Origin of the sequence: Mycolicibacterium peregrinum, from assembly GCF_001665625.1 — a bacterium.
Classification (GTDB): domain Bacteria; phylum Actinomycetota; class Actinomycetes; order Mycobacteriales; family Mycobacteriaceae; genus Mycobacterium; species Mycobacterium peregrinum_B.
On record NZ_LZSY01000140.1, the window covers coordinates 1 to 86,532 of the forward strand.

At 66.4% G+C, this 86,532-nt stretch carries 88 protein-coding genes, 5 tRNA genes, 1 other RNA gene and 1 pseudogene; 46 read left to right on the top strand and 49 right to left on the bottom strand.

Translation table 11 applies throughout. The annotated features are described in order from the left end of the window. The 3 genes from A5779_RS22395 to ffs form a co-directional block, all read right to left on the bottom strand. Positions 1-1,044, bottom strand: a 1,044-nt coding sequence (locus tag A5779_RS22395; protein WP_131811679.1) for a DNA polymerase III subunits gamma/tau, incomplete at its 3' end; no start/stop codon positions are given. A gap of 26 nt (positions 1,045-1,070) precedes the next feature. After that, positions 1,071-2,354 carry an aspartate aminotransferase type Ic gene (locus A5779_RS22400; RefSeq protein ID WP_064885743.1) on the bottom strand — a complete coding sequence of 428 codons (1,284 nt, stop codon included), beginning with the start codon at positions 2,352-2,354 and terminating at the stop codon, positions 1,071-1,073. A gap of 34 nt (positions 2,355-2,388) precedes the next feature. Further along, positions 2,389-2,483: signal recognition particle sRNA small type (gene ffs, locus A5779_RS22405), an RNA gene on the bottom strand. A gap of 69 nt (positions 2,484-2,552) precedes the next feature. Here ffs and A5779_RS22410 point away from each other — a divergent pair. The 7 genes from A5779_RS22410 (at position 2,553) to A5779_RS22440 (ending at position 8,622) form a co-directional block, all read left to right on the top strand. Beyond that, positions 2,553-2,638: transfer RNA gene (locus A5779_RS22410), tRNA-Ser, on the top strand. A gap of 84 nt (positions 2,639-2,722) precedes the next feature. After that, positions 2,723-3,496 (top strand): lipid uptake coordinator LucA, encoded by a 774-nt coding sequence (locus A5779_RS22415; protein WP_064885745.1) that lies wholly within the window; start codon positions 2,723-2,725, stop codon positions 3,494-3,496. A gap of 50 nt (positions 3,497-3,546) precedes the next feature. Next, entirely contained in the window at positions 3,547-4,569 is a 1,023-nt protein-coding gene (locus A5779_RS22420; protein WP_064885747.1) for a S1C family serine protease, read from the top strand. A 3-nt stretch (positions 4,570-4,572) separates the two neighbouring features. After that, positions 4,573-6,147: a PucR family transcriptional regulator gene (locus A5779_RS22425; RefSeq protein ID WP_064885749.1), complete on the top strand. Its 1,575-nt coding sequence runs from the start codon at positions 4,573-4,575 to the stop codon at positions 6,145-6,147. Positions 6,148-6,221: 74 nt separating this feature from the next. Next, entirely contained in the window at positions 6,222-7,472 is a 1,251-nt protein-coding gene (locus tag A5779_RS22430) for an NAD(P)/FAD-dependent oxidoreductase (protein ID WP_055118379.1), read from the top strand. Positions 7,473-7,568: 96 nt separating this feature from the next. Next, positions 7,569-8,033 carry a GreA/GreB family elongation factor gene (locus A5779_RS22435; RefSeq protein WP_064885751.1) on the top strand — a complete coding sequence of 155 codons (465 nt, stop codon included), beginning with the start codon at positions 7,569-7,571 and terminating at the stop codon, positions 8,031-8,033. Positions 8,034-8,058: 25 nt separating this feature from the next. Next, positions 8,059-8,622, top strand: coding sequence for a TetR/AcrR family transcriptional regulator (locus A5779_RS22440; protein WP_064885753.1), 564 nt, complete (start codon positions 8,059-8,061; stop codon positions 8,620-8,622). Here the strand turns inward: A5779_RS22440 and A5779_RS22445 are convergent. After that, complete coding sequence (locus tag A5779_RS22445) at positions 8,606-9,172, bottom strand: TetR/AcrR family transcriptional regulator (protein WP_064885755.1); 567 nt, start codon at positions 9,170-9,172, stop codon at positions 8,606-8,608. The two genes, A5779_RS22440 and A5779_RS22445, sit on opposite strands and share 17 nt — an antisense overlap. Positions 9,173-9,255: 83 nt before the next feature. Between A5779_RS22445 and A5779_RS22450 the strand changes: the two genes are divergently transcribed. The 3 genes from A5779_RS22450 (at position 9,256) to A5779_RS22460 (ending at position 13,016) form a co-directional block, all read left to right on the top strand. Then, a complete protein-coding gene (locus A5779_RS22450) occupies positions 9,256-10,143 on the top strand; it encodes an SDR family NAD(P)-dependent oxidoreductase (RefSeq protein ID WP_064885757.1) in 888 nt (295 codons plus the stop codon). Then, on the top strand, positions 10,140-11,192 hold the full coding sequence (locus tag A5779_RS22455) for an aldo/keto reductase (protein ID WP_064885759.1): 1,053 nt from the start codon (positions 10,140-10,142) through the stop codon (positions 11,190-11,192). The genes A5779_RS22450 and A5779_RS22455 overlap by 4 nt, the downstream gene beginning before the upstream one ends. A 558-nt stretch (positions 11,193-11,750) precedes the next feature. Continuing rightward, positions 11,751-13,016, top strand: a complete 1,266-nt coding sequence (locus A5779_RS22460; RefSeq protein ID WP_236734852.1) for a hypothetical protein — start codon at positions 11,751-11,753, stop codon at positions 13,014-13,016. Positions 13,017-13,022: 6 nt separating this feature from the next. Here A5779_RS22460 and ligD read toward each other — a convergent pair whose 3' ends face one another. From ligD to A5779_RS22480, 4 genes are all read right to left on the bottom strand, one after another. Next, positions 13,023-14,081, bottom strand: coding sequence for a non-homologous end-joining DNA ligase (ligD, locus tag A5779_RS22465; RefSeq protein WP_064885763.1), 1,059 nt, complete (start codon positions 14,079-14,081; stop codon positions 13,023-13,025). Between the two features lies 1 nt (position 14,082). After that, positions 14,083-15,141: an ATP-dependent DNA ligase gene (locus tag A5779_RS22470; RefSeq protein ID WP_064885765.1), complete on the bottom strand. Its 1,059-nt coding sequence runs from the start codon at positions 15,139-15,141 to the stop codon at positions 14,083-14,085. A gap of 554 nt (positions 15,142-15,695) precedes the next feature. Continuing rightward, positions 15,696-16,409: a pentapeptide repeat-containing protein gene (locus A5779_RS22475; protein ID WP_064885767.1), complete on the bottom strand. Its 714-nt coding sequence runs from the start codon at positions 16,407-16,409 to the stop codon at positions 15,696-15,698. Positions 16,410-16,546: 137 nt separating this feature from the next. After that, positions 16,547-18,157, bottom strand: a complete 1,611-nt coding sequence (locus A5779_RS22480; protein ID WP_131811680.1) for a type II toxin-antitoxin system RelB family anti-toxin — start codon at positions 18,155-18,157, stop codon at positions 16,547-16,549. 572 nt (positions 18,158-18,729) lie between these two features. Between A5779_RS22480 and A5779_RS22485 the strand changes: the two genes are divergently transcribed. Then, positions 18,730-19,803 (top strand): ATP-dependent DNA ligase, encoded by a 1,074-nt coding sequence (locus A5779_RS22485; protein WP_064885771.1) that lies wholly within the window; start codon positions 18,730-18,732, stop codon positions 19,801-19,803. Here the strand turns inward: A5779_RS22485 and A5779_RS22490 are convergent. The 3 genes from A5779_RS22490 to A5779_RS22500 form a co-directional block, all read right to left on the bottom strand. Then, entirely contained in the window at positions 19,800-20,654 is an 855-nt protein-coding gene (locus A5779_RS22490; RefSeq protein WP_064885773.1) for a hypothetical protein, read from the bottom strand. The two genes, A5779_RS22485 and A5779_RS22490, sit on opposite strands and share 4 nt — an antisense overlap. Positions 20,655-20,723: 69 nt before the next feature. Then, positions 20,724-23,522: a helix-turn-helix transcriptional regulator gene (locus A5779_RS22495; RefSeq protein ID WP_064885775.1), complete on the bottom strand. Its 2,799-nt coding sequence runs from the start codon at positions 23,520-23,522 to the stop codon at positions 20,724-20,726. 92 nt (positions 23,523-23,614) lie between these two features. Next, a complete protein-coding gene (locus A5779_RS22500) occupies positions 23,615-24,916 on the bottom strand; it encodes a carboxylesterase family protein (protein WP_064885778.1) in 1,302 nt (433 codons plus the stop codon). A 103-nt stretch (positions 24,917-25,019) separates the two neighbouring features. On the opposite strand from A5779_RS22500, the gene A5779_RS22505 reads away from it, so the two are divergent. From A5779_RS22505 to A5779_RS22530, 6 genes are all read left to right on the top strand, one after another. After that, positions 25,020-26,159, top strand: a complete 1,140-nt coding sequence (locus A5779_RS22505) for a peptidase MATCAP family protein (RefSeq protein WP_207549105.1) — start codon at positions 25,020-25,022, stop codon at positions 26,157-26,159. After that, on the top strand, positions 26,156-27,148 hold the full coding sequence (locus A5779_RS22510) for an ATP-grasp domain-containing protein (RefSeq protein WP_064885782.1): 993 nt from the start codon (positions 26,156-26,158) through the stop codon (positions 27,146-27,148). Before A5779_RS22505 ends, A5779_RS22510 begins: the two co-directional genes overlap by 4 nt. Before the next feature lie 42 nt (positions 27,149-27,190). After that, entirely contained in the window at positions 27,191-27,559 is a 369-nt protein-coding gene (locus tag A5779_RS22515; RefSeq protein ID WP_064885890.1) for a hypothetical protein, read from the top strand. A gap of 13 nt (positions 27,560-27,572) precedes the next feature. Further along, entirely contained in the window at positions 27,573-28,454 is an 882-nt protein-coding gene (gene gluQRS / locus A5779_RS22520; RefSeq protein WP_064885785.1) for a tRNA glutamyl-Q(34) synthetase GluQRS, read from the top strand. A 95-nt stretch (positions 28,455-28,549) separates the two neighbouring features. Next, the gene (locus A5779_RS33135) at positions 28,550-29,968 is read left to right on the top strand and encodes an ABC transporter permease subunit (RefSeq protein ID WP_110777627.1); all 1,419 of its coding nucleotides are present in this window, start codon (positions 28,550-28,552) and stop codon (positions 29,966-29,968) included. Then, entirely contained in the window at positions 29,965-30,729 is a 765-nt protein-coding gene (locus A5779_RS22530) for an amino acid ABC transporter ATP-binding protein (protein ID WP_064885787.1), read from the top strand. Before A5779_RS33135 ends, A5779_RS22530 begins: the two co-directional genes overlap by 4 nt. A 60-nt stretch (positions 30,730-30,789) precedes the next feature. Here the strand turns inward: A5779_RS22530 and A5779_RS22535 are convergent, their stop codons facing one another. The 3 genes from A5779_RS22535 to A5779_RS22545 all read right to left on the bottom strand — a co-directional run bounded on the left by A5779_RS22535 (position 30,790) and on the right by A5779_RS22545 (position 34,107). Next, a complete protein-coding gene (locus tag A5779_RS22535) occupies positions 30,790-31,386 on the bottom strand; it encodes a TetR/AcrR family transcriptional regulator (protein WP_064885789.1) in 597 nt (198 codons plus the stop codon). Next, a complete protein-coding gene (gene hpnE / locus A5779_RS22540; RefSeq protein WP_064885792.1) occupies positions 31,383-32,732 on the bottom strand; it encodes a hydroxysqualene dehydroxylase HpnE in 1,350 nt (449 codons plus the stop codon). The genes A5779_RS22535 and hpnE overlap by 4 nt, the downstream gene beginning before the upstream one ends. Positions 32,733-32,793: 61 nt before the next feature. After that, positions 32,794-34,107, bottom strand: coding sequence for an acetyl-CoA hydrolase/transferase family protein (locus A5779_RS22545; protein WP_064885794.1), 1,314 nt, complete (start codon positions 34,105-34,107; stop codon positions 32,794-32,796). A 73-nt stretch (positions 34,108-34,180) separates the two neighbouring features. Between A5779_RS22545 and A5779_RS22550 the strand changes: the two genes are divergently transcribed. Then, positions 34,181-35,404: an MFS transporter gene (locus A5779_RS22550; protein WP_110777630.1), complete on the top strand. Its 1,224-nt coding sequence runs from the start codon at positions 34,181-34,183 to the stop codon at positions 35,402-35,404. Here the strand turns inward: A5779_RS22550 and tgt are convergent. Next, complete coding sequence (gene tgt / locus A5779_RS22555; protein WP_064885796.1) at positions 35,397-36,641, bottom strand: tRNA guanosine(34) transglycosylase Tgt; 1,245 nt, start codon at positions 36,639-36,641, stop codon at positions 35,397-35,399. The genes A5779_RS22550 and tgt overlap by 8 nt on opposite strands. A gap of 66 nt (positions 36,642-36,707) precedes the next feature. Here tgt and A5779_RS22560 point away from each other — a divergent pair, with 66 nt between their 5' ends. Beyond that, positions 36,708-37,157, top strand: coding sequence for a lipoprotein LpqH (locus A5779_RS22560; RefSeq protein WP_064885798.1), 450 nt, complete (start codon positions 36,708-36,710; stop codon positions 37,155-37,157). Here the strand turns inward: A5779_RS22560 and A5779_RS22565 are convergent. Then, the gene (locus A5779_RS22565; RefSeq protein ID WP_064885800.1) at positions 37,144-38,052 is read right to left on the bottom strand and encodes a haloalkane dehalogenase; all 909 of its coding nucleotides are present in this window, start codon (positions 38,050-38,052) and stop codon (positions 37,144-37,146) included. The two genes, A5779_RS22560 and A5779_RS22565, sit on opposite strands and share 14 nt — an antisense overlap. Before the next feature lie 138 nt (positions 38,053-38,190). Between A5779_RS22565 and A5779_RS22570 the strand changes: the two genes are divergently transcribed. From A5779_RS22570 to A5779_RS22580, 3 genes are all read left to right on the top strand, one after another. Then, entirely contained in the window at positions 38,191-38,691 is a 501-nt protein-coding gene (locus tag A5779_RS22570; protein WP_064885896.1) for a lipoprotein LpqH, read from the top strand. Between the two features lie 107 nt (positions 38,692-38,798). After that, positions 38,799-40,115, top strand: a complete 1,317-nt coding sequence (locus A5779_RS22575) for a PE-PPE domain-containing protein (protein ID WP_110777613.1) — start codon at positions 38,799-38,801, stop codon at positions 40,113-40,115. Between the two features lie 24 nt (positions 40,116-40,139). Then, entirely contained in the window at positions 40,140-41,912 is a 1,773-nt protein-coding gene (locus A5779_RS22580) for a penicillin-binding transpeptidase domain-containing protein (protein WP_064885805.1), read from the top strand. 26 nt (positions 41,913-41,938) lie between these two features. On the opposite strand, the gene A5779_RS22585 is transcribed toward A5779_RS22580, so the two are convergent. Next, the gene (locus tag A5779_RS22585; RefSeq protein WP_064885807.1) at positions 41,939-43,294 is read right to left on the bottom strand and encodes a WS/DGAT/MGAT family O-acyltransferase; all 1,356 of its coding nucleotides are present in this window, start codon (positions 43,292-43,294) and stop codon (positions 41,939-41,941) included. Between the two features lie 110 nt (positions 43,295-43,404). Here A5779_RS22585 and A5779_RS22590 point away from each other — a divergent pair, with 110 nt between their 5' ends. Together A5779_RS22590 and A5779_RS22595 are read left to right on the top strand one after the other, a co-directional pair. Beyond that, the gene (locus A5779_RS22590) at positions 43,405-43,815 is read left to right on the top strand and encodes a hypothetical protein (RefSeq protein ID WP_064885809.1); all 411 of its coding nucleotides are present in this window, start codon (positions 43,405-43,407) and stop codon (positions 43,813-43,815) included. Beyond that, complete coding sequence (locus A5779_RS22595; protein WP_064885811.1) at positions 43,775-45,550, top strand: peroxidase family protein; 1,776 nt, start codon at positions 43,775-43,777, stop codon at positions 45,548-45,550. Before A5779_RS22590 ends, A5779_RS22595 begins: the two co-directional genes overlap by 41 nt. 16 nt (positions 45,551-45,566) lie before the next feature. Here A5779_RS22595 and A5779_RS22600 read toward each other — a convergent pair whose 3' ends face one another. Next, positions 45,567-46,124, bottom strand: a complete 558-nt coding sequence (locus A5779_RS22600; protein ID WP_064885814.1) for a TetR/AcrR family transcriptional regulator — start codon at positions 46,122-46,124, stop codon at positions 45,567-45,569. 107 nt (positions 46,125-46,231) lie between these two features. Here A5779_RS22600 and A5779_RS22605 point away from each other — a divergent pair, with 107 nt between their 5' ends. Next, positions 46,232-47,098, top strand: coding sequence for an SAM-dependent methyltransferase (locus tag A5779_RS22605; RefSeq protein ID WP_064885816.1), 867 nt, complete (start codon positions 46,232-46,234; stop codon positions 47,096-47,098). Between the two features lie 139 nt (positions 47,099-47,237). On the opposite strand, the gene A5779_RS22610 is transcribed toward A5779_RS22605, so the two are convergent. From A5779_RS22610 to A5779_RS22620, 3 genes are all read right to left on the bottom strand, one after another. Then, positions 47,238-47,328 (bottom strand) — tRNA-Ser (locus A5779_RS22610). A gap of 41 nt (positions 47,329-47,369) precedes the next feature. Then, complete coding sequence (locus A5779_RS22615) at positions 47,370-47,825, bottom strand: nucleoside deaminase (protein WP_064885819.1); 456 nt, start codon at positions 47,823-47,825, stop codon at positions 47,370-47,372. After that, positions 47,822-48,328 carry a tRNA adenosine deaminase-associated protein gene (locus A5779_RS22620; protein ID WP_064885821.1) on the bottom strand — a complete coding sequence of 169 codons (507 nt, stop codon included), beginning with the start codon at positions 48,326-48,328 and terminating at the stop codon, positions 47,822-47,824. Before A5779_RS22620 ends, A5779_RS22615 begins: the two co-directional genes overlap by 4 nt. Before the next feature lie 98 nt (positions 48,329-48,426). On the opposite strand from A5779_RS22620, the gene A5779_RS22625 reads away from it, so the two are divergent. Further along, positions 48,427-49,371 (top strand): prephenate dehydrogenase, encoded by a 945-nt coding sequence (locus A5779_RS22625; RefSeq protein WP_064885824.1) that lies wholly within the window; start codon positions 48,427-48,429, stop codon positions 49,369-49,371. Here the strand turns inward: A5779_RS22625 and A5779_RS22630 are convergent. The 5 genes from A5779_RS22630 to A5779_RS22650 are packed head-to-tail and all read right to left on the bottom strand — an operon-like array spanning position 49,334 to position 53,441. After that, positions 49,334-49,921, bottom strand: a complete 588-nt coding sequence (locus A5779_RS22630) for a putative glycolipid-binding domain-containing protein (protein ID WP_064885826.1) — start codon at positions 49,919-49,921, stop codon at positions 49,334-49,336. The two genes, A5779_RS22625 and A5779_RS22630, sit on opposite strands and share 38 nt — an antisense overlap. Further along, positions 49,918-50,700, bottom strand: coding sequence for an ABC transporter permease (locus tag A5779_RS22635; RefSeq protein WP_064885897.1), 783 nt, complete (start codon positions 50,698-50,700; stop codon positions 49,918-49,920). Before A5779_RS22635 ends, A5779_RS22630 begins: the two co-directional genes overlap by 4 nt. After that, complete coding sequence (locus A5779_RS22640) at positions 50,697-51,368, bottom strand: ABC transporter permease (RefSeq protein WP_064885828.1); 672 nt, start codon at positions 51,366-51,368, stop codon at positions 50,697-50,699. The genes A5779_RS22635 and A5779_RS22640 overlap by 4 nt, the downstream gene beginning before the upstream one ends. Positions 51,369-51,370: 2 nt before the next feature. Further along, a complete protein-coding gene (locus tag A5779_RS22645) occupies positions 51,371-52,477 on the bottom strand; it encodes an ABC transporter ATP-binding protein (RefSeq protein WP_064885830.1) in 1,107 nt (368 codons plus the stop codon). Positions 52,478-52,508: 31 nt separating this feature from the next. Beyond that, on the bottom strand, positions 52,509-53,441 hold the full coding sequence (locus A5779_RS22650) for an ABC transporter substrate-binding protein (RefSeq protein ID WP_064885832.1): 933 nt from the start codon (positions 53,439-53,441) through the stop codon (positions 52,509-52,511). A 114-nt stretch (positions 53,442-53,555) separates the two neighbouring features. On the opposite strand from A5779_RS22650, the gene A5779_RS22655 reads away from it, so the two are divergent. Further along, the gene (locus A5779_RS22655) at positions 53,556-53,951 is read left to right on the top strand and encodes a LapA family protein (RefSeq protein WP_064885834.1); all 396 of its coding nucleotides are present in this window, start codon (positions 53,556-53,558) and stop codon (positions 53,949-53,951) included. Positions 53,952-53,955: 4 nt separating this feature from the next. On the opposite strand, the gene A5779_RS22660 is transcribed toward A5779_RS22655, so the two are convergent. Together A5779_RS22660 and A5779_RS22665 are read right to left on the bottom strand one after the other, a co-directional pair. Next, a complete protein-coding gene (locus tag A5779_RS22660) occupies positions 53,956-54,978 on the bottom strand; it encodes a phosphotransferase family protein (protein ID WP_082941806.1) in 1,023 nt (340 codons plus the stop codon). Positions 54,979-54,987: 9 nt separating this feature from the next. Further along, positions 54,988-55,596, bottom strand: a complete 609-nt coding sequence (locus A5779_RS22665) for a histidine phosphatase family protein (protein ID WP_064885899.1) — start codon at positions 55,594-55,596, stop codon at positions 54,988-54,990. A 48-nt stretch (positions 55,597-55,644) separates the two neighbouring features. Here A5779_RS22665 and A5779_RS22670 point away from each other — a divergent pair, with 48 nt between their 5' ends. Both A5779_RS22670 and A5779_RS22675 read left to right on the top strand, forming a co-directional pair. Continuing rightward, complete coding sequence (locus tag A5779_RS22670) at positions 55,645-56,400, top strand: SDR family NAD(P)-dependent oxidoreductase (protein ID WP_064885840.1); 756 nt, start codon at positions 55,645-55,647, stop codon at positions 56,398-56,400. Between the two features lie 59 nt (positions 56,401-56,459). Then, positions 56,460-57,206 (top strand): GntR family transcriptional regulator, encoded by a 747-nt coding sequence (locus tag A5779_RS22675; RefSeq protein WP_413784931.1) that lies wholly within the window; start codon positions 56,460-56,462, stop codon positions 57,204-57,206. A 51-nt stretch (positions 57,207-57,257) separates the two neighbouring features. On the opposite strand, the gene A5779_RS22680 is transcribed toward A5779_RS22675, so the two are convergent. The 6 genes from A5779_RS22680 to A5779_RS22705 all read right to left on the bottom strand — a co-directional run bounded on the left by A5779_RS22680 (position 57,258) and on the right by A5779_RS22705 (position 64,368). Then, positions 57,258-58,592 (bottom strand): MFS transporter, encoded by a 1,335-nt coding sequence (locus A5779_RS22680; RefSeq protein ID WP_064885843.1) that lies wholly within the window; start codon positions 58,590-58,592, stop codon positions 57,258-57,260. A gap of 185 nt (positions 58,593-58,777) precedes the next feature. After that, entirely contained in the window at positions 58,778-59,476 is a 699-nt protein-coding gene (locus A5779_RS22685) for a phosphonatase-like hydrolase (RefSeq protein WP_064885845.1), read from the bottom strand. Between the two features lie 26 nt (positions 59,477-59,502). Then, entirely contained in the window at positions 59,503-60,639 is a 1,137-nt protein-coding gene (locus tag A5779_RS22690; protein ID WP_064885847.1) for a TIGR03364 family FAD-dependent oxidoreductase, read from the bottom strand. A gap of 88 nt (positions 60,640-60,727) precedes the next feature. Further along, entirely contained in the window at positions 60,728-62,605 is a 1,878-nt protein-coding gene (locus A5779_RS22695; protein WP_064885849.1) for an alkyl/aryl-sulfatase, read from the bottom strand. 18 nt (positions 62,606-62,623) lie between these two features. Further along, on the bottom strand, positions 62,624-63,496 hold the full coding sequence (locus A5779_RS22700; protein ID WP_064885851.1) for an NAD(P)-dependent oxidoreductase: 873 nt from the start codon (positions 63,494-63,496) through the stop codon (positions 62,624-62,626). Beyond that, positions 63,493-64,368, bottom strand: coding sequence for an NAD(P)-dependent oxidoreductase (locus A5779_RS22705; RefSeq protein WP_082941803.1), 876 nt, complete (start codon positions 64,366-64,368; stop codon positions 63,493-63,495). The genes A5779_RS22700 and A5779_RS22705 overlap by 4 nt, the downstream gene beginning before the upstream one ends. 102 nt (positions 64,369-64,470) lie before the next feature. Between A5779_RS22705 and A5779_RS22710 the strand changes: the two genes are divergently transcribed. Next, complete coding sequence (locus tag A5779_RS22710; protein WP_064885853.1) at positions 64,471-64,809, top strand: winged helix-turn-helix transcriptional regulator; 339 nt, start codon at positions 64,471-64,473, stop codon at positions 64,807-64,809. Between the two features lie 13 nt (positions 64,810-64,822). Here the strand turns inward: A5779_RS22710 and A5779_RS22715 are convergent, their stop codons facing one another. After that, entirely contained in the window at positions 64,823-65,323 is a 501-nt protein-coding gene (locus tag A5779_RS22715) for a metallophosphoesterase family protein (RefSeq protein WP_064885855.1), read from the bottom strand. Positions 65,324-65,387: 64 nt separating this feature from the next. Here A5779_RS22715 and A5779_RS22720 point away from each other — a divergent pair, with 64 nt between their 5' ends. Then, positions 65,388-65,744 carry a hypothetical protein gene (locus A5779_RS22720; protein WP_064885857.1) on the top strand — a complete coding sequence of 119 codons (357 nt, stop codon included), beginning with the start codon at positions 65,388-65,390 and terminating at the stop codon, positions 65,742-65,744. A gap of 103 nt (positions 65,745-65,847) precedes the next feature. Then, entirely contained in the window at positions 65,848-66,261 is a 414-nt protein-coding gene (locus tag A5779_RS22725) for a hypothetical protein (RefSeq protein ID WP_110777621.1), read from the top strand. A gap of 127 nt (positions 66,262-66,388) precedes the next feature. On the opposite strand, the gene A5779_RS22730 is transcribed toward A5779_RS22725, so the two are convergent. Further along, a tRNA-Arg gene (locus tag A5779_RS22730) sits at positions 66,389-66,461 on the bottom strand. 37 nt (positions 66,462-66,498) lie between these two features. Beyond that, a tRNA-Ser gene (locus A5779_RS22735) sits at positions 66,499-66,590 on the bottom strand. Positions 66,591-66,678: 88 nt separating this feature from the next. Here A5779_RS22735 and hisC point away from each other — a divergent pair. Next, on the top strand, positions 66,679-67,761 hold the full coding sequence (gene hisC, locus A5779_RS22740; RefSeq protein ID WP_064885861.1) for a histidinol-phosphate transaminase: 1,083 nt from the start codon (positions 66,679-66,681) through the stop codon (positions 67,759-67,761). Further along, entirely contained in the window at positions 67,758-68,231 is a 474-nt protein-coding gene (locus tag A5779_RS22745; RefSeq protein WP_064885863.1) for a DUF4334 domain-containing protein, read from the top strand. The genes hisC and A5779_RS22745 overlap by 4 nt, the downstream gene beginning before the upstream one ends. Here the strand turns inward: A5779_RS22745 and A5779_RS22750 are convergent. After that, positions 68,228-68,773 (bottom strand): TIGR03086 family metal-binding protein, encoded by a 546-nt coding sequence (locus tag A5779_RS22750; protein ID WP_082941804.1) that lies wholly within the window; start codon positions 68,771-68,773, stop codon positions 68,228-68,230. The genes A5779_RS22745 and A5779_RS22750 overlap by 4 nt on opposite strands. 19 nt (positions 68,774-68,792) lie before the next feature. Between A5779_RS22750 and A5779_RS22755 the strand changes: the two genes are divergently transcribed. Next, a complete protein-coding gene (locus tag A5779_RS22755; RefSeq protein ID WP_064885867.1) occupies positions 68,793-69,608 on the top strand; it encodes a crotonase/enoyl-CoA hydratase family protein in 816 nt (271 codons plus the stop codon). On the opposite strand, the gene A5779_RS22760 is transcribed toward A5779_RS22755, so the two are convergent. Together A5779_RS22760 and A5779_RS22765 are read right to left on the bottom strand one after the other, a co-directional pair. Further along, the gene (locus A5779_RS22760) at positions 69,595-70,503 is read right to left on the bottom strand and encodes an NAD-dependent epimerase/dehydratase family protein (protein WP_064885869.1); all 909 of its coding nucleotides are present in this window, start codon (positions 70,501-70,503) and stop codon (positions 69,595-69,597) included. The genes A5779_RS22755 and A5779_RS22760 overlap by 14 nt on opposite strands. Next, positions 70,504-70,938 carry a hypothetical protein gene (locus A5779_RS22765; RefSeq protein WP_064847794.1) on the bottom strand — a complete coding sequence of 145 codons (435 nt, stop codon included), beginning with the start codon at positions 70,936-70,938 and terminating at the stop codon, positions 70,504-70,506. It abuts the gene before it with no gap. Positions 70,939-70,984: 46 nt separating this feature from the next. Here A5779_RS22765 and pdxR point away from each other — a divergent pair, with 46 nt between their 5' ends. Further along, complete coding sequence (gene pdxR, locus A5779_RS22770) at positions 70,985-72,382, top strand: MocR-like pyridoxine biosynthesis transcription factor PdxR (RefSeq protein ID WP_064885871.1); 1,398 nt, start codon at positions 70,985-70,987, stop codon at positions 72,380-72,382. A gap of 13 nt (positions 72,383-72,395) precedes the next feature. Here pdxR and A5779_RS34100 read toward each other — a convergent pair whose 3' ends face one another. The 4 genes and pseudogenes from A5779_RS34100 to A5779_RS22785 form a co-directional block, all read right to left on the bottom strand. Then, positions 72,396-72,545 carry a hypothetical protein gene (locus A5779_RS34100; protein WP_165609117.1) on the bottom strand — a complete coding sequence of 50 codons (150 nt, stop codon included), beginning with the start codon at positions 72,543-72,545 and terminating at the stop codon, positions 72,396-72,398. Positions 72,546-72,603: 58 nt separating this feature from the next. Beyond that, on the bottom strand, positions 72,604-73,329 hold the full coding sequence (locus A5779_RS22775; protein WP_055118496.1) for a cutinase family protein: 726 nt from the start codon (positions 73,327-73,329) through the stop codon (positions 72,604-72,606). 140 nt (positions 73,330-73,469) lie between these two features. Continuing rightward, positions 73,470-74,386, bottom strand: a pseudogene (locus A5779_RS22780) (acyl-ACP desaturase). A 115-nt stretch (positions 74,387-74,501) separates the two neighbouring features. Then, positions 74,502-75,527, bottom strand: a complete 1,026-nt coding sequence (locus A5779_RS22785) for a bile salt hydrolase (RefSeq protein ID WP_064885873.1) — start codon at positions 75,525-75,527, stop codon at positions 74,502-74,504. 89 nt (positions 75,528-75,616) lie between these two features. Between A5779_RS22785 and A5779_RS22790 the strand changes: the two genes are divergently transcribed. From A5779_RS22790 to A5779_RS22805, 4 genes are all read left to right on the top strand, one after another. Then, positions 75,617-75,892 carry a hypothetical protein gene (locus A5779_RS22790; RefSeq protein WP_064885875.1) on the top strand — a complete coding sequence of 92 codons (276 nt, stop codon included), beginning with the start codon at positions 75,617-75,619 and terminating at the stop codon, positions 75,890-75,892. Between the two features lie 66 nt (positions 75,893-75,958). After that, on the top strand, positions 75,959-76,267 hold the full coding sequence (locus tag A5779_RS22795) for a hypothetical protein (RefSeq protein ID WP_064885877.1): 309 nt from the start codon (positions 75,959-75,961) through the stop codon (positions 76,265-76,267). Between the two features lie 398 nt (positions 76,268-76,665). Next, a complete protein-coding gene (locus tag A5779_RS22800; RefSeq protein WP_236734853.1) occupies positions 76,666-77,205 on the top strand; it encodes a hypothetical protein in 540 nt (179 codons plus the stop codon). Between the two features lie 96 nt (positions 77,206-77,301). Then, positions 77,302-77,823 (top strand): DUF1990 domain-containing protein, encoded by a 522-nt coding sequence (locus A5779_RS22805; protein ID WP_064885879.1) that lies wholly within the window; start codon positions 77,302-77,304, stop codon positions 77,821-77,823. Between the two features lie 44 nt (positions 77,824-77,867). Here A5779_RS22805 and A5779_RS22810 read toward each other — a convergent pair. Then, positions 77,868-77,957: transfer RNA gene (locus tag A5779_RS22810), tRNA-Ser, on the bottom strand. A 19-nt stretch (positions 77,958-77,976) separates the two neighbouring features. Further along, positions 77,977-78,489, bottom strand: coding sequence for a MarR family winged helix-turn-helix transcriptional regulator (locus tag A5779_RS22815; protein ID WP_055118620.1), 513 nt, complete (start codon positions 78,487-78,489; stop codon positions 77,977-77,979). 67 nt (positions 78,490-78,556) lie between these two features. Here A5779_RS22815 and A5779_RS22820 point away from each other — a divergent pair, with 67 nt between their 5' ends. After that, positions 78,557-79,534, top strand: a complete 978-nt coding sequence (locus A5779_RS22820) for an NAD(P)H-quinone oxidoreductase (protein WP_064885907.1) — start codon at positions 78,557-78,559, stop codon at positions 79,532-79,534. A 5-nt stretch (positions 79,535-79,539) separates the two neighbouring features. On the opposite strand, the gene A5779_RS22825 is transcribed toward A5779_RS22820, so the two are convergent. Then, positions 79,540-80,736 carry a cysteine desulfurase-like protein gene (locus tag A5779_RS22825; protein ID WP_064885881.1) on the bottom strand — a complete coding sequence of 399 codons (1,197 nt, stop codon included), beginning with the start codon at positions 80,734-80,736 and terminating at the stop codon, positions 79,540-79,542. Between the two features lie 125 nt (positions 80,737-80,861). On the opposite strand from A5779_RS22825, the gene A5779_RS22830 reads away from it, so the two are divergent. Genes A5779_RS22830 through wzm form a run of 5 tightly spaced genes read left to right on the top strand, consistent with a single transcriptional unit; the run spans position 80,862 to position 85,906 of the window. Further along, positions 80,862-82,820: a DUF6541 family protein gene (locus tag A5779_RS22830; protein WP_064885882.1), complete on the top strand. Its 1,959-nt coding sequence runs from the start codon at positions 80,862-80,864 to the stop codon at positions 82,818-82,820. Between the two features lie 23 nt (positions 82,821-82,843). Beyond that, positions 82,844-83,359, top strand: coding sequence for a bacterial proteasome activator family protein (locus tag A5779_RS22835; RefSeq protein ID WP_064885884.1), 516 nt, complete (start codon positions 82,844-82,846; stop codon positions 83,357-83,359). 6 nt (positions 83,360-83,365) lie between these two features. Then, positions 83,366-84,163, top strand: coding sequence for a galactan export ABC transporter ATP-binding subunit Wzt/RfbE (gene wzt, locus A5779_RS22840; RefSeq protein WP_055118629.1), 798 nt, complete (start codon positions 83,366-83,368; stop codon positions 84,161-84,163). Then, on the top strand, positions 84,123-85,079 hold the full coding sequence (gene glfT1, locus A5779_RS22845) for a galactofuranosyltransferase GlfT1 (protein WP_064885909.1): 957 nt from the start codon (positions 84,123-84,125) through the stop codon (positions 85,077-85,079). The genes wzt and glfT1 overlap by 41 nt, the downstream gene beginning before the upstream one ends. After that, the gene (wzm, locus tag A5779_RS22850; RefSeq protein WP_064885886.1) at positions 85,076-85,906 is read left to right on the top strand and encodes a galactan export ABC transporter permease subunit Wzm/RfbD; all 831 of its coding nucleotides are present in this window, start codon (positions 85,076-85,078) and stop codon (positions 85,904-85,906) included. The genes glfT1 and wzm overlap by 4 nt, the downstream gene beginning before the upstream one ends. Positions 85,907-85,910: 4 nt before the next feature. Here the strand turns inward: wzm and A5779_RS22855 are convergent, their stop codons facing one another. Together A5779_RS22855 and A5779_RS33140 are read right to left on the bottom strand one after the other, a co-directional pair. After that, positions 85,911-86,330 carry a pyridoxamine 5'-phosphate oxidase family protein gene (locus A5779_RS22855; RefSeq protein ID WP_064885888.1) on the bottom strand — a complete coding sequence of 140 codons (420 nt, stop codon included), beginning with the start codon at positions 86,328-86,330 and terminating at the stop codon, positions 85,911-85,913. A gap of 100 nt (positions 86,331-86,430) precedes the next feature. Continuing rightward, the coding region (locus tag A5779_RS33140; protein WP_174551555.1) for an MspA family porin at positions 86,431-86,532 on the bottom strand (102 nt) is incomplete at its 5' end.

Below are 86,532 nucleotides of genomic sequence, written 5' to 3' on the forward strand. Positions count from 1 at the left end.
GCGCATCTCACCGAGGCCAGCGTGGACCACCTCGGCATACCGGGCCAACGTCGCCGCGCCAACCCGGTCGGCCTGCTCCCGCATGCGTTCCAGCACGTCGGCCGGGGCATCCACGACACCCCGGGTGACGGCGTCGGGCACGGCCTGCAGCACGATCAGATCGCGGAAGCGCTCCAGCAGATCGGTGGCGAACCGCCGCGGATCGTGACCGGCGTCGATCACGGCCTCGACGGCTCCGAACAGCGCCGCCGCGTCGCCGGCGGCCAGCGCCTCGACCGCTTCGTCGATGAGTGCCATGTCGGTGGCGCCCAGCAGGGCCAGCGCCCGTTGATAGGTGATGTGGTTGCCGTTGGCACCCTGCTCGGAGCCGGCGAGAAGCTGATCGAGCACCGAGAGCGTGTCGCGAGGTGAACCGCCGCCGGCCCGGATCACCAATGGGTAGACCGCGTCGTCGACGTGGACGTTCTCCTCGGCGCAGATGCGCTCCAGCAGCGGACGCATGGTGCGCGGGGCCAGCAGCCGGAACGGGTAGTGGTGCGTACGCGACCGGATGGTCGGCAGCACCTTCTCCGGTTCGGTGGTGGCGAACACGAAGATCAGGTGCTCGGGCGGCTCCTCGACGATCTTGAGCAGGGCGTTGAAGCCGGCCGTCGTGACCATGTGGGCCTCGTCGACGATGAAGATGCGGTACCGCGACTGGGCCGGTGCGTAGAACGCGCGGTCCCGCAGCTCGCGGGTGTCGTCCACACCGCCGTGGCTGGCCGCGTCGAGCTCGACGACGTCGACATTGCCCGGTCCGTTCGGTGCCAGTGCGACGCACGAATCGCACACCCCGCACGGTGTCGGTGTCGGCCCCTGCTCACAGTTGAGCGAGCGGGCGAGGATGCGCGCCGAGGATGTCTTGCCGCAGCCGCGCGGTCCGGAGAACAGATATGCGTGGTTGATCCGGTTCGCGGTCAGCGCGGTCGATAGCGGCTCGGTGACATGTTCCTGGCCAACGACTTCCGCGAAGCTTGCCGGCCGGTATTTGCGGTAGAGAGCCACGGGAGAAGGCTACCGACTGCGTCCGACTACTCGGCGAGCAGTGACTCGGTGGCCGCCAGCAGCGCGCAGGTGGCCAGGCCGTCGATCGCCTCACGCACATCGGCCAGCGACGGGAACGTCGGGGCGATGCGGATGTTCTTGTCCTCGGGGTCCCTGCGATACGGGAAGGCCGAACCGGCCTCGGTCACCGCGATGCCGGCGTCCTTGGCCAAGGCGACGGTGCGCTTGGCGGTGCCGGGCCACACGTCGAGGCTGACGAAGTAGCCACCCTTGGGATCGGTCCACGATGCGATCTTCGACTCACCCAGCCGGTCCTCGAGGATCTCGGCGACGAGGGCGAACTTGGGCGCGATCAGCTCACGGTGACGCTGCATCTGCAACTTCACGCCGTCGGCGTCGCCGAAGAAGATCCGGTGACGCAACTGGTTGATCTTGTCCGGCCCGATCGACTTCTTGCCGGCGTGCTGCAGGTACCAGGCGATGTTGCCCAGCGAGCCACCCAGGAAGCTCACCCCTGCCCCGGCGAAGGTGATCTTTGAGGTCGAGGCGAACACCAGCGGGCGGTTCGGGTTGCCGGCCGCCTCGGCCAGGCCCAGCACGTCGACCTGACGGATGAACTCGTCGGTGAGGGTGTGGACCGCGTAGGCGTTGTCCCACATCAACCGGAAATCGTTTGCCGCCGTGCGCATCTGGACGAGGCGCCGGACAACTTCCCAGGAGTACGTGACCCCGGTCGGGTTGCCGTACACCGGAACGCACCACATGCCCTTGATCGCCGGGTCGGCCGCGACGAGCTCCTCGATCAGGTCGACGTCGGGGCCGTCCTCGCGCATCGGCACCGGGATCATCTCGATCCCGAACGACTCGGTGATCGCGAAGTGGCGGTCATAACCGGGCGAGGGGCACAGGAACTTCACGACGGGCTCTTGGATCCAGGGCCGGACCGAATCCACCCCGCCGTGCAGCAGCGAGAACACGATGACGTCGTGCATCATCTCCAGGCTCGCGTTGTTGCCCGCGATCAGGTTCTGCACCGGGATTCCAAGCAGCTCACCGAAGATCTCGCGCAGTTCGGGCAGCCCGTGCAGTCCGCCGTAGTTGCGGGTGTCGGTGCCCGTGCGGTCGCGGAAGGAATCTTTCTCCGGGCCGGGCAGCGACAGCAGCGCGTTGGACAGGTCCAACTGCTCGGGGGCCGGCTTACCGCGCGTCAGGTCCAGACTCAGCTTCTTCGCCTGTAGCTCTGCGTAGTTTCGCTGTTGGACTTCATGCTGCGCGAGCAGATCGTCGCGGCCAAGAGACTGGAACGACACCGCGCGCCTTTCACAGAAGCGGAATGAGCTGGACATAAGGGGACCCCGCGCACCCGCCAGAGCCCGTTGACCCTTGCTGCCTTCCGGCCCTGGGGGAGTTCACAGGATGGACGCCGCGCGGGGTCCAAGGCGAGTGTAATACCCGTCCCTTTCCCCGGCGTTTCGGGACTGGTTCTCCCGTCCGCTACGATTGCCGACGGAGGATTCGCCTAGTGGCCTATGGCGCTCGCCTGGAACGCGGGTTGGGTTAACAGCCCTCAGGGGTTCAAATCCCCTATCCTCCGCGCTCGGGTCCGGGGTGCGACCTGCTGAATCAACCCTGATCAGCAGCTCGCACCCCGGCCCAATTTCAGTACCCGAGGAGGAGTATGGGCCGCACCGTCGCGGTGATCTGGCACGTGTCGTTTTCGATCGTGGCCGCCGGCCTCTACTTCTTTTTCGTTCTCCCCAGATGGCATGAGCTCGTCGGCGATACCTCGCCCACGCTCGGACTGATCCTGCGCATCGTCACCGGAGTGCTGATCGGTCTGGCCGCCCTGCCGGTGGTGTTCACGCTGCAGCGGACCAAGCGTCCCGAGCTGTCCACCCCCGAGTTGGCGCTGCGGCTGAGGGCCGCCTCGATTGCGCTGCACGTGCTGGCCGCGGTGCTGATCATCGGCGCCGCAGTCTCCGAGATCTGGCTGTCTCTGGACAGCGCCGGGCCGTGGCTGTTCGGGATCTACGGTGCCGCCGCCGCGATCGCACTGCTCGGCATCTTCGCCTTCTACCTGGCCTTCGTCGCCGAACTGCCGCCACCGCCGCCGAAGCCCGTCAAGACCCGGGAGAAGTCCGAGCGCCGCGGTCGCAAGAAGGCCGCAGCCGAGACCGAGGACGCCGCCGAGTCGGACGACGCCGAAGAGGCGGACGAGACCGAGGACCAGGTCGAAGAGGTCGAAGAGTCCACTGAAGCCCAGGACGATGCCGAAGAGGCGGAAGAGACCGAGGACCAGGTCGAAGAGCCCGGCGCCGAGGAGCCTCAGTCGACGGCAGAGGAAGCCGAGCCGATCGAGGGCAACTCCCTGCGTAACCGGCGGCCGTCCAGCAAGAGCGGTAGCAAGCGGCGGGGCTGGCGCTCGCGCGGCGAAGTCGCCACCGAGGACTGACGCACACCAATCGCGTCGACATCGGCTACTTATCCAGCCAAGATGGGTATATGAGCAAAGTGAGCTCACATCCGTTCAGAACGATCGTCGCGGTGGCAGTGACCGCCGCGACGGCCGTTATCGCCCCGATTGCACCTGCCGCCGCCGCACCCGGTGACCCCGAGACGGTGGCCTCCCAGATCGAACCGTCGGTGGCCCGCATCGACACCGTCGTGGATTACCAACAGGCCTACGGCATCGGCACCGGCATCGTGTTGTCGCCGAACGGTGAGGTCCTGACCAACTACCACGTGGTCCAGGGAGCCAACTCGATCAGCGCCACGGTCGGCGGCCAGCGGTACCCGGCCGACCTGGTCGGCTACGACCGGCAGAACGACATCGCAGTGCTGCAACTGCACGGTGCGGCAGGCCTGCCGCCGGCGCCGATCGGCGATTCGGCCGCTCTGGCACCCGGGCGTCCCGTCGTCGCACTCGGCAATGCCGGGGGCAGCGGCGCGCCCCTGACCCGCGAGGTCGGCACCATCAGCGCGTTCAATCGGACCGTCAACGCCGAAGACGAGCTGACGGGCACGAGCGATGAGATCAACGGTCTGTTCGAGTTCGCCGCGCCCGTGCGTGCCGGTGACTCCGGCGGTCCCGTGGTCAACGATGCCGGACAGGTCGTGGGTATGACGACCGCCGCGTCGGTGAACTTCCGCATGGGTCCGGGCGGCAAGGGGTTCGCGATCCCGATCAACGACGCGATGGCGATTGCCGGGCAGATCCGCTCCCGTACCCCGTCGGGCTCGGTGCACATCGGGCCACCGACCCTGCTCGGCGTCGGTGTCCGCACCGCGCAGCGCCAGAGCGGCGGCGTGATCGTCCAGGACGTCATCGCCGGCGGCCCGGCCGACGCGGCCGGCCTGATCCCGGGCGACGTGCTCACCACCATCGACAACACCCCGCTGGATTCGGCCCGCGCCCTGACGCTGGTCCTCGATCGGCACTACCCCGGCGACGTGGTCGGCCTGACCTGGCTGGACCAGGGCGGCCAGCAGCACACCGGCAAGGCCACGCTGGCCGCCGGGCCGTAATCCGTGGTCACGCTGGACCGCCTGATCAACGTCCTGGGCGGCTACGGGGTGCGGCTGCGCGCCCCGACACACGGATCCTCTCCGGCGCCCCGCTCGACCGAGCTGCGCAGCGTGGTGATGCACGAGCCCGGACCGGTCATCGGCGATGTCCTGCTGGCCGTCGGAGCCGGTTCTATGACCGAGGCGGTGCAGTGGGCGAGGGCCGCGCGCGCCGTGGTGGTCCTGGTCCGCGATCCGCACGACCCGGCCGACGACGTAACGGTCGACGAGCGCATCGCCGTGATGACGGTCGATCCGGAGGTCTCCTGGAGTGAGCTCGCGGCCGTGGTCTACGGCGTCGTACTTGAAGGCCGGGAGACCGAGTCCGGGCGCGGCCCAACCGATTTGTTCGCCCTGGCCGACAGCCTCGCCGATGCCGTGGGTGGCGCGGTCACCATCGAGGACCGGCGCAGTGCGGTGCTGGCGTACTCGCGGCTGCAGCAGCACGCCGACCCGGCGCGCGCCGAGACGATCCTGAGCCGTGGGGCACCGGAACGGCTGCGCACCCTGTTCGAGGCCCGCGGGGTGTTCCGGCATCTGGCCGAATCCGATGACCCGATGTTCGTCGACGGCGATGACGAGCTCGGTCTGACCGGGCGGATGGTGGTGGCGGCCCGGGCCGGTCGCGAACTGCTCGGTTCGATCTGGGTGACATGTGCCGCTCCCCTGCCCGACGCGCGCCGCGCCGCGCTGGCCGACGGCGCCCGCATGGTCGCCCTGCATCTGTTGCGCTCCCGCGCCAGCGCCGATCTGGAACGCCAGGTGGAGTCGGAGCTGGTGATCCGTCTGCTCGAAGGTGCCGCCGATGCCACGACGGCGGCGAGCCGGCTCGGGCTGCCGCAGACGCCGCTGCGGGTGATCGCATTGCGTGCCCGCACCGGAAACGAGCGGCATGCCGCGCTGCTGCTGGCGTTCGAGCGGGCGACCGCGGGCTTCGGCTGGTCGCGTCCCGGGCGCAGCGCCCTGGCCGGCAACACCGTCTACACCGTGTTGCCCGGCGCCGAGGCCGAACCTGCGAGCCGGTGGGTGGCGGGGCTGCGCGCCGCATTGCCCGAGCCGGTGACCGTGCTCGCCGGGATCAGCGGTCCGGCCACCGCCGCCGAGCTGGCCCTGGCCCGCAGTGAGGCCGACGAGTGCCTGGCCCTGCACGAAGTCCGTCACGAAGTCCTGCACGAGGTTCGGCAGGAGGATGCCCGCGGCCTCGACGACAGGGTGCCGGTCTACGACGAGGCCTGGGACGAGATCCTGCTGCAGCGACTACGGATCGCCGCGCGCGCCGGCCGTGCCCCGCAGCGCGGACCTGTCGCCGAGCTACGGGCCCACGACCAGGCCAGTGGCACGCAGTACGCGGCCACGCTGCGAGCCTGGCTGGAAGCCCAGGGCGATCTGGCCGGGGCCGGGCGGACGCTCGGTGTGCACGAGAACACCGTGCGCTACCGACTGCGCAAGATGATCGAACTGACCCAGCTGGACCTCGACGATGCCCGCAAGCGACTAGCGATGATGATCGAGCTGGCGGCAACCGAAGAGTTGTCGTAACTCGACAATCACTCCGCTTCTGTTTGTCGAGATGGTGCAAACACCGAGCGCGTGAGCGGCCTCACCATGGGAGCATGTATGGGGTCGAGCGCATTGACGGTGCACCGCGGTCAGCGGTTGTCGTGGGTGCAGGCATTGTCGGCCTGTCCACCGCATGGTTTCTCCAGGAGCACGGAGTCAAGGTCACCGTGGTTGACCGCACCGGGGTCGCCGCGGGTGCGTCGTGGGGCAACGCCGGCTGGGTTTCGCCGACGCTGACCATCCCGCTCAATGATCCGGCGGTGCTGCGTTATGGCGTGCGGTCGCTTTTCGACCCGGCCGCTCCCCTGCACATTCCGCTGACCTCGGGCCCCCGCCTGCTGGCGTTCCTGGCCCGGTTCGCCATGAGCTGCCGCCTCTCCAACTGGACCAGAGTGGCCAAGGCCAACGTGCCGCTCAACGAGGAGTGCCTCGAGGCCTACGACGTGCTGACCGCCAACGGCGTGGCGGTACCCACCACCGACGGGCCGATCACCGCGCTGTTCGAAACCGCCCGTCAGGCCGAACATCTGATGACCGAACTGCGCCGGATGGCTGCCGTCGGGCAGACCGTCACGGTCACCGGCCTGTCCGGTGACACACTGCGCGACCATGTCCCGCTGGCGTCGCCGGCGATCACCGCGGGCATCAGCGTGGAAGGCCAACGCTTCGTGGACCCGGGCCGGTTCGTCCAGGCGCTCGGCGATGCCGTCATCGCCAGGGGCGCGGAACTGGTCATCGGCGAAGTCACCGATGTGCGCGCCATGGGCGCCGGAGTGAACGTGGACCTGGCCGACCGATCACTGAGCGCGGAGACCGCCGTGATCGCCACCGGGGCGTGGCTTTCGAAGCTGGCGAAACCCTGGGTCCGTACGCCCGTGCAGGCCGGTCGCGGTTACTCGTTCACCGTGCCGGTCGACCGCCCGATTCTCGGGCCCATCTACCTGCCCGACGCCCGCGTCGCCTGCACGCCGTACCAGGGCAAGCTGCGGGTGGCCGGAACCATGGAGTTCCGCTCCCCCGACGACCCGGTGCAACCGCCGCGGGTCGACGCCATCATCGCGTCGGCGGCCCCGCTGCTCGACGGTGTGGACTGGGAGGCCCGCACCGATGTGTGGGTGGGCCCACGCCCGGTCAGCTCAGACGGTCGCCCCCTGATAGGCGAAGTGGCACAAGGCATCTACGTGGCCGGCGGTCACGGCATGTGGGGACTGGCTCACGGTCCGGTCACCGGCCGACTGCTCGCCGAGTACATGACCACCGGAAAGCAACCCGAGGCACTGCGGGAATTCGATCCCCTGCGCTGACGAACCACGACTTTGCCCTGACGGGCCGACAAGCCGTCAGGGGCGGCGAACATCCCGCCCCTGGCGGCAACTCCGCATCATCGGAAGGAAATCACAATGACTGTCAGCCAACGTGTTTGGTTATCTCCACAGGCGTATGAGCGCCTCCAGGTCGAGCTGTCGACACTGCGCGATCTGATCGCAAGCGAAGCCGCGTCCGATTCCGACGAGAACGAGGTGGCGATCCAGCGGGCACGTCAGACCCGCATCCAGCAGATCCACGACCTGCTGCTCAACGCCGTCGTCGGTGAGGATCCGCCGGACGACGGGGTGGCCGAGCCGGGCATGGTGTTGACCGTGCGCTACGACCAGACGGGCGAGATCGAGACCTTCCTGCTGGGCGTCCGCGGCGCGGAATACGGCGACCTGGAGGTCTATTCGGTGAACTCACCGTTGGGCGAGGCGATCGTCGGCGCGCGTCCAGGCGAGCAGCGCCACTACCCGGTCCCCAGCGGCGAGGCCCTGCCGGTCACCCTGATCAGTGCAGTGCCGTTCGGGATGCACCTGCCGGCCGTGGGATAAGGCGTGTGCGTCCTAGTCTGTTCGGATGGCCGAACGCAAGGGCACGCCGGGCAGCCTGACCGCCGATGACTGGGTGCAGGCCGGGTACGCCCTGCTGGCCTCCGACGGGATGCGGGCGCTGAAGATCGAGCGACTCTGCGAGCAGATCGGCGCGACCCGGGGCAGCTTCTACTGGCACTTCACCGACATGAAGGGCTACCGGGCCGCCCTGGTCGCGTCGTGGAATGCGTTCCTGGAGCAGGACCGCCGCTCATTGGCCGAACTCGAACACCTGCCGCCTCGCGAGCGGCTGTCGGGAATGATGAAACAGCTGCTCAGCCCGCAGCACTGGACGCTGGAACGCGCGATGCGGGAGTGGGCGCGCTCCGACGACGTCGCCGCGGCCAACGTACGGGCGGCCGACCACCGCGTGCTGGTCGCCGTCACCAAGGCCTACCTCGACTACGGGTTCAGCCCCGAGGACGCGGCGCTGCGCGGACAGGCCACCTTCGCCACAGGGATCGGCGTGCTGCACCTGATGGACTCAGCCGACGCCCTGACCACCGCCGACCGCTACGAGAGATTCCTGGATCTCATGCTGGCTCGATGATCGCGGAGAACACGCGCTCGAACAGGTCGGTCAGCCGGCCGGCGTCGGCATCGGTCAGGCCCGGGCTCCTGATCACCCGCCGCATCAGCAGGACCCCGCTCATCACCGACAGCATGGCGTCGGCGCGGAGCTCACGGTCAGACCCGGGGAGCTGGCGGGCCAACCGTTGGCCGACGTGGCGTGCGATCGCGTCGCGCACGATGTTCACCGCAACCGGGTTCGAGACCGAACGGAGCATGATCAGGAACGGCTCCAGCGGGTCGGCATCCGGGTCGGAGCGTTCGGTCAGCGCGGTCGCAGCATCGCGCGCCAGCGCGTCCGGCTCCTCCGCGACGATCGTCGGTGGCGCGAAAGAGGTTTCGACCGCCTCGGCGAACAGCTGCTCCTTGGACCCGAAGTAGCGGTTCACCAGCATCGCGGTGACCCCGGCGTCTCGCGCGATCTCACGAACGCCGACCCCGTCGTACCCGGACAGCGCAAAGTGCCGGATCGCCGATTGCAGGATCGCCTCGCGGGTGGCGGCCGCATTGCGTGGTCGGGATGAAGCCATGCCCAGAACGCTAGGGAATAACCGGCGCCAAGTCTACGTATGTATACCTGTCAGATGTATACAGTCGTAGACATAGGAGAGTCATGGACATCGAGTTATCGGCAAAGCCATCTGTGTTCCTGGTATCCGGCGCATCCCGCGGGCTGGGCCGCTCGATCGTCGAGGCCGCGTTGGGCGCGGGGCACCGCGTCGTCGCCGGCGTCCGCTCCACCACGGCCCTGTCCGATCTGGCCGCTCAGGAGCCGGACCATCTCGCCGTCGTCCAACTCGATGTGACCGACGACGAACAAGTGCGCGCCGCCGTAGCCACCGCCGTCGAGCGGTTCGGCCGACTCGACGTGTTGGTCAACAACGCCGGCTACGCGAACATGGCCGCGATCGAAGACTTCGACTTCGACGACTTCCGTGCCCAGATCGACGCCAACTTCTTCGGCGTCGTACGGCTCACGCAAGCCGCACTACCCGTCATGCGTGCCCAGCGCGCCGGCCACATCGTGCAGATCTCTTCGGTCGGCGGGCGACTCGTGCGGGCCGGCTTGGGCGCCTACCAGTCGGCCAAGTGGGCAGTCACCGGCTTCTCCGGTGTGCTCGCACGGGAAGTCGCACCCCTCGGAATCACGGTCACCGTCCTGGAACCCGGTGGCATGCGCACCGATTGGGCCGGGTCGTCGATGCGGGTCGCCGAGGTCCGCGCCGAATACGCCGACACCGTCGGTACGTCGATCGCCCAGAGCACTCCGGAGAACCTCGGCGCCAGCGACCCGGCCAAGGTGGCCGAACTGGTGCTCACCATCGCCGAGATGCCTGATCCTCCAGAGCGATTGCTCGTCGGACCCGATGCCTACCGCTACGCCACCGCTGCCGGACGCGACCTGCTCGCCGACGACGAGAAGTGGGAGGCCCTCAGCCTGTCCACCGCAGCCGATGACGTCACCACCGCTCAGGTCGACCCGCTGGGAGCCGTCAAATGACGACAACGAATCACAGCCCGGCATTCGGGGCGGCGACCGTCACCCTCGGACACTCCGATTTGACGGTGCACCCAGTCGGCTTGGGCTGCATGGGAATGTCACAGTTCTACGGGCCCGCCGACGACAACGAGTCAATGGCCACCATTCGCGCTGCACTCGAACTCGGGGTCGACTTTCTCGATACCTCGGATGTCTATGGCGCTTCCGACATCACCTTCGGTGTGCCGATCCGCGGCTTCGGCCACAACGAACAACTGATCGGCGAAGCGATCGCCGAGCACCGCGACGAGATCGTGCTGGCGACCAAGTTCGCGGCGAAGATCAACGACGCCGAGGACGGGATCGCGATCGACGGCCGGCCGGAGTATGTGCGAACCGCATGTGAGGCCAGCCTGCGACGCTTGCGCACCGACGTCATCGACCTGTACTACTGCCATCGACTCGATCCGAACGTGCCGATCGAGGAAACCGTCGGAGCGATGGCCGAACTCGTGACGGCGGGCAAGGTCCGCGCCATCGGACTCAGTGAGGTCGGTCCGGATCAGATCCGCCGTGCCCACGCCACTCACCCGGTCTCCGCACTGCAGTCCGAGTACTCGCTGTGGGAGCGACGTGTCGAGGGCGGCATCACTTCGACGTGCCGGGAGTTGGGCATCACCCTGGTTCCCTACAGCCCGCTGGGCCGCTCGGCGCTCACCGGTTCCCTGAAATCCGGCAGCACCTTCGCCGCGGACGACTTCCGCGCCACCAATCCGAGGTTCTCTGCCGAGAATCTCGCGGTAAACCTCGAGCCGGTGCAACGCCTTCAGTCGCTCGCAGCAGAGAAGGGTTGCAGCCCAGGACAGCTCGCGTTGGCATGGTTGCTGGCGCAGCCGCTCGATGTGGTGCCGATCCCCGGCACCAAACGGATCCCTTTCGTCCGGCAGAACATCGCCGCCACCGACGTTGCGATCAGTGCAGACGAGGTGGCACTGCTGGCCGAAATCTTCGCACCGGGGCGCATCACCGGCGAGCGCTACGCCCCGGTTCACGCCCGGACAGTCCGGTGAGGCCGCTGGGACGTTGAACGGTTCCGAGCCGCTCGTGCGCAGATTGCGAAAACTGTCTACTGCGGCCTGCGCGTGTCATAAATTGACGCTCGAGAATCGAGGCTTCTCGGGTCAGGAGACATTGTGGCGCGACTGTCAGTGTGGCTCGGCGCAGGCGCTGTCACGGCCGGGGTTTCTGCTGCATTGGTAGCAGGAGCCGATGTGGCGAATGCCGACACCACATCTGGTTCGGACGGTCCGAAGACATCCGAGTCCACTTCAAGCGCAAGTCCGTCGAGCAAGGGTGACCGGGCCGGTCCACGTCGCAGCTTCAACCGAACACGCCATTCAGCCCAGTCAACTGACGCTGCTCACGCCGTCATACGCAAGAAGGCGACCAAGCCCGCCAAGACAGCCGTGTCCCGGCCCGCGCCGGAAACCGAGCCTGGCGCAAGCAGCCGCGAATCCCGCGCCGCGCAACGGAAGAGCGCACTAGCGAACTTCCTCTCGAAGGCAGAGCCGAGCTCTGCACCCGACACACCGGCGGCATCTGTGGAGACCGCCGAGCCCGTCAGGTCCGTGACGACCGCAGTCAAAGCCGTCGAAACTGGAGAGCAGCAAGCCGCCCCGCCGATGCTGCGAGACGTCTTCAAGCGTGCCGCGGCCCCGTACGCAGCATCTGTTCCGCAGGCGGTCGCGCCCATCTCGCCGGTGTCGGCAACCGCTGCGCCGTCGCTGTCGCTGCCGGAGCAGATCCAGTCATTCGTCTTCGACTTCGTCGGCGTCGCCGTCACCACCATCGCGGGTCCCCCCAGGATTCCCGCCGGGAGCAACGTCACGGTGCGAAGCTCCTCGTTGGAGATCACCGAGGGCCGCAACGTACCGGCCGACTGGTACTACCCGGAGGGCGACGAGGCGCCGGAGCGGATCATCCTGCTGCAGCACGGGTTCCTCGGCGTGAGTGCGATGTACAGCTACACCGCGGCAAATCTTGCCGAGCGCACCAACAGCGTCGTTGTGGTGCCGACCTACTCGTCGAATCGTTTTGTCCGGGACGGGTTCTGGCTGGGAGACGACCAGGTCTATCGCGCAACAGCCGAGCTGTTCCTCGGTGACCGCGACGCGCTGACCGCCAGTGCGAACGCAGCCGGATACGCCGCCAGGTACGGTGACGACGTTCCCCTGCCGGAAACGTTCGTCCTGATCGGGCACTCTCTGGGCGCGGGTGTGGTGGCCGGCGCGGCGGGCTACTACGCGGATGCGATCAAATCGACTGGCGCAGAGAACCATCTGGCCGGCGTGGTACTGCTCGACGGGGCACCGCCAGAGGGCGTGCTGCCAGATGCACTGGACAAACTGGACGGTCTGGGTGCGTACGTCCCGGTACTGGAACTTGGTGCGCCCAAGGAAGTCCGCAGGGTCGATGCGGCCCTGATCGAGCATCGACCGGACATGTTCAACGGCGTGGTGCTGGCCGACGGCCAACACCTGGATGCCATGCAGGGAGGTAGCCCACTCATCCAGTTGCTGTCGTACCTGTTCTACGGCTTTTCGACGGCGCCGAACAAGGTGGCCTCACAAACTCTCATCTCCGGCTGGGTGGATGACATGTTCGCGGGCCGGATCGATGCGTCCACCGGTGCTTGTGAAGGCGATGACTGCTCGGGCATCTACGGCGAGCCAGGCCAGACCCTCAACCTCCCGACACCGGCCGGACCGACCCGCGCCGTCGTGATCGGCGGTGCCGCCCTGGCACCGATCACCACCGCATTCCAGCCGATGCTTGCGACGGCGTCGGTGGCTCCCCGGCCACCGTCAGACTTCGCTTTGATCCAGCTGCTCTGACGGCGCCTAGTCCTGACGGCGATTGCCGTCCTCGTCCCAGTTCTCGGCGACTTTCTTGCTGGGCTGCACCCGCGGCGGCTCACCCGGCATCTTGGGATAGCTCGGCGGGTACGGCAGGTCACCGAGGCCGCGCTCCTCGTCGGCGGCCACCAGGTCCAACAGTGGTTGTAGCGACTGTTTCTTCTTGTCGATATCCGCCCAGGGATCCTCGCGTCCGGCAAGGAAATCCGGCACGGTGGCGATCGTGTAGTCGTCGGGGTTGGCGGTGCGAAGTTCGTCCCAGGACAGCGGGGTCGAGACGGTCGCGATCGGGGTCTTGCGGGCCGAATAGGGCGAGGCGAACGTGCGGTCGCGGGCATTCTGGTTGTAGTCGATGAACAGCCGCTCACCGCGCTCTTCCTTCCACCACGACGTGGTCACCGCATCGGGTGCACGCCGTTCCACCTCGCGGGCCAGGGCGATTCCAGCGCGGCGCACCTCGATGAAATCCCAGTCGGTCTTGATCCGCAGGAAGATGTGCACGCCGCGACCGCCCGAGGTTTTCGGATAGCCGATCAGGTCCAGCTCGTCGAGGAGCGGCTTGAGCACATCGCAGGCCACCGCGGCGGCCTCGGCGAAACCGGTGCCCGGTTGCGGGTCGAGGTCGATGCGCAGCTCGTCGGGATGTTCGGTGTCCGGACAGCGAACCTGCCAGGGATGCAACGTAATCGTGCCCATCTGCGCGGCCCACGCGATCGACGCCGGGTGCGTCACCTTGAGCGCGTCGGCGGTGCGCCCCGACGGGAACGTCACCGTGCAGGTCTCCAGGTAATCGGGATGCTTCTGCGGCACCCGCTTCTGGTAGATCTCCTCACCCTCGATGCCGTCGGGGAACCGCTGCAGATGCGTGGGCCGGTCTTTCAACAGCGTGATCATACGGTCGGCGACGGACAGGTAGTACTCCATCAGCTTGCCCTTGGTGCCGCCCTTGCCCAGCTTCGGGTAATACACCTTGTCCGGGTTGGTGAACCGGACCTTGATTCCGTCGACATCGAGTTCGGTTGCCCCTCCAGCTTTTTCAGCCATTTCAACCTTCCTTCGTCAGGACGTCGTACAGGTCGTAGTCCAACGGCACGTCGAGCTGGTCGAACGTACAGCTCGACGGTTCGCGGTCCGGGCGCCAGCGCATGAACTTCACCGCGTGCCGGAAGCGCCGACCGTTCTCGGTGTTGCCCTCCATCTGGTCATACGCCACCTCGCACACGCGATCCGGACGCACCGGGATCCAGCGCTTGTCGGCGGCCGAGTTCCAGCGGCTGGGATCACCCTCGCGGACTTCGTCGCCCTCCCGCAGCGGCTCCAGGTCGGCCAGCAGCTTGATCCGGTCCTTGACGCTGAACGAGGCTGCGCCACCGACCATCTGCAGCTCGCCGTCGGACCGGTAGAGGCCGAGCAGGATCGAGCCGACACCCTCCCCGCTCTTGTGGATGCGGTAGCCGATCGCCACGCAGTCGGCGTCGCGGTGATGCTTGACCTTCACCATCTCCCGCTTGCCCGGCAGATACGGGCCGTCGAGCTTCTTGGCGATCACCCCGTCGAGGCCGGCCCCCTCGAAGGTCTGCAGCCACTGCGAACCGAGCTCGGGATCCGTGGTGGTCCGCGTGACATGGCACCACGTCGTGGCATTGACGGCCTCGATCAGCGCCTCGCGGCGCACCCGGAACGGCTCGGCGAGCAACGACCGGTCCCCGGTGGCCAGGGCGTCGAAGCCGATGAAGTGCGCCGGCGTCTGTTCGGCGAGCATCCGCACCCGCGACTCGGCAGGGTGGATACGTTGCGACAACGACTCCCAGTCCAGGCGCATGCGGCCGTCGATCTCGCGGGGCACCACCACCTCACCATCGAGGACACAACGGTCGGTGAGTTCGTCACGCAGCGCGTCGAGCAGTTCGGGGAAGTAGCGCCCGAGTTCCTTTCCGCTGCGAGACTGCAACACCACCTCGTCGCCGTCCCGGAAGACCAGAGCGCGGAAGCCGTCCCATTTCGGCTCGTAGGACCACACCCCGGCCTCGTCGGGCACTTTCACCTGGGCTTTGGCGAGCATCGGTTCGATCGGCGGCACTACGGGTAGGTCCACGGGCTCCATCCTCACTTAGACCAGACAGCGAGGGCAATGTCATCGCCGGGACCTGCCGCAAATCCTCCTGCCCGAATCGTGCACGATCAATCTCATCGCGCACCGACCAATGCAGTCAATCGCCTCCAATTGCCCCGAGTTGCCAAGGTGTAACTGGTTAACTAACACCCGACGACATTCCAATGACGAGGAGAATTCGTGAGTCGGCGACCCTGGGTGTGGGGCGACAGGGCAAAGGTAGAACGATCAGAGGCACTTAAGAGTTTTTCCATGCTGCCGCAGAACTCGATCGTATTCGAGATCAAAGCCAACATGGATTGGACAAGCCTAACTGGACGACATCCCGAAGAATTGCCGAAGCGCCGCGGCGTGCGTGCACACCCCGTGTGTGTTCACGATGGCATGGCGCTGTATGTGTTATTCGCCGCCATTGATGAGAAGTTCGTAGTGCTGCACGCTGCACTGGAGACACACGCTGCAGGCGCTCGGGCAGTTGGGATCAGGCCGCCACTGTCGGAGGAAGCGTGGAAGCTCGCACAGAAGCGACTGGACTCTGGACACCACTAAGTCGGTTCAGCACCGGACGGTTCACCATAAGTCGTCCTCAATTGTTCGTCGGTCAGGTGACGCGCTCCTTGTAGCGACGAACCGGCAATGTCTGCCGAGTACAGAACCGTCTTGTAAAAGTTCGCGCGTCGCAGTTTCGCCTTCTTCAAGTCTGCCTCGGAAAAATCCGCAGCCGAAAGATCCGCATCATCCAGATTGGCCGATATCAACCGTGCCCGACCAAGCCTTGCATCGGTCAGGTCTGCGCCCGCCAGATTGGAACCATCAAGCCACGCACCCGACAGATTGGCGCCCATCAGCAGCGCCCCTGGCAAATGGACCCCGCGAAGGTCGAGAGGGCGTCGCGCAGCGGCCGTAACCGGTCGATCACCGATCAGCGTCAGCGCAGCCTGGACGTCAGTGTTGACAACGGTTCCACGTTTTGCGCGTTGCCGCACGAGTGCGGTTAAGACGTTCAAGACGGCCGGCCAGTAATTTTCGTCCTCAGTGGTGAGACGCCACATGCTGTGAACACCGCCGGCCCGGACCGCCTCACTCTCGTCACCGATCTGTTCAACAGCTTTGGTGAACCTGTCTGCGCGTTGGGTAAACCGAGTCAGCGCAAAAGTTCGCGCGGTGTAGATGAGTCCACCAACTAAACCGATGCCGCCGACGAGTTGAATCAAAGAGACACGCGCGTCGTTGATCGATTTCGCTTGCTCGACCGTCATCCCGTCCACCAACCGAACAGCGACGAACTGTATCAGCGTTGCAAGGACACAAGATGAGGCGGCAGCAACGAACAGGGTCTTTATGACGGTTCGCTGGCGACTCGTCATGGTGCGGCATGCAGTAACTAGTCTGCGGACTAGGCCCATACCGGCTCGCTGGTGGGCGCACCCGAGCGCAGCGAAGGTGCCCAATGCGATGGCTGTTTAAGGAAGTACCAATACGCCGCTGCGCCCGCCGCAATGGCCCGAACGTTGTCGTCGAGTGGGTGCCACTCAAGGCGCGGTTCGCCATCTATATGCAGGCGGCTCGCTGCAGCTTCCTCCAAACCGAACTGCACACCGTTTCTAAACGCCGTCGCAATCGCGGAAGGCTCTTTCGCCAAATGTGGATCAGCGTAGATTACTGCCCTGGCCGGGTCTAGCAACATGACAGTCGTCGCGAGGAACCTGCCAAGAGCTTGGCCCGCGGTGACAAACGCATCCTCAGTCGCGGAGTCCCCGTTGCGAACTCTGTCGTTTGCGGTGGCTAATCCAGCTGAAATCTGCGACGACGTCTCGGCCGGAATGCCCAAACCGTCAAGTATGCCTTTGGCGCTCGCCATCGTCTCCAAACATCCGCTGTGCGGGAGTTTGGCGCGACAGGGCGGGCCCGCTGGATCCACGATCGTATGGCCCCCTTCTCCAGCCGCAGAATGTGCACCATGAATCAACTTGCCCTCCAGGACAAAGCCTGTGCCAATTCCGGTGCCGCTCAATAACACCACAGCAACCGAACCGTCACCACGGCGCAGATACTCATAGGCCGCAAGCGCATTGGCATCATTCTCCACAGCAACAAGCAGGTCGCGAGTGCCAACACGGTCTTGCACCTCGTCCTGCAGGGCGGCCTCCAGCTGGACCTTCTTCCAAGGCGCAGTGTCGGTCTGGAGTTCCGGAGCGAAATCAACCTGCCCCGATTCGGACCGTACAACTCCGGCAAGGCAAACCCCGACACCGAGCACTCGGCGGTCACTGTGCTTGTACAGGTATGTGACAGCGTCTGCTGCAGTCTCCAGGACCGTTTCCGGTGACGTGTCGGCGAGCGACAGCGTCACCGATTTGATGACATCTGGATACATATTCACCAAGACCCCGACCACCCGGTCACGTTCCAACGACACCCCGATGACGTGGGAGGCTTCCTCAACAATGGAGTACACCCGGTCATCCCCTTCGCCAACACTTGTCGTCCAGCCCTCAGCGTTAAGCATGGAAAGGATCGGCCGAGTGATCGCCTCAGGCAACAGAATCGCGTTCGCCAACGCTTGGAGGGTTTTGCCCTGTCTTTCCGACTGACTCGCCAGGGTGGTCAGCAGCGGGCTTAACGCCAGTTCCTTTAGCCGATTGAAGAGGGCACTCGTCGTGCCACCCTTCGCCACCGGCACATCGGGGCTGACGATCGCGAACTCGAAACGGTGTCCCAACGCACGCGCGTACCGCTGCATCGTTCGTAACTGAGGCTCGACACGTCCGGACTCAAAATCCGAAATCGCTGACTGTGTGGTCCCCATGATGTCAGCCAACTGCCTCTGGGACAGCTTTCGCTTCTTACGGATCTCTTGTCCTGCCGCAAGCATCTCAACGCGGCGCATGGTGTCCTCATAAACCATGCGCGCTGCGGGGTCTGATTCGGCGGCTTCCAGCAGTCGCTCGAACTCCTCATCGCTCGCGTCATCCTTTGGGGCCACGTGTGAGCGTTCAGATGTCACTGGAGCTCCTATGCACTGATGGGCCTTCGCCGTCGCGGAGCCCGCCACTAGTAGTTATGTTTACGAATCGGCCATATCCGATCGAGTGCGATCAAGCCTATCGGAAGAAGGCGATATTTCTGCCTAAAGTGATGTTCGTTACCCCCCTGCAACCACATCGACACCGGTGCGCCGACGACGCCCCATGGTCGCCATCGACCCAGAACGCGCACCCACTGAGGTCCCAGTTAGATCGGCATCCGGACGCACAGCCCGCCATTCACGCACTCATCCGAGTTAAATCGGTTATACCCGATACCCTAGGGGGAGTGCTAATCGGTGTCAACAGATATTCAGTGGCGAACTCATCGCGCGGACACCGGCGGCGGGTGGGACCAGCCGTGCTCTGCTTGACGCATACCCGATGAGGCCGCCTGAAACCCAGTACTCCCGCTCTTGTCTCGCGGCTCGGCCGGACTGTGTCGCGCATACTGAGTAGCCACAAACCACGTAGCCACAAACCACGTAGCCACAAACCACGTAGCCACAAACCACGTAGCCACAAACCACCCAATCCACACCAGGTCGGACCCATGCTGCTACCCGTGATGCCGCCCGTCTCACCGATGCTGGCCAAGCCGGCAACAGTGATTCCACCGGATGCGTCCTACGAACCGAAGTGGGACGGCTTCCGGGCGTTGGTGTTCCGCGACGGCGACGAAGTCGAGTTGGGCAGCCGTAACGAGCGGCCGATGACCCGGTATTTCCCCGAACTGGTCGAGGCTGCGAAAGCCGAGCTCCCACCGCGGTGCGTCATCGACGGCGAGATCGTCCTGCCGACCGAGCAAGGCCTGGACTTCGAAGCGCTCCAACTGCGTCTGCACCCCGCGGCTTCCCGGGTGCGCCTGTTGGCCGGACAGACCCCGGCCAGCTTCATCGCCTTCGACCTGCTCGCCCTCGGCGACGACGACCTCACCGGCCGACCGTTCGGTGAACGCCGCGCCGCTCTGGTCGGCGCGCTGGGTTCCGGCCCCGCCTTTCACGTCACCCCGGCCACCACCGATATGGCGACTGCGCGGCGCTGGTTCGACGAATTCGAGGGAGCCGGGCTCGACGGACTGATCGCCAAACCGCTGACGCTCACCTATCAGCCCGACAAACGGGTCATGGTGAAGATCAAGCACCAGCGGACCGCCGACTGCGTGGTCGCCGGCTATCGGCTCCACAAGTCGGGGCCGGATGCGATCGGCTCGCTGCTGCTGGGGCTCTACACCGATGACGGCGAGCTGGCATCCGTCGGCGTCATCGGTGCCTTCCCGATGGCGCGACGCCAAGCCCTGTTCACCGAATTACAGTCTCTGGTAACCAGTTTCGAGAACCATCCGTGGAACTGGGCCGCCCAGGTGGCCGCCGACCCGGACCTTGCGCGTAGGTACGGCGGCGGCTCACGTTGGAACGCAGGCAAGGACCTGTCTTTCGTGCCGTTGCGACCCGAACGCGTTGTCGAGGTCCGCTACGACCACATGGAGGGTAGGCGCTTCCGACACACTGCCCAGTTCAACCGCTGGCGGCCCGACCGGGACCCGCGCTCGTGCACCTACGCGCAGCTGGAACAGCCGGTCACCTTCGGGCTCAACGACATCGTCCCGGGCCTGCTCCCCAGCTAGTAGCGACCCACGGGCTGCAGCCAGGTGGCGAGATTGCGGACATAGTCCTTGAACACGCCCAGACGGGACGGATCCGCTCCGATCTGCCAGCCGGGCCGATCGGTGACGAACGACGGCGCCCCATGCGCCAGGTCCCAGTTGTAGTCGGCGAAGTGGTGGAAGGTCGACTCGGCAACGGCCCGCCCCATCGGCCTGCCCTCCGGCGTGCTCTCACCATCGAGTGCCACCGCGAGATTGAACTGTCTGCCGGTCGCGGTGCTGCGCCCCTGAGCCACCACCGTCGCGAACGGCCCCCGGGCGGAGACCGCACCCTCATGCGGGTGCGCCGGAAACCACTCGATGCGGCCGGTGGCGGTCCTGGAGGTGCGCAGCAGCTGGTGCACCGGCTCATCGGCCAGCACCGGCTGGTAGTCGCCGTTGGCGCCCGAGTGATAGTTGGGCCACGAGATGTCGGGATTGTCCTGGTCGTCGCACCGCGACTGCGGGTCCAAGCTGGCGTCGTGAAAATCGTTGACCTGCCCCAACGAACCCAGTCCCTTCAGACAGCTACCCAGGTCCTGATGATCACGAGCGGTGAGCACCCCACCGCCGAGCCCGCGGAAGCGGCCGATCGCCGCGCATTCGTCGGGCGTCAGACCGTTGCCGACGTCGACGGCCATCAACCACAGCTGGTCGAACCCGAGCTCGTCGAGATGGCTGAGCACCGGATCCTGCCCGCCATGATCGGTCCGGTTACGGGCCAGCACCTCGTGGCCGTCCGCGCGCAGCTCGCCCGCCAGCATCGAGAATCGTCCGACATCCCAGTCGTCGGGATTCTCCGTGATCGTCGTCTGCAACAAAATTGTCGCCATGTGACGAGTCTCGCTACCGCAAGGACCCTCGGGACCCTTGAAAACCCGTGGTCTTGGAGCGAGCGCGGTTCAGCTACTCCACGACACGGAGCGCAGCTGTCGGCGTGACCGGACACCGAGCTTGACGAAGACCTTGCGCAGGTGCCATTCGACGGTGTGGGTGCTGATGAACAACTGTGCGCCGATCTCCTGATTGGTCAGTCCGTCACGGGCCAACTGGGCGATCTGCGCCTCCTGGGCGGTCAACACGTCGCCCGAGGCCATCGGCTGTTTGCGCACCTTCTCACCGGTGGCAGTCAGCTCACGCCGGGCCCGCTCGGCGAATCCTGCGGCGCCCATCCTGGTGAACATCTCGTAGGCGGTGTTGAGATGCTCTCGGGCACTGGTGCGTTGCTTCTGGCGACGTAACCATTCCCCGTAACGAAGATGGGTCCGCGCCAGCTGCACCCCGATCCGAGTGCGGCCGAGCCGCTCGACGGACTCTTTGAACAGCACGTCGGCCTCGGCGTCGTCGGCGACGACAGCCCGGACCGCGGCCAATACTCCCAGCCCCCAATCGGTTTCGCTGGACTCCGCACATCTCTCCAACCGTCGCACCGCGTCCTCGGCGACATCTCGCTCGCCGACCCGCATGGCGGCCTCGACCAGTTCGATCAAAGTCCAGCAGTAGAACCCGATGTCGTGGAACTCGCACGTGCGTTTGGCAGCTGTCAGGGCCTCCTCGTAGCGGCCCAAGCCGTTGTAGAGCACTGCGGCGGCATAGCCGGCCGCCCCGAGCAGTCGGCCCTCACCCTTGGCGGTCCCCTCTGCCATCCCCGCCTCGATGAGGTCGCCGGCCTCGGTGAGATCGCCGCGCCAGGCGGCCAATTCCACCTTGTGGTACTTCATCGGACGGTGGCCGATCGCCTCCGAGATAGAGTCGGCCTCCTCCATAAGCCTTGCAGCTGTGACGAATTCGCCTTTGTGCGTCTGGACACCGGCCTGGTAGGCGATCGCCGGCGGCAGGATGGCCAGCGCGCCGATGGCGCGGGCGTAGCCGATCATGTCGGTGGCCAGCCGGTCGACCAGGTCGTCGTCCCAGATCTCATGGGCAGCAGATTCGTGCACGATCGGGAAGGCCAATGCCAACCAGCGCAACGCCCGGCCGTCGTGGCGACGGGTGTGCTCACTCCACAGCTCCAGCGCGGTGCGCAGGGGCTCGACCGCCGCGGGCAGTCCATCGGTGATCAGGTTCGCCATGCCGATGAGGAGTAGATCGATGGGCCCAGTCGGCGCCTCGACCCTTTCGACTGCGGCGCGCGCCGCCTCGGCGGCCACCACGAGGGCTTCCGGTTGACTGCGCGAAGCAAACATCGCAGCGGCCAGCGCCTCCATGTAGGTCTCGCGGGCCAACTCGTCGTCGAGATTCTCCAACCGCTTGGCGGCGTCGAGCAGCAATCCGGCCGCATGCCGGACCGGTGGCGCACCCGGTAGTCCGCCCCGGCTGCGGGTGAATTCCATCTGCGCCCGCAGCCGGCCCACCTGTGCCCGCTGCAGCTCGGTCAACGGATTCAATTCAGCCAGGGAGAGCAGCTCATAGGCGGCTTCGGGGGCAGCAGCCTCACGTTTGGCCTCGGCGGCCGCGATCGCCCGGGAACTGCGCAGGGCCGGATCGGCGGACAGGATCGCCGCCCGCTCCAGGAAAGTCGCCGCGGCGGCGATCCCGCCTCGGCTCTGGGCTCGCCAAGCCGAGGCTTCCAGTTCGGCGGCCACCGCGTCGTCGGGACCGGCCGCGGCGTTGGCCGCATGCCAGGCCCGGCGATCCGGATCGAGTTCGGGATCGGTGGCAACGGCCAAGGCGCGGTGTACTTCCCGGCGGTCGGCTGCATCGGCGGCCCGGTAGGCGGCCGACCGGACCAGCGGGTGGTGAAAGCGCATGCGTGACCCGAACTCGATGACACCGGCGGCCTCGGCCGGCGCCAACGCATCCACGCTGATCCCCAAATGCCCTGTGGCACGTGAGAACAAGATCGGGTCGCCGAGCGGATCGGCTGCGGCGAGAAGCAACAACCGCCGAGTGTCGTCCGGCAGCGACTGGATGCGGCGGACGAACCCTTCTTCGACGTGGCCTACCGATAAGCGCGCCGAGCCGAGCCAGAAACCGCCGGCGAGCTCGGCGGCCGGCACGTTACGCGGAATCTCCAGCAGTGCCAACGGGTTGCCGCGAGTTTCCGCGATGACCCGGTCTCGGACCCGCTCGTCGAGCCGGCCGAGAAAGACCGAGTCCAACAGCTCTTTGGCGTCGGTGTCCGACAACCCCTCGACCCGCAGTTCGGGCAGGCCCGGCAGCACGTCGGGGGCGCCGGCGTGAGTGTCTCGGACGGCGAACACCATGACGACGGGCTCCGCAAGCAGTCGGCGCGCGACGAAACCCAGGGTCTGTACCGACACCTGATCTAGCCACTGCGCATCGTCGATCACACACAGCATCGGCTTCCGGTCAGCCGCGGCAGCCAACAGGCTGAGCACCGCCAGACCGACCAGAAAACGGTCAGGCACCGGGCCGACACCGCGACCGAAAGCCACCGAGAGCGCGTCGCGCTGCGGCTCGGGGAGCTTGTCGAGATGATCCAGCAGCGGTGCACACAGGTGGTGCAATCCGGCGAAGGCAAGTTCCATGTCGGATTCGACCCCGGCCACCTGGGTCACCCGGAACCCCGGCGCATGTTCGACGACGTAGTCCAGCAGGGCAGTCTTCCCGACACCCGCCTCGCCCCGCACCACCAGCACTGCGCTGCCGCCCGAGCGGCCACCCGAGACCAGGGTTCGAAGGGCCGCGCATTCGCTGACGCGTCCACGTAGAGACGGGACTGCGCCCATAATCGCCATCACACCACCGAGTCCGAATTTTGCCGAAACTTTATCAAGGCAGACCAGGTCGGGCCTCCCCGGCAGAGGTGCCTCTCGGGCCGGCTACCGAACTAGCCGAACCGCAATGTCGGGGCGGGCAGCGATTCGACTCCGTGGTGCGCGAATTGCGTCCAGCGAGTGCGCATCTCGGCGGACAGCTGGTTGTCGATCGCACGCTGCGGGCCGAGCATGGGGGCGTCCGCCCAGGTCTGCGGTGAGCCGAACAGGAACGGCAACTCCATGCAGTGGCAGGCACCCAGCGGCGCGCTGACCGGTGTCCAGTCGAAACGATAAGTACCGACCCGGCCGCCGTGGGATCGCCAGGCCTGCGCCAGACGCTCGGCGGGGCCGGAGAACGCCTGCTTCGTGACCGCCTTCGAGCCGGCCCGGACGGCGAGCCGGCCGAGGGCAGGCACCCGGTTGAGCCTGGCCACCCGCGGATCCATCGCGACGAACGGCGCCGCGTCGTCCTTGGTGTAGCCGATCAGCAGCTCGATGCGGCCCGCGGCGGCAGCGATGGCCGCTGGGACGTCTGCGGGTGCCGGCAGCGGCCCCCGGCCGAGCCGGGGCGCGAACGCCAGACCGCCCAGCAGGCCGAAGCCCTGCGCCGCGGCAACGGCGGCAGCTTCGGCGGCAAGCAGCTTGTCCACGCTGGTCTCGGCCGGGTCGGCCCCGGCAAGCGAGCCGGCCATCGCCGCGCCCATGGCATGCGCCATGTCGTCGCGCCCCTCGTCCAACTCCAGCGGGGCGCTCTGCAGGATCGCGCGGTGGAACAGCCCGGCCGCCTCCTCGCACAGCATGAGCGACATGACCGAATGTGCACCCGCGGACTGACCGAACGCGGTGACGTTGGCCGCGTCCCCGCCGAACGCCGCGATGTTGTCCTGGACCCAGCGCAGCGCCAGGATCTGGTCGCGCAGTCCGAGGTTGTCCGCGCCGACCCCGGGCGGCGCGAGATAGCCGAAGATGCCGAGCCGGTAGCTCACGTTGACCACCACCACGTTGCCCGCACGGACCAGGGCACCGGGGTCGTACTTCGCAGACTCACCGCTGCCCGCGACGTACGCGCCGCCGTGAAACCACACCATGACGGGTAACCGGTGCGCATCGGCCGGAGCCGTGACGGTCAGCACGAGACAGTTCTCGTTGGTCGACAAGCCCGCAAGTGCGTCGCCGGTCACCCAGCCCAGGCGCGACGGCCGCTGCGGGCAGGCCGGACCCCGTTCGGTCGCGTCACGAACCCCCGACCAGGCCGCGGGCGGTTCGGACACGGCGAACCGCTTCGCGGTGCCGTAGCGCACGCCTCTCGCGCGCACCAGTCCGTCTTCGCGTTCAACCTGGATGGTGCCGCCGGTGATTCTCCGCTCTGCCATTTCCTGAACGTTAGCGGGAACAGCTTCGAACACCGGATTGACGGACTCGACAATTGGGTATCGGTAGCAGGTGGGTCGAACTTCGCCCCTTGCGCAAGAAGCCTTGAACGTCGATGCACGTCTGACGGAGATCGAGCGTGAGCTCAACTTCCTACTCAACGCCACTCCGATCAACGGGGCCGAGGCGTGGCGGGATTTCGCGAGCTCGGGGTTCGAGTCATCACCCGTCCTGGAGTCGAGACCGCTGAACTTCGACCCGGATCTGGTCAAGCGCGACCTGTACGACGTCGAGATCGAACTGGTCGAGAACCCGGCGCTCAACTCACTCTTCCGTGGAAAGCGCGACGAGATCGCCCGGCAGATCACCTTGCTCGAGGACCGGGGCACGCCGCGGTTCAGATACGGCGCGCTGCAGCTCTACGGAGAACCGGGTGACGCGCTGTGCACGACGGCTCGCTCACTGCTCGAGCTCATCGATCCGCCACCGATCACGTCGACCAGCGTCACCGCCACGGATTTCGCGAAAGCGGCACGCGCGGAGCTGGAGTCGGCCTATCCACAGTTTCCCGTAGCGGTCGAAGTGCGGGACGACGTCGCCGATCTGATGGTGTCGTTCGGCCGGCTCTACATTCCGGCCACCGCCTCCTTCCGCGCGAACCGGGTACAGCCACTGATCCAGCACGAGGTCGGGACGCATGTGCTCACCTATCGCAACGGCGAGGCGCAGCCCTTGGGTCTTCTAGCCGTCGGGCTACCGCTGTACGAGGAGACGCAGGAAGGCCTGGCGGTGCTGGCCGAATACGTCGCCGGGGGACTCGACCCCCGCCGCATGCGCGTACTCGCTGCACGAGTCGAGGCGGCATCGATGATGTTGGCTCACGCAGATTTCGTCGAGATCTTCAGACACCTCACCGACGCTCACGCCTTCGCACCCCGCACGGCATGGTCGGTGACGAGCCGCGTGACATACGCCGGCGGATCGACGAAGGACATCATCTATCTCCGCGGGATCGAACGAGTCCTCGAATACTTCGCCCAGGGACGCAGCATCGATCCCCTACTCGCCGGCAAGCTCTCACTCGACCATGCGCCGCTGGTGGAGGAACTGATCCGGCAAGGGATTCTCGAACCCCCGCGGGCGCGCCCACGCTGGCTGTCTGCACCCAAGGCCGAAGCGCGCCTCGAACACATGCGTGGCGGAATGAGCGCCGCCGACCTACTCGAAATGGATGTGGCCGCATGAGGATTGCATTTCTGGTCAATCGCGCGGAGACCGAGGTCGACGAGTACACGACCACCCGCCTCGCGAAAGCGGCCGCCCTCATGGGCCACGAGGTCTGGTACGTCGGGCTGAGCGACGTCAGTATCGGCGAGCCCGACGGCGAGATCGGGGCGCACGCACGTCCCGGCATCGCCCGGGACAACGACACGCTGACCGCGTTCATCGATCGCATGAAGGAGAGTTCGGCCGAACACATCCGCATGGACGAACTCGACGCCGTGTTTCTGCGGAACGACTCGGTCGAGGATCGGCAGGATCGGCCGTGGGCCAGCAGCTTGGGTTCCATGTTCGGTCAGTTACTCGTGGCGCACGGCGTCACCGTGGTCAACAACCCAGCGGTGCTCATGCGCGCGGCGTTGAAGGCGTACCTCGACGAGTTTCCGGCGCAGATCCGGCCGCGCTCCCTGGTGACGCAGAACGTGGACGACGTCCGGAACTTCATCGCGTCCGAAGGCCGCTCCATCATCAAACCGCTGTGCGGCGCGCAGGGACGGAACGTGTTCATGATCGTCGGCGATGACGAGCCCAACTTGAACCAGATGATGGAGGCGGTGCTGGAAGACGGTTACATATACGCCCAGGGATACGTCGAGGGCGCCGAGGACGGCGACATGCGGATCTTCCTGCTGGACGGAGAGCTCATCGAGGTCGACGGACATCCCTCCGCTTTCCGGCGGGTGCCGGAGGGGAACGACCCGCGAGCCAACATCTGTAAAGGCGGCAGAGTTCAACCCGAAGAGGTCACCGAACAGCAGCACGCGGTGATCGAGGCGATGAAGGACAAACTCGCGCAAGATGGGATGTTCTTCGTCGGCATCGACATGGTCGGTGACAAGGTCATCGAGATCAACGCCGAGAGTCCGGGCGGCCTGCAGGCGATGGAGCATCTGTACGGAGTCGACATCTGCCCGGCCGTGATCGAAGCACTGGAGCGCAGGAGTAGTGCGTGAGTGGCGGGTTTACCGGGCGCCCGGTTCGGGCACGCCAACAGCATGTCTGTAACCGCATTTCAGGATCTGCCACTGGCTGACCGGGACCGGGAGTGGGACGGCGATGCTGCCGACAAACGGGTCCGCAAGTGGGCCGGTGCGGAGGACGAACCCAACGAGAAGTACCGCGACGCGCACGTCTGGTACGACAAGGACGCGAAGGACAACTTCACCGGCTACAAGCTGCTGATCGCCGACGTGGTCGGCGGCAAACTGGAGGTAGTACCTCGCGGGGTGATGGCTGCCGGCGGGATCATGGACGGCGCCCGCGGCGGCGTGGACCTACCGAAGGACGACATCGACCGGGTGAAAAGCCACCTCGCGAAGTACTACGAGAAGATGGGCGAGACAGCGCCCTGGGACCGCGATTAGCTAGATTGCGGGCGTGAGCCCAACCCCCGCCGGGCGGTTCGCGCCGAGCCCGTCGGCCGACCTGCACATCGGCAACCTGCGCACCGCGGTGCTGGCCTGGTTGTTCGCCCGGTCCACCGGGCGGCGGTTCCTGCTGCGCGTCGAGGATCTCGATGACCGCACTTTTCCCGAGATCGGACACCGTCAGGTGGCTGACCTGGCCGCGATCGGGCTGACCTGGGACGAGCCGGTGCAATGGCAGACGGGCCACCAGGAACGCTACGACGCGGTGGTCGGCGACCTGTTCGAGCGTGGGCTGCTGTACGAATGCTATTGCAGCCGAAGGGATATCGCCCAAGCCCCGCGAGCCCCGCACGCCCCTGAAGGCGCCTATCCGGGCACCTGCCGAGACCTGACCGACGCCGAACGCGCGCAGCGCCGCGCCGAGACCGGACGCCCACCTGCGCTGCGCCTGCGCACGGACACGTTCGTCGGCACCGTCACCGACCTGCTGCACGGCAGCTACACCGGCATCATCGACGACTTCGTGGTGCGACGCGGCGACGGAGTTCCCGCCTACAACCTGGCGGTCGTGGTCGACGACGCCGCCGGAGGCATCGACCAGGTGGTGCGCGGCGACGACCTGCTGAGTTCGTCTCCGCGGCAGGCCTACCTGGCGCGGCTACTGGGGTGCCCGGAGCCGGTCTACGCCCATGTCCCCCTGGTGCTCAACGAGGACGGCGCCCGGCTGGCGAAACGCGACGGAGCGGTCACACTGGCCGAGATCGGCGTCGAGCGGGCGCTGGAGCAGATCAGCGCGTCGCTGGGGTGGCCTGCGCTCGACGTGGTCGGCATGCTGGACCGGTTCGACCCGGCCGCTCTGCCGCGGCATCCGTGGATATATCAGCCGGGCTGAGCAGAAGCCTGCCGAACAGGGCGTGCCCCTGTTAGCGTCCGGCCGTGCGTTCCCGACGAATTCCGCTGCTGGGCCTCCTGCTGATCGTCACGGTGATGTTGGCCGCCTGTGGCGGGACGACCGGCAATACGGATGAACCGCTGAAATCGGCCGGTGTGCTGCGGGTCGGCACCGAAGGCGTGTACTCCCCGTTCAGCTACCACGACACCGCCACGAACCAACTCGTCGGCTACGACGTCGACGTCGCCCGCGCGGTCGGCGACAAGCTCGGCGTCAGAGTCGAATTCGTCGAAACACCATGGGATTCGATCTTCGCCGCGCTCGAAGCCAACCGGTTCGACGTGGTGGCCAACGAGGTCACCATCTCGCCCGAGCGGCAGGCCAAATACGACCTGTCCCAGCCGTACTCGATCGGCGAGGGCGTCATCGTCACCCGTGCCGACGACAACTCGATCAAGAGCCTTGCGGACCTGAAGGGCAAGGTCGCTGCCGAGAACGCCACCAGCAACTGGTCGGAGATCGCCCGCAAGGCCGGGGCCCGGGTGGAAGCGGTCGAAGGGTTCACCCAGGCCATCAAGCTGCTCAACCAGGGTCGGGTCGATGTCGTGGTCAACGACAGCATCGCGGTCTACGCGTATCTGGCCGAGACCAACGACAAGTCGGTGAAGATCGCGGGCAATGTCGGAGAGAAGAGCGAACAGGGCTTCGCCGCCCGCAAGGACAGCGGTTTGCTGCCCGAACTCAACACCGCACTCGACGAGTTACGGGCCGACGGCACGCTGGCCGCCATCTCGCAGAAATACCTCAAGGCCAACGCATCCGGGGCGCCTGCGGAAGGTGCCCCGGCTCCACGTTCCACCTGGCAGCTGATCGCCGACAACTTGTGGCCGCTGGCGAAAGCGGCTCTGACGATGACCATTCCGTTGACGATCATCAGCTTCATCATCGGTCTGGTGATCGCGTTGGCGGTGGCGCTGGCCCGGCTGTCGCCGAATGTGGTGCTGAGCAACATCGCCCGGTTCTACATCTCGATCATCCGCGGCACCCCGCTGCTGGTGCAGCTGTTCATCGTGTTCTTCGCGCTGCCCGAGTTCGGGGTGAAGATCGATCCGTTCCCCGCCGCGGTGATCGCCTTCAGCCTCAACGTCGGCGGCTATGCGGCCGAGATCATCCGCTCCGCGATCCAGAGCATCCCCAAGGGGCAATGGGAGGCCGCCGAGACGATCGGGCTGAACTACACCGGCACGCTGCGACGCATCATCCTGCCCCAGGCCGCCCGGGTGGCGGTCCCGCCGTTGTCCAACACCTTGATCTCGCTGGTCAAGGACACCTCATTGGCGTCGACGATTCTGGTCACCGAACTGCTGCGGCAGGCCCAGATCATCGCGGCGCCCACGTTCGAGTTCTTCGCCCTGTACGGCACAGCCGCGATCTACTACTGGGTGATCTGCCTGGTGCTGTCGTTCGGCCAGAGTCGTCTGGAACGCCGACTGGAAAGGCACGTTGCGCGATGACCACAGAACGCGAAGACCGGATCGTCGCGACCGATGTGCACAAGGCGTTCGGCGACTTCCAGGTACTCAAGGGTGTGTCGTTCACCGTGCCGCGCGGCACTGCGACCACCGTCATCGGTCCCTCGGGTTCCGGTAAGACCACGCTGTTGCGCACGCTGAACGCCCTCGATGTCGCGGACTCCGGGGTGATCCGGGTCGGCGACACCGAACTCGACTTCTCCAAGCCGGTACCCAAGGACCAGCTGCGCCGCTACCGGGCGCAGAGCGGCTTTGTGTTCCAGTCCCACAACCTGTTTCCGCACAAGAGCGTCCTCCAGAACGTCACCGAGGGCCCGTTGATCGTGCAGAAACGCCCGCGTGAGGAGGTGCTGGCCGAGGCCACCGAGCTGCTGGGCCAGGTGGGGCTGGCCGACCAGCGCGACAAGTACCCGTATCAGCTCTCGGGCGGCCAGCAGCAGCGCGTCGGCATAGCCCGGGCGCTGGCTTTGAAACCGAAGGTGGTGTTGTTCGACGAGCCGACCTCGGCACTGGACCCCGAACTTGTCGGCGAGGTGCTCGCGGTGATCCGGGACCTGGCCGTCGAAGGTTGGACGCTGGTGATCGTCACCCACGAAATCCAGTTCGCCCGGCAGGTTTCCGATCAGGTGCTGTTCACCGACCGCGGCGTGATTCTCGAGCAGGGGCCGCCGGCCGCGGTGATCGGCGACCCCAAGGAGGAGCGCACCCGCCAGTTCCTGCAGCGGATCCTCAACCCGCTGTAGTTGTCCCAGCACCTGCGATTCCGCTCGCGAGCAGACGCGGAGGTACCCATTTTCGCCCGCTCAGGGGTGCGTTCGCGTCTGCTCGGCAGAGATGGTGACGGCCCACCCGACAAGCGAACGGAGGTGGGTCAGCACTTCCTCGTCGGGATGCTGGCGCGGGTCCTCCAGATTCAGTCGGGCGAGTTCCTCCATGGCGGACAACAGGATTCGTACGGTTGTGCCGTCCGGGTCGATGTCCACGCCCGCGGCGACCGACAGTGGGCGGGCCGCGACCTTCCTGGCGTACCGGCGGCCCAGCTCGATGCGCTCGCGCACCTGCGGCGGTGCACCGTCCGGGGGCCGCAAGATGATGCGCCAGCTCGTCGGCGCCGCATGCAGGTAGGCCAGGATGCCTTTGCCGAGTTGCTCGGGATCGAGGTCGGGCCGGTCCACGGTGCTGATTCCCGCGAAAGCGATCGCCGACTCGCGGTCCAGCAGAGCGGTGATCAGACCTGCAAGGTCGGTGAACTGTTGATAGACAACGGTTCTGGTGACACCCGACCGGCCGGCAACCTGCTCGATGGTCAATGCGGGGTAACCGCCCTCGGCCACGATGTCACGCGCGACATCGAGCAGCTGCACCCTGCGTTCGGCACCGCTGAGCCGCCGCCGGGTCATTGTCGGAGTTCCAGTAGCAGGTCGACGGCCTTGGCGGCGCTCTGCACGGCGCTCTCCATGGTCGCCGACCAGTCCGTAGCAGTCCAGTCACCCGCCAGCACCAGTGAGGGCACCGAGGTCTTCTGCGGCGGCCGCAGCGCATCCGTGCCCACCACCTGGGAGAACGTGGCCTTGGGCATCTTGACCACCTGCGCCTGAACCACTTTCGCGCCGCCCGCCGCCGGGTAGTAACGACGCAGCAGCGCCATCTGCTCGTCGATGATCTCGTCGTTGCTCTTGTGGATCTGCTCGTAGGCACCGCTGGTGGTCAGGCAGTACAGCCAGGCTCGGTCGGTGTTGCGGCCGTGCATGATCTGGCGGTCGAAGACCTCGTCGATCACCCCGGTTCCGCCGATGAGTCCCTCGAACGCGGACTCGGTACCCAATGGCCGATCGAGGTAGAGGTTGGTGCTGACGATCGGTGTATAGCCCAGTTTGTCTGCCGCGGCATATATCTCGGGATGTTCGGGCAGATCGTCGAGCAGCCCGCCGATGTTCGAGTTCGGTACCGCGCAGACCACAGCGTCGGCGGGGATCTGGGTGCCGTCGGCGAGCAGCACCGCGGTGACGGCGCTGTTCTCGATCACGATCTTTCGGGCCACGGCGCGGTACCGCACATCGACACCACGCTCCTCGAACACTTTCAGCGCCCCGGAGATGTAGAGCGTGTCGAGATCCACTGTGGGGTAACCGATGGTGACGGGGGTGCGGTGTTTGACGCCAAGCCGGAAGCCGGTCGCCATCACGTTGGCGAACACCTTGGCCGATTCACGCGCCACCGGCTCGGCCGCGATCCCGAGAGCGAGCCAGTCCCACAAGGCTTCTCGCGCCGGGGCCGGCATGCCGACCCGCTCGAACCACTGCTCGGTACTCAGATCCGCCAGGTCGGCCGGTTGATGCAGGGCCTGCCAACCCAACCGCAGCGTCGCGCGGGCTGCCCGCAGGCGGTCGGCCCAGCTCGCGTCGGGGTGAACCCCGAAAAGGGTCCGGATCGCGCCTGCGCCCGTGGTCTGCATGGTGACCTTGCGCCCGTCGGGCCAACGCAGCGTGGACGATTTCGGGAAGTCGATGTGCTGCCGGGTGCCCACGCTCGTCAGATAGCGGTAGAGATGCTGATAGCCGCTGGCGATCACGTGCTGGCCGTTGTCCGGGATGTCGTCGACCGTCTCGGCCCGCATCGCATGGGTGCGCCCACCGAGTTGGCCTCGACGCTCCAGCAGGGTGACGTTCTTGCCCGCTTCGCTCAGCCACACCGCGGCGGCCAGCCCGGCCAGCCCTCCGCCGATCACCACGTAGCGTTCGCCCATGTCGCAGCCCCTTCGTCGACTAACTTGCAAATTGTAAGTTAGGGGCCAGGCCGCGTGGGTGCTATTGGACGGGCGAGCGTCCTTGCGCGGCACGATGCGCAGCGGCCAGCAGCGCGTCGCGGAACTGCGGGTGGGCGATCGCGGCCAACGCCTCGCCGCGCTCACGGACCGTCCGGCCCTCCAACTCGGCTGCGCCGTACTCGGTGACGATTACATCCACCTGATGCCGGGGCGTCGTGATCACGGCACCGGGGCCGAACCACGGCACGATCCGCGACTGCAGCACTCCGTCCTTCTCGAACGTCGAGGGCAGACAGATCAACGAGCGGTCCGACAGCTCAAGCCCGACTCCGGCCACGAAATCCTCGGCGCCGCCGATCCCGCTGAACTGATCGCCCGCGATGGTGTCAGCGACCACCTGGCCGTGGATGTCGACCCCGAGCGCGCCGTTGATCGTGATCATGTCGTTGTTCGCCGCGATCACCTCGGGCGCGTTGACGATCTCGACGGGGAGGAACGCGACATCGGAATTGCCGTCGAGCCAGGCGTAGAGCTCGGACGAGCCGAACGCGAACGTCGTCACGCTGACACCGTCATACAGTCCCTTGCCTGCGTTGGTGACCTTGCCGGCCCGGTGCAACTGCATGCAGCCGTCGGTGAACATCTCGCTGTGCAGCCCGTAGTCTCCCCCGTCTCCCTCGGCGAGCAGCGCGGCGATCTGGCTGGGAATGGAGCCGATGCCGGTCTGCAGGGTCGCGCCGGACGGGATGTAGGCGACCGCGTGCCTCGCGATCGCCCTGTCGACGTCGGAGGGCGACGCCGGGGAAAGCGCGAGCGGTGTGTCGGTCGAGTGCACGAGGACGTCGATCTCGTCGACGTGCAGCGCATGTCGATATCCGTCGAGCCCGAATGTCCGCGGATAGGCGTCGGACGCCTCGACGACGAGCAACCGCTGCGGATCGGCGCCGGCGCGGCGTAACTCACCCACCGTGGCACCGGCATGCAGCGACAGGGAGCACCAGCCATGCTCGTCGGGCGCGGCCGCCACGGTCGTCATCACGCGCGGTGCCTGACGCTCGAGCAGCGGAGCGAACCGACGGAAATCCGCGGGGGCGAATTCCACGTCGGCGCCCATGTCCCGCAACATCCGCTCGAAGGGACCGAAGAAGCCGGACAGGTAACGGACACCGGAGCGGTTGAACAGTTCGGTCCCGACTCCGAGCAGTGCGCCGTAGACACGCAGGTCGGTCCAATCCGTGCGCTCTCCGAGTGCACGGAGGAACGCGGGCGGCTGGCCGGGCCCCAGCGGGATCCCGAGCGTGTCGGCGGTCGCCAGACGCGTGGCGGCCTGTTCGGCGGTGAGCTCTTCCGGCATGGCGCCACTCTCCCACACCGCATGGTCCGATTTCCGCCAGCACGCTGACCTGGGCGCCCATAGCGTCAGCGGCATGACATCGCAGCCCCAGATGGCCCGAATCACCGTGTGGTTCATGGCGATTGCCGCCGCACTCGGTACTGCCGCGATCTATCCGCTCCAACCGGCGGTGTCCGATGTGGCCGACAGTCTTGACATCTCGGTTGCCCACGTCGGTGTCGCGCTGGCGTGCGGCCCGGTCGGCTACCTGTTGGGGCTCGCCCTGCTGGTACCGCTCGTCGACCGGTTTCCACCGAAGTACGTCCTCGCCGCACAGTTCGGCGCCTTGGCCGCAGCCTTGGCCGCCAACGCCGCCTGCGGCACGATGTGGTTGCTGGCGCTCACCATCATGCTGATCGGTGCCTGTTCCACGGTCGGTGCGCAGTTGAGTTCGATCACCGCGCGGTTCGTCCCGGAGGGGCGCCGGGCCACCGCGCTGGGCATTGTCACGGCGGGCATTTCGGCCGGGATCATCGGGGGCCGCATCGCCGGCGGCTGGCTGACCGACGTATCGGGATGGCGCGGCGCTCTGCTCGTGTTCGCCCTCGTATCGGCCGTCACCGCAGTTGTCGCCGCACGGACCTTGCCTGCCACCGCCGGTTCCACCGCGAGCGGCATCATGGAGACGCTTCGCGGCCTGCCCGGCCTCTACCTGCGATTCCCGACGTTGCGCATGGCCGCGGTACGCGGCGCGCTCTGGTTCTTCGCGTTCTGCGCGGTGTGGGCCGGGCTCGCTGTTGCGCTGGCACAACCGCCGTATTCGTACACAGCCGAACGGATCGGCCTGTACGCGCTCGCCGGCCTCCTGGGCATCCTCGCAACGCGCATCGCCGGCACGTGGACCGATCGAGTGGGCCCGCGTCGAGTGATGTTGGTCGGCCTGGTCGTCGCGGCCCTCGGCGCGATCAGCCTCGCTGTGTGCCTGTCGAACACGGCGGCCACGCTCATCGGTCTGGCCGTGTTCGACGCCGGGCTCTTCGCGGCTCAAGTTGCCAATCAGAGCAGGGTTTTGGCGATCGACGCCGCCGCACCCGCGCGCTTCAACAGCGCCTACATGGTGGTGTACTTCGTGGGCGGCAGCCTGGGCACCGCCTTCGGCGCGGCCGCGGTCGGGTGGATGGGATGGCCTGCGACCGCAGCCGTAACTGCCGGGGCAATCGTTGTCGCGCTATTGCTCGGCGCCACCGACCGTCACGCCAGAGTGGCTCCCGTCGCCGAATGCCACGCCAGCGTGACAAAGTGCGGGCGGGTCAGTTGACGGGCACCCCGTAGTACCGCCCCAACACATGCGACCGGAGCTCATCGAATTCGCCGGCCAGGATCGATGCCCGGATCTGATCGACCAGACGGATCACGAACCGCTCGTTGTGGATCGTGCACAGCGTCGCCGACAGCATCTCCTTGGCCTTGAACAGGTGCCGGATGTAGGCGCGGGAGTAATTGGCGCAGGTGTAGCAATCGCATTCGGCATCGATCGGGGTGAAATCCCGCTTGTACCGCGCCCCGGTGATGTTGAAGCGGCCGGTCGCCGAGTACACCGCCGCATTGCGCGCCACCCGTGACGGCGACACACAGTCGAAGGTGTCCGCTCCGGCGGCCACGGCGTCGAACAGGTCATCGGGCTCACTGATGCCAAGCAAGTGCCGGGGCTTGTCCGCGGGCAGTTCACTGCTGACCCAGCCGACGATGGTGGCCAGATTCTGCTTCTCGAGCGCGCCGCCGATGCCGTAGCCGTCGAAGCTCAGTCCCTCGGCGGGCCCGGCCTCCTGCCCGATCGAGGCCAGCCCGCTCGCGGCCTGCCGGCGCAGATCCTCGTACTGCGCGCCCTGCACCACCCCGAACAACGCCTGCCGCGGCCGCTCCGGTGACAACGCCTGCAGCCGATGATGCTCGGCCAGGCACCGCACCGCCCACTCATGGGTGCGCTGCACCGAGCTTTCCTGGTAGGCGCGGGTGTTGACGAGCGTGGTGAGCTCGTCGAACGCGAAGATGATGTCGGCGCCGAGCTTGTTCTGGATGCCGATCGAGATTTCCGGGGTGAACCGGTGCTTCGAACCGTCCAGATGCGAGCGGAACGTGACCCCGTCGTCGTCGACGTGAGCCAACCGTTCTTTGCCCTTGGCGATGATGTCGTCAGCCTGCAGCCGCTCGGTATCCATCGCCAGGACCTTCTTGAACCCGACACCCAGCGACATCACCTGGAACCCGCCGCTGTCGGTGAAGGTCGGTCCGGGCCAGTTCATGAACGCCCCGAGCCCGCCGGCCTCGGCCACGACATCCGGGCCCGGTTGCAGGTAGAGGTGGTAGGCGTTGGCCAGGATCGCTTGGGCACCAAGCTGTTTCATGGTCTCGGGCAGCACCGATTTGACGGTGGCCGCGGTGCCGACCGCGATGAACGCCGGAGTCTGGATATCGCCGTGCGGCGTGTGGATGGTCCCGACCCGACCGAGTCGGCCGGGCAACTCGGCCTCCACGGTGAAATACGGCTGGTCCACACCTGGTATTCAACCGGATGCGCGTCCGATTTCCGTCACGGGGGCGGACGCGGCCATACTGCGGACGTGAATTTGGTCATGCGCCGCCCCATTGTCATTGCCACCGGATTTGCTGTGTGTCTGGCTGCAGTCGCCGGATGCTCGTCGCAGGAATCGGGTTCATCAGGAAAGTCTGGCCAGGGGCGGGTGACCTTCGGTCCCAACGACGCCGGCCCCGTGACCAGCGTCAGCTGCGAGACCAAGGACGGGCTGACCACGATCGGCGTCAAGGGCAAGATGCCGGCCTCCGTGGCGCTGACCGACGGAGAGGCCCCCGTGGTGCAGTCGGTGAACATCGGCGACGTCAACGGCGAGGGGGCTTCGCTGACCTACCTGTCCGGCCTGTCGGGCGCACCGGTCGTGGCCGCACGCGACGGCAAGGCCTACACGATCACCGGGACCGGCATGGGCATCGACCCCAACCAGCCGGGCGAACCGGTGGACATGCCGTTCGACATCGCGATCACCTGCCCCTGAGGAAGGTCACGATCGCCCCGGCAAGTTCCTCGCCGGCATCCTCCTGCAGGAAATGACCCGCGTTCGCGATCGTCGGATGATCGACGCCCTGTGCGCCCCGCATGTCCCGTTGGAAGATGGGCGCCATGGCTCCGGTGATCGGGTCGCCGTCGCTGAACGCCACCAGCATCGGGGTTTCGCTGGCCGTCAACGCTTTCCAAGCTGACCGGTTGGCGGCCGCGGCCGGGTCGTCGGGTGCGGTGGGAACAAGACCGGGCATAGCGCGCGGACCCGCGCAAAAGGTGTCGTCGGGGAACGGCGCGTCGTACGCCGCCCGGACCTCGTCGCTGACCGGGCGACGGCATCCGGCCTCCACGAATCTGCCGACATCGATGGTCGGCAGATTCTGGATGGCCTTGCGGAACTGCCACCAGATTTCCGGCATGGGAATGTCGCCGCTGGGCAGCCCGGTGTTGGCAACGACGATGTTGGCGAACCGGTCGGGATTCTCAGCCGCCAGTCGCAGCCCGATCAGGCCACCCCAGTCCTGACCGACCAGGGTCACCCGCCGCAGGTCCAAGACATCGCAGACCAGCGTCCGCATCCACTCGACGTGCCGGGCATAGGTGTGATCCTCGATGCGCGTGGGTTTGTCCGATCTGCCGAAGCCGACCAGATCAGGACAGACGACGCGATGGCCCGCCGCGGCCAGGATCGGGATCATGCGCCGGTAGAGAAACGACCAGGATGGTTCCCCGTGCAACAACAACACCGGGTCGGCTTCCGGTGGGCCGGCCTGCACCCACGCCACCCGCAATCGGCCACCCTCGCTGTCGTCGATCTCGGAATAGCCTGGTAGATAAGCAAACTCGGGAAGATTAGCGAACCGGTCCTCTGGAGTACGCAACGTCTTCATGACGCTGAACTTACGACCGCCTCGCGTCCGCGGGGAACGATTCTTCCAATCCCATGCCCATGACCTGCATCAACCCCAATACTTCTGCCTGACAGTCCGCCACTGACGACGGGCTGCACAACCGTGAGGAGAGCAGTGGTGAAGCGTGAGTTCCTGGTTGCCGTCGGCGGCGCCGCGATCGTCATCGCCGGCCTGTCCGGCTGTTCGTCGAGCGACAAGAAAGACACCTCAAGCGAGACGAAGGCCACCGCAACGGCGTCGGCAACGGCTTCGGTCGAGGCAGGCGACGCCAAGGCGACCACGGGTGCAGGCACCGCCCGGGTCAGCATCGACGGCAAGGACCACAAGGTCGAGGGCACGGTTGTGTGTGCCACGGTCGCAGGCAATGTCACCTTGACCGTCGGACAGGGCATGTCCGCGGTCAGCGCCACCCTCGGCGAAGGCGACCAGCCGTCGGTGACCGCAGTGGCACTCGGCAACATCGACGGCGTCAGCCTCGGCTACACGCCCGGCGTACCCGGCGGCAGTGCGGAAGCCACCAAGGATGGCAACAAGTACACGATCAAGGGTGAGGCCACCGGTGTGGATGGAATGAACCCGGTGACCAAGCCTTTCGAGCTGGAAGTCTCCTGCCCGTAGCAATCCACTCACTTTTAGCAAACATCTGGCATAGTGTGGGCCCGGACTGATCCCGGGCCCACGCTCTGTTCTCAGTCGTTTTCAGTTCGGACGACCTGAGGAGCACCGTGGCCGACCACCGTAAGCGCGCGCGATCATCGGCTGCCGTGGTGGCCGGTGCCACCGCGGGCCTAGCCGCGGTGCTCACCTTCGGACATGTCGCCGACGCGCTGGCGGCCACCCTGCCGGGCGGCAATGCCGTGGTCGGCGTCGGCGGGGCGAAGAACCCGAACAGCGACCGGATCCCGAACAAGTTCCAGAGCAATTACGTGCCGTACGGCGGCGAGTTCGTCGGTACCAACCCAAGCCAGTTCTACGGCGTCAACTACCCGGCCACATTGCCGATCGATGACAGCGTCGCCGAGGGCCGCCAGCCGCTGATCGACACAGTCGCCCAAGCGCGCACCGCGGCCGGCCCCGGCGGGACCGTCTACATCGTCAGTTACTCCGAGGGGACCATCGTCGCCGAGACGTACAAGCGCGAACTCGATGCCCAAAACAGCCCTGACACCGGCGCGTTGAAGTTCGTGTACATCGCGGCGCCCACGGTTCCCAACGGCGGAATCTATGCCCGCTTCCCGAATATGGGACCGCTCGGGCTCCTCGGATTCACCAGCACCGGCGCAGCCGAACAGTCGCCCTATGACGAAACCTTCATCACCATCGAGTACGACCCGGTCGGTGACTTCCCGGCCTACGCCAATCCACTGGCACTGGCCAATGCCGCGGCCGGGTTCGTCTATCTGCACGGCGACCCGACGCCGGATGCCACCGACCTCAACAATCCCGACGCCGTCATCGTGAAGACCGTCACCACGCCGGGTGGCGGGACAGACACCTACATCCTGGTCAAGACCGAGCACCTGCCCTTGCTGCAGCCCATCCGCGACGTGTCGACCGCACTGCACACCACGGCATTCACCGAGCCGGTGCTCGGCGCGATCGAGCCCACCCTCAAGCTCGCCGTCGACATGGGCTACACCGATCGCGACTACTCCGATCCCGCCACGGCTACCCGGTTCTCGTTGATCACGCCCCCGAAGCGGATTGCCGAGACCCTGAACCAGCTCCCCGGTGCCTTGCAGCAGGGAGCGGACAACTTCAAGGATGGATTGCCCTCGACGACACCACCTTCGACGGCTCCGGCACCCACCGTCCGTATCGCGGCAAAGCAGGAAGCCCCCAAGGCAGTCGAGACGAATGCCGACGCCGAGTCCCCGAAGAAGCCCATCAAGCGCGCACCCGTACAGCGGCGCGACGAGATGCGAAACACGATGTCGGATGTGGCGAAGAACGTCAGGGACTCTTTCAAGCCCAAGCCCAAGTCCGAGCCCAAGCACCGGGCCAAGCCGCAACAGGCGTCAGACACGGACAAGGCTGCCTAGAGCCCGGGATGTCATGCTGGGGGCATGACTCGACGGCACCGTCCCGCCATCGTCTGGTTCCTGCTGCTCGGCCTGTTTCTTCCCGTCGTGGGATGCTCGTCGTCCCCGGACCCGGCTGACCGATTCGCCGCATTCGCCGATGCCCTGCAACGCAAGGACGCTCACGGCGCGGCCGTGCAGACCAATGACCCTGCAGCTGCCGAGCCGGCAATCACCTCGATGTTCAACGGCATGGGGGACGCTGCCTCGGTCAAGGTCAGCGCCGAACCCGATGACCAGACCGGCGCGACCCTGAAGTATCAGTGGTCCTGGGGTGAGGGCCACGATTTCGGCTACGACACCACCGGCACCGCTGCCAAGACCGGCGACGACTGGCTGATCGCCTGGACCCCGACGCTGTTGCACCGAGATCTGCAGGACGGCTTGCGCTTTCAGTACAGCACCGACAGTGACCTGCAGACCCCGGTGCTCGACCGGACCGGCCAGCCATTGATGACCTGGCAGACCGTTGGCGTCGTGTCGCTGGACCGCGCCCACGTCGGTTCCGCCGCGCCGCTTGCCGCGCTGTTGAACCGCTTCGATGCCACTACGACCGCGGAATCCATCGGCGCGCAGTTCACGTCGAACACCGACGACCGCGTGACGGTGATGAAACTGCGCGAAGACGACCTCGCCCAGGTGCGCGACCAGCTGGCCCAGATTCCGGGGGTCACCGTGGCCGAGCAGGGTGACCTGCTGACTGCCGACCGCCAGCTGTCTTCGCCGGCCATCGGCGGGCTCACCGAGCTGTGGCACGACCGGATCACCAAAGCCGCCGGATGGTCGGTCTATCTGGTCGACGCCGAGGGCGCGGCCGCGCAGCGGCTCAAGGCGCAACCGCCCGCACCGACCGACCCGATGCGCACCACGATGGACCTGCGGCTGCAACTGCTCGCCCAACAGGCCGTCGACCAGGAGACGCGTCCCGCGGTGCTGGTGGCGTTGTCGGGCAAGACGGGCGGGATTCTGGCTGCCGCACAGAACACGGCGGCGGATCCCCAAGGCGCCATTGCCTTTTCCGGGCTCTACCCGCCGGGGTCGACGTTCAAGACCATCACCACCGCAGCCGCGCTGGAGGCGAACCTGGCCACCCCGGACAGCCCGGTGGCATGCCCCGGTAGGTTGACGATCGAGAACCGCACCATTCCCAACGACGATGACTTCGACCTGGGGACCGTGCCTTTGGCGTCGGCGTTCTCCCACTCGTGCAACACCAGCATGGCGGCACTGTCGGAGAAGTTGCCCGCCGATGCGCTCACCAAGACGGCGCGCGCGTTCGGTATCGGGGTGGACTTCACCATTCCGGGGCTCACGACTGTTACGGGCCGCGTTCCCAACGCCGACACTGCCGCCCAGCGGGTGGAGAACGGTATCGGCCAGGGCACGGTGACCGTCAGCCCGTTCGGTCTCGCCGTCGCCGAGGCGAGCTTGGCGCACGGCTCGACAGTCCTGCCCAGCCTGGTCGACGGTGAGAAGGTGACCGCCGATACCCCCTCCGAAGCACTGCCGGCCGGGGTCACCGCAGCGCTGCGGGACATGATGCGCAAGACCGTCACCGAGGGCACCGCCAGCCAGTTGAGCGATATCCCGGATCTCGGCGGCAAGACCGGTACGGCGGAATTCGGCGACAACACGCACTCGCACGGGTGGTTCGCCGGTATCGCCGGTGACATCGCGTTCGCGACGCTGGTGGTGGGCGGGGACTCCTCGACGCCTGCGGTCAAGATCTCGGGAGATTTCCTGCGGTCCGCGGGCTGATCGACGCGGAGGATGTGAGCACCCTGTCAGGCGCCCGACGCCACCTCCAGCGCCTTGAGCGAGTCCTCCAGATGGCTGAGCATCCGCTGCAGGTGCGGCACACTGCGCCGGCATCCGACCAGCCCGAAATCCAGGTTGTCGGCATTGTTGGCCAAGGTGATGTTCATCGCCTGCCCGTCCAGCGCGATCGACAGTGGATAGTTGCCGTCAAGCCGAGCGCCCTTCCAGTACAAGGGATGTCGCGGCCCGGGCACGTTGGAGATGACCAGGTTGAAGGGCGGTGTCGTGGCCTTGACGAATCCGGGAACCGCAGCCAGGCCGAGCGGGGCGATCATCAGCGCCGACAGCGCCAGGGCCTGGACTCTCGGCAGTTCGGAGAACACCTTCTTGTTGCCCCGCATCGACTCCCCGACGACATTCAGCCGCTCGGCGGGGTCATCCACATCGGTACCCAGATTGCACAGGACCGTGCCGACCATATTGCCGCCGGCGTCGGCCTCGTGTTCGGCGCGCAGGCTCACGGGCACCATCGCGATCAACGGTTGGTCCGGCAGCGCATCCTGTTCCACGAGATAGGCACGTAGCGCTCCGGCGCACACCGTGAGCACCACATCGTTGACTGTGAACCCGGCGGCCCGCGAGATCCGCTGGAACCGCTCCAGCGGCCAGGACTGGGCCGCGACCCGGCGGGCTCCGCCGATCTTGACGTTGAACATGGTCTTGGGAGCCGCGAACGGCAGGGTGAGTTGCTGTTCGAGCAGCGCCGAACGGGCCAGCTTGACCGTCGACGGCGCCAGCCCCGCGACCGAGCCGACGGTATCGGTGACCGCCCGCAGCACCGACGAACTCTGGTGCTCCCGCTTGCGGCGCGGCAGCGACCACGGCACCCGCACCTCGGTGTCATCCGGATCCTGCGACAGGGTGCGCATCAACAGCTTCAGCGCCGACACCCCGTCGATCAACGAATGGTGCATCTTGGTGTAGACCGCGAACCTGCCGTCGGCGAGTCCTTCGATCAGGTGCGCCTCCCACAGCGGACGGTGCCGATCGAGCAGGCCGCCGTGCAGACGGGAGGTCAACTCCAGCAGATCCCGAACGCGGCCCGGGGTCGGCAGCGCGGACCGGCGCAGGTGGTAGTCCATGTCGACGTCGTTGTCGTAGGTCCAGCCGACGTTCGCGATGCCGCCGAGGATGGTCGCCGGGTGTTTGCGGAACACCGGCTGAATGTCGGTCTGGGCCACCATCTCCTCGTGCAGTTCGCGCACGAAGTCACTGCCCGCGCCGGCCGGAGGTTCGTAGAGCGCGAGGCCACCGACATGGAACGGGTGCTCCCGGGTCTCAGCGATCAGGAACATCGAATCGGTCGGCGACATCAGATCCATGGACACATTCAACGCCGTTGCGACGAGCTCTGACGAAGACCGGGCGAATCAGGCGAAACAAGTAGCCGACTACTCATGCACCGGCCGCGGCGAACGCCCAAGATCTAGACATGCTGAGCCCGACAGCAGCACGCACCGCGCTGGCCGTGATCCGGATCCTCAATGGCGCGACCGCCCTTGTGGCCCCCGAAAGACTTCTCACCCGCCTCGGCGTCGACACCGCACGCGATCGTTCGGCCGCCTATCCGTTCCGGATGTTCGGCATCAGGACCGTGCTGATCGGGCTGGATCTGCTCGTCCTGCGGGGCAGCGAACTTCGTCGGGCCGAGAACCTCGCCGTCCTGATCCACGCCACCGACACCCTGTCGGCCGCCGTCACCACAGCGCGCGGCGATCTGCCGCGCCGCCACGGCGTGACGGCCACAGTCATCTCCGCCATCAACACCGCTCTCGCCGTCATTGCCTGGAAAGGATCCCGTCATGCCATCGCTTCTCACGAGGTTGTTTCTCAAGACCACTGAGCTGGTCGACCGGCGGATCGGCTGGGACAAGCTGCCCCCGATCGTCGGCATCTCGGTGCTGGTCGGGATCCGCGATTCCCTGCGCGAGCACAACCTGTACGACACCTACCAGGGCAAGCCACCGGAGGCGCCGCCGCTGGCCCCGACCGATTACCTGACCGCCCGGACGGCCAACGGTTCCTACAACGACCTCTCGGCGCCGTCGATGGGCATGGCCGACACCCGGTTCGGGCGCAATGTGCCCCTGGCCGAGGGCCGGGCCGAGACGCTGCCGCAGCTGATGGATCCCAATCCCCGACTGATCAGCACCAAACTGTTGCAGCGCCGCGAATTCAAGCCGGCCACCACACTCAACGTGCTCGCCGGGGCGTGGTTGCAGTTCGAGACCCGGGACTGGTTCAGCCACGGTACCGACGCCAATCGGATGCTCGAGATCCCCCGCCCCGACGGGGACGACGAATGGCCCGAGGACACCATCAAGGTCCCAGCCACGGCCGTCGACCCCACGGCCGCGCCGGGCGGTTCGACCTTTGTCAACACCGAAACCCACTGGTGGGATGCCTCGCAGATCTACGGCAGCAACCAGGATTTCCAGAAGGCCGTCCGTAGCGGCAAGGGCGGCAAGGTGCGCATCGACGCCGACGGGTTCATCGACATCGACCCGGCCCTCATCGGCGCTTCCGGTGGCGCGGACGGCTGGTGGCTGGGCATGGAGCTGATGGGCACGATATTCATGCGTGAGCACAACGCCATCTGTGACCGGCTCAGGGCGGCATATCCGAACTGGGACGACGACCAACTGTTCAACAAGGCACGACTCATCAACGCCGCGCTGATCGCCAAGATCCACACCATCGAATGGACCCCGGCGATCCTGGGGCATCCGACCCTGCAGATCGGGATGCGGGCCAACTGGTTCGGCCTGGCCGGTGAGCGGGTCAAGGAGTTGTTCGGCCGGATCGGGTCCAGCGATGTGGTCAGCGGTATCCCAGGCTCGACCACCGACCACCACACCGCCCCGTATTCGATCACCGAGGACTTCGTCACCGTCTACCGGATGCACCCCCTGGTGCCCGATGATTATGAATTCCTCAGCCTGACAACCGGAGTCGAGCCACGCCAACTCACCTTCGGCGAGATCCACGGCGGGGCGAACTCCCGCGGTGTCCTCAAGAGCATGGGTGTGGCCGAGTGCCTGTACTCGCTGGGCGTCGCCCATCCTGGCGCGGTCACCCTGCACAACAGCCCGAACTTCATGCGGAACTTCCAGCGCACCGACGAACACACACTCGACATGATCGCCACCGACATCCTGCGCTCCCGGGAACGAGGAGTCCCGCGCTACAACGACTTCCGCCGTGCATTGCGACTGAACCCGGTGACCAGTTTCGACCAGATCAGCGGCGGCGACGCTTCCACCGCCGCTGTGATGGCCGAGATCTACGGCGGCGACATCGAGAAGGTGGACACCACCGTCGGCATGTTCGGCGAAAAACTGCCAGAGGGATTCGGGTTCAGCGACACCGCATTCCGGATCTTCGTGCTGATGGCCACCCGTCGCCTCAAGAGCGACCGGTTCTACACCGTGGACTTCACGCCGCGCGTCTACACCCCCGAGGGCATGGACTGGATCGACCACAACGACATGACCTCGGTGTTGCTGCGGCACTATCCCGAGCTCGAGCCGTCACTGCGCGGGCAGCGCAACGCCTTCGCGCCGTGGGCGCGGATCTAGTTGGGACATCGGGCCGCTAGAAGGTGCGCTCGTAAATGTCCGCGGCGATCGCGATGGCCGTGTCGTTGCACTGCTCATCGGTGAGCGGCAGGTCACCCATCATTGCCACGCTCCAGGAGATGGTCAGCAGGGCCTGGCGGGCGTGATACACCGCGACGGGATCGTGGTCGGGGGCAGTCATGGCGTCGGAAACGGTGCGGAACTGGTAGCGCAGGTCGGCGCCGACCCCGAGCCGATTGAACGCCGCATAGTTCTCGTGCATGAACCGCGTCATGGCCCGGCCGGTGCCGTGCAGAACCGTGCCGTACCGTCGCAGGACCTCGAGTCCGGTTTCCCTGCCCGCAGGCTGATCGGCAGCCCAGCTCAGGATCTCGTCCACACCCGTACGCAAATCGTCGGCAAGGCTCACCACGATGTCCTCTTTTGCCGGGAAGTGGTAGTAGACAGCGGCCTTCGTGATCCCGAGACTTTCGGCGATCTGACGGATCGAGGTGTGGTCGTAGCCGTGGGCCGAGAACAGCTCAAGGGCCACGGCGCGGATCTTGTCGCGGGTGTCGGTCCGTCGACCTGCCATCCAGCCCCTCCCATTACTTGACGCCCGGTAAGGGATGAGCTTAGCGTGGCCGGATCCATTACTTACCTGCCGTCAAGTAATGAATGAGACGCATCGAGGGGGAATCCATGCACGGTTCACAGCTGCCCACAACACTGACCGGCCCACCACTCACCGCCGTCGGGGTCGCGGTGATCCGAGCCCGGGAATCCGAACGGGATGACCGCCTCTATGCCGATCCTTACGCCGCCCGCTTCGTCGCGGCAGCACAGCAGGCCTATCTCGCCCCGGACGCGCCCGAGGGTGCCGCCGAAACCTGGGCGACCGTGTTGCGATTGGCCGCGATGATGTACGAATCCCGCACAGTCGGTGTCCGCCTGGTCGACGACGCCTTGACCCAAGCGGCTGATGCCGGGCGCACCCAGATCGTGTTGATCGGCGCCGGGCTGGACACCCACGCGTTCCGGCTGACCTGGCCCGGGTCCGTGCACCTGTTCGAGGTCGATCTACCCCAGCTCTTCGCCTTCAAGGAACCGACCCTGCGCGACGCCGTCGCGACCTGCGAGCGCCACGTCATCGAGGCCGACCTGTCCGACTCAGACTGGGCAGAATCCCTGGTGACCAACGGGTTTGATCCCACCATCCCGACGCATTGGGTCGACCATGCCCTGATGACACTGCCGAGGGCCGCGGCTCGCGCCGGGGTCGAGGCGATCACGCGACTGTCCGCGCCCGGCAGCCGGTACGAATTCCCGACCATGGGTAGCCAGAGCTTCAACACCACACTGAAGTCGGTGGACGGCGCCGCGGACCTGTATCGCGGCACGTCCAATGTCGATCGGGGCCTCGGTGACGACGCCCGGCACTGGATCGAAAGCCTGGGGTGGTCAACGTCTTTCACCAGCTTCGCCGAACTGGCCGCACGCTATCCCCGCAAGGTCGGTTCAGACGCCGGCAGCGGAACCGTCACCGCCACCCGGTTGGAAACCCTGTGACGAACGTGCAGGTTGTTGTCGCAATTTCGCCATCAGCGACAGAAAGGCTGCACGCTCGACACAGCGCCCAGGCGAGTGATCTGCGTCGCGCGCTGATCGCAAAAAATCCCGCTACCTGCGAGAACAGGTGCGGGATTTATGGCGGTGGCGGAGGGATTTGAACCCTCGGACGGGGGTTACCCGTCACACGCTTTCGAGGCGTGCTCCTTAGGCCGCTCGGACACGCCACCGTGTGGCAGCTTACCGGGCGAGCGCGCCAAGCCCTAATCGCTTACCGCTGGGCCGCGAAGAACTCCTCCAGCAGGGCCGCGCACTCGTCGGCCAGGACCCCGCCGACCACCTCGGGACGGTGGTTGAGCCGGCGATCACGCACCACATCCCACAGCGAGCCGACCGCCCCGGTCTTGGGTTCCCAGGCGCCGAACACCACCCGCGCCACCCGGGCAAGCACCAACGCGCCCGCGCACATCGTGCACGGCTCGACTGTCACGGCCAGCGTCGCACCTTCCAGCCGCCACCCGTCACCGAGCACCCGGGCGGCCTCGCGCATCGCCACGATCTCGGCGTGCCCGGCCGGGTCGCCGGTGGCCTCACGGACGTTCGCAGCGCGCGCCAACTCGGTCCCGTCGGCGGCGAACACCACCGCACCGATCGGCACGTCGCGCGGACCGGCTGTCCGGGCAGCCCCCAGCGCCGCGCGGATCAGGGATTCGTCTGAGGCACTCACCGACCGAGCCGGTCGAGCACCGCCGACAGCTCGTCGGCGAAGCCCATCTCGCGGGCGATCCGCCCGATCTGCTCGTCGGCGTACAGGTCGGTCTCCGACAAGATCACCCCGAGCACGTCCTCGTGCAGACCGATGTCGGACAGCACCGCGAGGTCGCCCTCTTCGAAGGGATCCGAGTCTTCGAGATCCTCTTCTTCCAGGTCAGCGTCCAAATTCTCCAGCGCCTCTGCGGCGATGTCGTAGTCCAGTGCCGCGGTGGCGTCCGACAGCAGCAACCGGGTACCCGCCGGTGCGGGCCGCACGATCACGAAAAATTCGTCGTCCACATCGAGCAGTCCGAAGACCGCCCCGGCGCTGCGCAGCTCGCGGAGCTCGGTCTCGGCCGCGGTCAAACTCTTCAACGACGACGACCGCATCGGGGCGCACCGCCACCTGCCGTCCTCCCGGACAACGGCCACCCCGAAACCATCGGGCAGGTCTGCCGGTGCACGCTGCGCCTCCATGCCCGCCTACGGTAGTCGCCGACCAGCAATTTTGACAGGGATCACCCTCGGCCCCGGCCGGGTCGGTATGCCAACCTTGATGCGTGACGAACACACCCGTGTGCGTGTTGGGCCTCGGTCTGATCGGTGGCTCGCTGATGCGCGCCGCTGCCGGGGCGGGCCGTGAGGTCTTCGGCTACAACCGGTCGCTGGAGTCCGTCGCGGCCGCCAAGTTCGACGGGTTCGACGCCACGGCGGACCTCGACGCGGCGCTGCGCCGGGCGGCCGACTGCAACGCGCTGATCGTGGTGGCGGTGCCGATGCCGGCCCTGCCGCAGATGCTCGACCGCATCCGCAGCACTGCACCCCAGTGCCCGTTGACCGACGTGACCAGTGTCAAGGGCGCGGTGCTCGCCGAGGTGGAACAAGCCGGCCTCCTGCAGAACTTCGTCGGCGGGCATCCGATGGCCGGTACCGCGCACTCCGGCTGGTCGGCCGGTGACGCCGCGCTGTTCACCGGCGCCGCGTGGGTGGTCAGCGTGGACGACCACGTCGACGCCGGCGTCTGGTCCCAGGTGGCCCAGCTGGCCCTGGACTGCCACGCCGTCGTGGTGCCGGCCCGCTCCGACGAGCACGATGCCGCCGCGGCCACGATCTCGCACCTGCCGCACCTGTTCGCCGAGACCCTGGCCGTGATCGCCGGAGAAGTTCCGCTGGCATTCGCCCTGGCCGCCGGATCATTCCGCGACGGCACCCGGGTGGCGGCCACCGCACCGGACCTGGTGCGGGCCATGTGCGAGGCCAACGCCGACCAGCTGCTGCCCGCGCTGGAACACGGCATCGAACTGCTGACGCGAGCCAAGGAGACACTGGCGGACACGGGTTCGGTGGCCGATCTGGTCGAGACCGGGCATGCCGCGCGGATGCGCTACGACAGCTTCAGCCGCCCCGAGATCATCACCACGGTGGTCGGCACCGACAACTGGCGGGCCGAGCTGGCCGCCGCCGGACGAGCCGGCGGGGTGATCAGATCCGCTCTGCCAGTCCTGGGTAATCAAGGATGAAGCCGTCGGGATCAACCGTGATGGTGGTGTCGGCGACGGGCGAGCGCAGTTTCACCGCGGCTCCGGGCCCCGGGCTGCTGTAGCTGATGTTCGCGGTCTCCACCGACAGGTCCGGCAACCGCACGTAGACCACCGGCAGCGTCACCGACTCCGCGCGTTGGTGCAGGCCCGTCCGCCGGATCGGCAGCGCGTTGAAGAACGGGCTGAACACGAGATCCACATCGAGCGCACCGCCGAAGTCCGAGCGCTTGGTCTGGGTGTGATCCTGCACCAGCCACATGTTCTCCTCATCGCGGGCGATGGAGAGCTGGCGTTCCCGCTCGGCCAGCGTGACAGTCAGAGACAACCGCTTGGTGGCGCCGGTCTCGTCGGTGACCAGGTCATAGGAGGCCGAGAAGGCCGGGTGGGAATCGGTGGAAGCCGCCACGATCCGGCCATAGGCCTTGATCCTGTTGCCCGACAGCTGAACCCGAGCGGATTCCATCCGGGGTTCGTCGTGCGCCCGCCAGGTCAACACTGCTGGCCAGGCACGATCCTTCTCGTCGCTCACCCGTCTACCGTATGCGACGACGCGCGGCCTTCGTAGCCGAGTCCGGAACTCCCCGCCGGACGCGACTCGAGCGCCACCTCGTCGCCGAGCAACGGCTGCGGAATCCGTCGTCGACCTCCCAAGCGGCCACTACCGGGTACCGAGAGCCACACCGCGAACGCCAGCGCGGCATCGAGAATCAAGGCCAGCGCCGTCACCATCAGCGCACCCACCAGCGCGATGTGGAACTGCCGCACCTTGATGCCGTCGATCAGATACCGGCCCAACCCGCCGAGACTCGCGTAGGCCGCCACCGTCGCGGTCGCCACGATCTGCAGCGTCGCGGTTCGCAGACCGCCGACGATCAACGGCAGCGCGTTGGGCACCTCGACCCCGAACAGCACCCGCCGCTCCGTCATGCCCATCGATCTGGCTGCGTCCACCACGGCGGGATCGACGTTCGCGATCCCGGCGTAGGTGCCGGCCAGCAACGGAGGAATGCCCAGCAGCATCAGGGCCACCGTCGGCGGCACCAAGCCGAGCCCCCACAACAACACCCCGAGCAGCAGCACGCCGAGCGTGGGCAGGGCGCGCAACGCGTTGACCCCGGTGACGACCAGGAAGGTGCCGCGCCCGGTGTGCCCGATGAGCAGGCCGACCGGGATCGCGATCACCACCGAAGCCGCCACCGCGACGACGGTGTACTGCAGGTGTTCGACGATGCGGGCAGTCAACCCTGCGGGCCCGGCCCAGTTGGCGGCGGTGAAGATGAAGTCGAGTGCCTGTTGCAGGAAGTTCATGCTGCCGCCTTGGCGCGCGTGGCCCGCGGCGTTCGAGGCGTGCGATTCCACGGCGTGATGGCCTTGCCGGCCAACATGATCAGGGTGTCGATGACGACGGCCAGCACGAAGATCGCGATGATCCCCGCGATGATCTGGTCACTCTTGTTGGACTGATAGCCCTCGGTGAACCAGGTGCCGAGGCCGCCGATGCCGATCACCGAACCCACCGACACCATCGAGATGTTGGTGACGGCCACCACCCGCAGCCCGGCGATCAGGACTGGGATGGCCAGCGGAAGTTCCACCTTGAGCATCCGCACCCACGGCCGGTAGCCGATCGCCGTTGCCGCGTCACGCACCTGATCGTCCACCGCGTCGAGCGCCTCCGGCACCGCCCGCACCAACAGCGCCGTGGTGTAAAGCGTCAGCGCCACAATGACATTGGCCTCATCCAGGATGCGGGTCGGGATGACCAGCGGCAGCACCACGAACAACGCCAGCGACGGGATGGTGAAGATGATGCTCGCGGTCAGGGTGGTCAGCCGCCGCAGCGCCGTGGTGCGTTGAACCGCCGCGCCCAACGGCACCGCGATCAGCAGCCCGAGCACGATCGGCACCAGTGACAACCGCAGGTGCACGATGGTCAACACCCACAGGTCGTCGAGATGGTTCAGTAGATACCGCACGGCTACCCCAGCTCCGGGACGCGGCGCTGCTCCTTGAGTGCCTCGAGCACGTCGTCGGCGCGCACACCTCCGACGAGCCGGCCTTCCTCGTCGACCGCGACACCGAGACCGCTCGGTGACGACAGCGCCGAGTCCAGCGCCTGCCGCAGCGTGCCGTCGGGTGGAAAGAAAGACCCGCCGCCGATGGTGCTGTCGTAGAGCGCGTTGCCCTTGCGATGCACCTCGACGCCCTCGGCGTTGATCCACGCGAACGGCGCGCCTGATTTGATGACAAGCCGCCACTGGCCCGGACTCAGGTCGAGCGCGTCGATATCGTCCTCGTCGACGTGTTCGATCTCGTGCAATGGCAGTCCGCTCGCGTGAAAGAACTGCAGTCCGCGGTAACCACGGTCGGCACCGACGAACGCCGATACCAGTTCGTTGGCCGGATTCGACAGCACAAAGGCAGGATCGGCGTATTGCAGTAGCGCCCCGCCGCGGCCGAACACCGCGACCTTGTCCCCGAGCTTGACCGCCTCGTCGATGTCGTGCGTGACGAACACGATCGTCTTGCGCAATTCGCTTTGCAATCGCAGGATTTCGGCCTGCAGGTCCTCGCGGACCACCGGGTCCACCGCACTGAACGGCTCGTCCATCAACAGGATCGGCGGGTCGGCGGCCAACGCGCGGGCCACCCCGACCCGCTGCTGCTGCCCGCCGGACAGTTGTGCCGGATACCGGTCGGCAAGTTTCGGGTCGAGCCCCACCCGTTCCATCACGCCGATCGCGGCCTTGCGGGCCTTGCGCCGGGATTCGCCCCGCAGCACGGGCACGGTCGCGACGTTGTCGACCACCCGCAGATGCGGCATCAGGCCGGCGCTCTGGATGACGTAGCCGATGCCGAGACGCAGCTTGACCGGATCGACCGTGCTGATGTCGTCCCCGTTGACGGTGATGGTGCCCGAGGTGGGGTCGATCATCCGATTGATCATCCGCATCGAGGTGGTCTTACCGCAGCCCGACGGACCGACGAACACCGTCAGCGTGCCTTGCGGCACTTCCAGATTGAGATTGTCGACGGCGACCGTGCCGTCCGGGTACTGCTTGGTGACGTTCTCGAAGGTGATCACTCGGGCCCTCTGTTCTTCGCGCCAGCGCTCATCACTTGGTCACCGGTTTGTCGAATCCGTTGTCCCTGATCCACTTTTCCGCCGCCTCGTCCGGGTCGACGCCGGCATTGCCCTCGACCGCGGTGTTCAACTCGATCAGGGCCTCGGTGGTGAGCTTGGCCGACACCGCGTCGAGCACGGTCTTGAGTTCATTCGACATCTTCTGCGAGGCCACCAGTGGAACGACATTGGCGGCCAGGAAGACGTTCTCGGGATCCCCCAGAGGCACCAGGTGGTACTGCTCGATCGCCGGTGAAGTGCTGAAGATGTTGGCGGCGGTGACGGCCCCGCTGTTGAGAGCTTGAACGGTGGCCGGACCGCCACCGTCACTGATCGCGACGAAATTGACGGGCGCGATGTCCAGCCCATACCGGGACTTCAGGCCGACCAGTCCGGTCTGACGGGTTTGAAACTCCGATGGTGCACCGACTTTCACCTCAGGCGAATGCGCAGCCAGATCGGCGACGGTCTTCAGGTTCCAACGCTGGGCGGTCTCGGCGGTGACCGCGAGGGTGTCCTTGTCTTCAGCCGGTGACGGATACAGGATCGACAGGTCGCCCGGCAACGCCTTGAACAGCGCGATCAGCACCTGGTCCGGAGTGGTGGCAGTAGCCTGGGCATCGAAGTACTGCAGGAGATTCCCGGTGTACTCGGGGATCAGATCGATCGAGTGGTCCTGCACCGCAGGCACATACGTCTCGCGGCTACCGATACCGAACTGCCGGCGGATCTGAAAGTCATTGGCCTCCAGAGCCTGGGCATAGATCTCGGCGATGATCTTGGACTCCGGGAAGTCGGCCGACCCGACGGTGATCGACTTCAGGTCACCCGAGATCGGCCCGCCGCCCAACGGATTGGCACTGCCACAACCGGACAAAAAGAAGGCAAGCAGTATTGCCAGAGTCGCCAGGGTTTTGCGGTGCATCCGCGTCCTTTCGGCGGTTCAGCCTTTCTCCAGACCCTAACGGCACACCCGACATGCCGCCGCGCTTTACCTCAGGGTGTTTGCTTTGACGCCGCGACGGGCAAAGATGTCAGTATGACCAGCGATCCGTCTGCATCGCCCGATCTGCCTGAGCCGACGCCGAATGTTCCGGTGACACCGGCTCCTGACCCAGGCAAAGTCCCCGATGCCGGCAAGCCCCCCGCCAAGTCAGGTAAGGCCGCCGAGCCCAAACTGACCCGCGCCGGGGCCCTGTGGTCAGCATTGATCCTGGGTTTCCTGGTGCTCATCGTGCTGCTGATCTTCATCGCGCAGAACACCGAGCCGGTCCCGATGACGTTCCTGGCCTGGCACTGGTCGTTGCCGACAGGCGTGGCCATCCTGGGCGCTGCGGTGGCAGGCGGATTGCTGACCGTCGCCGCCGGATCGGCGCGAATCTTCCAGTTGCGCCGCACGGCCAAGAAGAACTTCAAGGCCGCGCAGCGCGACTGACTCGTCATCCGATGGCGCGTAAGCCCGAGGCGATCGCCGGGGCCACCGCCTCGCCGACACTCGAACCGCCGGGCGCCTCAGAGCCTTGGCGTGCACGGAAGTCGATACCCGCGGCGATGATCGCTGCCTTGAAGTACGCCAGCGCCATGTAGAAGTCCCAGTGCGCCAGGTCCTGGCCGGACTGCACCGAGTAGCGGTTGGCCAACTCGTCGGCCGACGGCATCTGCGGTGAACTCCACGCCGCTTCCATGCTCAGGATCAGGTTGAACATCGGGTCGCGGTACACGCACATCAGCGCGGCGTCGCTCAGCGGGTCGCCCAGCGTGGAGAGCTCCCAGTCGAGCACCGCGAGGACCTTCGTCGGATCCTGCGCGTCCAGGATCGTGTTGTCGATGCGGTAGTCACCGTGCACGATCGAGTTGCGGCTCTGGGCCGGAACCGAATCCGCCAGGGCCTGATGCAGGCGCTTGACGTCGTCGTCGCGGGGGTCGTCGGGCAGCCGGACCAGGTCCCACTGCGAACCCCAGCGACGTACCTGCCGTTCCAGGTAGCCGGCGGGCTTGCCGAAATCGCCGAGACCGACGGCCTCGGGATCCACCGCGTGCAGGTCGGCCAACACGCGGATCAGGGCGTCGACGCTGTCGCTGATCACGGTCTCGTCACCCAGCTCGGCAAGCTCAGATGCGCTGCGGACCACCCTGCCGGCCACGTTCTCGACCATCTGGAACGGAGCACCCAACACGGAGTCGTCGTTGCTCATCGTCACTGCCCGGGCGACCGGTACCGCGGTGCCGGCCAGCCCCGCCACCACCTTGTACTCGCGGGCCATGTCATGTGCGGACGGGGTCAGACCGTGCAGCGGCGGACGGCGCAGCACCCAGGCGGACTCGTCGTCGCACACCCGGAACGTCAGGTTGGAACGGCCACCGGCGATCAGTTCGGCGCGGAGTTCACCGCTGCGGGCGATGCCCTCCGAGCGCAGATGCCGGTCCAGGGCGCTGAGGTCGAGACCCTCCAGATTCGTCACCGTCACTGTTTACCACCGGACATTTCGAGGCAGCAGGTCCCATACGTGTTCGGTCCCGTTGACCGAGGCGACGGCCAGCTTGCCCGAGCGCGACGACAGCAGCCGGGTGACCGAGGCGTAGTCGACGTGGAATGACAGCAGCCGCTGGGTCTGCAGGATCTGGTGCAGCAGCACGTTGATCACCCCACCGTGGCTGAACACCGCGACGGTGCCGTCATGGTCACCGGCCTCCACCAGGTCCTCGACCGCGGCGCCGATCCTGGCCATGAACGCGTTCTCGTCCACGCTGCTGGGCAGGTGACCGTTCACCAACCGCGCCAGCTCCTCGGGGTTCTCCTTCGCGATCTCCTCGATCGGCACATAGTGCGACATGTCGCGGTCGTACTCGGCGAGCCGCTCGTCGACCTCGACCTGCAGGCCCAGCTCCTTGGCGACCGGTCCCGCAGTCTGGATCGCACGCCGCTGCGGGCTGCTGACGAGCCGGCTGACGGGAAAGCGAGCCAGGGCGGCGGGCAGCCGCTGCGCCTGGGCGATGCCTTCTTCGGACAGGTCGGGATCGGACCCTTGACCGGGCTCGCTGCGCAGCGGTAAAGCATGTCGGACCAGAAGCAGTTGCACCGTGTCACCATAGGGCCGCGGTGTAAGCCGGCCGGAGAGGGTCATCACATGGGATATGCCGACGAGTTGTTCGACCTCACCGACCGGGTGGTCCTGGTCACCGGCGGCAGCCGCGGGCTGGGCCGCGAGATCGCGATGGGAGCCGCGCGGTGCGGCGCCGACGTGGTGATCGCCAGCCGCAACCTGGACTCATGTGTGACCACCGCGGAGGAGATCAGCGCGGCCACCGGTCGCGCTGCCCTGCCCTATCAGGTGCACGTGGGCCGGTGGGACCAGCTCGACGGTCTGGTGGACGCGGTGTATGAGCGGTTCGGCAAGGTCGACGTGTTGGTCAACAACGCCGGCATGTCACCGCTGTACGAGTCGCTGGGCTCGGTCAGCGAGAAACTCTTCGACTCGGTGTTCAACCTGAATCTCAAAGGGCCATTCCGGCTTTCGGCCCTGCTCGGTGAACGCATGGTTGCCGACGGCGGCGGCACGATCATCAACGTCAGCTCATCCGGCTCGCTACGGCCCGACCAGTACATGCTCCCCTACGCCGCGGCCAAGGCCGGGCTCAACGCCATGACCGAAGGGCTGGCCAAGGCGTTCGGTCCGACCGTGCGGGTCAACACCCTGATGGCCGGGCCGTTCCTCACCGATGTCAGCAAGGCCTGGGACATGGCCGGCGAGCCGTTCGCCCACCTCGCCCTGCAGCGGGCCGGCAACCCTCCCGAGATCGTCGGGGCTGCACTGTTTCTGATGTCTGATGCGTCCAGCTTCACCACGGGATCGATCCTGCGGGTAGACGGCGGCCTGCCCTGAGCAGGGCGCGGTAATGTAGCCCGGGTAGCAAACTTGTCATGACACCCTGACCGGAAGGGATGCGGATGGCGGGGCCCGTTTCGCGCCACGAGCACGTCGCCTCAGAACTGCGTCAGCGCATCAGGCGTCGCGACTACGCCATCGGAGCGCCACTGCCCACCGAGAGTGCGTTGTGCGCCGAGTTCGACGTGTCGCGCGGCCCGGTGCGCCAGGCTCTCGCGACGTTGAAGAACGAGGGCCTGATCCGGGTCTCGCGCGGCAAGCCGGCGGTGGTCCGCAGTCATGACGCCACCCAGACGCTGGACACGTTCACACCGTTCACCCAGTGGGCCGAGCGTGCCGGGCGCGTCGCGGGCAACCGCACGATCGAGGTGGCGCGCCGCCGTGCCTCCGAAACCGCCATCGAGGCATTGGGTTTGACGGCCGACGACTTCGTGGTCGAGGTGTTGCGTGTCCGCCTGCTCGACGGCGAACCGGCGATGATCGAGCGCAGCACCTTCATCGAATCCGTGGGTTCCCTGCTGTTCGAGTTCGATACCGACTCCGGGTCGATGACCGACTATCTGGCCAGCCGTGGCGTGTACTTCGACTCGATGGAACACGTGCTCGACGCGGTCGCCGCCGGACCGGACGACGCCGCGAATCTCGGGATCGCGCCGGGCAGTCCGTTGTTGCGGGAGCGACGAGTCTCGCGGGACCAGCACGGCGTCGTCTTCGAGTGTGCCGACGACCGCTACCGGCCCGACGTCGTCACGTTCAGCATCGTCAACGCCCGCACCAAGTTTTCCTCCGCCGAACAGACGTGAACGCACCCCAAACCGGGTGAGTTGGGGTGCGTTCACGTCTGCTCGCGGGAATCAGTCCGCGGCGGGCATCCGATTCCAGTGCGGGATGAGCAGCAACGCGGACAGCAGTGCGGCGCCGGCGAATCCGTAGAACAGCGTCGAGGTGCTCAGGTAACCGGGCAGCAGCCCGCCAAGGATCGCGCCGACCGAACCGCAACAGTTGATGAACCCGGCCGCGGTGCCGGCGTGCTTGGAAGTGCCGAAGTCGACCGCGGCGACACAGGAGATCATCGCGTCGGCGCCGTACACGCTCAGGCCGATCAGCCCGAGCACCACCACCATGACCCAGGCACTGCCGGTCGCGGTCAGCGGACCGAACAGCGCGAGCACCGCCACCAGGATCCCTAGACTGATCACACAGGCGGGCACGCGTCGCGCACTGAACACGCGGTCGGAGATCCGGCCGAGCAGGATCGGGGCGATCACGCCCGCCACACCGAACGCCACCGGGATGGTCACGGCCTGGAATTTGTCACCGTCGACCAGACGCTCCGCGACGATCACCGGCCCCCACAGCAGGATCGCGTAGCGGGCGGGCTTGAGCAGGAAGTACGACGCGCCAAGGGTTCTCACCATGCTGTCACTCAGCACCACCTTCAGCGACTCCCGCCACGACGGGGTCGGTTCGGCGACCGCCTCGGCCTCGGGCGTCTCGTCGAGTTCGACGCCCTCCCGGGCATCCTGGGCAGCGCGGTACTCCTCGATCGGCGGCAACCCGACATCCTGCGGCCGGTTGCGCTGGAACAGCAGCACGAGCACGAACACCCCGACCACGATGGCCGCCCCGGTGAAGAACGCCGCCCGCCAGGTGCCGAACACGTCGTAGGCGGCCCAACCCAGAATCGGTGCGGCCACCAGGCCGCCGAATGCGTAATTGGTGCTCCACAATCCGAGAACCCGACCCCGTTCTCCGATCGAGAAGAACTGGGCCATGTTGCTCAGCGTCGGGGACCAGCCGGTGGACTGGGCCAGGCCCTGCACGATCATCAGCGGCAGCAGGAACACCAGCGCGGGCAACAGCCCCATGAAGACGGTGGCGATCGCCGATATCGCGAGACCGCCGAGAATGACCACCCGCGGGCCGAAGCGGTCGGAAACCTGCCCCCAGACGAACTGCCCGGCCGCATACGCCGCGAGGTAGGCGGCATCGAGGTTGGCCAGGGTGCTCTTGGTCAGGTGCGTGCTCAGGATCGGGTCTTCGAGGATGCCGAGCTTGGCGACAGAAAAGGCCTGCCGGGTGAAATAGAAACCGGCGTAGGCGATCCAGGTGACGGCGAAGATCTGGAACCGCCAGCGCTTGTAGCGCGGAACGATCGTGGTAGGAGCGGGAATCGCGGTTTGGGTCATGAGATTGCACCTCTGGTGGGCGTGCTGCAGGCAGGCGGTGTGCTGACGGGCCGGGGCAGATTGCCGAGCGAGTGTGGCCGAACGTCAAAGGCAGGTTTCTCTTGCGAGAACGGTGCAGAGGGGGCGCGGCGGTCGGGAGGCGCGGCCTGCGACCGACCGCCGCGGGGGCGGTGGAGGGTGGCGGACTACCGGAGGGCTGCCACCAGAGCGGGGAGATCGGCGACGCTGTCGAGGATGTGGGTGGCGCCGGCCTCGGACAGCTGAGCCCGGTTGTGGGCTCCGGTCAGCACGCCGATCGAGGCTCGCGCGCCGGCACGCAGCCCACTGATGACGTCCGAGGAGGAGTCGCCCAGCACGATCATCGAACGCACCGAATCGGTTTCGGTCTGCATCAGCGCGGTCAGCGGCATGTCCGGGTACGGCCGGCCGCGGACGCCCGGGGACGGACACAGCACCACGTCGGCCAAGTTGTGCCAGCCCAGGGCATTGATGATGGCCGACTGGGTCTCATGGGCGAACCCGGTGGTCAGCGCGGTCTTGATACCACTGGACCGCAAAGATGTAATGACATCTTCAGCGCCGGGGATCGGGCTGCAGTTACCCTCGGAGACCAGCTGGGCATAGCAGCGTTCGAACTCCTTGTTGGCGGCCTGCGCCTGTTCCTCGTTGCCCTTGGCCAGGTGCCGGAAGACCACGATCTTGGACTGGCCCATGGTGTCGGAGACGTAGCGCAGCATCTCCTCACGGTCGGCGTCGGTCTTCGACAGACCCGCATGACTGTCGGCGGCCAGGAACGACTGCTGAACCAGCCCGCTGTCCTCGACGGTGGTGCCGGCCATGTCGAAGACGACGAGGCTGATCGGATCAGTTGCTTTGGTACCCATTGGTTTATCCCTTCGGTTTGGATCGTTCAGACGGTGGCGGCGAGTCGGTCCAGCGCGTTGCCGACGCCGGCGTGGGCGAGGCCCATGCTGGTGGTCATGCCGATACCGGTGGTGACGGTGACGACGTGGGTGCCCTCGATGGGCTGCTCGACCAGGAACTCCTGCCCGGGCGCCGAGGTGTAGACGCCCTGCCAGCGCTCGGTCACCTCGATGTCATTGACGCCGAACAGTTTCCGGGCCTCGTCGAGAAGGACGGCAAATCCCTCTTCGGACTGGAACGGCGGCGCGGAGATGTCGCGGTAGTGGGTGTCGCCGATCAGCAGCGAGCCGTCGGGCTGCGGGGTGTACATCTGGTGCAGGTCGATCGCGACGTAATCGGGGTGTTCGGCGCGCAACCTGTCGGCCACCGCTTCGGTACTCGGCAGTCCCTCGAATCCCGAATATCTAAGCAGCGACCAACCGGTGAACAGCGGCGCGGGCAGGGCGAAGGCCAGCGGCAACCGGGCCCGCAGCATGTGCAGCCGGCACCGCAGCAGACCGTCGCGTTCGGCCAGCGCCGGGAAGAGCCGGTCGACGTCGTAGTTGACCGTGACGAATGTCGTACCCGCGCGCAGCGGTCCGCGCGAAGTGTGCACCACCCCCGGCTCGAACCCGGAAGCCGCGGTACGCCAATGGAAGTCGACACCTTCACTGGCGAGCCACCGTGCGATCGACGGTGCGGCCGTACGCGGATCGACCTGCAGGTCGTTCGGCAGGTACATGCCGCCGGTGACATCGGTCGGCACCACCGGGATCTTCTCGAGGAGCAGCTCGCGGCTCAGTAGGCGCACCTCGCCGTCCTCGCGGGTGGTGGCGAACTCATCCATCACCGCGAGCTCGTCGTCGTGGCGGGCGACGCAGAACGTACCCGACTCGGCCGACCAGAACCCCGCCTTGCGGGACAGGTCGAGCCAGTGTTGCCGGCCGTTGCGGGCGTAGTCCCGCGCGACGCCGGACTGCGCGGTGATGCAGGCGTGGCCGAAGTTCTGGACCGACGCGCCGACGACACCGTCGGCGTGATCGACCACGGCGACGCTCAGTCCCCGCTGATGCGCGTGATAGGCGTGCGCCAGGCCGACGATGCCTGCACCCGCGACCACGACGTCGTAGCTGTGTTTTCCCATGCGGACACTGTGGTCCACATCACCACAACTTGTCAATACAAGTTACGAGTTTTTACCTCGTGTCTATATATGTAAAGTTCTGTTCACCTCACGGCGTGACGATGTTGAAGTCCGGGTCGGGTCGGTCCAGAGCGGCCAACAGCGACGGCAGGGCGTCGGTGTCACCAGTGACCTCGAGGCCCGGTGACGTGGCGTCGCCCGTAGCGAAGGCCAGCAGTCGCAGCTTGTTCGCCAGCTTCACGGTGGTCAGCGCACTCGCCGCGTCGGCGTCGGCCTTGCGGTAGACCAGCACCCCGTTGCGGACCGTCACGCGGTAGTTCGTCGCTGTGTCGAGGAACGTCACGTCGACGGCCAGGTCGAGATCCCAGGCCCGCGGCCCGTTGAGGCTGATGGCGAGGACGTCGAACATCTGCTCGGGACTCAACTGGGCCAGCATCGTCGGCGCGGTGACCTGCCCGACCGTACCGAACTTGCCCTCACGCAACTCAAGAGCGCCAGAGAGGAAGTAGTTGCGCCACGTGGCGTTCTCCGAACCGTAGGCGAGCTGTTCCAGCGTGTCCGCATAGAGCGCGCGGGCCGCGGCGTGCTCGGCATCGGTGAACATCACATGGTCCAGAAGTGTTGCCGCCCAGCGGTAATCACCTTCATCGAAGGCCTTGCCGGCCAGCTCGACAACCCGGTCAGGGCCGCCAATCGCGTCGACGTAGCGCGGTGACAGCGCTTCGGGCGGGTGTGGCCACAGGCGGGCCGGGTTGCCGTCGAACCAACCCATGTAGCGCTGGTAGATCGCCTTGACGTTGTGATTGACCGAGCCGTAGTAACCGCGGGCATGCCAGGCCCTCTCCAGCGCGGGCGGCAACTGGAACTGCTCGGCGATCTCGATGCCGGTGTAGCCCTGGTTGAGCTGGCGCAACGTCTGATCGTGCAGGTACGCGTACAGATCCCGTTGCAGCGAAAGGAATTCCACGATCCGTTCCCGGCCCCATGTCGGCCAGTGGTGCGAGGCGAACACGACGTCGGCCCGGTCGGCGAAGGTGTCGATGGCCTCGGTGAGATACCCGGCCCAGCCGTGCGGATCACGTACCAGAGCACCGCGCAGGGTCAGCAGATTGTGGAGATTGTGGGTGGCGTTCTCGGCCATGCACAACGCGCGGAACTTCGGGAAGTAGAAGTGCATCTCGGCGGGCGCCTCGGTCCCGGGCGCCATCTGGAACTCGATCTCGACGCCATCGATGGTGTGGGTCTCACCGGTGCGGCAGATGTCGATGGTGGGGACGATCATCGCGACCTCGCCAGTGGACGTGCTCTGGCCGAGCCCGCACCCGACCTGGCCTTGCGGCCCGCGGTCCAGCCGCCCGCCGTATTGGTAGGTGGCGCGACGGGTCATCGCGGTGCCGACGTAGACGTTCTCCTGCACCGCGTGTTCGACGAATCCCTCGGGCGCCAGCACCGCCACCTTGCCCGCGTCGACGTCGGCCTGGTTGGTGACGCCGAGGACTCCGCCGAAGTGGTCGCCGTGGCTGTGGGTGTAGATGACCGCGACCACGGTCCGGTCCCCGCGATGCTCGCGGTACAGCTTGAACGCGGCCGCGGCCACCTCGGTGGAGATCAACGGGTCGATGACGATGACGCCGGTATCGCCCTCGATGAAGCTGATGTTCGAGATGTCCAACCCGCGCACCTGATAGATGCCCTCGACCACCTCATAGAGGCCCTGCTTGGCGCACAGTTGCGACTGGCGCCAGAGGCTCGGATGCACCGACGGCGGCGCCTCACCTTCGAGGAAGGCATAGACGTCGTTGTCCCACACCACAGTTCCGTCCGCCGCTCGCACCACACACGGGTCGAGCGCGGCAATGAAACCGCGGTCGGTGTCGTCGAAATCGCGCGTGTCCTCGAAAGGCAGGCTCGCCAGGTGCTCGCGGTGGGCGGCCTCGATGACGGCGGCCGGTGGCTTCTGCTCCATACCGACGAGCCTGCCACTTCAGCGTGACGGCACGGCCACGCTTGCCGGAATGATCCGACTGATTTCATCCTCCCCGTGCCCGGCGTCGACCACGGCGTCCACGTAGCCCCGGAAGGCTTCCAGCGCGCCTGCGTCCAGACCCGCCGCCTGCGACGCAGCGATCAGGTGCCGCACCGAGGCGGCCACCGAGGACACCGAGGCGCCGGCGTCGCTGTGACGGTCGTCCTCGACGCGTTCGGCGATCTCGCCGAAGATCGGCGGCAGGATCGCGGCGATGTTGTTCGCGTGCGGCAGCAGCTCGGTGGGTGGGATGCCATGCGCACCCGCCATCGCGAGGGCATGCACGAACCCGCTGACCGAGGTCCAGAACACATCGAGCAGGGCCATGTCGAAGGCCGCGGCCCGACCCACATCTGCGCCGACCCAGCTGACCGTCGCCAACGCCTCGAGCACTTCCCGGTGGGCGTCGAACACGTCGCGCGGCCCGGCGAGAAGAATACTCGCGCTGCGGGTTCCGATGGTGTCGGTCGGCGTCATGATGGCCCCGTCCAGATAACGTCCGCCGCGTGCGGTCACCAGGTCCGCGGTGTGCTGCGCCGAATCCGGGATATCCGAGGACAATCCGATGACCACCCGGCCCGCGAGTGCGTCGCCCGCCGCGGTCAGCACCGCGTCTGCGGCCGACTGATCGACGACGTTGACCAGGACGAGGTCGCCGGCCGCGGCCGCCAGCGCGGGTGTGTCGGCCCACAGCGCGCCGCGGGCACGGAGCGCGTCGGCCTTGGCCGCTGTCCGATTCCACACGGTAGTGCGGTGTTTCGCAGCCACCAGCGCGCTCGCGAGCGCCTGGCCCATCGGTCCGAGACCGAGCACGGTGACGGTGGTGGTCATGCGGCCGCCCCGTTCTTGATGCTCTCGACGATGCGGGCGAAGCCGTCGTTGCCGTGGCCGGCGTCGATCTGCCGGTGGATCAGCCGTTGCACCATGTCGACGACTTCGGTACTGATCCCCTGGTCCCGGCTGGCGTTGACGATGTCACTGAGATCGGAGAAGTGCAGACTCTGCTGGCCGGGTACCGAGTAGTCGCCACCGTCGATCACGGTCGCGTACCCGGCGATCGCGGGCATCAGGGCCGGCAGCCACGCGGCCGTGCGGGCGGCGAACTCCTTCGCAGGCACTCCGGCCGCTCCCACCATGGCGGCTCCGTGTGCGAAACCCGCGAACATCACGTACATGGCCGACAGCAGCGCCATGTCATACAGCGACGCCAGGCCCGCATCGTCCCCGAAGTACTCAGTGCTGCCCCACAGTTCGAAGAGCTCGCGATGGTCTTCGAACAAGGCGGCCGAGCCGCTGTAGAGGATCGCCGACTGCGGCGTCGCGATCATCTCCGGCGTCGCCATGATGCCGCCGTCCAGATAGTCGGCACCGTGGGAAGCAACCCAGCGAGCCAATTCGCGCGCACCATTTGGTGATGTGGTGGTCAGGTTCACCACACGGCGGCCGGCCAGCAGGTCCGCGACGGACTCGAGAACCTCACGCACCGAAGCCTGGTCGAACAGGCAGACCACGATCACGTCCGCGTCGAGCGCCGCCGCCGGATCTGCCGCAGCGGTGGCTCCTGCCTCGACGAGTGCGGCGGTCCGTGCAGCGGTCCGGTTCCAGACGACGGTGGGGTGGCCCGCCTTCACGGCGGTGTCTGCCAGGGCTGAACCCATCTCACCGAGACCGAGAAAACTGATCGTATGGCGTGTGGTTGTCATGCCACCATCGTTGGAGAGACACTGACCACCCGACAAGTACCCACTTAAAAGTGGGATACTTACTTTTTCGAAACTATTGGCCCTGAGCAGGGAGAATATCCGATGGCCCAACTGGGCAAGTACACCTGCGGACTCGATGCGGCATTCGCCGTGGTGGATGGCAAATGGAAACCGCTGATCCTCTGGGAGCTGCAGGAAGGCCCGAAACGATTCAACGCACTGCACCGAAGCCTGCCCGGGGTGTCCCAGAAGATGCTGACCCAGCACCTCAAGGAACTCCAGCGGCACGGCGTCGTACATCGGGAGAGCTATCACGAGGTTCCGCCGCGGGTGGAGTACTCCATGACGCCCGCGGGCCGGGAGCTACTCGAATCCCTTGAACCACTCGGAGATTGGGCCACCAAACACATAGAGCTGATCTGCGCGGGAGAGGCGAGCTAGCCCAGCCGTTACGTCAAGGCCTATCCAGCGTGTGCAGGCTGACGTCCGACAACACGCCCGAGGCGATACGAGCCGTCATGTACGTGCAGTACGGCTGGCGACGCCGGTCCGTCGGCGATCCCGGATTCAACAGGCGCAGACCGGTTTTCGCGGTGGTATCCCAGGGGATGTGACTGTGGCCGAACACCAGGACGTCGGTACCGGGATAGTCGCGGGCCATCCGGGCCTCCCGACCTGTGGCCGCACCGGTCTCGTGCACCACGGTGAATCGCAGACCGTCGAGCGTCACGTCGGCACGCTCGGGTAGTCGCCTGCGCAACTCGGCCCCGTCGTTGTTGCCCCAGCAGCCGATCAGGTGCGCCGCGCGTGAACTGAGCGCGTCGAGCAGTGCGGGGTCGACCCAATCACCGGCGTGGACAACGACATCCGCCTGGTCCACCTCCTCCCACACCTGAGCCGGCAGATCCTTGGCGCGCTTGGGGACATGGGTATCGGCGATCAGCAGCAGCCGCATGCCAGCCGAGCCTACGTGACCGATGCCGGTGAGCACGGGATCTCGTACCGCTTACACTCCGACCATGGATCTACTACGCAACGTAGTTGTTTATGCGCATCTCATCGGTTTCGCAGTCATGGTCGGCGCCTGGATCGCCGAGGCCGCAGCCCGACGCTTCCTGATCACCCCGGTGATGACCTACGGCATGGTGCTGTCGCTCGTCACCGGCATGGCACTGGCCGCGCCCTGGCCCGCCGGCATCGTGCTGAACTACCCCAAGATCGGCACCAAGCTGGTCATCCTGGTGGCGCTCGGTGCGGTGTTGGGCATCGGCACGGCACGGCAGCGTCGAGCGGGCGGCCAACCGGTCATGGCACTCTTCATCGCCGCGGGCGTGTTGCCCCTGCTCGCGTCGGCGATCGCGGTGCTCTGGAACTGAGGCCCCGGCCTCGAACCTGAGCTGAACCTGAGACGTTCCCGTAAAGTTAACTGGCAAACAACTTTTGTCGGCAGGTACGGGAACGATGGGTCACAGACACGCCATGGCAACCGCCAAGGTCATGCGCACGGCGGCATTCACCGGATGCGCTTCACCACACGGTGACATCCGGGTGCGCGCGCGCACGCGTCCCGCAGAATCGGCGCGTCAGACCCACCACGGCGCGTTCGAGCAGCCGCGGAAGCGCCGCTACATCGGGCAGCTGAAGAGCTCGACATCCACGGTGACCGGCCGGCCACCGTGGATGAACGATCGCGTCACCGTGCTGCGCGGGTTCCTCGCAGAGTTGCACGGGCTGCATCTGCCGCCCGAACTCGCCCGGGTCCAGGTGGCCGGCCACATCGAACTACTGGTCTCCGTGCTGCGGCTGGACCGCCAGAGCGCGCGTCAGTTCGTCACCGACGACGTTCTGCGCGAGATGGCGGTCGACATCGCCACCGCCGTCGCTTCCGACTGAGGCTTCGCCCCTGTAGTCGCCGAGATCGACGCCAGGGTCGCTGTCTCGCAAGAAGCACAGCCCTGGTGTAGATCTCGACGAAACAAAGCGAGGCGCGGTCCGCAGACCACGCCTCGCTTTTTCAGAGTGCGCCCGAAGGGATTCGAACCCCTAACCTTCTGATCCGTAGTCAGATGCTCTATCCGTTGAGCTACGGGCGCCTAGCGTTATTCAGTTGTGCGGTTGACAAGTCAACCGTGGCGGAGGCGAGAGGATTTGAACCTCCGGTCCCCTGTAAGGGGGACAACTCATTAGCAGTGAGTCCCATTCGGCCGCTCTGGCACGCCTCCTTCGAACTTCTGTGAGGGTACCGGACTCCGTCCTGTCGCCCGAAACCGCCGAGGGCACACAGTACACAGCCTCCCCTATTCTGGCCAAGTGAGTATCCGTTTGCGCCCCGAAATGGCCGACCTCCCGGCGTACGCACCAGGCAAAACAGTTCCAGGCGCAATCAAGATCGCGAGCAACGAAACCGTGCATCCGCCGCTTCCCAGCGTGCGCGAGGCGATCGTGCGAGCCACCGAGAACATCAACCGCTACCCCGACAACGGGTACCTTGACCTGCGCGAACATCTGGCCAAGCACGTGGGTTTCGCGCCAGAGAACATCGCCGTCGGCTGCGGTTCGGTGAGCCTGTGCCAGCAGTTGATACAAATCACATCCGCTCCCGGCGACGAAGTCGTGTACGGATGGCGCAGTTTCGAGATCTATCCGCTGCAGATCCGCACCGCCGGCGCGACGGGCGTGCCGGTGCCGTTGCGTGACGAGACTCACGATCTCGACGCCATGCTCGCGGCGGTCACCGACCGCACCCGGCTGATCTTCGTCTGCAATCCGAACAACCCGACTTCCACCGTCGTCGAACCCGAGGCGCTGGCCCGGTTCGTGGCGGCGGTGCCCGACGACATCCTGATCGTGCTCGACGAGGCCTACGTGGAGTACATCCGCGACGGGCTGCTGCCCGACAGCCTCGGTCTGGTCCGCTCGCATCGCAATGTCGTTGTTCTGCGCACCTTCTCGAAGGCCTACGGGCTGGCCGGTCTGCGGGTCGGGTACGCCGTCGCCGATCCGGAGATCGTGACCGCCCTGGGCAAGGTCTACGTGCCCTTCAGCGCCACGAGCGTGTCCCAGGCCGCGGCCATCGCCTCGCTGGAGGCCGCCGACGAACTCCTGGCCCGCACCGACGCTGTCGTCGCCGAGCGCATCCGCGTCAGCGCGTCCCTGCGTGAAGCCGGATTCACGCTCCCACCGTCGCAGGCCAACTTCGTCTGGTTACCTTTGGCCGAACGCACGCTGGACTTCGTGGCCAGGGCCGCCGACAACCTCCTCATCGTGCGCCCGTACGGTGAGGACGGCGTGCGGGTCACCATCGGAGCCCCGCACGAGAACGACGCCTTCCTGGAATTCGCCACGCGCTGGATCGCGGGTGATGCCGGGACTCGGACAGGAGAGACGAAGTGAACGGTGTACGCGGCACGTTCGACGGATTCGTCAGCCGCGAGGGTCAGATCCCCGACGCCGAACTCGACGCGTTCTGGGCGCTGCTGCGGCCCGCGAGCATCGACTTCATGCTCGGCGAGTGGAAGGGCGGCGAATTCCAGACCGGCCACAAGGCGAACGGATTCATGAACCGGCTCAACTGGTTCGGCAAGACGTTCCGGTCGGCCGCCGAGGCCCAGCCGCTCGTGTGTCTGGACGCCGAGGGCAACAAGTTCTCCAACACGGAGGCCATGAACGGCGAGGCCAGCCTGTGGCTGGAGGAGTTCCGCGGCGAGGTGACCGCGACCATGGTCTACGACGGCCGTCCCGTGCACGACCACTTCAAGGTGGTCGACGACAACACCGTCGTCGGCATCATGAACGGCAAGGGCGCGGTCGACACCACTTCGGGGGCGGCTCGCTACCTGTACTTCTACCTGCAGCGCGTCTAACCCTGCGGCCGGCGGCCGGTGAAGGCCAGCAGCTGGTCCAGCACCGGCGCCCCATCGCTGATCTCGACCGGATCGTCGAATCCGGCGCGCACCCGCCCGTCGGGCGTGATGATTCCGCGCGCCCACTCCAGGACACGCTGCGGTTGATCATCCGACACGTCGACCGTCTGTCCGGTGGCCGCGGCGTAATCCCAGGCGTGCACCAGGAATTCGAGTGACAGGATCCGGGCCATCATCCGCGCCGGGGCCTCCCCCGGACCGAACGGAACGGTGCCGTCCACTCCGCGTCGGCGCCAAGCCGCCACGGCCGGCCGCGCCGCGCTGAGCACCTGCTCCTCCACCGAGGTGTCTGGGTTGCGTTCGGGAAGCTGCGCATCGGCCGCAGAGCCGATCAGGGTGATGGAGTTCAGCAGGTGGTCCGTCAGCCCCGCCACGTCGAACTCGCGACACGGTGTCGGACGGGACAGATCGTCCGCAGTGATGCCGCTCAGCACGCGTTGCAGCACGTCGAGGGTGGCCTCGGCGCTATCGAGTTCATCCATACTCGGTAGTGTCCACTCCATGTCTGACACGTACGAGTCCGTTTCCGTCGAGATCAAGGACTACGTCGCCCAGGTGACGCTGTTGGGTCCCGGCAAGGGCAACGCGATGGGTCCGGCGTTCTGGGCGGAGATGCCCGACGTGTTCGGCGCTCTCGACGCCGACCCGGACGTACGCGCGATCGTGCTGACCGGCTCGGGCAAGAACTTCAGTTATGGCCTGGACCTGCCTGCCATGGGCGCGACGATGCCGGGACTGGACGCCGGCGCGAAGGCCCGGGCCGATTTCCACACCACCCTGCGCAAGATGCAGGGCGCCATCACCGCTGTCGCCGACTGCCGCACCCCCACCATCGCGTCGATCCACGGCTGGTGCATCGGCGGCGGCGTCGACCTGATCAGCGCGGTGGACATCCGCTACGCCAGCGCCGACGCCAAATTCTCGGTGCGCGAGACCAAGCTGGCCATCGTCGCCGACGTGGGCAGCCTGGCCCGCCTGCCGCTGATCCTGTCGGACGGGCACCTGCGCGAGCTGGTTCTGACCGGTAAAGACGTGGACGCATCGCATGCCGCGCGCATCGGTCTGGTCAACGACGTGTACGACGACGCCGATGCCTCGTTGGCGGCGGCGCACGCCACTGCCAACGAGATCGCCGCCAACCCGCCGCTGACCGTCGCCGGCGTCAAGGACGTGCTGGATCAGCAGCGCACCGCCAGGGTGGCCGAGAGCCTGCGGTACGTGGCCGCGTGGAACTCGGCGTTCCTGCCGTCCAAGGATCTGGCCGAGGCGGTCACCGCGATGTTCCAGAAGCGCCCGCCGCAGTTCACCGGGGAATAGGCGTCCAGCCGAGTTCGGCCTTGGCTTTCGCGTTCGACAGCGGAAGCCACGCCTGCCCGAATGCGGTCGCCGGGTACGAGGCGACCAGTCCTACCAGCCGGTGCGAGATCGGCACCGGTGGCGGCCTGTGTAGCTTGCGGCTGAGCTCCCTGGCGTAGTCGCCGAAGGACTGCGGGCGGTCGTCGACGATGTTGTAGATCTGCCCGCCCCGGCCCCTGTCGAGGGCGTCGGCGGTGGCCCGGGCGACGTCGTCGATGTGTACCCAGGACAGGACTCCCGGACCGGTCAGTGCCGGCAGGGCCCACCACTTCGCGAGCCGGTGGAACAGTTCGTCGTGGATCACCCCAGGCCCGTAGAAGACGCCGTAGCGCAACACGATTCCCTCGGTGCCGCTGTGTTCACCCGAGCTCAACACCGTGCGTTCCATGCCACGAAGCGCCTCCAGGAACTCGGCGCCGTGCGGCGGTGGCGGCCCCGGGTAGGGATCGCTCTCGTCGATCCGGGTCGGCCCGTCTGTGCCATAGCCGTAGGCGAAGATGACCGATTCCGCGACCACGCGGCGCACGCCCGCACGTTGGGCCGCTGCCAGCAGGTTCGGCGCCCCACGACTCCACAGTTCGGTGGCGGGGCCGAAGTCCTTGGGGCGCTTCGGACCCCACTTCGGCAGTGTGGTCAGCAGGCTCACCACCGCCTCCGGTGCGAATTCGGCCAGCACCGCGTCGATCTGGCCTGTATCGAGGACGTCGGCCACCACCGGTTTGGCACCCGCGGCGGAGATCTGGGCGGTCTTGCCCGACGAGCGGGTCACCCCGATCACCTCGTGACCGCGTGCGGTGAGCTCCCGCAGCAATGGGATTCCCGGGACACTGGTTGCACCCGCCACCAGGACACGCATCTATGGTTCTCCTGCCTCTACGTTGAATTTCTGGTCGGACATGCTGATACGTAAGGCAATTGCCAGTAGCACCGTGGTCAGCACCAGACCCGCAGCTTCCAACCAACCCACCCAGTTGCCTGCGGCGTGGTTGGTGTCGATCAGGTGACTCAACGAATGCAGGACCCAGTGCGCGGTCGCGAAGGCCAGCGTGGGCACGCGCCAACGCGGCCACTTCAGCGCCGCCAGCATCATCAGCCCGAGCGGTAACTCGAACGAGGCGTTGTCGAGGATGTAGTGATCGTTGCGTGTGCCGAACGCTCCAAGGGTGTCGAAGAATGTGCCCGGCGCGAACAACATGAACAGACCGAGGATCACCGAGTAGGCGCCGAACACGGCGAGGACCACTTCGGGGTAGCGCCGGGTCTGCGGCACCGGCGGCGCGGCATTGGCCATGGCATCACGCTAACGCCGCAGTGGTCTCCGAGTAGGCTCCAATTCCATGGCAGATTCGGGTACCAGTTCGGGTCCGGAGCTGTTGGTCGAACTCGATCGGGGCAGCAAGGCGCCGTTGCATCGTCAACTCGCCGACGGACTGCGCGATGCCATCCGTTCCGGTCGGCTGGCTCCGGCGTCCCGGATGCCGTCCACCCGTGTCCTGTCCGCCGACCTCGGAGTGTCGAGACGGCTCGTGGTCGAGGCCTACGGGCAACTGACGGCAGAGGGATTCCTGCACAGCAGCCAGGGCGGCAGCACCCGGGTCGCGGCCGTCGACGCCGCCCCCTCCGGCAGCTTCGGTCCTGACCGCGCCCGCCCCCGCTTCGACATCGACTTCGCGCCAGGCTCACCGGATCTCGCCAGCTTCCCGCGTCAGGCCTGGCTACGGGCCATGCGCCAGGGCCTGGCCGAGATCGAATCCAGCGCATTCGGCTACGTGGCGCCCCACGGGCTGCCGGCCGCCCGGAGCGCGGTGGCCGACTACCTGCGCCGTACCCGCGGCGTGGTCGCCGATCCACGCCGCATCGTGTTGTGCTCGGGCGCAACCCAAGCCGTCGCGCTGCTGGCCCGATGCCTCGACGGGCCGATCGCGGCAGAGAATCCCGGATTCTGGTTGCACCGGATGATCCTGCGCCACAACGGTGTCGAGCCGGTCCCGATCCCGGTGGACGACAACGGTATCGACGTCGCCGCACTGGCCGCCGGCAATGCCACGGCGGTGCTGACCACTCCGGCCCACCAATCGCCGACAGGGGTGGTGCTCTCGGCCGTCCGGCGCACCGCACTTCTCGAATGGGCCCAGCCCGGGCGGTTGATCATCGAAGACGACTACGACGCCGAGTACCGCTACGACCGGGCGCCGGTGGGCGCTCTGCAGGGAGTCGCGCCGGACCGGGTGGTGTACCTCGGCTCGACCAGTAAGACCTTGGCCCCGGGGCTGCGCATCGGCTGGATGGTGTTGCCCGCCCACCTGATCGAGCGGGTCAGAACCGCCAAAAGCCTTGCCGACACCGGGAGCTCGGTGATGGATCAGATCGCGTTCGCCCAGTTCCTGACCTCCGGTGGCTACGACCGTCACCTACGGCAGATGCGCCGACGCTATCCGGCCCGCCGCGCCGCGCTGCTGACAGCGTTGTCGCGGCACCTACCCCAGGCCGAGGTTCTCGGCGCGGCCGCAGGCGTGCACCTGACCGTGCGATTTCCGGAAGGATTCCCGCTCGAGGAGCTGACCCGACGCGCCGCCGAGTCACGTATCCGACTGGAGCCGTTGGGGCCCTGTTACGCCGATCCGGCGACCGCGCCCCCCGGGCTGATCCTCGGGTATGCCAACCTGACCGAGGATCAGATCGCGACCGGTGTGGAAATGCTGGGTCAGGCCGCACGCCAATTGGGCGCGGCCTGACCGTGACGCCGTGTCAGCCTGCTTCTTTGGCCGACTTCCGCTCTGCCATCTTGTACTTCACGAGAGCGACCAGCGCCTTGGGATTGCGCGCGAACGCGCCTGCGGCCTGAAGGTACAGCTTGGCCTTCTGGCCCGCCGTCAACTGTGGCTCTTGATCCGTCACTGACTCTCCCCTATCCGAGAACGTGCCCGAACAGTAGCGTGTGTCAGCTTCGGAGCTCCTACCGCCCGGCAGCCTGATCGACACTGCGGTCGGCGGGCTTGACACCCAGCTTGCCGGCCACGTAGTCGGCAGCCTGGTCCGTCAAGCCGTTCGCCGCGTACAGGTTGTGCGCATTGCTGTCACCACCGGTCGGCGAGCACACCGGGTCCTCCGGGATACACAGATCATCGGTCTTCCCGGCGTACCGGGGGCCAACCGTGATCGGCGGTGCGCCGGTGTAGATCATCTGGAGGAAGCCGCTCGACGGCTTGCCGAACAGCGCCACCGCGGCGACATGATCGGCCACCTCCGCGGGCAACGGGCCACTGATGCTCGGCGGCAACACGAACCCCTGCGGCACCGCATCCTCAGTGAGGTAAGCGGCCACCGCAGCACCCTGGGAGAAACCGCCCAGCACGATCTTGGTGTCGGGGCAGGCCGCCACCGTTGCCCTGACCTTGTTGCTCGCGTCGGCGACACCGTCGGCCGCAGTCGCAAAGTCAAGTGAGGCAGGGTAATTCACCGCGTAGACGTCGACGGACTTCCCGCCGGTCCTGGCCTGCAGTGCGTTGACGAACGCGTCCCCGACACCACCCACGCCCGGCGGCTCGAACGTGCCCCGCGCGAATACCACCTGCACGTCCGCACATGAATCCGCAGAAGCCTGCCCGGCAGCGGCGATGCACCCACCCGCCACGAACGCCGACGATGCCACTGCCGCCAACCAACGACCAATCCGGTTCATTTCTCGACCCCACTCGTTCCGACCCGCGACAACTTTTCGCACCAACTACTCCTCGATACCCAAGATCAAGGCGGAGTGAATCTCCCCGAAGGTGTGATGTGCGACACGTTTAGCGCGGCGCGGTGGCGGCCTTCAGGTTGCTAGGAAGCCGCGCCAACGCGCTGGCGCTCGCGTTTCTCCTCGTAGAACCGGGCGCGCTCGTCGACCGCATCGAGGAACTGGGCTAGCTCCTCGCGGGCCTTCTCACCTTCCGGCCCGAAATCGGTTCGGTCGAAAATCCGCCAGAAGCGCAACACCGGCTGCACCACGTCGTCGTGATGGACGCGCAGATCGTAGATGCCGGCCTTGGCGATGGTGATCGCATTCTGCGCGAAGTCGGCCATCCCCAGACCCGGCATCGCGAAGTTCACCACCTCGTCACGGATGGCGATCATCGAGGCGTCAGGCGCGATGTCCAGCGCCGCCGCCATGAGATTGCGGTAGAAGACCATGTGCAGGTTCTCGTCGGCGGCTATCCGGGCGAGCAACTGATCGGCAATGAGGCAACCGGATGCCCGCCCGGTGTTGCGGTGCGACACCCGCGTCGCCAGCTCCTGGAACGACACATAGGCCATCGCCGCAAGCGGCGTCTTGTCGCCAGAGTCGTACCCCGCCACCGTATGGGCCATGCGAAGACGTTCCAGGGCAACGGGATCCACACCGCGCGTGACGACGAGGTAGTCGCGCAGGGCGATGCTGTGGCGCCCCTCTTCGGCGGTCCACTGCCCGACCCAGGTGCCCCACGCGCCGTCGCGGGAGAAGCGCGTGGCGATCTCACGGTGGTAGGACGGCAGGTTGTCCTCGGCAGCAGATTCACCGTCATGGCCACTTTGGCGACGTGATCCAGCGGCGAATCCTCGGGTTGCCAGTCTTCCCCGTCCAGAAAGGCGAAGTCGCGCCCCCGACTCCACGGGACGTAGTCGTGCGGAAACCATTCCCGCGCCATCGAGAGATGGCGGTCGAGATTGCTCGCGACAACCGGTTCCAGTTCGTGGAGCACTCCGCTCTGGGCGTCCATTCCAGTCCTCCCAAGGTATTGGCGACACAGCGGCGTCAACGCGCCATTCCGTAACCTACGGTAGCGTAGGTTACGGGACCGTAGGTTATTTTTGGATGAACGGTTCAGAGGCGGCTCACTTCGCCCCGGCCGCACCTTCCTCCAGCTCACGGAGCATCGCCAGCGACAAGAAGGTCATGGCACCCTTGTCCTCGAATTTGTGGGCCACGTTGCCGGCGATGCCGCCTTGCACGGCGAGTTCACCGATCAGGTCGAGTTTGAGCTGCGGACCGCCCTCCGAGAAGTCGAGATCCGCCAGATCCACCCACACGATGTTCGGACGGGTGGTGGACTCGTAGACGTACCGCTTGTTGGTGAGATCCAGGACCACCTGCCAGATGGTCTGCGAGGCATCGGGCTTGCCCGGGTCCGGGATGCGGAACGGCTGCGCGGCGTTACGGATCACCGAGAACATGCCGGCGATGGCCTCCACCTGGCCGGCCGGTTTGGGCAGTCGGCCGGCGTAGTAACTGGCCCGGGCGAAGCGGTCGCTGGCCAGGGTGGAGCCCGGGATCGGCTGATCGCCACCCAGACCGGTGAACGACTTCACCAGTTCCAGCTGCTGATCGAACGTCGGCGAATTGGTCATCACCTTGTAGTCCTTCGAGTGGTACACCCGGGCCTTGCCGTCGACGTACTCGATGATCGCCGAATCCCCGGTCGCATCGTCGAGCGCCAAGTGCAATCCGGGGCGGACCCCGCCGGTCGGATCGTCCATCTGTACGACCTGGACATCGGTCTCCGCGATCCACGCGGTCGCCTCCGCCACCGTCGCGAAGTTGTCCAGGAAATACTGGAGCCAGATGCCCTGGCCGAGTTGGGTGCGCGAATCGTCAGGCTCACCGTAGGTCGATTCCGCCAGCCACAGGATGTGTCCGGCCAGGCCCGCCTCGTTCATGCCGTCGACAGAGGTGATGTCGAAGGCCGTGGCGACCACGCTGCCGTACTTCGAGGTCCAGGTGAGCTTGCCCGAAACCCCGTCATCCCGTTTGACGCCGCGGGGTTGCTTCCACAGATTGGTCATCAGGTCCTTGTGGAAGTCCATGTTCCTGCCGACCAGAACCGCATCCCCCGCTTCGGGCCACATGACTCTTGTGCACATGCGAGCGAGCCTAGTGTCGGCACAGGTAGGTGTACGGCGAACCCGCGGAACACATCTCATCGCGCAGTTAACCGCTATCGTTTCAAGGCATGGCGTCGACGACGTTGTTCAAGTTGCCTTCTTCGCTCCCGGCAACGCTGTGCACGGTCCTCGCGGCAACGGTGCTCGCCGCCGCGACCGCGCTGTCGGGCGCCGTGAGCGCCATGGCCGATCCGATGACCGTGTGCCCGCCGAACCAACCGTCCTATTGGAATGGGCAACCGTGCTTTCCGCAGCCGTGCGTGCCGCCGTACGCGCCGGGCATCCCGCCGTGCTTCATGCCGCCGCCACAGATCGGCCCGAACGGATTGCCGGTATTCGGTTGAGCCCCAAGAAGTTGATCGCGTATTTCTACTGATCCGGTCGTCCACTCCGTGACCCACGATGGCGTCATGAATCACGAACCGAGTCGCCGCGGGCCGCTGTCGTTCATCGGCATCGCTGCGATGGTTGTCGCGTATCTACTGGTGTTCGCGGTGCTCTCCGACACGGACATGGCATCCAGATTCGAGAATGGCGTCGCGCCACCGGGGACCGACGTGTTGGGTAACCGCATCGCCGCAGTGAGTGGCGTCGTGGCCGGAGGATGCGCATGGGTGGCAGTTGTCGCGGGTCGCATGGTCGTCCCAATAGTGTTGGTACTCATGGCCTCTGCGCCGCTGGCGCTTCTGTCGCTCGTCACGCTGCAACTTGCGTTCTGATCGACCTTCGTCGGCCGCGCAGACCTACCCAGCACCTCGTGTTCGTTCGCTGCTCGCGCGCTGCGATCAGGGCCGGCACCTTCATCGGGAGACACCCGCTGCAATGCGCCGCGACTGGCCGCAGCCGACCGATAGGATTCACCTTCATGTTGCCGGCAAGACTGGTCGCAGCTGCCGCAGTAGCCGCTGTCACCCTCACAGGTTGCGGGCCGACCACCGCACCGTCGCCACCAGCCGTCCCGACAAGTGCGACAACCTCTGCGGCACAGGCCAGTACGACGCCATCGAGCACGAAGCACGAACCGTCCGCCGCATCCTCGGCCCCACCACTGGCCACCGATGCGCACGGTTACACAATCACGTCGATCACGGAGCCAGGCTCGCAACCGGACAAGTCGGTGACCATCCCTCAGCTGTCCGGCGGCGACCCGGCCGTCACTGCGCGCTTCAACGCTGCCATGCAGGCCTCGCGGGCCGGGATGCCCGCACAGTCCGCCGACATGAGCGTGGACGACGGGGAGCTGCCCGGCGGGTTCGGTAGCGGCGTGACCAGGATCGGGTCCGGCGTCGTCGCCGGGCGCATCGTCCTGCTCTGGTATGGCAAAGGCGCCGCGCACCCCAACCAGAGTCTGGGCACCGTGGTGATCGCGACCCACACCGCGACGCCGGTCACCGTCGATGATCTGTACCAGGATCGCCCCGCCGCGCAGGCCCGGCTGCGGACGCTCCTGCCGCAGCTGGACACCAGCGGGCGGCTCAACGAGAGCTCGGTCTCGGGCGAGGACATCGACGCCAACTGGTTGCCCACGTCGAGCGGGCTCGAGGTCTACGTGTCAGTGGCCCACGTAATGGGTGACTACGTAGTCGTCACGGTGCCGTGGGGCCAGATCGCAGATCAGCTGCGGCCGGGGATGCTCGATGTGCTGCGGGCGGACTGAGGGCGGCCCCACTCAACGTCTCCGGCATCGAACTTGACTACACCCCAAGCTCATTGAAGCCCGTGGATGCCATCCTCGAGCCGTACCCTTGTTCCCATGCCGACATTTCCGGCGGAACTGACCTATGCCGGTGCAAGCCTCACCGAACCCGGCCGCGATGTCTGGACGGCCAATCCACCGACCTTCCGCCGCTTCGAGCACACGATCGTCGTCGGCCACGGGAATGCTGTGTGGATCTTCGCGGCGGCCGAGGTGATGCAGTGGGGCATCAAGCGGCGCAGCGGCTTCGATGTCACACCGAACAGTGTTGCCGTTGAAGGTTCCGACTTTTGCATCACGGCAAGGTGGGGACCTGTCGTCGTACGGGAGCCGGTACGGGTCGTCGCTGTCGTCGACGACGACGATCGTTGCGGTTTCGCGTACGGCACGCGACTCGGACACCCTGTCTGTGGCGAAGAGGCATTCATCGTGCACCGAAATGCCGTCGGCACAGTATTTCTGACACTGCGCTCCCTGACGCGGCCTGCACCCGAGTGGCCCTGGCGGCCGCTGTTTCCCGCGTTGCTGATCGCGCAACGCTTCTTTCGCCGCCGCTATCTGCGGGCACTTGCTGTCTGAGCGATCGACTCATCGCCTGACGGCCGGCGGGCTCACACGCCTTATGGCGGTGGCGGAGGGATTTGAACCCCCGGACGGTGTTAGCCGTCTCTCGCTTTCAAGGCGAGTGCATTAGGCCGCTCTGCCACGCCACCGCCGACAAGAGTACGGGCTTCACACCCGGCCGATGTGCGCGGGCGGCGATCCGTTCTTCAGCGCGACGCTGATGCGGCGACAGTTCTCCCCCATTGCCGCGATCTGTGGACGCGAAAGCCTGCCGAGGAAGTGCGAGCGGACGCCCTGCCCGTAGGTCACCATCGCCTCGCGGACGGCGACCCTGCCTTCTTCGGTGATCGTGGCGACCACGCCGCGCCCGTCGTCCGGACTGGCACACCTGGTCACCAGGTTCTGAACTTCCAGCCGTCGGATCTGCCGGGTTACCCGGCTGGGCAGAGACATCAGCCGCTCGGCCAAGTCACCCATCCGCGCCGACCCGGTCGACGACTTGTCCAAGATATCGAGCAGGCGCACATCATTCAGCGTCAGATGATGCGCATCTACCAACGACCGGTTCAAGGTCGCATACATTCGCAACGCCGAGTCGAGGTAGTTCTGCCATGACCTCTGCTCGGCGATGTCCAGGCCCGGCATGTCACCCGCCGTGCGCCCCGCAATCATCCCCGCCATGGGCGCAATCGTAAGGGACGTCAGTATTGCTGCGCTTGGGAAACAGAAGGCTTGTAGCGTGGAAAAAATGCATGCAATTGTCGCTTCCGTCGATGGCCATCTGACCTGGGAAAACGTCGCTGATATCACACCAGCAAACGACGAGATTCTGATCCGGGTTCACGCCGCGGGCGTCAATCGGGCCGACTTGCTGCAAGCGGCGGGCAAGTATCCGCCCCCGCCAGGCGCCAGCGAGGTCATCGGACTGGAGGTGTCGGGCACCGTCGCCGAGCTCGGCGCGTATGTTACCGACTGGTCAGTTGGGCAACCCGTATGTGCATTGCTCGCCGGCGGCGGCTACGCGGAATTTGTCGCCGTACCCGCCGCCCAGGTGCTGCCATTGCCTGATGGCGTTGCCCTGAGCGAGGCCGCAGGCCTACCCGAAGTGGCCTCCACAGTGTGGTCGAACGTCGTGATGACGGCAGGTCTGCAGGCCGGCCAGCTCGTCCTGTTCCACGGCGGCGCCAGCGGCATCGGCACCCACGGCACCCAGGTGGCCCACGCACTCGGCGCGCGGGTCGCCGTAACTGCAGGGTCGGCGGACAAGCTCGCCCTGTGCCGCGAGCTCGGCGCCGACATCACCATCAACTACCGGGACGAGGACTTCGTCGAACGGGTGCGGGCCGAGACCGGGGGCTCCGGGGCAGACGTGATCCTCGACATCATGGGCGCCGCCTACCTCGACCGCAATGTCGACGCCCTGGCCACCGGCGGCCGGCTGGTGATCATCGGCATGCAGGGCGGCATCAAGGCCGAGCTGAACATCGCCAAGCTGCTCGGTAAGCGCGCCGGCGTCATCGCCACCTCGCTGCGTCCCCGGCCCGTCGACGGACCCGGCGGCAAGGGCGAGATCGTGCGGGCGGTCCTCGACAACGTGTGGCCGATGATCGCCGACGGGCGGGTGCGGCCGATCATCGGTGCCGAACTGCCCATCCAGCAGGCTCAGCAGGCCCACGAACTGCTCGCCTCCGGCGAGGTGTCGGGAAAGATCGTCCTGACGGTCTAGCGCGATCAGCCCAGCGAGGCCAGTGCCCGCACGAGCTGATCGACCTCGGCGCCCGTCGAGTAGTGCGACAACCCCACGGTCACCGCGCCACCGATGTCGTTCACCCCGATCACGTCCAGCACGCGGGAGCTGGCATTCGAGATCGCCAGGATGCCGTTGTCGGCCAGCCGTTGCACCACCCGCTCGGCCGGCACGTCCCGCACCACGAAGCTGAGCACCGGAATCTGCGACTCCGGCCTGCCGATCACCATCACCAACGGCAAGGAGCGCAGCGAGGCCACTAGGTACTCGAACAGGCGGTCCAGATACGCCCCGGCCGACTGCATCGACACGGCCAGCCGTTCGCGCCGCGAGCCGCTGGCCGTGTCATCGAGGTTCGACAGGTACTCGATGCTGGCCACCACGCCACCAAGGAAGCCGTACTGGTGCATGCCCACCTCGAGCCGGGCCGGGCCGGTCGCCTGGGGGTTCAACGACACCGAGGCCAGCGAGTCGATCACCGACGGGTCGCGGAACACCAGGGCACCGATCGGAGGGCCACCCCACGGCACAGCGTTGAGGGCGACGACGTCGGCGTCGATCTCGTTGATGTCGATCAGCCGGTACGGAGCCGCGGCCGAGTGGTCGACGACCACCATTCCGCCGACCTCATGCGTGAGCTTTGTCACCTCGCTCAGATCGGTGACGGTTCCCAGCGTCGACGACGCCGAAGCGATGGCCACCAGACGGGTCGGCTTGTCGATCAGCCCTTCCCACTGCCAGGACGGCAGCTCTCCCGTCTCGATGTCGACCTCGGCCCACTTGACCTTGGCGCCATAGCGATTCGCCGCCCGTAACCAGGGCGCGATGTTCGCCTCGTCGTCCAGGCGGGTGACCACCACCTCGTAGCCGAGGCCGACCCGACTGGAGGAGGCCTCGGCCAGCGAGGTCAGCAGTTGGGCCCGGTCTGCGCCCAGCACCACGCCCCGCGGATCGGCGTTGACCAGGTCGGCGACAGCCTGACGGGCAGCGGTGAGGACGGCCGCGCTGCGGCGTGCCGATGGGTGCGGTCCCACTGCCGTGGGCATCGAGCCTCGGAACGCAGTGGACACCGTCGTCGCGACGGAATCGGGCACCAGCATGCCGTTCTGGGCATCGAAGTGGACCCACCCATCGCCCAATGACGGGTGCAAGCCACGCACCCGGGCGACGTCGTATGCCATGCCAGCCACCTTAGAGCGTCCGCAAATATCACAAACCGACACGATTTGGTGAGCGCCCGACCGCACGTTTGCACTTGAAGAGACCGTGCTCGGACCGGGTCGCCCTGGGCAGCCATACTAGTCCAGTGGGCTTCGGGTTCGGAGTGCTAATCGCACTGTTGTTGCTGGTAATACCCGGGGCGCTGATAGCCAGGGCGGGTGGACTCACCGTGTCGACGGCGGTCGCAGTGGGTCCAGCCTTGACCTACGGCACTGTCGCGTTGACGATCGTTCCACTCGGGGCCGTCGGCGTCCCGTGGAATGCATGGTCAGCATTGTTTGCTGTGGCCATCGTTGCCGCCCTGGTGGCCGGGTTGCGGAGGCTGCTCGTCCGCTACCGGGACCGCGACGCCGAGGCGTCGGGCATCGCCATCAAGCCGGCATTGGTGGTTGCGGCGGGGGTGGTGCTGGGCGCCGTCCTGATCGCCGCCGCCGCTTTCGCCGGGCTCCCGCACTGGCAATCCATTCCCAGCACCTGGGACTCGGTGTGGCACGCCAACACCATCCGGTGGATCCTCGACACCGGCCAGGCTTCTCCGACCCACATGGGTGAACTGCGCAACGTCGAGACCCACGAGGCGCTCTACTACCCGTCGGCCTTCCATGCTCTTGCGGCCGTCTACTGCCAGCTCACCGGTGCCGCCGCGACCACCGCGTACACCGTGAGTTCGGTCGTCGCGGCAGTATGGCTGTTCCCGGTGAGCGCGGCAGTCCTGGCGTGGAAGATGGTTCGCCCGCACACCTGCCAGATGCGCACCGCCGTGGTTGCGGGCACCGCGGCAGCACTCGCCGCATCGTTCACCGCCGTGCCCTACGTCGAGTTCGATGTGGCGGCAATGCCCAACCTGGTGGCCTACGGCCTCGCGGTACCGGTGTTCGCCCTCATCGCCTCGACCCCGGCCCATCGCGACCGTATCGGGCTGGCCGCACTCGCCACGGTCGGCGTCTTCTCCGTGCACCTCACGGGTGGCGTGGTGGCGGCGCTGCTGGTGGGCGTCTGGTGGCTGGGGCATGCACTGTGGCAGCCGGTGCGCGGCCGGCTCTCCGACTTCCTGACGCTGGCCGCCGTCGCGGTACCGGCCCTGGTGATCCTGCTGCCCCAATTTCTCGCGGTCCTTCAGCAAGCCGACATCATCGTCGGCCACGCCTTCGTCAACCACCTCGGCAAGAAGCACTCGCTGTTCGCGGCCGTCGTCCAGCACACCCGCCACCTCAACGACTTCCCGATCCAGAACGCCCTCATCGCTCTGGCCGCCATCGGCGGAGTGGTCATGCTGGTCAAGAAGATCTGGTGGCCGCTGGCGGTGTGGCTGATCCTCATCGCGTCGATCGTGCATTCCGGCGCACCGTTCGGCGGGCCGGTGGGCGCCATCACCGGAAAGTTCAGCGACCTGTTCTACAGCGATCCGCGCCGGTTGTCGGCAGTGGTCACCCTTCTGTACGCGCCGATGGCGGCGATCGGTCTGGGCGCACTGGTCCTGCTGGGCGCCGCTGCGCTGCGCCGGGCCGGCGCCCGACCGACCTGGATCCACGCGGCGGCCGCCGTCGCACTGGTCGCCACCACAGTGGGCCTGGCCTGGCACTACTTCCCCCGGCACAAGTACCTGTTCGGACAGAAGTACGACTCGGTGATGATCGGCGCCAAGGACCTCGAGGCCTTCGCCTACCTGGCTGAACTGCCGGATGCCCGCACCACGTTGATCGGCGACGCCAACACCGACGGCACCGCCTGGATGTACGCGGTTTCGGGGCTACACCCGCTGTGGACGCACTACGACTATCCGATGCAGCAAGGTCCGGGGTATCACCGGTTTATTTTCTGGGCATACGCAGATGATGCCGACACCGATCCCCGCGTTGCCGAGGCGGTCGAGGCACTCAACATCCGCTACGTGCTCACCAGCACACCGGTGGTCCGCGGGTTCGTGATGCCCGACGGACTAGTGTCGCTAGACAGCTCACGGTCGTGGGAGAAGATCTACGACAACGGTGAGGACCGCATCTACCGCTGGCACGGAGAGAACGCGGCGAAGAAGACGAACTGACACGACCGATCCAAGGGAAGGCCATGACCATCAACCCCGACGATGACAACATCGAGATCCTCGCCAGCACGGCCGATGAGACCGATGCCGAAGCTGACGGCAAGTCGCTGACAGACCTCGTCGAGCAGCCGGCCAAGGTCATGCGGATCGGCACCATGATCAAGCAGCTCCTCGAAGAGGTGCGCGCCGCTCCGCTCGACGACGCCAGCCGCAACCGGCTGCGCGACATCCACCGCACCAGCATCCGCGAGCTCGAGGACGGTCTGGCCCCCGAACTGCGGGAAGAACTCGAGCGGCTGACGCTGCCCTTCACCGAGGACAGCATTCCGTCCGACGCCGAACTCCGCATCGCGCAGGCACAGCTGGTCGGCTGGCTGGAAGGCCTGTTCCACGGCATCCAGACGGCGTTGTTCGCCCAGCAGATGGCGGCCCGCGCGCAGCTCGAGCAGATGCGCCAGGGAGCCCTTCCGCCAGGACTGCAGGTCCCGGGCGGGCAGCGCGGCGGCCCGTCGCACCCCGGCACCGGTCAGTACCTGTAGGTCGCGTTGTCTGATCCGTTTATCTCGACGCGCGAAGCATGGGTGGAGTTCCCCATCTTCGATGCCAAGACCCGCTCGCTGAAGAAGGCGTTCCTCGGCAAGGCCGGCGGCGCCATCGGACGCAACGAGTCCAACGTCGTCGTCATCGAAGCACTGCGCGACATCACGATGTCGCTGAAAATGGGCGACCGGGTCGGTCTGGTCGGCCACAACGGTGCGGGCAAATCCACACTCCTGCGGCTACTTTCGGGTATCTACGAGCCGACGCGAGGCTCGGCCACGGTGAGTGGGCGGGTGGCTCCGGTCTTCGACCTCGGTGTCGGGATGGACCCTGAGATCTCGGGTTTCGAGAACATCATCATCCGTGGACTGTTCCTCGGACAGACCCGCAAGCAGATGCTTGCCAAGGTCGACGAGATCGCCGAGTTCACCGAACTGGGCGAGTACCTGTCGATGCCGTTGCGGACCTACTCGACCGGTATGCGGGTGCGCCTCGCGATGGGCGTGGTCACCAGCATCGACCCCGAGATCCTGCTGCTCGACGAAGGCATCGGCGCGGTCGACGCGGAGTTCCTGAAGAAGGCGCAGTCACGTCTGCAGAGCCTGGTGGAACGGTCCGGGATCCTGGTGTTCGCAAGCCATTCCAACGAGTTTCTGGCCCGCCTGTGCAAGACCGCGATGTGGATCGACCACGGCACCATCCGGATGACCGGGGGCATCGAAGAGGTTGTCGGTGCCTACGAGGGTCCGGATGCGGCCCGGCATGTGCGTGAGGTGTTGGAGGAAACGGCCCGTGGAGCCTGAATCCGTCGTCGCGGTGATCGTGACGCACCGGCGTCGGGAACTGCTCACCAAATCCCTTGCCGCGGTGGTCACCCAGGATCGCAAACCCGATCACCTGATCGTGGTCGACAATGACAACGACGAGGATGTACGCGAGCTGGTCCTGAGCCAGCCGGTACCCGCGACGTATCTCGGTTCCCGCCGAAACCTCGGCGGTGCAGGAGGTTTCGCGCTGGGCATGCTGCATGCTCTAGCCCAGGGAGCGGACTGGATCTGGCTGGCCGACGACGACGGCCGTCCTGCCGACAACACGGTGCTTTCCACCCTGCTGGCCTGTGCCGAGCAGTACAGCCTGGCCGAGGTCTCGCCCATGGTGTGCAACCTCGACGATCCGGAGCGCCTGGCGTTCCCGCTGCGCCGCGGACTGGTGTGGCGTCGACTGGTCAGCGAGTTGCGCACCGAGGGTGAGGGTGCCCTGCTGCCCGGTATCGCCTCGCTGTTCAACGGCGCCCTGTTCCGGGCCGCCACAGTGGAGTCCGTCGGCGTCCCCGATCTGCGCCTGTTCGTCCGCGGCGACGAGGTCGAGCTGCACCGGCGACTGGTCCGCTCCGGTCTGCCGTTCGGAACCTGTTTGACCGCAAGCTATCTGCACCCATGCGGGACCGATGAGTTCAAGCCGATCCTGGGCGGTCGGATGCACACGCAATACCCGGACGACGAGACGAAGCGGTTCTTCACCTACCGCAACCGGGGCTACCTGCTGTCCCAGCCAGGTTTGCGCAAACTGCTGCCGCAGGAGTGGATGCGGTTCGGCTGGTACTTTCTGGTGTCCCGCCGCGACCCCGCAGGTCTGCGTGAATGGATCCGCCTGCGGCGGTTGGGCAGTAGCGAAAGGTTTTTTCGGGGCGAGCGAAGCGACGGGAGAAGCAACAGATGACGTTCACCGACGCGGCGTCCGACTCCAAGACCATGGCCCGGGCCGTACGCGATCTCTCCGACGGCTTCAGCAAGCGCGAGCTGTGGCTGCACCTCGGCTGGCAGGACATCAAGCAGCGCTACCGGCGCAGTGTGCTCGGTCCGTTCTGGATCACGATCGCCACCGGCACCACCGCGGTGGCGATGGGCCTGCTGTACTCGAAGCTGTTCAAGCTCCCTCTGGAAGAGCACCTGCCCTACGTCACGCTCGGGTTGATCATCTGGAATCTGATCAACGCGTCGATCCTCGAAGGTTCCGAGGTGTTCATCGCCAATGAGGGCCTGATCAAACAACTTCCGACCCCGTTGTCGGTGCACGTCTACCGGTTGGTGTGGCGGCAGCTGATCCTGTTCGGCCACAACATCGTCATCTTCGTGATCATCGCGATCGTCTATCCGAAACCCTGGAAGTGGACCGACCTGGCGGTCATCCCGGCGCTCGGCCTGATCGTGCTGAACTGCGTATGGGTGTCGATCTGCTTCGGCATCCTCGCCACCCGCTACCGCGACATCGGTCCGCTGTTGGCCTCGGTGGTTCAGCTGTTGTTCTTCATGACTCCGATCATCTGGAACGAGTCGACGCTGCAACAGCAGGGCGCCGGATCGTGGGCGAAGATCGTCGAGATCAATCCGCTGCTCCACTACCTGGACATCGTGCGGGCCCCACTGTTGGGCGCCGATCAGGAGGCGCGGCACTGGATTGTGGTCCTGGCTCTGACGGCGATCGGTTGGGGCTTCGCGGCGATCGCCATGCGCCAGTACCGGGCACGCGTGCCGTACTGGGTGTAGACCGCTACATATCCTCCGGTTCGGAGCCGAACACGAACCTGCGTCCGGAGATCTCCTTCGGGTGGATGCGGACGTAGCGACGTTTTGTGGTGGCAATCCAGGAGAGCAGCTGCCCGCTCTCGGCCGCGGCGATCTCGTCCGGCGTCTCAAGAAGCTGCGGTTCGCCCCGCACGATCACGCTCCAGCCCCCGACCACGTCGTGCTCGTCGGCTTCGAACAGCACCCGGTCGTTCCACAGGGCGCTGATCAGCTTGGTGCCCTCGGCAGTCCGGAACAACACGGTGCGGCGCTGGACGACGAAGTTGACCGGGAAGATTTCGAGCCGGGTGCCGACCGTCGTGACCAGACGCCCCAGCGTCACGCTCGACAGCAACTGCCAGCACTCGTCTTCCCCGAGCACCGAAACCGGGCTCTGCGGCGTCATGAGGCCACCGTAGCGCCGAAAAGACAATCGGCGCGCCCGGCTCTTCGAAGAAGAAGCGGGACGCGCCGATTGGCGGGATGACTACCGGACGTTCATGTCCTTAATTCATGTTCCAAGGCTCGCCATAGGTGGTGACGCTGTCACCGGTCGAGGCGATCAGGCGGGCGAACGGACGCAGCAGCACACCACCGGCCGCACCGGT

What these genes read in the sequence shown, in the direction of transcription:
- A5779_RS22415 (WP_064885745.1), top strand. Translation starts at nt 2,723, where the DNA reads ATGGGCCGCACCGTCGCGGTGATCTGGCACGTGTCGTTTTCGATCGTG.
- A5779_RS22420 (WP_064885747.1), top strand. Translation starts at nt 3,547, where the DNA reads ATGAGCAAAGTGAGCTCACATCCGTTCAGAACGATCGTCGCGGTGGCA.
- A5779_RS22430 (WP_055118379.1), top strand. Translation starts at nt 6,222, where the DNA reads ATGTATGGGGTCGAGCGCATTGACGGTGCACCGCGGTCAGCGGTTGTC.
- A5779_RS22435 (WP_064885751.1), top strand. Translation starts at nt 7,569, where the DNA reads ATGACTGTCAGCCAACGTGTTTGGTTATCTCCACAGGCGTATGAGCGC.
- A5779_RS22440 (WP_064885753.1), top strand. Translation starts at nt 8,059, where the DNA reads ATGGCCGAACGCAAGGGCACGCCGGGCAGCCTGACCGCCGATGACTGG.
- A5779_RS22445 (WP_064885755.1), bottom strand. Translation starts at nt 9,172, where the DNA reads ATGGCTTCATCCCGACCACGCAATGCGGCCGCCACCCGCGAGGCGATC.
- A5779_RS22450 (WP_064885757.1), top strand. Translation starts at nt 9,256, where the DNA reads ATGGACATCGAGTTATCGGCAAAGCCATCTGTGTTCCTGGTATCCGGC.
- A5779_RS22455 (WP_064885759.1), top strand. Translation starts at nt 10,140, where the DNA reads ATGACGACAACGAATCACAGCCCGGCATTCGGGGCGGCGACCGTCACC.
- ligD (WP_064885763.1), bottom strand. Translation starts at nt 14,081, where the DNA reads ATGGCTGAAAAAGCTGGAGGGGCAACCGAACTCGATGTCGACGGAATC.
- A5779_RS22470 (WP_064885765.1), bottom strand. Translation starts at nt 15,141, where the DNA reads ATGGAGCCCGTGGACCTACCCGTAGTGCCGCCGATCGAACCGATGCTC.
- A5779_RS22475 (WP_064885767.1), bottom strand. Translation starts at nt 16,409, where the DNA reads ATGACGGTCGAGCAAGCGAAATCGATCAACGACGCGCGTGTCTCTTTG.
- A5779_RS22485 (WP_064885771.1), top strand. Translation starts at nt 18,730, where the DNA reads ATGCTGCTACCCGTGATGCCGCCCGTCTCACCGATGCTGGCCAAGCCG.
- A5779_RS22490 (WP_064885773.1), bottom strand. Translation starts at nt 20,654, where the DNA reads ATGGCGACAATTTTGTTGCAGACGACGATCACGGAGAATCCCGACGAC.
- A5779_RS22495 (WP_064885775.1), bottom strand. Translation starts at nt 23,522, where the DNA reads ATGGCGATTATGGGCGCAGTCCCGTCTCTACGTGGACGCGTCAGCGAA.
- A5779_RS22500 (WP_064885778.1), bottom strand. Translation starts at nt 24,916, where the DNA reads ATGGCAGAGCGGAGAATCACCGGCGGCACCATCCAGGTTGAACGCGAA.
- A5779_RS22510 (WP_064885782.1), top strand. Translation starts at nt 26,156, where the DNA reads ATGAGGATTGCATTTCTGGTCAATCGCGCGGAGACCGAGGTCGACGAG.
- A5779_RS22515 (WP_064885890.1), top strand. Translation starts at nt 27,191, where the DNA reads ATGTCTGTAACCGCATTTCAGGATCTGCCACTGGCTGACCGGGACCGG.
- A5779_RS33135 (WP_110777627.1), top strand. Translation starts at nt 28,550, where the DNA reads ATGTTGGCCGCCTGTGGCGGGACGACCGGCAATACGGATGAACCGCTG.
- A5779_RS22530 (WP_064885787.1), top strand. Translation starts at nt 29,965, where the DNA reads ATGACCACAGAACGCGAAGACCGGATCGTCGCGACCGATGTGCACAAG.
- A5779_RS22535 (WP_064885789.1), bottom strand. Translation starts at nt 31,386, where the DNA reads ATGACCCGGCGGCGGCTCAGCGGTGCCGAACGCAGGGTGCAGCTGCTC.
- hpnE (WP_064885792.1), bottom strand. Translation starts at nt 32,732, where the DNA reads ATGGGCGAACGCTACGTGGTGATCGGCGGAGGGCTGGCCGGGCTGGCC.
- A5779_RS22545 (WP_064885794.1), bottom strand. Translation starts at nt 34,107, where the DNA reads ATGCCGGAAGAGCTCACCGCCGAACAGGCCGCCACGCGTCTGGCGACC.
- A5779_RS22550 (WP_110777630.1), top strand. Translation starts at nt 34,181, where the DNA reads ATGACATCGCAGCCCCAGATGGCCCGAATCACCGTGTGGTTCATGGCG.
- A5779_RS22565 (WP_064885800.1), bottom strand. Translation starts at nt 38,052, where the DNA reads ATGAAGACGTTGCGTACTCCAGAGGACCGGTTCGCTAATCTTCCCGAG.
- A5779_RS22580 (WP_064885805.1), top strand. Translation starts at nt 40,140, where the DNA reads ATGACTCGACGGCACCGTCCCGCCATCGTCTGGTTCCTGCTGCTCGGC.
- A5779_RS22585 (WP_064885807.1), bottom strand. Translation starts at nt 43,294, where the DNA reads ATGGATCTGATGTCGCCGACCGATTCGATGTTCCTGATCGCTGAGACC.
- A5779_RS22590 (WP_064885809.1), top strand. Translation starts at nt 43,405, where the DNA reads ATGCTGAGCCCGACAGCAGCACGCACCGCGCTGGCCGTGATCCGGATC.
- A5779_RS22595 (WP_064885811.1), top strand. Translation starts at nt 43,775, where the DNA reads ATGCCATCGCTTCTCACGAGGTTGTTTCTCAAGACCACTGAGCTGGTC.
- A5779_RS22600 (WP_064885814.1), bottom strand. Translation starts at nt 46,124, where the DNA reads ATGGCAGGTCGACGGACCGACACCCGCGACAAGATCCGCGCCGTGGCC.
- A5779_RS22605 (WP_064885816.1), top strand. Translation starts at nt 46,232, where the DNA reads ATGCACGGTTCACAGCTGCCCACAACACTGACCGGCCCACCACTCACC.
- A5779_RS22620 (WP_064885821.1), bottom strand. Translation starts at nt 48,328, where the DNA reads ATGGAGGCGCAGCGTGCACCGGCAGACCTGCCCGATGGTTTCGGGGTG.
- A5779_RS22635 (WP_064885897.1), bottom strand. Translation starts at nt 50,700, where the DNA reads ATGAACTTCCTGCAACAGGCACTCGACTTCATCTTCACCGCCGCCAAC.
- A5779_RS22650 (WP_064885832.1), bottom strand. Translation starts at nt 53,441, where the DNA reads ATGCACCGCAAAACCCTGGCGACTCTGGCAATACTGCTTGCCTTCTTT.
- A5779_RS22655 (WP_064885834.1), top strand. Translation starts at nt 53,556, where the DNA reads ATGACCAGCGATCCGTCTGCATCGCCCGATCTGCCTGAGCCGACGCCG.
- A5779_RS22670 (WP_064885840.1), top strand. Translation starts at nt 55,645, where the DNA reads ATGGGATATGCCGACGAGTTGTTCGACCTCACCGACCGGGTGGTCCTG.
- A5779_RS22675 (WP_413784931.1), top strand. Translation starts at nt 56,460, where the DNA reads ATGCGGATGGCGGGGCCCGTTTCGCGCCACGAGCACGTCGCCTCAGAA.
- A5779_RS22680 (WP_064885843.1), bottom strand. Translation starts at nt 58,592, where the DNA reads ATGACCCAAACCGCGATTCCCGCTCCTACCACGATCGTTCCGCGCTAC.
- A5779_RS22685 (WP_064885845.1), bottom strand. Translation starts at nt 59,476, where the DNA reads ATGGGTACCAAAGCAACTGATCCGATCAGCCTCGTCGTCTTCGACATG.
- A5779_RS22690 (WP_064885847.1), bottom strand. Translation starts at nt 60,639, where the DNA reads ATGGGAAAACACAGCTACGACGTCGTGGTCGCGGGTGCAGGCATCGTC.
- A5779_RS22695 (WP_064885849.1), bottom strand. Translation starts at nt 62,605, where the DNA reads ATGGAGCAGAAGCCACCGGCCGCCGTCATCGAGGCCGCCCACCGCGAG.
- A5779_RS22700 (WP_064885851.1), bottom strand. Translation starts at nt 63,496, where the DNA reads ATGACCACCACCGTCACCGTGCTCGGTCTCGGACCGATGGGCCAGGCG.
- A5779_RS22705 (WP_082941803.1), bottom strand. Translation starts at nt 64,368, where the DNA reads ATGACAACCACACGCCATACGATCAGTTTTCTCGGTCTCGGTGAGATG.
- A5779_RS22710 (WP_064885853.1), top strand. Translation starts at nt 64,471, where the DNA reads ATGGCCCAACTGGGCAAGTACACCTGCGGACTCGATGCGGCATTCGCC.
- A5779_RS22715 (WP_064885855.1), bottom strand. Translation starts at nt 65,323, where the DNA reads ATGCGGCTGCTGCTGATCGCCGATACCCATGTCCCCAAGCGCGCCAAG.
- A5779_RS22720 (WP_064885857.1), top strand. Translation starts at nt 65,388, where the DNA reads ATGGATCTACTACGCAACGTAGTTGTTTATGCGCATCTCATCGGTTTC.
- A5779_RS22725 (WP_110777621.1), top strand. Translation starts at nt 65,848, where the DNA reads ATGGCAACCGCCAAGGTCATGCGCACGGCGGCATTCACCGGATGCGCT.
- A5779_RS22750 (WP_082941804.1), bottom strand. Translation starts at nt 68,773, where the DNA reads ATGGATGAACTCGATAGCGCCGAGGCCACCCTCGACGTGCTGCAACGC.
- A5779_RS22755 (WP_064885867.1), top strand. Translation starts at nt 68,793, where the DNA reads ATGTCTGACACGTACGAGTCCGTTTCCGTCGAGATCAAGGACTACGTC.
- A5779_RS22760 (WP_064885869.1), bottom strand. Translation starts at nt 70,503, where the DNA reads ATGCGTGTCCTGGTGGCGGGTGCAACCAGTGTCCCGGGAATCCCATTG.
- A5779_RS22765 (WP_064847794.1), bottom strand. Translation starts at nt 70,938, where the DNA reads ATGGCCAATGCCGCGCCGCCGGTGCCGCAGACCCGGCGCTACCCCGAA.
- pdxR (WP_064885871.1), top strand. Translation starts at nt 70,985, where the DNA reads ATGGCAGATTCGGGTACCAGTTCGGGTCCGGAGCTGTTGGTCGAACTC.
- A5779_RS22775 (WP_055118496.1), bottom strand. Translation starts at nt 73,329, where the DNA reads ATGAACCGGATTGGTCGTTGGTTGGCGGCAGTGGCATCGTCGGCGTTC.
- A5779_RS22785 (WP_064885873.1), bottom strand. Translation starts at nt 75,527, where the DNA reads ATGTGCACAAGAGTCATGTGGCCCGAAGCGGGGGATGCGGTTCTGGTC.
- A5779_RS22790 (WP_064885875.1), top strand. Translation starts at nt 75,617, where the DNA reads ATGGCGTCGACGACGTTGTTCAAGTTGCCTTCTTCGCTCCCGGCAACG.
- A5779_RS22795 (WP_064885877.1), top strand. Translation starts at nt 75,959, where the DNA reads ATGAATCACGAACCGAGTCGCCGCGGGCCGCTGTCGTTCATCGGCATC.
- A5779_RS22805 (WP_064885879.1), top strand. Translation starts at nt 77,302, where the DNA reads ATGCCGACATTTCCGGCGGAACTGACCTATGCCGGTGCAAGCCTCACC.
- A5779_RS22815 (WP_055118620.1), bottom strand. Translation starts at nt 78,489, where the DNA reads ATGGCGGGGATGATTGCGGGGCGCACGGCGGGTGACATGCCGGGCCTG.
- A5779_RS22820 (WP_064885907.1), top strand. Translation starts at nt 78,557, where the DNA reads ATGCATGCAATTGTCGCTTCCGTCGATGGCCATCTGACCTGGGAAAAC.
- A5779_RS22825 (WP_064885881.1), bottom strand. Translation starts at nt 80,736, where the DNA reads ATGGCATACGACGTCGCCCGGGTGCGTGGCTTGCACCCGTCATTGGGC.
- A5779_RS22835 (WP_064885884.1), top strand. Translation starts at nt 82,844, where the DNA reads ATGACCATCAACCCCGACGATGACAACATCGAGATCCTCGCCAGCACG.
- glfT1 (WP_064885909.1), top strand. Translation starts at nt 84,123, where the DNA reads ATGTGCGTGAGGTGTTGGAGGAAACGGCCCGTGGAGCCTGAATCCGTC.
- wzm (WP_064885886.1), top strand. Translation starts at nt 85,076, where the DNA reads ATGACGTTCACCGACGCGGCGTCCGACTCCAAGACCATGGCCCGGGCC.
- A5779_RS22855 (WP_064885888.1), bottom strand. Translation starts at nt 86,330, where the DNA reads ATGACGCCGCAGAGCCCGGTTTCGGTGCTCGGGGAAGACGAGTGCTGG.